Annotated in this window: 99 protein-coding genes, 2 tRNA genes, 1 pseudogene and 1 riboswitch (1 of these 103 running past the window's edge); of the genes and pseudogenes, 43 read left to right on the top strand and 59 right to left on the bottom strand. The window is 70.4% G+C overall.

All coding sequences use genetic code 11. The features are described from left to right. Positions 1-682, top strand: partial view of an amino acid ABC transporter permease gene (locus tag AQJ27_RS16875; protein ID WP_067368770.1) — the 3' portion only. It extends 257 nt beyond the left edge of the window; only the last 682 of its 939 coding nucleotides appear in the window; its start codon lies off the left edge, out of view; the stop codon is at positions 680-682. Then, positions 679-1,470, top strand: a complete 792-nt coding sequence (locus tag AQJ27_RS16870; protein WP_096239850.1) for an amino acid ABC transporter ATP-binding protein — start codon at positions 679-681, stop codon at positions 1,468-1,470. Before AQJ27_RS16875 ends, AQJ27_RS16870 begins: the two co-directional genes overlap by 4 nt. 99 nt (positions 1,471-1,569) lie before the next feature. Here the strand turns inward: AQJ27_RS16870 and AQJ27_RS16865 are convergent, their stop codons facing one another. Further along, a complete protein-coding gene (locus tag AQJ27_RS16865) occupies positions 1,570-2,358 on the bottom strand; it encodes a class I SAM-dependent methyltransferase (protein ID WP_067368767.1) in 789 nt (262 codons plus the stop codon). 110 nt (positions 2,359-2,468) lie between these two features. Here AQJ27_RS16865 and AQJ27_RS16860 point away from each other — a divergent pair, with 110 nt between their 5' ends. After that, positions 2,469-3,098: a CGNR zinc finger domain-containing protein gene (locus tag AQJ27_RS16860; protein WP_067368762.1), complete on the top strand. Its 630-nt coding sequence runs from the start codon at positions 2,469-2,471 to the stop codon at positions 3,096-3,098. On the opposite strand, the gene sodX is transcribed toward AQJ27_RS16860, so the two are convergent. Next, a complete protein-coding gene (gene sodX / locus AQJ27_RS16855) occupies positions 3,002-3,436 on the bottom strand; it encodes a nickel-type superoxide dismutase maturation protease (RefSeq protein ID WP_079065049.1) in 435 nt (144 codons plus the stop codon). The two genes, AQJ27_RS16860 and sodX, sit on opposite strands and share 97 nt — an antisense overlap. A gap of 144 nt (positions 3,437-3,580) precedes the next feature. Between sodX and sodN the strand changes: the two genes are divergently transcribed. The 6 genes and pseudogenes from sodN (at position 3,581) to AQJ27_RS16830 (ending at position 7,156) form a co-directional block, all read left to right on the top strand. Further along, positions 3,581-3,976 carry a superoxide dismutase, Ni gene (gene sodN, locus AQJ27_RS16850; RefSeq protein WP_004983535.1) on the top strand — a complete coding sequence of 132 codons (396 nt, stop codon included), beginning with the start codon at positions 3,581-3,583 and terminating at the stop codon, positions 3,974-3,976. Positions 3,977-4,180: 204 nt separating this feature from the next. Then, positions 4,181-4,360 (top strand): annotated as a pseudogene (locus AQJ27_RS60810) (MmyB family transcriptional regulator); the annotation flags it as partial. Between the two features lie 120 nt (positions 4,361-4,480). After that, positions 4,481-4,906, top strand: coding sequence for a helix-turn-helix transcriptional regulator (locus AQJ27_RS58665; protein WP_054228117.1), 426 nt, complete (start codon positions 4,481-4,483; stop codon positions 4,904-4,906). Positions 4,907-4,992: 86 nt separating this feature from the next. Further along, positions 4,993-5,409: a VOC family protein gene (locus AQJ27_RS16840; protein WP_060898644.1), complete on the top strand. Its 417-nt coding sequence runs from the start codon at positions 4,993-4,995 to the stop codon at positions 5,407-5,409. Between the two features lie 113 nt (positions 5,410-5,522). Next, positions 5,523-6,377 (top strand): ATP-grasp domain-containing protein, encoded by an 855-nt coding sequence (locus tag AQJ27_RS16835; protein WP_067368754.1) that lies wholly within the window; start codon positions 5,523-5,525, stop codon positions 6,375-6,377. A 20-nt stretch (positions 6,378-6,397) separates the two neighbouring features. Next, positions 6,398-7,156 (top strand): VOC family protein, encoded by a 759-nt coding sequence (locus AQJ27_RS16830; protein WP_067368751.1) that lies wholly within the window; start codon positions 6,398-6,400, stop codon positions 7,154-7,156. Positions 7,157-7,212: 56 nt separating this feature from the next. On the opposite strand, the gene AQJ27_RS16825 is transcribed toward AQJ27_RS16830, so the two are convergent. From AQJ27_RS16825 to AQJ27_RS16800, 6 genes are all read right to left on the bottom strand, one after another. After that, a complete protein-coding gene (locus AQJ27_RS16825; protein ID WP_067368748.1) occupies positions 7,213-7,545 on the bottom strand; it encodes a DUF952 domain-containing protein in 333 nt (110 codons plus the stop codon). A gap of 34 nt (positions 7,546-7,579) precedes the next feature. Further along, complete coding sequence (locus AQJ27_RS16820) at positions 7,580-7,993, bottom strand: YciI family protein (RefSeq protein ID WP_067368745.1); 414 nt, start codon at positions 7,991-7,993, stop codon at positions 7,580-7,582. 21 nt (positions 7,994-8,014) lie between these two features. After that, the gene (locus tag AQJ27_RS16815) at positions 8,015-8,245 is read right to left on the bottom strand and encodes a hypothetical protein (protein WP_067368738.1); all 231 of its coding nucleotides are present in this window, start codon (positions 8,243-8,245) and stop codon (positions 8,015-8,017) included. A 158-nt stretch (positions 8,246-8,403) separates the two neighbouring features. Further along, positions 8,404-9,015 (bottom strand): GNAT family N-acetyltransferase, encoded by a 612-nt coding sequence (locus AQJ27_RS16810; protein WP_067368734.1) that lies wholly within the window; start codon positions 9,013-9,015, stop codon positions 8,404-8,406. Positions 9,016-9,246: 231 nt separating this feature from the next. Further along, positions 9,247-10,293, bottom strand: coding sequence for a family 2 encapsulin nanocompartment cargo protein polyprenyl transferase (locus AQJ27_RS16805; protein ID WP_079065027.1), 1,047 nt, complete (start codon positions 10,291-10,293; stop codon positions 9,247-9,249). 176 nt (positions 10,294-10,469) lie between these two features. Further along, on the bottom strand, positions 10,470-11,876 hold the full coding sequence (locus AQJ27_RS16800; protein WP_067368731.1) for a family 2B encapsulin nanocompartment shell protein: 1,407 nt from the start codon (positions 11,874-11,876) through the stop codon (positions 10,470-10,472). 265 nt (positions 11,877-12,141) lie between these two features. Between AQJ27_RS16800 and AQJ27_RS16795 the strand changes: the two genes are divergently transcribed. The 3 genes from AQJ27_RS16795 (at position 12,142) to AQJ27_RS16785 (ending at position 14,159) form a co-directional block, all read left to right on the top strand. After that, positions 12,142-12,375, top strand: coding sequence for a hypothetical protein (locus tag AQJ27_RS16795; protein WP_067368728.1), 234 nt, complete (start codon positions 12,142-12,144; stop codon positions 12,373-12,375). A gap of 181 nt (positions 12,376-12,556) precedes the next feature. Further along, positions 12,557-13,147 carry an N-acetylmuramoyl-L-alanine amidase gene (locus tag AQJ27_RS16790; RefSeq protein WP_067368726.1) on the top strand — a complete coding sequence of 197 codons (591 nt, stop codon included), beginning with the start codon at positions 12,557-12,559 and terminating at the stop codon, positions 13,145-13,147. Between the two features lie 55 nt (positions 13,148-13,202). Continuing rightward, positions 13,203-14,159 (top strand): 1-aminocyclopropane-1-carboxylate deaminase/D-cysteine desulfhydrase, encoded by a 957-nt coding sequence (locus AQJ27_RS16785; protein ID WP_067368722.1) that lies wholly within the window; start codon positions 13,203-13,205, stop codon positions 14,157-14,159. A gap of 16 nt (positions 14,160-14,175) precedes the next feature. On the opposite strand, the gene AQJ27_RS16780 is transcribed toward AQJ27_RS16785, so the two are convergent. After that, positions 14,176-15,771 carry a Na+/H+ antiporter gene (locus AQJ27_RS16780; RefSeq protein ID WP_067369327.1) on the bottom strand — a complete coding sequence of 532 codons (1,596 nt, stop codon included), beginning with the start codon at positions 15,769-15,771 and terminating at the stop codon, positions 14,176-14,178. Positions 15,772-15,832: 61 nt separating this feature from the next. Here AQJ27_RS16780 and AQJ27_RS16775 point away from each other — a divergent pair, with 61 nt between their 5' ends. The 3 genes from AQJ27_RS16775 to AQJ27_RS16765 all read left to right on the top strand — a co-directional run bounded on the left by AQJ27_RS16775 (position 15,833) and on the right by AQJ27_RS16765 (position 17,859). Continuing rightward, entirely contained in the window at positions 15,833-16,093 is a 261-nt protein-coding gene (locus AQJ27_RS16775) for a UBP-type zinc finger domain-containing protein (protein ID WP_067368719.1), read from the top strand. Between the two features lie 261 nt (positions 16,094-16,354). Further along, positions 16,355-16,768 (top strand): ATP-binding protein, encoded by a 414-nt coding sequence (locus AQJ27_RS16770; protein ID WP_067368715.1) that lies wholly within the window; start codon positions 16,355-16,357, stop codon positions 16,766-16,768. Beyond that, positions 16,765-17,859 (top strand): RNA polymerase sigma factor SigF, encoded by a 1,095-nt coding sequence (locus AQJ27_RS16765; RefSeq protein ID WP_067368713.1) that lies wholly within the window; start codon positions 16,765-16,767, stop codon positions 17,857-17,859. The genes AQJ27_RS16770 and AQJ27_RS16765 overlap by 4 nt, the downstream gene beginning before the upstream one ends. Positions 17,860-17,899: 40 nt before the next feature. Here the strand turns inward: AQJ27_RS16765 and AQJ27_RS16760 are convergent, their stop codons facing one another. Next, on the bottom strand, positions 17,900-18,349 hold the full coding sequence (locus AQJ27_RS16760) for a hypothetical protein (protein WP_067368710.1): 450 nt from the start codon (positions 18,347-18,349) through the stop codon (positions 17,900-17,902). 158 nt (positions 18,350-18,507) lie between these two features. Between AQJ27_RS16760 and AQJ27_RS16755 the strand changes: the two genes are divergently transcribed. Both AQJ27_RS16755 and AQJ27_RS16750 read left to right on the top strand, forming a co-directional pair. Continuing rightward, positions 18,508-19,476: a diacylglycerol/lipid kinase family protein gene (locus tag AQJ27_RS16755; RefSeq protein WP_067368707.1), complete on the top strand. Its 969-nt coding sequence runs from the start codon at positions 18,508-18,510 to the stop codon at positions 19,474-19,476. Positions 19,477-19,795: 319 nt separating this feature from the next. Next, positions 19,796-20,053, top strand: coding sequence for a WhiB family transcriptional regulator (locus AQJ27_RS16750; RefSeq protein WP_006380970.1), 258 nt, complete (start codon positions 19,796-19,798; stop codon positions 20,051-20,053). A gap of 221 nt (positions 20,054-20,274) precedes the next feature. Here the strand turns inward: AQJ27_RS16750 and AQJ27_RS16745 are convergent, their stop codons facing one another. Both AQJ27_RS16745 and AQJ27_RS16740 read right to left on the bottom strand, forming a co-directional pair. Then, positions 20,275-21,741, bottom strand: a complete 1,467-nt coding sequence (locus AQJ27_RS16745; RefSeq protein ID WP_054228133.1) for a sensor histidine kinase — start codon at positions 21,739-21,741, stop codon at positions 20,275-20,277. 466 nt (positions 21,742-22,207) lie between these two features. Further along, positions 22,208-23,284 (bottom strand): SIS domain-containing protein, encoded by a 1,077-nt coding sequence (locus AQJ27_RS16740; protein ID WP_067368705.1) that lies wholly within the window; start codon positions 23,282-23,284, stop codon positions 22,208-22,210. Between the two features lie 353 nt (positions 23,285-23,637). Between AQJ27_RS16740 and nagB the strand changes: the two genes are divergently transcribed. Beyond that, entirely contained in the window at positions 23,638-24,423 is a 786-nt protein-coding gene (gene nagB / locus AQJ27_RS16735) for a glucosamine-6-phosphate deaminase (RefSeq protein ID WP_067368702.1), read from the top strand. 115 nt (positions 24,424-24,538) lie between these two features. Here the strand turns inward: nagB and AQJ27_RS16730 are convergent, their stop codons facing one another. The 4 genes from AQJ27_RS16730 to AQJ27_RS16715 all read right to left on the bottom strand — a co-directional run bounded on the left by AQJ27_RS16730 (position 24,539) and on the right by AQJ27_RS16715 (position 30,145). Beyond that, positions 24,539-26,050 (bottom strand): glycoside hydrolase family 3 protein, encoded by a 1,512-nt coding sequence (locus AQJ27_RS16730; RefSeq protein ID WP_067368699.1) that lies wholly within the window; start codon positions 26,048-26,050, stop codon positions 24,539-24,541. Positions 26,051-26,059: 9 nt separating this feature from the next. After that, positions 26,060-26,908 (bottom strand): carbohydrate ABC transporter permease, encoded by an 849-nt coding sequence (locus tag AQJ27_RS16725; protein ID WP_067368696.1) that lies wholly within the window; start codon positions 26,906-26,908, stop codon positions 26,060-26,062. Then, positions 26,905-27,891, bottom strand: a complete 987-nt coding sequence (locus tag AQJ27_RS16720; RefSeq protein WP_067368693.1) for a carbohydrate ABC transporter permease — start codon at positions 27,889-27,891, stop codon at positions 26,905-26,907. Before AQJ27_RS16720 ends, AQJ27_RS16725 begins: the two co-directional genes overlap by 4 nt. A 967-nt stretch (positions 27,892-28,858) precedes the next feature. Continuing rightward, complete coding sequence (locus AQJ27_RS16715) at positions 28,859-30,145, bottom strand: extracellular solute-binding protein (protein ID WP_067368690.1); 1,287 nt, start codon at positions 30,143-30,145, stop codon at positions 28,859-28,861. 425 nt (positions 30,146-30,570) lie between these two features. Between AQJ27_RS16715 and AQJ27_RS16710 the strand changes: the two genes are divergently transcribed. The 9 genes from AQJ27_RS16710 (at position 30,571) to AQJ27_RS16670 (ending at position 42,032) form a co-directional block, all read left to right on the top strand. Next, entirely contained in the window at positions 30,571-31,335 is a 765-nt protein-coding gene (locus AQJ27_RS16710; RefSeq protein WP_054228140.1) for a GntR family transcriptional regulator, read from the top strand. 116 nt (positions 31,336-31,451) lie between these two features. Continuing rightward, a complete protein-coding gene (locus tag AQJ27_RS16705; protein WP_096239848.1) occupies positions 31,452-31,733 on the top strand; it encodes a DUF3311 domain-containing protein in 282 nt (93 codons plus the stop codon). Further along, positions 31,730-33,340 carry a monocarboxylate uptake permease MctP gene (gene mctP, locus AQJ27_RS16700; RefSeq protein WP_067368687.1) on the top strand — a complete coding sequence of 537 codons (1,611 nt, stop codon included), beginning with the start codon at positions 31,730-31,732 and terminating at the stop codon, positions 33,338-33,340. Before AQJ27_RS16705 ends, mctP begins: the two co-directional genes overlap by 4 nt. 243 nt (positions 33,341-33,583) lie before the next feature. Continuing rightward, positions 33,584-34,090: a GNAT family N-acetyltransferase gene (locus AQJ27_RS16695; RefSeq protein ID WP_067368684.1), complete on the top strand. Its 507-nt coding sequence runs from the start codon at positions 33,584-33,586 to the stop codon at positions 34,088-34,090. Positions 34,091-34,142: 52 nt separating this feature from the next. After that, a riboswitch (cobalamin riboswitch) is annotated at positions 34,143-34,281 on the top strand. Between the two features lie 120 nt (positions 34,282-34,401). Next, positions 34,402-36,801, top strand: a complete 2,400-nt coding sequence (locus AQJ27_RS16690; protein ID WP_067368680.1) for a ribonucleoside-diphosphate reductase subunit alpha — start codon at positions 34,402-34,404, stop codon at positions 36,799-36,801. After that, the gene (locus tag AQJ27_RS16685; protein ID WP_054228144.1) at positions 36,801-37,814 is read left to right on the top strand and encodes a ribonucleotide-diphosphate reductase subunit beta; all 1,014 of its coding nucleotides are present in this window, start codon (positions 36,801-36,803) and stop codon (positions 37,812-37,814) included. Before AQJ27_RS16690 ends, AQJ27_RS16685 begins: the two co-directional genes overlap by 1 nt. Before the next feature lie 407 nt (positions 37,815-38,221). Continuing rightward, entirely contained in the window at positions 38,222-40,303 is a 2,082-nt protein-coding gene (locus AQJ27_RS16680; RefSeq protein WP_067369321.1) for a putative Ig domain-containing protein, read from the top strand. Between the two features lie 99 nt (positions 40,304-40,402). Further along, positions 40,403-40,861 carry a hypothetical protein gene (locus tag AQJ27_RS16675; protein ID WP_067368677.1) on the top strand — a complete coding sequence of 153 codons (459 nt, stop codon included), beginning with the start codon at positions 40,403-40,405 and terminating at the stop codon, positions 40,859-40,861. A 208-nt stretch (positions 40,862-41,069) separates the two neighbouring features. Beyond that, positions 41,070-42,032: a GlxA family transcriptional regulator gene (locus AQJ27_RS16670; protein WP_067368675.1), complete on the top strand. Its 963-nt coding sequence runs from the start codon at positions 41,070-41,072 to the stop codon at positions 42,030-42,032. 47 nt (positions 42,033-42,079) lie between these two features. On the opposite strand, the gene AQJ27_RS16665 is transcribed toward AQJ27_RS16670, so the two are convergent. From AQJ27_RS16665 to AQJ27_RS16620, 10 genes are all read right to left on the bottom strand, one after another. Then, the gene (locus AQJ27_RS16665) at positions 42,080-43,450 is read right to left on the bottom strand and encodes a bifunctional albaflavenone monooxygenase/terpene synthase (protein WP_067368672.1); all 1,371 of its coding nucleotides are present in this window, start codon (positions 43,448-43,450) and stop codon (positions 42,080-42,082) included. Then, positions 43,447-44,532: an epi-isozizaene synthase gene (cyc1, locus tag AQJ27_RS16660; RefSeq protein WP_096239881.1), complete on the bottom strand. Its 1,086-nt coding sequence runs from the start codon at positions 44,530-44,532 to the stop codon at positions 43,447-43,449. The genes AQJ27_RS16665 and cyc1 overlap by 4 nt, the downstream gene beginning before the upstream one ends. A 309-nt stretch (positions 44,533-44,841) precedes the next feature. Continuing rightward, positions 44,842-45,492: a peptide deformylase gene (gene def, locus AQJ27_RS16655; RefSeq protein ID WP_054228148.1), complete on the bottom strand. Its 651-nt coding sequence runs from the start codon at positions 45,490-45,492 to the stop codon at positions 44,842-44,844. A 183-nt stretch (positions 45,493-45,675) separates the two neighbouring features. After that, the gene (locus tag AQJ27_RS16650) at positions 45,676-46,656 is read right to left on the bottom strand and encodes a tetratricopeptide repeat protein (protein ID WP_067368669.1); all 981 of its coding nucleotides are present in this window, start codon (positions 46,654-46,656) and stop codon (positions 45,676-45,678) included. Between the two features lie 153 nt (positions 46,657-46,809). Continuing rightward, positions 46,810-48,090, bottom strand: a complete 1,281-nt coding sequence (locus AQJ27_RS16645; protein ID WP_067368666.1) for an HD-GYP domain-containing protein — start codon at positions 48,088-48,090, stop codon at positions 46,810-46,812. Further along, entirely contained in the window at positions 48,087-49,601 is a 1,515-nt protein-coding gene (locus tag AQJ27_RS16640; RefSeq protein WP_079065023.1) for an HD-GYP domain-containing protein, read from the bottom strand. The genes AQJ27_RS16645 and AQJ27_RS16640 overlap by 4 nt, the downstream gene beginning before the upstream one ends. Positions 49,602-49,756: 155 nt before the next feature. Beyond that, a complete protein-coding gene (gene rsrA / locus AQJ27_RS16635) occupies positions 49,757-50,059 on the bottom strand; it encodes a mycothiol system anti-sigma-R factor (protein WP_067368663.1) in 303 nt (100 codons plus the stop codon). Further along, positions 50,056-50,739: an RNA polymerase sigma factor SigR gene (gene sigR, locus AQJ27_RS16630; RefSeq protein ID WP_054228152.1), complete on the bottom strand. Its 684-nt coding sequence runs from the start codon at positions 50,737-50,739 to the stop codon at positions 50,056-50,058. The genes rsrA and sigR overlap by 4 nt, the downstream gene beginning before the upstream one ends. 255 nt (positions 50,740-50,994) lie before the next feature. Further along, a complete protein-coding gene (locus tag AQJ27_RS16625) occupies positions 50,995-51,636 on the bottom strand; it encodes an alpha/beta hydrolase family protein (protein WP_067369313.1) in 642 nt (213 codons plus the stop codon). A gap of 113 nt (positions 51,637-51,749) precedes the next feature. Then, positions 51,750-52,565, bottom strand: a complete 816-nt coding sequence (locus tag AQJ27_RS16620) for an SOS response-associated peptidase (RefSeq protein WP_067368661.1) — start codon at positions 52,563-52,565, stop codon at positions 51,750-51,752. A 50-nt stretch (positions 52,566-52,615) separates the two neighbouring features. On the opposite strand from AQJ27_RS16620, the gene AQJ27_RS16615 reads away from it, so the two are divergent. The 4 genes from AQJ27_RS16615 to AQJ27_RS16600 all read left to right on the top strand — a co-directional run bounded on the left by AQJ27_RS16615 (position 52,616) and on the right by AQJ27_RS16600 (position 56,329). Further along, positions 52,616-53,338, top strand: a complete 723-nt coding sequence (locus tag AQJ27_RS16615; RefSeq protein WP_067368658.1) for a M50 family metallopeptidase — start codon at positions 52,616-52,618, stop codon at positions 53,336-53,338. Positions 53,339-53,492: 154 nt separating this feature from the next. After that, a complete protein-coding gene (gene aroA, locus AQJ27_RS16610) occupies positions 53,493-54,833 on the top strand; it encodes a 3-phosphoshikimate 1-carboxyvinyltransferase (RefSeq protein ID WP_067368654.1) in 1,341 nt (446 codons plus the stop codon). A gap of 16 nt (positions 54,834-54,849) precedes the next feature. Beyond that, a complete protein-coding gene (gene rsgA / locus AQJ27_RS16605) occupies positions 54,850-55,860 on the top strand; it encodes a ribosome small subunit-dependent GTPase A (RefSeq protein WP_067368650.1) in 1,011 nt (336 codons plus the stop codon). A 145-nt stretch (positions 55,861-56,005) separates the two neighbouring features. Continuing rightward, positions 56,006-56,329, top strand: a complete 324-nt coding sequence (locus AQJ27_RS16600) for a DMT family transporter (RefSeq protein WP_067368647.1) — start codon at positions 56,006-56,008, stop codon at positions 56,327-56,329. Between the two features lie 148 nt (positions 56,330-56,477). Here AQJ27_RS16600 and AQJ27_RS16595 read toward each other — a convergent pair whose 3' ends face one another. Next, complete coding sequence (locus AQJ27_RS16595; RefSeq protein WP_067368645.1) at positions 56,478-57,083, bottom strand: TetR/AcrR family transcriptional regulator; 606 nt, start codon at positions 57,081-57,083, stop codon at positions 56,478-56,480. Between the two features lie 233 nt (positions 57,084-57,316). On the opposite strand from AQJ27_RS16595, the gene hisN reads away from it, so the two are divergent. Then, positions 57,317-58,117, top strand: coding sequence for a histidinol-phosphatase (gene hisN, locus AQJ27_RS16590; RefSeq protein WP_067369310.1), 801 nt, complete (start codon positions 57,317-57,319; stop codon positions 58,115-58,117). A 197-nt stretch (positions 58,118-58,314) separates the two neighbouring features. Further along, positions 58,315-58,707, top strand: coding sequence for a CBS domain-containing protein (locus AQJ27_RS16585; RefSeq protein ID WP_067368643.1), 393 nt, complete (start codon positions 58,315-58,317; stop codon positions 58,705-58,707). A 145-nt stretch (positions 58,708-58,852) separates the two neighbouring features. Here the strand turns inward: AQJ27_RS16585 and AQJ27_RS16580 are convergent, their stop codons facing one another. After that, entirely contained in the window at positions 58,853-60,304 is a 1,452-nt protein-coding gene (locus tag AQJ27_RS16580; protein ID WP_208948605.1) for a catalase, read from the bottom strand. Positions 60,305-60,477: 173 nt separating this feature from the next. Here AQJ27_RS16580 and AQJ27_RS16575 point away from each other — a divergent pair, with 173 nt between their 5' ends. Continuing rightward, positions 60,478-60,894 carry a Fur family transcriptional regulator gene (locus AQJ27_RS16575; protein WP_067368638.1) on the top strand — a complete coding sequence of 139 codons (417 nt, stop codon included), beginning with the start codon at positions 60,478-60,480 and terminating at the stop codon, positions 60,892-60,894. A gap of 111 nt (positions 60,895-61,005) precedes the next feature. Here the strand turns inward: AQJ27_RS16575 and AQJ27_RS16570 are convergent. The 4 genes from AQJ27_RS16570 to AQJ27_RS16555 form a co-directional block, all read right to left on the bottom strand. Next, positions 61,006-61,079, bottom strand: a tRNA-Met gene (locus AQJ27_RS16570). 186 nt (positions 61,080-61,265) lie between these two features. Beyond that, positions 61,266-63,089, bottom strand: a complete 1,824-nt coding sequence (locus tag AQJ27_RS16565) for a tetratricopeptide repeat protein (protein ID WP_067368636.1) — start codon at positions 63,087-63,089, stop codon at positions 61,266-61,268. 265 nt (positions 63,090-63,354) lie between these two features. Next, positions 63,355-63,428, bottom strand: a tRNA-Met gene (locus AQJ27_RS16560). 142 nt (positions 63,429-63,570) lie between these two features. Next, positions 63,571-66,570 carry a UPF0182 family membrane protein gene (locus AQJ27_RS16555; RefSeq protein ID WP_067369307.1) on the bottom strand — a complete coding sequence of 1,000 codons (3,000 nt, stop codon included), beginning with the start codon at positions 66,568-66,570 and terminating at the stop codon, positions 63,571-63,573. A gap of 163 nt (positions 66,571-66,733) precedes the next feature. Here AQJ27_RS16555 and AQJ27_RS16550 point away from each other — a divergent pair, with 163 nt between their 5' ends. After that, on the top strand, positions 66,734-67,276 hold the full coding sequence (locus AQJ27_RS16550) for a PPA1309 family protein (RefSeq protein ID WP_067368628.1): 543 nt from the start codon (positions 66,734-66,736) through the stop codon (positions 67,274-67,276). Positions 67,277-67,369: 93 nt separating this feature from the next. On the opposite strand, the gene AQJ27_RS16545 is transcribed toward AQJ27_RS16550, so the two are convergent. From AQJ27_RS16545 to AQJ27_RS16530, 4 genes are all read right to left on the bottom strand, one after another. Beyond that, a complete protein-coding gene (locus AQJ27_RS16545; protein ID WP_067368624.1) occupies positions 67,370-68,467 on the bottom strand; it encodes a YlbL family protein in 1,098 nt (365 codons plus the stop codon). A gap of 84 nt (positions 68,468-68,551) precedes the next feature. Further along, complete coding sequence (locus tag AQJ27_RS16540) at positions 68,552-68,758, bottom strand: hypothetical protein (protein ID WP_067368622.1); 207 nt, start codon at positions 68,756-68,758, stop codon at positions 68,552-68,554. A 150-nt stretch (positions 68,759-68,908) separates the two neighbouring features. Continuing rightward, the gene (locus tag AQJ27_RS16535; RefSeq protein WP_054228166.1) at positions 68,909-69,370 is read right to left on the bottom strand and encodes a molybdenum cofactor biosynthesis protein MoaE; all 462 of its coding nucleotides are present in this window, start codon (positions 69,368-69,370) and stop codon (positions 68,909-68,911) included. A gap of 632 nt (positions 69,371-70,002) precedes the next feature. Then, a complete protein-coding gene (locus AQJ27_RS16530) occupies positions 70,003-71,118 on the bottom strand; it encodes an SDR family oxidoreductase (RefSeq protein ID WP_079065022.1) in 1,116 nt (371 codons plus the stop codon). Between the two features lie 191 nt (positions 71,119-71,309). On the opposite strand from AQJ27_RS16530, the gene AQJ27_RS16525 reads away from it, so the two are divergent. Further along, positions 71,310-72,740 carry a zinc-dependent metalloprotease gene (locus AQJ27_RS16525; protein ID WP_067368618.1) on the top strand — a complete coding sequence of 477 codons (1,431 nt, stop codon included), beginning with the start codon at positions 71,310-71,312 and terminating at the stop codon, positions 72,738-72,740. Continuing rightward, on the top strand, positions 72,737-73,264 hold the full coding sequence (locus AQJ27_RS16520) for an NUDIX hydrolase (protein ID WP_067368615.1): 528 nt from the start codon (positions 72,737-72,739) through the stop codon (positions 73,262-73,264). Before AQJ27_RS16525 ends, AQJ27_RS16520 begins: the two co-directional genes overlap by 4 nt. 153 nt (positions 73,265-73,417) lie before the next feature. Here AQJ27_RS16520 and AQJ27_RS16515 read toward each other — a convergent pair whose 3' ends face one another. From AQJ27_RS16515 to AQJ27_RS16500, 4 genes are all read right to left on the bottom strand, one after another. Continuing rightward, positions 73,418-74,173 (bottom strand): AIM24 family protein, encoded by a 756-nt coding sequence (locus AQJ27_RS16515; RefSeq protein WP_067368612.1) that lies wholly within the window; start codon positions 74,171-74,173, stop codon positions 73,418-73,420. Positions 74,174-74,189: 16 nt separating this feature from the next. Beyond that, positions 74,190-74,870 carry an AIM24 family protein gene (locus AQJ27_RS16510; RefSeq protein ID WP_054228171.1) on the bottom strand — a complete coding sequence of 227 codons (681 nt, stop codon included), beginning with the start codon at positions 74,868-74,870 and terminating at the stop codon, positions 74,190-74,192. An 11-nt stretch (positions 74,871-74,881) separates the two neighbouring features. Next, entirely contained in the window at positions 74,882-76,567 is a 1,686-nt protein-coding gene (locus tag AQJ27_RS16505; protein ID WP_067368609.1) for a TerD family protein, read from the bottom strand. Positions 76,568-76,701: 134 nt separating this feature from the next. Continuing rightward, on the bottom strand, positions 76,702-77,298 hold the full coding sequence (locus tag AQJ27_RS16500; protein WP_075028823.1) for a M48 metallopeptidase family protein: 597 nt from the start codon (positions 77,296-77,298) through the stop codon (positions 76,702-76,704). A gap of 217 nt (positions 77,299-77,515) precedes the next feature. Between AQJ27_RS16500 and AQJ27_RS16495 the strand changes: the two genes are divergently transcribed. Together AQJ27_RS16495 and AQJ27_RS16490 are read left to right on the top strand one after the other, a co-directional pair. Beyond that, on the top strand, positions 77,516-78,697 hold the full coding sequence (locus AQJ27_RS16495) for a TOMM precursor leader peptide-binding protein (protein WP_067368606.1): 1,182 nt from the start codon (positions 77,516-77,518) through the stop codon (positions 78,695-78,697). Beyond that, positions 78,690-80,066, top strand: a complete 1,377-nt coding sequence (locus tag AQJ27_RS16490) for an ABC1 kinase family protein (protein ID WP_067368603.1) — start codon at positions 78,690-78,692, stop codon at positions 80,064-80,066. The genes AQJ27_RS16495 and AQJ27_RS16490 overlap by 8 nt, the downstream gene beginning before the upstream one ends. 39 nt (positions 80,067-80,105) lie before the next feature. Here the strand turns inward: AQJ27_RS16490 and AQJ27_RS16485 are convergent, their stop codons facing one another. From AQJ27_RS16485 to AQJ27_RS16465, 5 genes are all read right to left on the bottom strand, one after another. Further along, complete coding sequence (locus AQJ27_RS16485) at positions 80,106-80,330, bottom strand: hypothetical protein (protein WP_159064360.1); 225 nt, start codon at positions 80,328-80,330, stop codon at positions 80,106-80,108. 118 nt (positions 80,331-80,448) lie between these two features. Next, positions 80,449-80,772, bottom strand: coding sequence for a hypothetical protein (locus AQJ27_RS16480; protein ID WP_054228177.1), 324 nt, complete (start codon positions 80,770-80,772; stop codon positions 80,449-80,451). Then, positions 80,769-81,137, bottom strand: coding sequence for a WhiB family transcriptional regulator (locus AQJ27_RS16475; RefSeq protein WP_054228178.1), 369 nt, complete (start codon positions 81,135-81,137; stop codon positions 80,769-80,771). The genes AQJ27_RS16480 and AQJ27_RS16475 overlap by 4 nt, the downstream gene beginning before the upstream one ends. 175 nt (positions 81,138-81,312) lie before the next feature. Then, positions 81,313-81,636 carry a hypothetical protein gene (locus tag AQJ27_RS16470; protein ID WP_067368597.1) on the bottom strand — a complete coding sequence of 108 codons (324 nt, stop codon included), beginning with the start codon at positions 81,634-81,636 and terminating at the stop codon, positions 81,313-81,315. Positions 81,637-81,800: 164 nt separating this feature from the next. After that, the gene (locus tag AQJ27_RS16465; protein ID WP_079065021.1) at positions 81,801-83,996 is read right to left on the bottom strand and encodes an ATP-dependent DNA helicase UvrD2; all 2,196 of its coding nucleotides are present in this window, start codon (positions 83,994-83,996) and stop codon (positions 81,801-81,803) included. 226 nt (positions 83,997-84,222) lie between these two features. On the opposite strand from AQJ27_RS16465, the gene AQJ27_RS16460 reads away from it, so the two are divergent. Further along, positions 84,223-84,465 carry a mycoredoxin gene (locus tag AQJ27_RS16460; protein WP_054228181.1) on the top strand — a complete coding sequence of 81 codons (243 nt, stop codon included), beginning with the start codon at positions 84,223-84,225 and terminating at the stop codon, positions 84,463-84,465. Positions 84,466-84,593: 128 nt separating this feature from the next. On the opposite strand, the gene nudC is transcribed toward AQJ27_RS16460, so the two are convergent. The 5 genes from nudC to AQJ27_RS16435 form a co-directional block, all read right to left on the bottom strand. Further along, positions 84,594-85,544: an NAD(+) diphosphatase gene (nudC, locus tag AQJ27_RS16455; RefSeq protein WP_177324091.1), complete on the bottom strand. Its 951-nt coding sequence runs from the start codon at positions 85,542-85,544 to the stop codon at positions 84,594-84,596. Between the two features lie 119 nt (positions 85,545-85,663). Continuing rightward, entirely contained in the window at positions 85,664-87,076 is a 1,413-nt protein-coding gene (locus AQJ27_RS16450) for a dipeptidase (protein WP_067369304.1), read from the bottom strand. Between the two features lie 10 nt (positions 87,077-87,086). After that, positions 87,087-90,692: an ATP-dependent helicase gene (locus AQJ27_RS16445; protein ID WP_067368587.1), complete on the bottom strand. Its 3,606-nt coding sequence runs from the start codon at positions 90,690-90,692 to the stop codon at positions 87,087-87,089. A gap of 123 nt (positions 90,693-90,815) precedes the next feature. Beyond that, positions 90,816-94,229: an ATP-dependent helicase gene (locus AQJ27_RS16440; protein ID WP_079065020.1), complete on the bottom strand. Its 3,414-nt coding sequence runs from the start codon at positions 94,227-94,229 to the stop codon at positions 90,816-90,818. 302 nt (positions 94,230-94,531) lie between these two features. Beyond that, on the bottom strand, positions 94,532-94,897 hold the full coding sequence (locus AQJ27_RS16435) for an MGMT family protein (protein ID WP_067368581.1): 366 nt from the start codon (positions 94,895-94,897) through the stop codon (positions 94,532-94,534). 186 nt (positions 94,898-95,083) lie between these two features. Between AQJ27_RS16435 and AQJ27_RS16430 the strand changes: the two genes are divergently transcribed. The 3 genes from AQJ27_RS16430 (at position 95,084) to AQJ27_RS16420 (ending at position 101,210) form a co-directional block, all read left to right on the top strand. After that, positions 95,084-97,882: a lysylphosphatidylglycerol synthase transmembrane domain-containing protein gene (locus tag AQJ27_RS16430; protein ID WP_201264301.1), complete on the top strand. Its 2,799-nt coding sequence runs from the start codon at positions 95,084-95,086 to the stop codon at positions 97,880-97,882. A 99-nt stretch (positions 97,883-97,981) separates the two neighbouring features. Beyond that, complete coding sequence (locus AQJ27_RS16425) at positions 97,982-99,526, top strand: alpha/beta hydrolase (RefSeq protein WP_067368572.1); 1,545 nt, start codon at positions 97,982-97,984, stop codon at positions 99,524-99,526. Positions 99,527-99,662: 136 nt separating this feature from the next. Further along, positions 99,663-101,210 carry an alpha/beta hydrolase gene (locus tag AQJ27_RS16420; protein WP_067368569.1) on the top strand — a complete coding sequence of 516 codons (1,548 nt, stop codon included), beginning with the start codon at positions 99,663-99,665 and terminating at the stop codon, positions 101,208-101,210. A gap of 239 nt (positions 101,211-101,449) precedes the next feature. On the opposite strand, the gene moeZ is transcribed toward AQJ27_RS16420, so the two are convergent. From moeZ to AQJ27_RS16375, 9 genes are all read right to left on the bottom strand, one after another. Continuing rightward, positions 101,450-102,628: an adenylyltransferase/sulfurtransferase MoeZ gene (gene moeZ, locus AQJ27_RS16415; protein WP_067368566.1), complete on the bottom strand. Its 1,179-nt coding sequence runs from the start codon at positions 102,626-102,628 to the stop codon at positions 101,450-101,452. Positions 102,629-102,691: 63 nt separating this feature from the next. After that, positions 102,692-103,441: a spherulation-specific family 4 protein gene (locus AQJ27_RS16410; protein ID WP_067368563.1), complete on the bottom strand. Its 750-nt coding sequence runs from the start codon at positions 103,439-103,441 to the stop codon at positions 102,692-102,694. Beyond that, the gene (locus tag AQJ27_RS16405) at positions 103,429-104,388 is read right to left on the bottom strand and encodes an NAD-dependent epimerase/dehydratase family protein (protein WP_067368560.1); all 960 of its coding nucleotides are present in this window, start codon (positions 104,386-104,388) and stop codon (positions 103,429-103,431) included. The genes AQJ27_RS16410 and AQJ27_RS16405 overlap by 13 nt, the downstream gene beginning before the upstream one ends. A gap of 156 nt (positions 104,389-104,544) precedes the next feature. After that, positions 104,545-105,762, bottom strand: a complete 1,218-nt coding sequence (locus AQJ27_RS16400) for a hypothetical protein (RefSeq protein ID WP_235613523.1) — start codon at positions 105,760-105,762, stop codon at positions 104,545-104,547. Continuing rightward, positions 105,762-107,504 carry a DUF3492 domain-containing protein gene (locus AQJ27_RS16395; protein WP_067368557.1) on the bottom strand — a complete coding sequence of 581 codons (1,743 nt, stop codon included), beginning with the start codon at positions 107,502-107,504 and terminating at the stop codon, positions 105,762-105,764. Before AQJ27_RS16395 ends, AQJ27_RS16400 begins: the two co-directional genes overlap by 1 nt. A 189-nt stretch (positions 107,505-107,693) precedes the next feature. Then, positions 107,694-109,274: a dipeptide ABC transporter ATP-binding protein gene (locus AQJ27_RS16390; protein ID WP_067368554.1), complete on the bottom strand. Its 1,581-nt coding sequence runs from the start codon at positions 109,272-109,274 to the stop codon at positions 107,694-107,696. After that, positions 109,271-110,269 carry an ABC transporter permease gene (locus tag AQJ27_RS16385; protein WP_067368552.1) on the bottom strand — a complete coding sequence of 333 codons (999 nt, stop codon included), beginning with the start codon at positions 110,267-110,269 and terminating at the stop codon, positions 109,271-109,273. Before AQJ27_RS16385 ends, AQJ27_RS16390 begins: the two co-directional genes overlap by 4 nt. Further along, complete coding sequence (locus AQJ27_RS16380; protein ID WP_067368549.1) at positions 110,266-111,399, bottom strand: ABC transporter permease; 1,134 nt, start codon at positions 111,397-111,399, stop codon at positions 110,266-110,268. The genes AQJ27_RS16385 and AQJ27_RS16380 overlap by 4 nt, the downstream gene beginning before the upstream one ends. 4 nt (positions 111,400-111,403) lie before the next feature. Beyond that, on the bottom strand, positions 111,404-113,122 hold the full coding sequence (locus AQJ27_RS16375) for an ABC transporter substrate-binding protein (RefSeq protein WP_067368546.1): 1,719 nt from the start codon (positions 113,120-113,122) through the stop codon (positions 111,404-111,406). Between the last annotated feature and the right edge of the window lie 41 nt (positions 113,123-113,163).

The raw sequence follows: 113,163 nt of genomic DNA, 5'->3' as shown, positions 1-113,163 counted from the left end.
CGGCGTCGTCGGCGGCGTGCTCCTCGCCGTCATGCGGCTGTCGAAGAACCCGGTGACCTCGTCCATCGCCTGGTTCTACATCTGGTTCTTCCGCGGCACGCCCGTCCTGGTGCAGCTGGTGGTCTGGTTCAACCTGGGCCTGGTCTTCACGTACATCAACCTCGGTCCGATCTACAAGGACTACTGGTCCAGCTTCATGACGCCGCTGTTGACGGCGCTGCTGGGTCTGGGCCTGAACGAGGCCGCGTACATGGCCGAGATCTGCCGGGCCGGTCTCCTCTCGGTCGACGAGGGCCAGACCGAGGCCTCGCACGCCCTGGGCATGAGCCACAGCAAGACCCTGCGCCGGATCGTCATCCCGCAGGCGATGCGTGTGATCGTGCCCCCCACGGGCAACGAGGTCATCAACATGCTGAAGACGACCTCGCTGGTCGCCGTGATTCAGTACTCCGAGCTGTTCCGCGTGGCCCAGGACATCGGCCAGACCTCCGGAGCCCCGGCCGAGATGCTGTTCCTCGCGGCCGCCTGGTACCTGCTGCTGACCTCGGTGTTCAGCGTCGGCCAGTACTACCTGGAGCGGTACTACGCCCGCGGCTCCAGCCGCACGCTCCCGGCCACGCCGTTCCAGAAGATCAAGGCCAACATGCTGTCGCTGGGTCGTCCGAGGGGAGGCAATGCATGAGCGCCAACGTGACCAAGGCGGAGTCCGCCACGACGATGGTCAAGTCCGAGGGCGTCCACAAGTCCTTCGGCCCCGTCGAGGTCCTCAAGGGCATCGACCTGGAGGTGAAGTCCGGCGAGGTGTTCTGCCTCATCGGCCCCTCCGGATCCGGCAAGTCGACCTTCCTGAGGTGCATCAACCACCTGGAGAAGATCAACGCCGGCCGGCTGTACGTCGACGGGGAGCTGGTCGGCTACCGCCAGAAGGGCGACAAGCTGTACGAGCTCAAGGACAGCGAGGTCGCGCTGAAGCGCCGGGACATCGGCATGGTCTTCCAGCGCTTCAACCTGTTCCCGCACATGACGGCTCTGGAGAACGTCATGGAGGCGCCGGTCCAGGTCAGGGGCATCAGCAGGGCCCAGGCACGGGAGCGCGCGGGCCAGCTGCTGGAGCGCGTGGGCCTGGCCGACAAGGCGAAGAACTACCCCTCGCAGCTCTCCGGCGGCCAGCAGCAGCGTGTCGCCATCGCCCGTGCGCTGGCGATGGACCCGAAGCTGATGCTCTTCGACGAGCCGACCTCGGCGCTCGACCCGGAGCTGGTCGGTGACGTCCTCGACGTCATGCGCGACCTCGCCGAGTCGGGTATGACGATGGTCGTCGTCACCCACGAGATGGGCTTCGCCCGCGAGGTGGGCGACTCGCTGGTCTTCATGGACGGCGGTGTGGTGGTCGAGTCCGGCCACCCACGTGACGTACTGACGAACCCGCAGCACGAGCGGACGCAGTCGTTCCTGTCCAAGGTGCTCTGAGCCACGGACAAGAGTGAAGGGGCGGTACGGGACTCCCGTACCGCCCCTTCCCCGTTCGGTCCGCGCCACGGAATCTTCGTCCGGACCCCCGCGGCCTGCTTACTTCACTGCCAGCACCAGCGCGTCGGACGGCGACCGCCACACCGCCCGCGCCTCCCCGAAGCCCTTTTCGCGCAGCACACGCGTGTGCCAGTCGGCGGACGGCATGTCGCCGTCGGCGTGTTCCCCGTAGATCTCGAAGCGGCGGGCGGTCGGCGCGGCGAGGACGGGGTCCTGGGCCGCCAGCTCCCACCACGCGGCCCAGTCGAGCACCCCGTTCGCCCTGGCCTGGTCCATCCGGGCGTGCCGCTGGGCGCGCTCGGCCTCGTTGATCCGGGGCGTGGACTCGTCGATCATGTGGTCGACGTTCATGAAGACGCCGCCGTCGCGGACGAGCCCCGCGACCTGGCCGTAGAGGACCGCGAGGGGTTCGCTGTGCAGCCAGTGGAGGGCGGTGGCGGTCAGGACGGCGTCGTACGAGTCGTGGGGCAGCCGGGTCGCCCAGTGCGGGTCCTTGAGGTCGGCCGTGACGAAGGAGACCCTCTCGTCGCCCCCGAAGGTGCCCTCGGCGATGGTGAGCAGCGCCGGGTCGAGGTCGACGCCGGTGCTGGTGGCCTTCGGGAAGCGGTCGAGGAGCCGGGCCGTGATGGTGCCGGTACCGCAGGCCAGGTCGAGGACGCGCGGCTCCGGGCCGACCAGGGCCTCGACCATGTCGAGCATCACCCGGAAGCGCTCCTCACGGTCCGGCATGTACCACTCCTGTTGCCGGTCCCAGCTCTCCTGCCAGGCGTGCCAGTCGGTGCCGTTGCCCTGGATCTCGTCGTTGTCGATTCCGGTGCCGACGGTCATGGATGCCCCTTCTCCGTTCGTCTTCACTCGCCCGCGTAATACCCTGGAAGCGCAATCAGCCGTTACCTGACCGCACGCACGACGATAGAGCGCCTCCGTAAGGACTACAAGTGGAACTGGCCTATTACTCGGATTACGCGGTACGCCTCGTCAACACCGAGGAGCCGACCCGGGGCAAGGACTCGCTCACCTCGGTCGAAGCGGTCCGGGACCTCTTCGGAGGGAACTCCTCCGCGGCCCGCCGCGCCACGGACGCGGACGTCACCCGCTTCCGGTCGGTCCGCGCCCGGCTGCGCGCCGTCTTCGAGGCGGCCGACGGCGGCGACGAGACCCTGTCCGTGGACCTGCTGAACTCACTTCTCCTGGAGTTCCCCGTCAGCCCGCAGATCTCCGGGCACGACCACCGGGACGACGACGGGCGCCCGCTGTGGCACATGCACCTGGCGGACCACCCGTCGAACGCGACCGCGGGCTACGCCGCGATCGCCGCCATGGGACTCGCCTTCCACCTCACCGAGTACGGCGTGGACCGCCTCGGCCTCTGTGAGGCGGCCCCCTGCCGCAACGCGTACCTGGACACGTCGACGAACCGCTCCCGGCGCTACTGCTCGGACCGCTGCGCGACCCGCGCCAACGTGGCCGCCTACCGGGCCCGCAAACGCCTGGAGGCCGACCGGTCGGAAAGCACCGGCCTGGCGGCGCCGAGCGCCCAGCGGACGACTGCGAACGGCGAGCGCTGACCCGGCAGGTGGGGCCGGTAGCGGAAACGCACCTTCCCGAGGACGAGGTCCTCGGGCACGGTCCCGTAGTCGGTGCTGTCCCCACCCGCGTAGGCGTTGTCCCCGAGCACCCACCAACCCCCCTCGCGCCGCTCCGCGATCCGCTTCACGACCAGCAGGTCCTGCTGGAACGGATGGCGCAGAACGACCACGTCACCGGGCCTGACCCGGGCCCCGTACTGCACGACGAGCCGATCTCCGTGCTGGAGCGTGGGCACCATGGAGGGCCCCGTCACCTCGGCCGCCCCGAACGGCAGCACGGCCCTCCCACGCTCGGTCTCCTGCGACAGCTCCGGCATCACCGGCACCTCCCCGGTCCATCCTCCACCAGTCCCAGTCTCACCCTGGACTTTTGTCCTAAGCCCATGGGGGCACTCGAGAAAAGACGTCTCCTACGGAGTAATGTCCCACCTGAGAAGACGATCACGAGGAAGGACAGCTCAATGCTCTCCCGCCTGTTTGCCCCCAAGGTCAAGGTCAGCGCGCACTGCGACCTGCCCTGCGGCGTGTACGACCCGGCCCAGGCCCGCATCGAGGCGGAGTCGGTGAAGGCCGTCCAGGAAAAGATGGCCGGCAACGACGACCCGCACTTCCAGGCTCGCGCCACGGTCATCAAGGAGCAGCGCGCCGAGCTCGCCAAGCACCACGTGTCGGTGCTCTGGAGCGACTACTTCAAGCCCCCGCACTTCGAGAAGTACCCGGAGCTGCACCAGCTGGTCAACGACACCCTGAAGGCCCTCTCGGCCGCCAAGGCGTCCACGGACCCGGCCACGGGCCAGAAGGCGCTGGACTACATCGCCCAGATCGACAAGATCTTCTGGGAGACCAAGAAGGCCTGACCTTTGGTCATACGGCTCGACCCGCGACCTGTTCGGTTTCTCCGGTCGCACGGTCCCTCTGCCCGCACCCGGCCCGCGGGACGCCGAACACGGCGTCCATGACGGTCCGGGTGCGGTCTTCTTTGCGCCGCGGACCAGGGCCTTCTCTCCGGGTGCGAGCCGGTCCGCGGGGACGGCGACGTACTCGGCCGCCCCGCCGATGGTGTGCAGGTCGCGGCCGAGCCCGGGCATCCGCGTGGCGTCGAGCTGGTCGGTGAACTCGCCGTCCGCGGTGACGAGTTCGCGGGCCTGTGGGCGCGTCATGACATGGCGGAGACCACGCGCGGCCGGATGCGCGTCCGTCACCCGCCGGTCGGGGAGCTGAACCTGGACTGGGACGCGTACCCGACGCCGAGCGTCTCCAGCCTCTCGCCGGCCTGTTCGTCGCCCCCGGCCCGGCGGCCGCGTCCCGTCCACGGCCTTGACCCACCGGCCTCTGTCAGTGGCGCGTGTCATCCTGAGGAAATGACTCTGGAGGATCTGGTCCGGCTGCGCCGGGCACGCGACCGGATGGACCGCGAGTACGCGGAGCCGCTGGACGTCGCCGCGCTCGCGCGCACCGCGCTGATGTCACCCGGGCACTTCCAGCGGAGCTTCCGGGCGGCGTACGGGGAGACGCCGTACAGCTATCTCATGACCCGCCGAATAGAGCGGGCCAAGGCCCTGTTGCGGCGGGGCGACCTGACGGTGACGGAGGTCTGCCTCGCCGTGGGTTGTACGTCGCTGGGTTCGTTCAGCTCCCGCTTCACGGAGCTGGTCGGCGAGACCCCGAGCGCGTACCGGGCCCGGCCGCACGACCACGGCGCCCCGATCCCGCCGTGCGTGGCCCAGCGCCTGACCCGCCCGACCCGCCACCGCAACCCGGAAGCGGAACCGGGTACACGCCTCTAGGGCCTGTCCGGCCGACCACGGTGGAGAAAAGTTGCCACACCCCGCGTCTCCGGCGTGATCGGCCGGACAGGTCCTAGCGTGGGGCCATGGACCTGAAACTCTCACAGTGCTTCATCGCCGTGGACGACCATGACAAAGCGCTCGCCTTCTATCGGGACGTCCTCGGCCTGGAGGTCCGGGGTGACGTCGCCTTCGAGGGGATGCGCTGGGTGACGGTCGGCTCCCCGCTCCAGCCGGACGTCCAGATCGTCCTGGAGCCCCCCGCCGCGAGCCCGGACATCTCCCCCGCCGACAAACAGGCCATGGCCGAGCTCCTCGCCAAGGGCGTCCTGCGCGGTGTCATCTTCTCCACCGCCGACTGCGACGCCCTCTACGAACGCGTGCGCGCCTCCGGCGCCGACGTCCTCCAGGAGCCGATGGACCAGCCGTACGGCGTCCGCGACTGCGCCTTCCGCGACCCGGCGGGCAACCTCCTCCGCTTCACCGAACGCCCCGATGCCTGACCCCCGCCACCCCCGCATCGGCCGGCGGGAGGGAGACTACGTCCGTGTGTTCGGTGGGAGCGGGTCGCCCATGGAACGGAACGTCTGAAGTCCCGTAGTCCGAGGAGTCGTCAATGCCGTCCGCGCGCCCCCGCGTCCTCTACGTCAGTGACCTGGCCTACCCGGCCAAGGGGCGGCGGTACTGCGACGAGGACATCTTCCTCACCTCCCGGCTGCGCGAGGAGTTCGACCTCGCCGTGTGCCACCCCCTGGACGCGGCCGCGCTGATGACCGGCTTCGACGCCGTGGTCGTGCGGAACAGCGGGCCCGTGCTGCACTACCAGGCGCACTACGACGCGTTCCGGAAGCAGGCGGTCGCGGAAGGTGTCCGCGTGTACAACCAGCTGTCCGGCAAGGGGGACATGGCGGGGAAGGGGTACCTGCTGGACCTCACCGCGGCGGGGTTCCCGGTCATCCCGACCATCGACCGCGCGGACGACCTCGACCGGCTTCCGGACGTCGACACCTACGTCGTGAAGCCCAAGCTGGGAGCGGATTCCATCGGCCTGGAGTTCGTACCGCGCGACCGGCTGCGCGAACTGTCGTACGACAACATCCTCGTCCAGCCACGCATCGACTTCCGCTACGAGGTGTCCTTCTACTTCGTCGACCACACCTTCCAGTACGCCCTGTACGCCCCCCGCCCGGACGAGCGCTGGGCCCTGGAACCGTACGAGCCGACCGAGCGGGACCGGGAGTTCGCGCAGCGGTTCGTCGACTGGAACGACATCGCGTACGGCATCCAGCGCGTCGACGCCTGCCGGGCCCCCGACGGCGAGCTGCTCCTCGTGGAGCTGGAGGACCTGAACCCTTATCTGTCCCTGGACGTGCTCTCCCCCGACGCGCGGGACGCCTTCGTCTCGCGGGTGAAAACATCGTTGCGCGGGCTGATCGGACAGGAGACGGTACGAGCCGCACACGGCGTCTGAGAGGGAGCGGGAAACGACCCATGGCTGACCCCATTCGATGGACCTACGCCTTCGTCGACCGGCCCATGAAGGGCTTCGCTCGCGCCTGCGGCTTCTGGACCTCGGTCACGGCGACGAAGCTGTCCGAACCGCGCGGTGAGCAGGGCGAGTTCGTGACCCTGCTCCCCGACGGTACCGATGCCTGCGTCAAAGCGCAGGGCGTCGACGCGGGCGACGGCGGCGCCCATCTCGACCTCGCCGTCGAGGACGTACCGGCGCTGGCGGAGTCGGCCCGGCAGCTCGGCGCCGAGATCGTCACCGCCGAAGAGGACCTGGTCGTCCTGCGCTCCCCCGGTGGTCAGCCGTTCTGCGCGGTCCGCTGGCACGGCGAGTCGGCGCGGCCTCCGGTCGTTCCGGGCCCCACCGGCGCCACCAGCCGCCTCGACCAGGTGTGCCTGGACGTGGCGCCCACCCGCTTCGAGGCCGAAGTCGCCTTCTGGAGCGCCCTGACCGGATGGGAGTCGCACCCCGGCGCGCTCCCGGAGTTCCACCTGCTCAGGCCGCCCGCCGGGCTCCCCTTCCGCATCCTCCTGCAACGCCTCGACACCGCCCGCCCCGCCGCCGCCCACCTCGACCTCGCCTGCTCGGACATCAAGGCGGTACGCGCCCACCACGAGCGGCTCGGAGCCGTGCTCGTCGGCCACGGTGCCCGCTGGGCCGTCATGCGGGACCCGGTCGGCGGCACCTACTGCCTGACCGGCCGGGACCCCGCGACGGGCAGCCTCCCGGCCCCGGCCTGATCCGAAGAACGACCCGAGGCGGACGACCCGAGCCGGACAGCCTTACGCGGACAGCCTTACGCGGACTCCCACACCTCCACGTCCACCACGGCCGCCACCGGAATCGGCCCGTAGATGTGCGGGAACTCCTCGCCCCCGGGCTTGACCGCCTCGTAGCGCACCGGCACGTCCAGCCGTTCGGGATCGATGACCAGGAGCACCAGCTCGTCGGGGCCGTCGTACCCGCCGTACAGGAAGGAGGCGACCCCGGGGACCTGGTGCCGCAGCGAGCAGTGGATGAAGCCCTCCTCCTGGAGGGTGCGGCCACGGGTGGACATCTCGTACGCGCCGGACGCGCGCGCCGCGTCCCACAGGGAGCGCTCGGTGAGGTGCAACAGGAGTTCGGACATGCCGCCACGCTACGTTCCCGTGGGCGTATCCCGCTCAGATGTCTCCGGCGCCGTCCAGGAGGGGGCGGATGACCACCGGGTAGTTCGTGGCGCCCTCGGGGCCGGGGCAGCGGGTGACGCGCTCGGCGATCTCGGTGACCCGCTCCAGGCTCTCGCACTCCAGTACCCAGTAGCCGGCGATCAGCTCCTTGGTCTCGCTGTACGGCCCGTCGGTGACGACGGCCTTCCCGTCCTGCCCGGCCGTGACCAGGCGGGTCTGTGCCGGCTCGGCCAGCCCCTGCCCGTCGACGAGTTCGCCGGACTTCGAGAGGTCGTCGTTGATCGCGCCCATGTACGCGTACATCGCCTGCAGCTCCTGCTCGCTCCAGGCCGGGGCGTGCGCGGAGCCCTTGCCCCGCATGCCCTCGTAGTCCGCCTGCGTGCCCTGCACCATCACCAGGTACTTCATGAGTCGGCTCCCTCGGCTTCCTCATTTTTCCGCGACGGACTCCCCGGGATGCTCCCGGGGCTCCCCGGTGCCCCTGCCGGGTTCGGCTCCGGCCCCGGCGCCGGGCTCGCCGACGTACGTCTCGCACTCCGGGTTGTGGCAGGGGCCGGGACCCCATACGGGAACGAACGCGCCCAGCGTCTTGTGGCGCCGCACGACGGTGGTGGTGACCGGCTGCCGGCAGGCGGGGCAGACATGCTCATCGGTGCCCATGCATTCAGGGTAGGGCGGGAGACGCTTCAGCGCTTCCTGCTGTACGTCCGCGCGAAGACGCCGTTCTCGAACGCGCGCACCTCGTCGAGCAGCGCCCCCGCGAGCCGTACACAACCGCACAGACAGATGCCGAACCCGCTGTCCTCCGACGTGCCCGATCAGGCTCCCCGCCCGGGCTGCGGCTCGCGCCACATCGGCCACATCCGCGGACCGTCCGGCAGGTCGAGAGGGCGCCCCGTGAGGTCGAAGCCGAGACGCTCGTAGAGCCGGCGGCTGTCGGCGTTGCTCGCCTCCAGATAGGCGGGCAGGCCCTCGCGGTCGCAGCGGTCGAGGACCGACCGGACCAGCGCGGTGCCGAGGCCCTCGCCCTGGCGGCCCGGCGCCACGCCGATCATCCACAGGTACTCGTGGGCGCGGCCCGCGGGGTGGATCCCGGCCGTCAGGCGGCCTATCAGCTCGACCCGCTCGTTGTCCGGGTCGACGGCCTCACGCAGCCGTACCGGACCGTCGTCCTCGTCGTCGGCATGGCCGGCGTCGGCGGGCACGGACAGCCACAGCGCGCACGCCGTGCCGTCCTCCGTGACGTCGACGCGGCCCTCGGCGAGCACGACCTCGGTGAACATCCCCATCAGCCCCGGGTGCTTGGCGCGGCGATGCGCCGCGTCCGGAAAGACCCAGACACTCACCGGGTCGTCCTGGAACGCCTCGTCGAGCAGCCTGGTGACCAGCTCCCGATCGCCCTCGTCCGCCGTCCGGATCACCACACCCATGTCCCACCCTCTCGCCTCAACCGCCGCTGATCGTACGGCTGTTGCAGCCTAGGGCCTGTCGGACCCGCTCGGTCCGAGAGGGGCGGGCCCCGCGCACCGTGGGGATGCGCGGGACCCGCCCCGGCCGGGGCCCGGTGCCGTACGGAGGTCAGGTGCCGTACGGTCCCGGAGGCCCCGGGGTCTTCAACCGCCCTTCTGAAGGGTCGAACGCCATCTGAAAGGTCGAACGGGTCAGTTGCTGCGCCGTGTCACGAACTCCGCGAGCGCGAGGAGGCCGCCCGCCGCCTCCGGGTCGGGGATCGCCCGGGACAGCTCGTGCATCGCCCGGGACATCCGGTCGGCCGCCTGGAGCTGCGCCCAGTCACGGCCGCCCGCCCGCTCGACGGCCAGCACCGTGCGCTCCAGCTCCCCTTCCTCGTAGGGAACTCCGTACAGCTCGGCGAGTTCCGTCGCCGCCGGGGTGCCGGAGGCGAGCGCGGCGACCACGGGCAGGGACTTCTTGCGGGCGATGAGGTCCGCCCCGGCCGGCTTGCCGGTGCGGCTCGGGTCCCCCCAGATCCCGATCACGTCGTCGATCAGCTGGAAGGCGAGCCCGGCCTCCCGGCCGAACGCGTCCAGCGCGTCGACGTCCTCCTCGTCCGCCCCCGCGTACAGCCCGCCGAGCGCACACGCGCAGCCGAGCAGCGCGCCGGTCTTGGCCTCGGCCATGGCGAGCACTTCGTCGAGGGTGACCTCGGCGGGTCCGCGCTTCTCCATGGCCGTGTCCGCGTGCTGCCCCTCGCACAGCTCGACGACGCAGGACGCGAGCCGGGCGGCGGCGGCCTGGGACGCCGGGTGCGAGTCCTCGGCCAGCAGCCGCTGGGCGAGCGCCTGCATGGCGTCCCCGGCGAGGATCGCGTCGGCGTCGCCGAACACGGTCCACGCGGTGGGGCGGTGTCTGCGGGTGGTGTCCCGGTCCATGACGTCGTCGTGCAACAGCGTGAAGTTGTGGATCAACTCCACGGCGGCCGCCGCCTGTACGGCGGCCGCGTGCTGACCGCCGAGCGCTCCCGTGGCGGTGAGCACCAGAGCCGGGCGGATCGCCTTGCCCGCGTTGCCCGCCGCCGGGGTGCCGTCCGCGTGCTCCCAGCCGAAGTGGTAGAGCGCGATCCGGCGCATGGATCCCGGCAGCGAGTCGATGGCCCTGCGCAGCTCGGGGTCGACGGACGCCCGGGCGTACTCCAGGATGCCCGCCGCCTCCTGTCCGTCCAGCTGGCCGGGCGCGACCTGCCGATCCATGGGCCTCCCGTCCGCGCAACCGCCGCCCGTCCCGTCCGCGCAACCGCCGCCCAACGGCCTGCCCTCCTTGGGCTTGCCGATGGGGCCCCGCCTGTCCAGGGTCTCGGCCGGACTCCGCCTCGTCCCCGGTGTTCCCGCCTGATCGGGCGGGAACACGACGGCCGGCGTCGGGAAGGTCACCGCCAGCGGCCGATCTCGACGTTCTCCAGGATGCCGAGGGCGTCCGGCACGAGAACCGCCGCCGAGTAGTACGCCGTCACCAGGTAGGAGATGATCGCCTGTTCGTTGATGCCCATGAAGCGCACCGACAGGCTCGGCTCGATCTCGTCCGGGATGCCCGCCTGCTGGAGGCCGATGACACCCTGTTCGGCCTCGCCGGTACGCATGGCGATGATCGAGGTCGTACGGGTGTCGCTGACGGGGATCTTGTTGCACGGGAACAGCGGCACACCGCGCCAGGTCGGGACGCGGTTGCCCGCGATCTCGATGCTCTCGGGGACCAGTCCGCGTTTGTTGCACTCGCGGCCGAACGCGGAGATCGCGCGCGGGTGGGCGAGGAACAGCTTGGTGCCACGCCGGCGGCTGAGCAGCTCGTCCAGGTCGTCGGGGCTGGGCACGCCGTCGTGCGGCTGGAGCCGCTGGTCGTATTCGCAGTTGTTGAGCAGTCCGAACTCCCGGTTGTTGATGAGCTCGTGCTCCTGGCGCTCCTTCAGCGCCTCGACGGTGAGGCGGAGCTGCTGCTCCGTCTGGTTCATCGGCTGGTTGTAGAGATCGGCCACACGCGTGTGCAGGCGCAGCACGGTCTGGGCGATGCTCAGTTCGTACTCGCGCGGCGCGGCCTCGTAGTCCACGAAGGTGCCGGGGATGTCCTGCTCCCCGGTGTGGCCGGCCGCGAGGTCGATCTCCTTCTCGCCGTACTTGTTGGTGCGCTGCTCCGGAATCGCGCGCAGCGACGTGAGGTGCTCGCGCAGGGAGTCGGAGCGCTCGGCGACCTGCTCGAGGTCCTGACGGGGCAGCGCGAGCACGGTGACCGCGGTGACGGCGCGGGCCGTGTACTCCCAGATGGCGTCCGGGTCGATGAGCGCCTGCTCGCCGAAGTACGCGCCGTCGGCGAGGACGCCGAGGACCGCGTCGTCGCCGTACGGGCCGGTGCCGATCTTCTCCACCTTGCCGTGCGCGAGCAGGAACACCTCGTCGGACGGGCTGCCGAACGAGGCGAGCACTTCGCCCGGTACGAACTCCCGCTGCTGGCACCGCTGGGCGAGCTCGCCGAGCACCTCCTGATCCTCGAACGAGCGGAGCACGGACAGCTCGCCGAGCTCCGCGGGGATGACCTGCACACGGTCACCGGTCTTCACGAACGTCACGCGGCCGTCGCCCACGGAGTAGCTGAGCCGCCGGTTCACGCGGTACGTGCCACCCTGCACGTTCACCCACGGAAGCATGCGCAGCAGCCACCGTGAGCTGATCTCCTGCATCTGGGGTGCGGACTTGGTCGTGGTGGCCAGGTTCCGCGCGGCGGATGTGCCGAGACTCTGCTGCGGCTTGCCCTGACCCGCACGGACCTCTTCGCCTACCGACATGAAAATTGCCCTCCCGGTCATGCGCTGATCTGCGCCGACCAGCCTTCCATCACGGAGCGTGCCGGTGCTATTACACGAATGAGCGGGAATGGATCACGGGGGATTGGGCAGAGGGTCCGCTTTTGTCGATCGATCGAACAGCCGGAGCCGTCGCCCTCGAACAGCCGGAGTCCCCGCCTTCGAACAGTGCGGAGCCGTTGCGAGCGGGAACTCCGAGATCAGGCCAACCGTTTGACGCGGTGACGGACGACGACAGGAGACGGCAATGGCAGGCTTCCTGGACCGCGCCAAGGAACAGGCGCAGCGAGGGCTCACGCAGGGCAAGCAGAAGCTCGACGAGGTGCAGGCACAGCGCGCGGGCGCCGACCTCCTGAAGAAACTGGGCGCGGCGTACTACGCGGAGCGGCGCGGCAGCGGCTCCCCCGCGGCGACCCAGCAGGCCCTGCAGGCGTTGGAGAGCCACATCGCTGCGAACGGGGACGCGTTCCTGCACTCCTGACGGGCCTCGCGGACGCACCGCGAACGCTCCGTGAACGCGCTGGTCAGATGCGCCCACGCCCCTGACCGGATCGACTCGCACACCGTACGAACGGCTGGGCCGGAGCCCTGGGTTCCGGGTACAAGCTGCGGTACGAGACGGCCGCGACCGGTGGCCGCCGCGCAGTGCGAAGGAGGCGGTCATGGCCCCACCCATGTCCGCGGGCGGTTTCCAGAACCAGCTCAAGGAGGAAGGCGTCACCGTCGTCGAGGTCGGCGACTGGGAGCATCACAACCGCAATCACAAGGGGCCCTGGGGTCCGGTGCACGGCGTGATGATCCACCACTCGGTGACCTCGGGCAGCGAGCACACCGTCGGGATCTGCCGTGCGGGCCGCCCGGACCTGCCCGGTCCGCTGTGCCACGGCGTCATCACCAAGGACGGTGTCCTGCACCTCGTGGGCTACGGCCGGGCCAACCACGCGGGTCTGGGTGACGACGACGTGCTGCGCGCCGTGATCGCGGAGAAGGCGCTCCCGCCGGACAACGAGGCGAACACCGACGGCAACCGCCACTTCTACGGCTTCGAGTGCGAGAACCTCGGCGACGGAAAGGATCCGTGGCCCGAGGCGCAGCTGGAGGCCATCGAGAAGGTCGCGGCCGCGATCTGCCGCCACCACGGCTGGACGGAGCGTTCGGTCATCGGCCACCTGGAGTGGCAGCCGGGCAAGGTCGACCCGCGCGGCTTCACGATGGCCTCGATGAGAGAGCGCGTCCGCGACCGCCTCAAGTGACGGACGGGCACGGGGTGGCCGCCCGCATACCGGACAGGTGTCCGACAATGGTGGGGTGCCCAGCCCCGCAACCCCGGACGGCCCGACCACCCCGGCCGCTCCGGACGTCCCCGAAGCGCTCGACCCGACCGTTCTGCGGCCGAGGCTGCCCTCGCCGCTGTGTCAGGTCACGGACGAGCGCTTCACGCGCCATGGCGTGCGGCTGCTGCTCAAGCGGGACGATCTGATCCACCCGGAGCTGATCGGCAACAAGTGGCGCAAGCTCGCCCCGAACCTCCGCGCGGCGGCGGGCCGCACGGTGGTCACGTTCGGCGGCGCGTACTCCAACCATCTGCGCGCCACCGCCGCCGCGGGCCGCCTCCTCGGGCTGACGACCGTGGGGGTGGTCCGCGGCCAGGAGCTGGCCGACCGCCCCCTCAACCTCTCACTGACCCGCTGCGCGGCCGACGGCATGCGACTGCACTTCGTCGACAGATCGACGTATCGCCGCAAAAGTGAACCGGAGACGCTGGCCGCCCTGCTGCGCTCGGTGGACGCCGAGGACGCGTACGTCGTCCCGGAGGGCGGCAGCAACACTCTTGCCGTACGCGGCTGCCGGGAACTCGGCGCGGAGCTGAGGGGCCATGGCGGTGTCGACGTGGCCGCCCTGGCCTGCGGCACCGGTGGCACCCTCGCCGGCCTGGCCGCCGGCCTCGCCCCCGACCAGCGGGCCCTGGGGATCCCCGTCCTCAAGGGCGGCTTCCTGGGGAGCGATATAAGCGCCCTCCAGGAAGCCGCCTTCGGCGGCCGGCGCGGCACCTGGTCACTCGACGACCGCTTCCACTTCGGCGGCTACGCCCGCTCCACGCCCGAACTCGACACCTTCGCCGCGGACTTCGAACAGCGCCACGGCCTGCCCGTGGAGCGTCTCTATGTCGCCAAGATGCTCTACGGACTTGTCACCCTGGTGGAGGAGGGGGCGTTCGCGCGGGGGACGACGGTGGCGGCGGTGATCACGGGGGCACCGTTCTGAGCCCTCGTCCGACGCCTCACGCCGCTTCCCGGTAGGCCGCCGCCTCCTCCAGGTCGAGTCTGCGCAGGAGCGTGCGGAGCATCTCGTCGTCGATGTAGCGGTGGTCGCGGAGTTTCACGAATATCTCGCGTTCGGCGCTGATCATCTCGCGGGACAGGCGGCGGTAGGTGTCGTCGGCGGTCTCCCCGGTCACCGGGTTGACGGCGCCGAGCCGTTCCCAGACGGCGTTGCGGCGGCGTTCCAGGACCGAGCGGAGCCGGTCGGCGAGCGGCGGGGGCAGGGCGTTGCGCTCGTCGGTGAGGAGTTCGTCGAGGCGCTCCTCGGCGACCCGGGACGCCTGCGCCTGGGCGTTCGCCTCGGCGAGCGTCTCGGCCTGGACGTCGCGCCCCGGCAGCTTCAGCAGGCGGATGAGAGGGGGCAGGGTCAGCCCCTGGACGACCAGGGTCCCGATCACGGTGGTGAAGGTGAGGAAGAGGAGCAGGTTGCGATCGGGGAAGGAGGCACCCCCGTGCACGGTGAGCGGGATGGAGAAGGCGATGGCGAGCGAGACCACCCCTCGCATTCCGGCCCAGCCGATGACGAACGGGCCCTTCCAGGTGGGGGCCCCCTCGCGCTCCCGGACGCGCGCCGACAGGATCCGGGGCAGGAAGGTGGCGGGATAGACCCACAGGAACCGGGCGGCGACCACGACGAGGAAGACGGCCACCGCATACCAGGCGGCCTGGGCTCCCTGGAACTGGCCGAGGCCCTTGAGGACGACCGGCAGTTGCAGTCCGATCAGGGCGAACACCGCCGACTCCAGGACGAACGCGACCATCGTCCACACCGCCTCCTCCTGGAGCCGGGTCGCGAAGTCCACCTCCCAGGCACGGTGCCCGAGGTAGAGCGCGACGACGACCACCGCGAGCACTCCGGAGGCGTGCACCTTCTCGGCGATCCCGTACGCGACGAAGGGGATCAACAAGGAGAGGGTGTTCTGGAGAAGCGCCTCCTTCAGGTGCGTGCGCAACCAGTGGATCGGAACCATCAGGACGAGACCGACGACGACACCCCCGACCGCCGCGAGCAGGAACTCACGGATACCGCCCGCCCAGGTCGCGCCCTCGCCGACCGCGGCGGCGAGGGCCACCTTGTAGGCGGTGATCGCGGTCGCGTCGTTCACCAGGGACTCGCCCTGAAGGATCGTGGTGATCCGCGAGGGCAGCCCCACCCGGCGCGCCACCGCCGTGGCCGCCACCGCGTCCGGCGGCGCCACCACCGCTCCGAAGACCAGCGCCGCGGGCAGCGGCAGGCTCGGCACGAGCAGATAGGTGGCCCAGCCGACGGCCAGCGTCGCGAAGAGCACGTACCCCACCGACAGCAGCGCGATGGGCCGCAGATGCGCCCGAAGATCGAGGTACGAGCTGTCGGTGGCCGCCGTGTACAGCAGCGGGGGCAGCACCAGCGGGAGCACGATCTCCGGGTCGAGTTCGTATCCGGGCACTCCAGGGACGTACGAGATGACCAGGCCCGCCGCGACGAGCAACAGCGGCGCCGGCACCGGGGTGCGACGGGCGAGCCCGGCGACCGCGGCGCTCCCCGCGACCAGCAACAGCAGTGGCAATACGTCCATCGTCTTCCGCCCGCCCTCGTTTTCGCGCGACATCCCGCACGCCCGACGTAACCTGGCAATCATGAAACAGTGCACGCACGCCGACGAGCTGCCGCACCCCGAACCCGGGCCGCTGAGCGAGACCTGCCTGGAATGCCAGGCCGCCGGTACACATCCGGTGCAGTTGCGGCTGTGTCTGAGCTGCGGGCACCTCGGCTGCTGCGACTCCTCGCCGCTGCGGCACGCGACCGGGCATTTCAAGGAGACCGGACATCCCGTGATGCGTACCTTCGAGCCCGGCGAGAGCTGGCGCTGGTGCTTCGTCGACCACGTACTGGCGTGACCCACGGCCCGGACGGTTCGACCGTCTGACGCCTGGGTACGTCAACCCGGCGCGCGCTCTTCCTAATTGGGCCCGCAGACCCCTAGCCACTGTGCGTACTCATAGGCTTACTATGAGTGACAGCAAGGGGCGGGGTCCCCAGGACAAGAAACTTGGGAGCGCGGTAGCGTCACCGCTGAACCACCTAGCGCGTTACCCCGGGGGGCGACCCTCGGCCCCCGAAAAGAGCTCGAAAGAGCTTGTACCACCTTGGAGGTGAGGGTGTCCCAGATCGCAGGCGAGCCCGCGACGAAGGACTTCGTGGAAGTCCGGCTTCCGGCCGCGGGTGCCTACCTGTCGGTGCTGCGTACGGCTACGGCCGGTCTCGCGGCCCGTTTGGACTTCACCCTCGACGAGATCGAGGACCTCCGCATCGCGGTGGACGAGGCCTGCGCGATCCTGTTGCAGCAGGCCGTCCCCGGATCGGTGCTCAGCTGTGTCTTCCGGCTCATCGACGACTCGCTCGAGGTGACGGTCTCCGCTCCGACCACCGATGGTCACGCTCCGTCACGGGACGCGTTCGCGTGGACCGTCCTGTCGGCGCTCGCGGGCAAGGTCGACTCCACCGTCGCCGAGGACAAGACCGTTTCGATCAGCCTCTACAAACAGCGCGGCGCGGGACCCGGGCCGGCGTGAGGAACGGGGACGGGCCGGTGCGGGACGAAGAGCGCGGCACACGGGAGCTTCCCACCGGACGTGTCGACGGCCTCGACGGGCCGCGGCGCGCGGTGGAAGGCGTCGACGGCATCCCCGAACAGGCCCGGCCGCACCCGGAGGACGCACAGGAGAGCCTCTCCGGCCAGGACGACGGGCAACGGGATCCGGAGGGTGCCGCGCCGAGCACGTCCTCGGAAGGGCGGCGGCTGGTGACGGGCGGGACTATGAGCGAGCACGAGCAACACGACAAGCCAGGGGTGCAGAGCGTGCAGGGCACGCAGCACGGGCCGAGCGCCCAGCACATCCAGCACGACCCGCAGGACCGCAGCGGCGCGCGGGCGATGTTCATCGAGCTGCGCAAGCTGCAGGACGGCAGTGCGGAGTACGCGGAGCTGCGCAATCAGCTGGTCCGCATGCACCTCCCGCTCGTCGAGCATCTCGCGCGCCGCTTCCGCAACCGCGGTGAGCCGCTGGACGACCTCACCCAGGTCGCGACCATCGGCCTGATCAAGTCGGTCGACCGCTTCGACCCGGAGCGCGGCGTCGAGTTCTCCACGTACGCGACTCCGACGGTCGTCGGCGAGATCAAGCGGCACTTCCGCGACAAGGGCTGGGCGGTGCGGGTGCCGCGGCGCCTGCAGGAACTGCGCCTGGCCCTGACGACGGCGACGGCCGAGCTGTCGCAACAGCACGGGCGCTCTCCCACGGTCCACGAGCTGGCCGAGAAGCTGGCCATCTCGGAGGAGGAGGTCCTGGAGGGCCTGGAGTCCGCCAACGCGTACTCCACGCTGTCGCTGGACGTCCCCGACACGGACGACGAGTCCCCGGCGGTCGCGGACACACTGGGTGCGGAGGACGAGGCCCTGGAGGGCGTCGAGTACCGGGAGTCGTTGAAGCCCCTGCTCGAGGACCTCCCCCCGAGAGAGAAGCGGATCCTGCTCCTTCGCTTCTTCGGCAACATGACCCAGTCGCAGATCGCACAGGAGGTCGGCATCTCCCAGATGCACGTCTCCCGCCTGCTGGCCCGCACCCTCGCCCAGCTCCGCGAAAAGCTCCTGGTCGAGGAGTGACCGGGCAGCCCCGAGCGGGGGCGCCGCCGGCAGGCCGAAGCTACTTGGTTTCCTCGGCGGCACCGGGGCCACGAATGCCCAGCGCCCGGGTGGTCTCGGAATTGACGAGCAGGACCAGCGCCGTGATCGCGACCACCGCGAGGGCGATTCCGGCAGGGATCGCCACGCTGTCCGCCTGGAGCAGGCTGTAGGCGACGGGCAGCGCCATGATCTGGGTGATGACCGCGGGCCCCCGGCTCCAGCTGCGGCGCAACAGCAGACCGCGGGCGGCCAGCAGGGGCAGCAGCGCGAGCACGATCAGCGTCACACCCAGGGTCACGCCCTGCTGCCGGTCTCCCGAGCCGCCCGTGGCCCCCAGGATCAGCATCCACACGCCCCCCACGGCGAGGACCAACCCCTCCAGCGCGGCCAGCGCGGCCGCGGCGGTCAGCCGTCCGGGACGGGGTTCTGCGGTGGGGGCGTCGGGGGTGGGGATCTGCTCAGCGCTCACCCCTGAAGGGTATCCCTCGGGCCCTGGCGCGCGGCCCGGCCCCGGCCGCTCCCCCACTGCCGCCCGCACCTCACCGTGTCGAGACTCACGCCCCTATCTCTTACCGGATCCCTAACTCTGTCTGGGACCAGTACCCCTCGGTAGGTACGCTGCATCGCATGCGTGCACTTCTCGTGGTCAATCCGGCAGCTACCACCACAAGTGCGCGCACGCGCGATGTCTTGATCCACGCGCTGGCGAGCGAGATGAAGCTCGAGGTGGTCACGACCGAGTACCGCGGGCACGCCCGGGACCTCGGCCGGCAGGCCGCGGAGAGCGACGACATAGAACTGGTGGTCGCGCTCGGCGGCGACGGCACCGTCAACGAGGTCGTGAACGGTCTCCTGCACAACGGCCCCGACCTGGACCGCCTGCCCCGCCTCGCGGTGGTCCCCGGCGGTTCCACCAATGTCTTCGCCCGCGCCCTGGGCCTGCCCAACGACGCCGTGGAGGCCACCGGCGCCCTGCTGGACGCGCTCAGAGAGGACCGCGAGCGCGCGATCGGCCTCGGTCTCGCCGCCGGCACGCCCGGCACCGAGGACGAAGCCGTCCCCTCCCGCTGGTTCACCTTCTGCGCGGGGCTCGGCTTCGACGCGGGGGTGATCGGCCGGGTCGAACAGCAGCGCGAGCGCGGCAAGCGTTCCACCCACGCCCTCTATTTGCGCCAAGTGGCACGTCAGTTTTTGGACGAACCTCACCGCAGGCACGGAAAGATCACGCTGGAGCGGCCCGGCCAGGACCCGGTCACCGATCTTGTGTTGTCCATAATCTGCAACACCTCGCCCTGGACGTTTCTCGGCAATCGTCCGGTGTACGCGTCGCCTAAGGCTTCGTTCGATACCGGGCTCGACGTACTCGCTCTCAACCGCATGTCGACAGGCGCGGTTGCCCGGTATGCCACCCAGTTGCTCACTTCGTCCCCTGAGCGCGGACCCCATGGCAAGCACGCCCTGTCTCTGCACGACCTGACCGACTTCACCTTGCATTCGAAGGCGCCGCTCCCCCTCCAGATGGACGGCGACCACCTGGGACTGCGCACAAGCGTGACGTTCACAGGCGTACGCCGTGCACTGCGTGTGATTGTGTGAGCGGAAGGGCCCAAAGTCCTTTCACTCGAACGTTTAGACCAGGGTCCACCCCATGGAAGTACGGCTGTGACCTAGTCGACACCGAGGAATCAAAAAAAACTTTCCAGAAGGGGTTGTATCCGCCGCTGAGGTTTGCGAGTCTCTACGTGGCGATCGGGACGGCCCGCAACATCGGCCCCACAGAGAGCCAGAACCCCTCCTCAAACCACAGGACCACGTCAGGGAATCCTGGCAGTCGGCCCTTCACTTGTTGAGGGATTCGTGAAAGCGTTCACATTCACAAGCAACGTGCATGTAATACCAAGGAGAGGTAGCAGCCATGGACTGGCGTCACAACGCCGTTTGCCGCGAGGAAGACCCCGAGCTCTTCTTCCCCATCGGCAACACCGGTCCTGCGCTGCTGCAGATCGAGGAAGCCAAGGCCGTCTGCCGCCGCTGCCCCGTCATGGAGCAGTGCTTGCAGTGGGCGCTCGAGTCCGGCCAGGACTCCGGCGTCTGGGGTGGCCTCAGCGAGGACGAGCGCCGCGCGATGAAGCGCCGTGCCGCCCGCAACCGGGCCCGTCAGGCCACCGCCTGACACCCCACCCCGTAACGAGCCTGAGCCCGGCGGCGCGTACAGCGAGTACGCATCTCCCGCCCCCGAGCCGCAGCGCGCAGTACCCCCGATGCGCATAGCAACGTAAGCAGTGGCCCCGGACCTTCTGGTCCGGGGCCACTGTCATGCGCGACTTGAGGGTGCGTCAGGTACTTCTGCTTGTACTTCTGCTCGCGCTTCTGCTCGCGCCCCTACGTGTACTCCTATTTGTGCGCCCGTACCGGAATGTCCAGGATGACCTGCGTGCCGCGCTCCGGAGCCGCCACCATGTCGAAGCTGCCCCCCAACTCGCCCTCCACCAGCGTCCGTACGATTTGCAGCCCGAGGTTGCCCGAACGGTGCGGGTCGAAGCCCTCCGGGAGGCCGACCCCGTCGTCCTGGACCGTGACCAGCAGGCGCGCCTCCTTGCTGGTGCCGCCGCGCACCGCCGAGACCTCGACCGTGCCCCGGTCGCCCTCGCGGAAGCCGTGTTCCAGCGCGTTCTGGAGGATCTCGGTGAGGACCATGGAGAGCGGGGTGGCGACCTCGGCGTCGAGTATGCCGAAGCGGCCGGTGCGGCGGCCGGTGACCTTGCCGGGCGAAATCTCGGCGACCATGGCGAGCACCCGGTCGGCGATCTCGTCGAACTCCACCCGCTCGTCCAGGTTCTGAGACAGCGTCTCATGCACGATGGCGATCGAGCCGACCCGCCGTACGGCCTCCTCCAGTGCCTCACGGCCGCGCTCCGACTCGATGCGCCGGGCCTGGAGCCGCAGCAGCGCCGCCACCGTCTGGAGGTTGTTCTTGACCCGGTGGTGGATCTCCCGGATGGTCGCGTCCTTGGTGATCAACTCGCGTTCGCGGCGGCGCAGTTCGGTCACGTCACGCAGCAGGACGAGCGAACCGACCCGGGTGCCCTTGGGCTTGAGCGGGATCGCGCGCAGCTGGATCACCCCGTCGGCGCTCTCGATCTCGAACTCGCGGGGTGCCCAGCCGCTGGCGACCTTGGACAGGGCCTCGTCCACCGGACCGCGGGACGGGGCGAGTTCCGCGGTGGTCACACCGAGGTGGTGGCCCACCAGGTCGGAGGCGAGGCCGAGGCGGTGGTACGCGGACAGCGCGTTCGGGGACGCGTACTGGACGATGCCGTCGGCGTCGAGGCGGATCAGTCCGTCGCCGACCCGCGGGGAGGCGTCCATGTCGACCTGCTGGCCGGAGAACGGGAAGGAGCCGGCGGCGATCATCTGGGCGAGGTCGGACGCGCTCTGGAGATACGTCAGCTCCAGCCGGCTCGGAGTGCGCACGGTGAGGAGATTGGTGTTGCGCGCGATGACACCGAGGACGCGCCCCTCCCGCCGTACCGGAATGGACTCGACCCGTACCGGCACCTCCTCCCGCCATTCGGGATCGCCCTCGCGCACGATCCGGCCCTCGTCCAGCGCGGCGTCCAGCAGCGGGCGGCGGCCGCGTGGGACGAGGTGGCCGACCATGTCGTCCTGGTACGAGGTCGGCCCGGTGTTGGGCCGCATCTGCGCAACAGAGACATAGCGGGTGCCGTCGCGGGTGGGAACCCACAGCACGAGGTCGGCGAAGGAGAGGTCGGAGAGCAACTGCCACTCCGAGACCAGCAGATGCAACCACTCGAGATCGGAGTCACCGAGAGCGGTGTGCTGGCGGACGAGGTCGTTCATGGAGGGCACATCTGCGAGCGTACCTGGGGGTTTGGCCCGGCTCCGAAAACACCCGCGGGCCGCGGCGCCTGGGAGGGACCCTCAACCCTCCCGGCACCGCAGCCCGGAGCAGCAACGGCCGCGGGGTGTGCGGTCCCGGTCGGCCGAAGGAGAGGACCCGGAGCAGTCAGGGCAGAGAGCGCCGGTTCCTCGGTCCGCCTTCCTGTGCGGGGAAGACGGATGCTTGCGTGGATCGACGCCTCGCCGTAAGCGACGCTTCGTCGATCGAAGGCCTTACCTGCACATTGTGGACTAGACCACGTGCCGCGTCCATGCGTCGGTGGATGTTTGTTGTTGTCTCTTTATCCAACTTCCAACAGCATCCACCACGCAGACTAGCCCGGTTCGGCCCCCGGTGGGGGCCGGATCGGCTCATGAGCGGGGCCGGATCGACTTGGCTCGTGCACCCGTCCGGGGGACGCGTCGGTCAGCGGGTCTCCGTCACCTTCGCCAGGGCGCGCGGCGCGTCCGGGTCCTGGCCGCGGGCGATGGTGACCTCGTAGGCCAGGAGCTGGAGCGGAAGGATCTCAAGGATCGGCTGGAGCTCCTCGGCCACCCCCTCGGTGGGCAGGACGAACCCGGCCGAGGCCTGCTCCACCTGGGCCCGGGGGCCGATGACGACGAGGTCGGCGCCGCGCCCGCGCAGCCGGTCGAGCACGGGCTGGAGCGCCTCGCCGCCCTTGCCGTCGGTGACGACCGCGATGACCGGGGAGATGTTGTCGACCATGGCGAGGGGGCCGTGCAGCAGATCGGCGCCGGAGTACGAGAGGGCAGGGATGTAGCTGGTCTCCATCAGCTTCAGGGCGGCTTCCTTGGCCGTGGGGTAGCCGTAGCCGCGCGAGGTGATCACCATGCGCTCGGCGAAGCGGTAGCGGGAGGCGAGCGTGCGGATCTCCTCCTGGCGGGTGAGGAGGTGCGCGGCGAGATCGGGCAGCGCCTTGGCCGCGGCGCCGTCGCCGCCGCGCAGTCCTTCGACGAAGAGATAGAGGGTGAGGAGGGAGGCCGTGTAGGTCTTGGTGGCGGGCAGGGCCTTCTCGGGTCCGGCCATGATGTCGAGGTGGTACTCGGAGACGGCCGCAAGCGGTGAGTCCGGGTTGTTGGTCACCGCGAGCGTGATGGCGCCGGCCTCACGGGCGGCCCGGGTCGAGGCGACCAGGTCCGGGGAGCCGCCGGACTGACTGACGGTGACGACCAGGACGTCGGTGAGATCGGGCCGCGCGCCGTACGCCGTGGTCGTCGACATCGAGGTGAGCCCGCACGGCAGGCCCAGCTGGATCTCCAGCAGGTACTTCGCGTACAGGGCGGCGTTGTCGGAGGTGCCGCGGGCGGTGAGCAGGACGAAGCGGGGCTCGCGGGCCGCGATCTGCCGGGCCACTTCCTGGATCCGCGGCGCGCCCGCCTCCAGGATCCGGCGCAGCACGTCGGGCTGCTCGGCCATCTCGCGGGCCATGATCCGACCCGGGCGGTCGTCGTCGGTCCGGGGGTCCGGGGTAGGGGCGGACATGGGGCCTCCTGGGGACGTTCCGGTCGTACGCGTCGACCGTGGGCCGGTACGGGGTGGAGCGCGGTGGGGCGGGGTGAAGCGCGGTGGTACGAGGTGGAGCGCGGTGGGGCGGTGCGTGCGGTGCGGATCGCGGAGATCGGTATCAGCATCTCATCGCCCGTGGGCAGGGCTTTGTCCGGTGTGCCGCTACTCACGGGGGTGGCGAGCGGGCGTCCGGGCGGCGGGCCCGGACGCGTCGAGAAGTCGGCGACGGACAACGGGCCGCGGGTGGGACTCCTTTGCTAGATTGGTCTACACCACATGTGTTCCCTCACGGTTCCCGGCGAGCCACTCTCCAGATCGGCAGGCCCAGCGTGGAAGTTGTCATCGTTCCCGACGCCAAGGCGGGCGGCGAACTGATCGCCGAGGCCATGGCGGAGCTGCTCCGGCGCAAGCCCGACGCTCTGCTCGGCGTGGCCACCGGCTCGACGCCGCTGCCCATCTACCAGGCGCTGGCGGCGAAGGTCGGCTCCGGTGCCGTGGACGCCTCGCGGGCGCGGGTCGCCCAGCTCGACGAGTACGTGGGACTGCCGGCCGAGCACCCCGAGTCGTACCGCTCGGTGCTGCGGCGCGAGGTGCTCGAACCGCTGGGGTTGGGCATGGACGCGTTCATGGGCCCGGACGGCACGGCCGAGGACGTGCAGGCCGCGTGTCAGGCGTACGACAAGGCGCTGGCCACGGCCGGTGGCGTCGACCTGCAGCTGCTCGGGATCGGCACCGACGGGCACATCGGGTTCAACGAGCCCTGCTCCTCGCTCGCCTCGCGGACCCGGATCAAGACGCTGACCGAGCAGACCAGGGTCGACAACGCGCGGTTCTTCGGGGGCGACATCGAGCAGGTGCCGCACCACGTCATCACCCAGGGCATCGGCACGATCCTGGAGGCACGGCATCTCGTCCTGCTGGCCACGGGCGAGGGCAAGGCGGACGCGGTCGCCGCGACCGTGGAGGGGCCGGTGGCCGCGGTGTGCCCCGCCTCGGCGCTCCAGCTCCACCCGCACGCCACGGTCGTCGTGGACGAGGCCGCCGCGTCCAAGCTGAAGCTGGCGGACTACTTCCGGCACACGTTCGCGAACAAGCCGGACTGGCAGGGGATCTGACCCCGAAGGCGCGAAGAAGGGCACTGCGGGGAAGAAGGAGAACGAGGAAGGTGCCGGACCCCGGGGGTCCGGCACCTTCCTCGTTCTCCTTCTCGGTTCTCCCTCTCGCGGGCCGTCACTCCCCCGCGATGACCTCCGCCGCCGCCCGGCCGCACACCCTCGCCGCGCCGTGCGTGGCGATGTGGAGGGCGCCCCGGGGCGGGGCCTGGGGGATGCCCATCTCGACCACGATCGTGTCGGGGCGTTCCCCCAACAGTGTGTCCAGGGCGGCCGCCATCCAGGGGTGCCGGTGTTCATCGCGGACGACGGCGACGACGCGGCGGGGGCCCGCGGCGGCCAGGACAGCCGTTGCCGCCCCCTCCCCCGCGAAGCTGCCCGTCTCCGTGCCGGGCAGCAGCCGGGCCAGTTCCGCGGCCACGCCCCAGGGGGTCTCGTCACCGACGGCGATGTTCGCCACGGGGGTGAAGGCGGCGACGAACGGCGCCGCGCCCACCGGCTCGCACGACGGCGCGCGTGTCACCGTCAGCGCGCGTCGGGCGGCGACGAGCCCCACGTCCGCCGGCTCCCGCTCGGCGGCCTGCGGAGCAGCGGAGGCCGCCGCCGTCCAACGGGCCAGCGCCCGTACCCGCTCCGCCGCGTCCGCGAGGCGCTCCTCGGGGAGTTCACCGGTGCGCACCGCCGTGACGAGGGCGTCGCGCAGGCGCCGTACCGTCTCGTCGTCCGCGAGCCCGCCGCCCACGCAGATCGCGTCCGCGCCGGCCGCGATGGCGAGGACGCTGCCCCGCTCGATGCCGTACGTCCCGGCGATGGCCTGCATCTCCATGCCGTCGGTGACGATGAGGCCGTCGTAGCCGAGTTCCTCGCGGAGCAGGCCGGTGAGGATGCGGCGGGAGAGGGTGGCCGGGCGGTCCGGGTCCAGCGCCGGGACCAGGATGTGCGCGCTCATCACGGCGCGTGTGCCCGCGGCGATCGCGGCACGGAACGGGGCGAGTTCGCGGGCCTCGATGACCGACAGGTCGGCGTCGATGCGCGGCAGCGCGTGGTGCGAGTCGACCGCCGTGTCACCGTGGCCGGGGAAGTGCTTGGTGCAGGCCGCGACGCCCGCGGACTGGAGCCCGGTGACGTAGGCGGCGGTGTGCCGGGCCACCAGGTCGGTGTCGGCGCCGAAGGACCGTACGCCGATGACCGGGTTGTCGGGATTGGAGTTCACGTCCGCGGAGGGGGCCCAGTTCAGGTTCACTCCGCAGGCCGCGAGTCGGTGGCCGAGTGCCGAGGCCACCGCCCGCGTCAGCTCCACGTCGTCGACCGCGCCCAGCGCGTGGTTGCCGGGGTAGGAGGAGCCGGCGCGGACCTCGAGGCGGGTGACGTCGCCGCCCTCCTCGTCGATGGCGACCAGGACGTCGTCGCGCTCCGCGCGCAACTGGGCGGTCAGGGCCGCGAGTTGTTCGGGAGAGGCGATGTTCCGGCCGAACAGGCCGACGGCGGCGAGCCCTTCCCCGAGGCGGCGCAGCAGCCAGTCGGGGGCGGTGGTTCCGGTGAAGCCGGGCTGGAGGACGGTGAGCGCGTCGCGTGCCAAGCCGTTCCGGTCGGAAGAGGACGCGGTCGTACCACTGGCGAGTGTCGTCATCGGGGGGCGTTATCCCTTCACGGCGCCCGCGGTCAGCCCCGCGGCCATCTTGCGCTGGACGATGAGGAAGAGCACGACGATCGGCACGGCCATCATCGTGGCGCCGGCCATCATCGGGGCGTACTCGGTGCCGTGCTTGGTGGTGAAGTTGCCGAGCCAGACGGTGGCGGTCTGGTGCTCCTGGCTCATGAGCATCAGGGCGTAGAGGTACTCGTTCCAGGCCTGGATGAACGCGTACACGGACGTGGCGACCATGCCGGGCGCGAGCAGCGGGAAGACCACCCGTATGAAGGCTCCGGTGCGCGAGCAGCCGTCGACCATGGCCGCCTCCTCCAGCTCCTTCGGGATGTTGACGATGAAGCCGCGCAGCGTCCACACCGTGAAGGGGAGGATGAAGGTCAGGTACGTGATGATCAGGCCGGTGAGCTTGTCGTACTGGTTCAGGTCGTTGAGCAGCAGGAAGACCGGGATGATCATGGCGACCAGCGGGATCATCTGGACCGCGAGGATGCCGACGATCACGATCTTGCGGCCGCGGAAGGCGAAGCGGGAGATGGCCAGCGCGGCCAGCATCCCCACCACGACGCCGATCACGACGACCGACAGGGAGACGATCAGGCTGCGGCCTACGGGGCCCCAGAAGTCCGCGATGTCCAGCGCGCGACGGAAGTTGTCGAGCGTGAGCCCCGTGGGGAACAGGCTCGGGTCCGGGTCGATGGCGTCCTTCGCCGGCTTGAACGCCGTGTTCAGCATCCAGTAGACGGGGAAGCCCGCGGTGACGAAGACGAGGAGGCCGAGGAGGTTCCAGCCGAGCTTGGACTTCCCCCGGCGGCGGCCCGCCGTGGCGAGGGTGCTCATTCGACCTCTCCGATCTGCAGCATCTGACGCATGTACACGGCGACCACGCCCAGCAGCAACAGCACGGTCAGCAGGGCGATCGCCGACCCCTGCGCGTAGTCGTTGACGACGAAGGCGCGGTCGTAGGAGTAGGTGGTGAGCAGTTGGAACTCCGCCTCCGGGTGGCCGCCCCGCATCACGAAGACCTGCGGGAAGACGCCCATGTCCCAGATGACGGAGAGCGTCGTGAGCATCACGACGATGGGCTTGAGGATCGGGAGCGTGACGTAACGGAAGACGCCCCAGGCGCCGGCGCCGTCCAGCCGGGCCGCCTCCTCCAGTTCGCTCGGCACCTGGGTCAGCCCCGCGCTGAGTGTGATGACGACGAACGGCACCGCGCCCCACACCACCAGGAGCATGATCACGGCCAGTCCCTGGGGGCCGCTGGCGAACCAGTTGTGGCCGATCATGTCGACGCCCGGCAGCTTGCTCAGCAGTGCGTTGAAGACGCCGTAGTCGGAGTCGAAGAGCCACTTGAAGACGGTGGTGGCCACGATGATGGGCATGCCCCAGCTGGCCACCAGCGCGATGTTGATCAGCGTCTTCACCCAGCCCGAGACGCGCTGGAGGAGCAGCGCGATCAGCATGCCGATGACCATGGTGAAGACGACGGACCCGACGGCGAAGACGATGGTGCGGACGACGACCGTCCAGAACTCGCTGTCGCCCAGCACCTTGCCGAAGTTGTCGAAACCGACCGACTCGGCCGGCTGGAAGCCCCACAGCTGGGACTGTCCGAACTTCTGGAAGGAGAGGGTGACCAGGCGGACCAACGGATAGCCCATGACCAGCGCGAGGATCAGCAGACAGGGCGCGAGCAGGGCCCAGGGGACCGCCGCTCCGCCCGAGGTCCGCCTTCTGCGTGGCGCCTTGGGGACGGCCGGTGGCGGTGCCTGCCGCGGCGGCGGCACCTTGGCGGGGGTGGTCGTGTCTGCGGCACTCATCGCGCGCTCCTCAGCGGTCCCTCAGGTCGTACGTGGTCGAAGCCCCGCACGGGGTCGTACGCGGGGCAGGCCCCACACGGTCGAACACAGGCGAAACACGCCCGGGCCGTACGCGGCCGGCGCCCCGCACGGTCGTACGCGGCCCGGCTCCGCACGGTCTGCACGGGGGCGGACCCTCGCGATCGCGCGCGGGGCGGACCCTCGCGGTCGTACAGGGCCCAAAACCCGGCGCGGCCGTATCCGGGCGAAAGCCACCCAGATCACACACGGCCCGAGCCCCACACGGTGGTACACGGTCCGAACCCCGCACGATCGTGCGCGGTTCGGGCCCCGCGCGGGTCGTGCACGGGGGCGGACCCCCGCGGTCGCACACGGGCCGAGCCCGCACAGGTCATGCACAGGGGCGGGCCCCCGCGGTCGTACGCGGGGCGCTCGCCGGGGCGGGCCCTCTCGGTCGTGCGCGAGGCGGCCCGGCCGGTCCTGGCCCGCCCTGCCCCGTCCTGCTCGGTCCTGCTCGGTCCTGCTGGGTCCTGCTGGGTCCGAGTCCGGTGCGGGTCGGGCGGGGTCCGAGTCCGGTGCGGGTCGGGCGGGGTCCGAACCTGGTGCGGCCGGTTCCGGTCGGGGGCCGCCCGGGTCGTAGTCCGGCCGGACCCACCCGGTCGTACGCGGCCCGGGCCCTCCCGGTCGTACGCGGCCCGGCCTCGCACGGTTGTACGCGGCCGGGGCCCCGCGCGGTCGTACGGCGCCGGGTCCCGCATGGTCGTGCGGGAAGCGGTAGGAACCCGGGCCCGAAGAGGACCCCGGCGGGCGCGCCCGGGAACATCCCGGGGATCGCCCCGGACGTACTCGGACGTACCCCCGGAGGCACACCCCGGACGGACCCGGGTCAGACCCCGGGCGGACCCTGGACGCACCCCGGGTGTAGCCCCGGACGTGCCCCGGGGGCCCACCACGCCCCGCGCTCATGTCACTTGGTGTTGATGACCTTGTCGATCGCGGCGTCCGCATCCTTCGCGGCGGCCTCGACCGACTTCTTGCCGGTGCCGATGTTCTGCAGCATGGTCTGCAGGACCTGGGCCTTCTCGACCTGGCCCCAGCCGGGAGCCATCGGCACGAACCAGTTGGACTCGGCCGCGGTGGCCGGAACCACCGTCGCCGGGTCGTTCTTGAGGGTGGCGAGGTCGGTCTTGTTGTTGGGCAGGTTGCCCTTGGCCATCAGACCCTTCTGACCGGCGGAGCCCGTGAAGGCGTTGATCCACTCGGCGGCGAGCGCCTGCGCCTTGGACTTCACCGGGACGGCGAGGTCGGAACCACCGAGGAAGACGGGGAGGTTCTTGCCGGACGGGCCGGGCATCACGAAGTTCTCGAGGTTGCCCTTGAGCTTGCCGGTCTTGTCGTTCTTCGGGTCCTCGGAGGTCGCACCCTCCCACGCGGCGCCGAAGATCATGGCGGACTTGCCCTGGCCGTAGACGATGTAACGGTCGGACTCGTCCTTGGTCTTGTCGCCGTGCATGTACTTGTCGACGATGGTCTTCCAGTCGTTGAGTCCCTTGATGGACTCCGGAGACGACAGGCTGGCCTTCCACTGGCCGCCGTCCTCCTTGGCGATGGAGCCGCCGGCGTCGTAGACGAAGGACATCGCGGCGTACCAGTCACGCGTCGGCTGGTACCAGGCGCTGAACTTGCTCCCCTCCTTCTTCTGGATCTTGTCCAGGTCGGAGATGAGCTCCGTGTACGTCTTCGGCGGCGTCTTGACACCGACCGAAGCCGCCACGTCCTTGCGCCAGTTGCCGACGCGGCCACCGGCGTAGTACGGCACGCCGTAGGTCTTGCCGTCGTAGGTGACGGAGGCCTTCAGGCCGTCCAGCCACGCGGCCGAGTTGTCGAGCTTCGACGCGTCGATGGGGGCGAAGGCGCCCTTGACCATGTAGCCGAGCATCTCGGTGTTGCCCATCTCGACCACGTCGGGCGCCTTGTCGGTGGCGAGGACCGCGTCGAGCTTGGTGTTCTTGTCCGGCCAGCCGTAGTACTCGTGGTTGATCTTGACGCCCGGGTGCGCCTTCTGCACCGCCGCGTCGGCGGCCTTCACCAGCTCGGGCCAGTTGTTCTGCGCGTCCACCGTGAGCCAGACGGTCAGTGCTTTCGCGTCCGCGCCCTTGTCCGACCCCCCGGACTTGTTGTCGCTGCTCCCGCACGCCGCGATGGAGACCATCATGCCCGCGATACCGATCGCGGCTGCCAGCTTCCGCTTCACGCCACCCTCCTCAGGGATGCCATAAACCCCCCTGCCCACCGCGGTGACACATGCCGAAGCGCTGCCGAGTACTGCCCGTGGGACTGGGACTGGACCAATGGTGTAGACCAGTACGGGGAGCTTGGCCTAGACCTAGAGGGGTGTCAAGGGTGTGTAAGCCCGACTGGTCGTCCGTTATGGGACCTACATATGCAAGGACCTTTAAGTAGGTAAGTGGCATAAACGGCGGGGCCGTTCACCGGCCTCTCGCGCCTCCCGATCGCCCCGAGTCCACACTATGGACTAGACCAACGGGTACGCCGACGGTATATAGAGGGGATCACGGAGCGTGCGGGGGGACACTCGCACACGAAGCCGTGCCACGATGTGAGCCGTGACCGACGGGATGTCGGTCGCTTCGGCACCCGGAGCCGGGAAGGCAGAGCATGAGCACCGACGTCAGCAGTGCGGAGAACGAGGGTGGGGCCCCCATCCGTACCGCGCGCGTGCCCAAGTACTACCGCCTCAAGAAGCATCTGCTCGACATGACGGAGACACTGCCGCCCGGCACGCCCGTACCGCCCGAGCGCACCCTCGCCGCCGAGTTCGACACCTCGCGCACGACCGTGCGCCAGGCCCTCCAGGAACTGGTCGTCGAGGGCCGCCTCGAACGTATCCAGGGCAAGGGCACGTTCGTCGCGAAGCCCAAGGTCTCCCAGGCGCTCCAGCTCACCTCGTACACCGAGGACATGCGCGCCCAGGGCCTTGAACCCACCTCGCAGCTCCTGGACATCGGCTACATCACCGCCGACGACACCCTCGCCGAGCTGCTCGACATCTCGGCCGGCGGCCGGGTGCTGCGCATCGAGCGGCTGCGCCTCGCGAGCGGCGAGCCGATGGCCATCGAGACGACCCACCTCTCCGCGAAGCGCTTCCCCGCCCTGCGCCGCAGCCTGGTGAAGTACACGTCCCTCTACACCGCGCTCGCCGAGGTGTACGACGTCCATCTCGCCGAGGCCGAGGAGACCATCGAGACCTCGCTGGCCACCCCGCGTGAGGCCGGCCTGCTCGGCACCGATGTCGGTCTGCCCATGCTGATGCTCTCCCGGCACTCGCTGGACCGGCAGGGCGAGCCGGTGGAGTGGGTGCGGTCGGTGTACCGGGGCGACCGGTACAAGTTCGTGGCACGGCTCAAGCGCCCGCAGGAGTAGCGCACCTGCCACGTTGCCCGGACCGAGATACGGACGAGGGCTTCCGCTTGGCTGACACCGTCGCCTAGATTGCCTGCGCATTGCACAGGTGAACAGCGAGGGGACGGAGTCGCCGTATGTCAGACGTGTCCGACGTGCCAGACGCGCCGAAGGTCGAACCGCCGGTGGTGACACCGGTCCGGGTGGTCATCGCCCTGTGCCTGATCGCCCCGTTCGTGGCGATGCTGTGGGTCGGCTCCTACGCCAAGACCGACCCGGCGTTCATCGGCATCCCGTTCTTCTACTGGTACCAGATGCTGTGGGTGCTCGTGTCCACGGCGCTCACCGTGACCGCGTACCAGCTGTGGCAGCGTGACCAGCGCGCCCGCGCGTCCCAGGGCGGGGGTGCGGCGAAGTGAAGGACGGCGTGAACGGCGTCGCGCTCGGCGTCTTCATCTTCTTCTTCCTGGCCGTCACGGTCATGGGATTCCTGGCCGCGCGCTGGCGCAGGGCGGCCGACGAGCAGAGCCTCGACGAATGGGGCCTGGGCGGACGGTCGTTCGGCACCTGGGTCACCTGGTTCCTGCTCGGCGGCGACCTCTACACGGCGTACACCTTCGTCGCCGTACCGGCGGCGATCTACGCGGCGGGCGCGGCCGGCTTCTTCGCCGTGCCGTACACGATCCTCGTCTACCCGCTGATCTTCACGTTCCTCCCCCGCCTGTGGTCGGTCTCCCACAAGCACGGGTACGTGACGACCTCGGACTTCGTGCGCGGGCGCTTCGGTTCGAAGGGTCTGTCCCTCGCCGTGGCCGTGACCGGCATCCTCGCGACCATGCCGTACATCGCGCTCCAGCTGGTCGGCATCCAGGCCGTCCTGGACGTGATGGGCGTGGGCGGCGGCGAGAACACGAACTGGTTCGTGAAGGACCTTCCGCTCCTCATCGCGTTCGGCGTGCTGGCCGCGTACACCTACTCCTCGGGACTGCGGGCCCCCGCCCTGATCGCGTTCGTGAAGGACACCCTGATCTACATCGTGATCGCGGTGGCCATCATCTACATCCCGATCAAGCTGGGCGGGTTCGACGAGATCTTCAAGGCGGCGAGCGACAAGTACACGGCGGCGGGGGCGGGCGGGCTCGTGCCCGCCCAAGCGGGCCAGTGGACGTACGCCACGCTCGCGCTCGGATCGGCGCTCGCGCTGTTCATGTACCCGCACTCGATCACGGCGACGCTCTCCAGCCGCAGCCGTGAGGTGATCCGCCGCAACACCACGATCCTTCCTCTCTACTCCCTGATGCTGGGGCTGCTCGCCCTGCTCGGGTTCATGGCGATCGCGGCCGGGGTCAAGGTCACCAACGGCCAGCTCGCCATCCCCCAGCTCTTCGAGAACATGTTCCCGGACTGGTTCGCGGGGGTGGCCTTCGCGGCGATCGGTATCGGAGCGCTCGTACCGGCGGCCATCATGTCCATCGCGGCCGCGAACCTCTTCACCCGCAACATCTACAAGGACTTCATCAGGCCGGACGCCACCCCGCAGCAGGAGACCAGGGTCTCCAAGCTGGTGTCGCTCCTTGTGAAGGTGGGCGCGCTGGTCTTCGTCCTGACGATGGACAAGACGGTCGCGATCAACTTCCAGCTCCTGGGCGGCATCTGGATCCTCCAGACCTTCCCGGCGCTGGTCGGTGGCCTGTTCACCCGCTGGTTCCACCGCTGGGCGCTGCTCGGGGGCTGGGCGGTGGGCATGCTGTACGGCACGATCGCCGCGTACGGGGTCGCCTCTCCCACCCAGAAGCACTTCGGCGGCAGCTCGAAGGAGATCCCGGGCATCGGGGAGATCGGCTACCTCGGTCTGACGGCCTTCGTCCTGAACGTCGTGGTCAGCGTCGTCCTCACCTTCGCCCTCCGCGCCTTCAACGCGCCGGATGGCGTCGACGAGACGTCTCCGCAGGACTACACGGCGGACGCGGGCGACCCGGGCGTCGAGACGGAACTCCCGCCGGCCACGGCCGATTCCACCCACTGAGCCCGGGGGCTGCGCCCCCGGACCCCCGGGTGGGTACGTCGGCTGCGGGGCGGTGGGGGCTGGTCGCGCAGTTCCCCGCGCCCCTAAAAGCCTGGGGCGCGGGGCTGTGTATATATGCGGCTCCGCCGCGGGGCGCGCCAAGCCCCCACCCACCCGCAGCCGAAGAACCGCGCCAACAACCCCCACGGGCCGTCGGACAAAAATCCGGCGGCCCGTTCCGCGCCCTGTTGCACACTCACCGGCATGGACATCCGCATCAGAGACGCCCGCCCCCACGAATACGACCGCATCGGCGAGATCACCGCGCAGGCCTACCTCGGCGACGGCCTGCTCGACTTCGGGGAGAGCGACGAGTACCTCGGCGAACTGCGGGACGTGGCGAAACGAGCCACCGCCGCGGAGGTCCTCGTCGCCGTGGACCACGACCACGTCCTCGGCGCCGTGACCTTCGTACCGCGCGGCGGCCCCATGGCCGACATAGCCCGCTCCGGCGAAGCCGAGATCCGTATGCTCGCCGTCGCACGCGAGTCCCGCGGCCGAGGCGTCGGCGAGACCCTCGTCCGCGCCTGCGTCGAACACGCACGCGCCACCGCCGGCTGCGTACGCGTCGTGCTCTCCACCCAGCGCACCATGCACGCCGCCCACCGCATCTACGAACGCCTCGGCTTCACCCGCACCCCCGACCGTGACTGGAACCCGCTCCCGGAGCTCGACGACATCACTCTCCTCACCTACGAGTTGACACTCTGACACCGGCACGACACAACATCTGGTGGTGTCACCGCAGCCCGGCACAAGATGTATGCTCATGCTCGCTGTCGCCGCAGGGGAATCCGGTGCAAATCCGGAACTGTCCCGCAACGGTGTACTTGTACGTGTTCGCACACCCGCGCCCATGTACTCGCGTCAGTCCGAGGACCTGCCGACAGCGCGCCCGGCCATCCGGCCCGGGTGCATGACGTCCGGGCCTCGCGGAATGGGCCGGTGGACGCGACGCCGTGTGCGCTCGTGAGCTGCCCTGCCCTCCGCCAGGCCCCGTGCCGAGCGAGGGAGAGCCCCAAGTGACCATCGCGCCAGCCGACCCGGCTTCAGCTACCGCTTTCGTACAGCAGGAGCGGAAGCAGGTCTTGGTGGAGACGGACGGTCCCGGTACCACGCTGCTGCGTACCCTGACCGACCTCACCGCCGACCTCCCCGACGCCGACCCCGGCCGGGTCGCCGCCGCCGCGCTGCGCGGCCGGTCCGCGCACGCGGACGACACGGAGCTGCGCGAACTGGCCACCGAGGCGGCCGCTGGCCTCATCTCCGAGGACCCCGTCTACTCCCGGCTGGCGGCCAGGCTGCTGACGATCAGCATCGCGGCGGAGGCCGCCTCGCAGGGCGTCACGTCCTTCTCCGGGTCGATCGCCGCGGGTCACCGCGAGGGCCTGATCGCCGACCGCACGGCGGAGTTCGTCCGGCTCCACACGGCCCGGCTGGACGCGCTGATCGACACCGACGGCGACGACCGCTTCGGCTACTTCGGCCTGCGCACCCTGCACAGCCGCTATCTGCTGCGGCACCCGATCACCCGCAAGGTCATCGAGACGCCCCAGCACTTCATGCTGCGCGTGGCGTCGGGCCTGGCCGAGGACGACACGCACCGGGCCCTGGACGAGGTCGCGGCGCTCTACGGGCTCATGAGCCGCCTCGACTACCTTCCCTCCTCCCCCACGCTGTTCAACTCCGGTACGCGGCACCCGCAGATGTCGTCCTGCTACCTCCTCGACTCCCCGCTGGACGAGCTGGACTCCATCTACGACCGCTACCACCAGGTGGCCCGCCTCTCGAAGCACGCGGGTGGCATCGGTCTCTCGTACTCCCGGATCCGTTCGCGCGGTTCGCTGATCCGCGGTACGAACGGGCACTCCAACGGGATCGTCCCGTTCCTGAAGACCCTCGACGCCTCGGTCGCCGCGGTGAACCAGGGCGGCCGGCGCAAGGGCGCGGCCGCGGTCTACCTGGAGACCTGGCACTCCGACATCGAGGAGTTCCTGGAGCTGCGCGACAACACCGGTGAGGACGCCCGCCGTACGCACAACCTGAACCTCGCGCACTGGATCCCGGACGAGTTCATGCGCCGGGTCGACACCGACGGGCAGTGGTCCCTCTTCTCGCCCTCCGACGTGCCCGAGCTGGTCGACCTGTGGGGCGACGAGTTCGACGCGGCGTACCGCAGGGCGGAGGCGGCCGGCCTCGCCAAGAAGACCATCCCGGCCCGTGACCTCTACGGCCGCATGATGCGTACCCTCGCGCAGACCGGCAACGGCTGGATGACCTTCAAGGACGCCGCCAACCGCACCGCCAACCAGACGGCGGAGCCGGGCCACACCGTCCACTCCTCGAACCTCTGCACCGAGATCCTGGAGGTCACGGACGACGGGGAGACGGCGGTCTGCAACCTCGGCTCGGTCAACCTCGGCGCCTTCGTGGTCGACGGGGACATCGACTGGGAGCGGCTGGACGAGACGGTCCGCACCGCCGTCACCTTCCTCGACCGTGTCGTCGACATCAACTTCTACCCGACCGAGCAGGCCGGCCGGTCGAACGCGAAGTGGCGGCCCGTCGGCCTCGGCGCGATGGGCCTGCAGGACGTCTTCTTCAAGCTGCGCGTCCCCTTCGACTCCCCGCAGGCCAAGGCCCTCTCCACCCGCATCGCCGAGCGGATCATGCTCGCCGCGTACGAGGCCTCGGCCGACCTCGCGGAGCGCAGCGGCCCGCTCCCGGCCTGGGAGAAGACCCGTACGGCCCGTGGCGTCCTGCACCACGACCACTACGGCGTGGAGCTGACCTGGCCGGAGCGCTGGGCGGCCCTGCGGGAACGTATCGCCGCGGTCGGCATGCGCAACTCCCTCCTCCTCGCCATCGCGCCCACCGCCACCATCGCGTCCATCGCGGGCGTGTACGAGTGCATCGAGCCCCAGGTGTCCAACCTGTTCAAGCGCGAGACGCTCTCCGGTGAGTTCCTCCAGGTCAACTCCTACCTGGTGGACGAGCTGAAGAAGCTCGGCGTGTGGGACGCGCAGACCCGCGAGGCGCTGCGCGAGTCCAACGGTTCGGTGCAGGGCTTCACCTGGGTGCCGCAGGACGTCCGCGACCTGTACCGCACGGCCTGGGAGATCCCGCAGCGCGGCCTGATCGACATGGCCGCCGCCCGCACCCCGTTCCTGGACCAGGCGCAGTCCCTGAACCTCTTCCTGGAGACGCCGACCATCGGCAAGCTCTCCTCGATGTACGCGTACGCCTGGAAGTCGGGCCTGAAGACGACGTACTACCTGCGCTCCCGCCCGGCGACCCGTATCGCGCGCGCCGCCCAGGCGCAGGCCCAGCCCGAGAAGACCATCCCCGTGCAGGCGATCCCCGACGAGGACGCCGTCGCCTGCTCCCTTGAGAACCCCGAGTCCTGCGAGGCCTGCCAGTAATGAGCTCCACCGAAAAGAACCTGCTCGACCCGGGCTTCGAACTCACGCTCCGCCCCATGCGCTACCCCGACTTCTACGAGCGCTACCGGGACGCCATCAAGAACACCTGGACCGTGGAGGAGGTCGACCTCCACTCGGACGTGGCCGACCTCGCGAAGCTCTCGCAGGGCGAGCAGCACATGATCGGCCGGCTGGTCGCGTTCTTCGCGACGGGCGACTCGATCGTGTCGAACAACCTCGTGCTGACCCTCTACAAGCACATCAACTCCCCCGAGGCGCGCCTGTATCTCTCCAGGCAGCTGTTCGAGGAAGCGGTCCACGTCCAGTTCTATCTGACCCTGCTGGACACCTACCTCCCCGACCCGGAGGACCGCGCCGCCGCCTTCGACGCCGTCGAGAGCATCCCCTCGATCCGCGAGAAGGCCGAGTTCTGCTTCAAGTGGATGGACTCGGTGGAGAAGCTGGACCGCCTGGAGACCAAGGCGGACCGGCGTCGCTTCCTGCTGAACCTCATCTGTTTCGCCGCGTGCATCGAGGGCCTCTTCTTCTACGGCGCCTTCGCGTACGTCTACTGGTTCCGCAGCCGGGGTCTGCTGCACGGTCTCGCCACCGGCACCAACTGGGTGTTCCGCGACGAGACGATGCACATGTCCTTCGCCTTCGAGGTGGTGGACACCGTGCGCAAGGAGGAGCCGGAGCTCTTCGACGACCAGCTCCAGCAGCAGGTCACCGACATGCTGAGGGAGGCCGTCGAGGCCGAGCTGCAGTTCGCGCGCGACCTGTGCGGTGAGGGTCTGCCGGGCATGAACACCGACTCGATGCGCCAGTACCTGGAGTGCGTGGCCGACCAGCGTCTCCAGCGTCTCGGCTTCGCCCCGGTGTACGGATCCGAGAACCCCTTCTCCTTCATGGAGCTCCAGGGCGTCCAGGAGCTGACCAACTTCTTCGAGCGCCGCCCCTCGGCGTACCAGGTGGCGGTGGAGGGCTCGGTCGGCTTCGACGAGGACTTCTGACCGACGAGCACTTCTGACGGACGAGAACTTCCGGCGGTACGAGGACTTCTGACGGTACGACACCGGTGATGCCGGGCCGCATGTCGCGGCCCGGCATCACCGCGTCTCGTCCATGGGCCGTCCATGCACCGTCCATGGACCCCCTATGGGGCGGCAAAGTTCTTCGGGCGTGGCTATCCGGGCGTCATCGGCCCCGGCTAGGTTCTGGCCGTCCTGACATGTCACGTACAGCGGCATGACAGGACGGCTAAATTGGCATGCCCATGGCACATCCGCACTTCTCTCACGCTACGCGCGTCACGGGCCTGCCACGCAACGCCGAGAACCCCCACTTCCGGCTGTGGAGCCGTGTGCGGCCCTACCCCGGCCCGCACGGCACCCGCCTCAAACCGATGGAGGCAGCACCCATGCGTGAGACACCCCCCAGCAGGCCCGCCCGGCGACTGCGAAGACTTCTGACCGCCGCCGCGCCCGCCCTCGCCCTCACGGTCGCCGGACTCATGGCGGCCCCGGCCGCGAACGCGCAGCCGGCGCCGACCACCGCCAAGCCCTCCCGGGCCGCCCAGAACGCGAAGGCCCTGACCGCCCCGGCCGCGCAGGCCGTGCACTCCACGGGCAAGGCGGGCCAGAAGGTGCCGACCACGCACCTGTGCGGCGCCCCGACGGCCGGTCACGCGGCCTGTTTCGCGCAGCGCCGCACCGACATCAAGCAGAAGCTGGCCGCCGCGATCTCGCCGAACGCCGCCGCCGCGGTGTCCGGTCTGAGCCCGGCCAACCTGCACAGCGCCTACAACCTGCCCTCCACCGGCGGCTCCGGTCTGACCGTCGCCGTGGTCGACGCGTACAACGACCCCAACGCGGAGTCGGACCTCGCGACCTACCGTTCGCAGTTCGGCCTGTCGGCCTGCACCAAGGCCAACGGCTGCTTCAAGCAGGTCAGCCAGACCGGCTCGACCAGCTCCCTGCCGACCAACGACACCGGCTGGGCGGGTGAGGAAGCGCTCGACATCGACATGGTCAGCGCGGTCTGCCCGAACTGCAACATCGTCCTCGTCGAGGCCAACTCGGCCACCGACTCCGACCTCGGCACCGCCGAGAACGAGGCCGTGACGCTGGGCGCGAAGTTCGTCTCCAACAGCTGGGGCGGCTCCGAGTCCTCCTCGCAGACCAGCGAGGACACCTCGTACTTCAAGCACCCGGGCGTCGCCATCACCGTCTCCTCCGGTGACTCCGCCTACGGCGCCGAGTACCCGGCCACGTCCCAGTACGTGACCGCCGTCGGCGGCACCGCCCTGTCCACCAGCTCCAACAGCCGCGGCTGGACCGAGTCCGTGTGGAAGACCAGCAGCACCGAGGGCACCGGCTCCGGCTGCTCCGCCTACGACGCGAAGCCGAGCTGGCAGACCGACACCGGCTGCTCCAAGCGCATGGAGGCCGACGTCTCCGCGGTCGCCGACCCCGCCACCGGCGTGGCCGTCTACGACACCTACGGCGGCTCCGGCTGGGCGGTCTACGGCGGTACGAGTGCCTCCTCGCCGATCATCGCGGGTGTGTACGCCCTCGCGGGCACCCCGGGCTCCAGCGACTACCCGGCGAAGTACCCGTACTCCCACACCTCGAACCTGTACGACGTGACCAGCGGCAACAACGGCTCCTGCTCGCCCTCGTACTTCTGCACCGCGGCCACCGGCTACGACGGCCCGACCGGCTGGGGCACCCCGAACGGCACCACCGCCTTCGCCTCGGGCACCAGCACCGGCAACACGGTGACCGTCACCAACCCGGGCAGCCAGTCCACCGCCACCGGCGGTTCGGTCAGCCTGCAGATCTCGGCGAGCGACAGCGCGGGCGCGACCCTCACCTACAGCGCGAGCGGTCTGCCGACCGGTCTTTCGATCAGCAGCTCCACCGGTCTGATCTCCGGCACCGCGAGCACGGCGGGTACCTACAGCGTCACGGTCTCCGCCTCCGACAGCACGGGCGCCTCCGGCTCCGCCTCCTTCACCTGGACCGTCAGCACCTCCGGCGGTGGCACCTGCACCTCGGCGCAGCTGCTCGGCAACCCGGGCTTCGAGTCGGGCAACACGACCTGGACCGCGAGCAGTGGCGTGATCACCAACTCCAGCAGTGAGGCCGCGCACGCCGGTTCGTACAAGGCGTGGCTGGACGGCTACGGCTCGACGCACACCGACACGCTCTCCCAGTCGGTGACGATCCCGTCCGGCTGCAAGGCCAGCTTCACCTTCTACCTGCACATCGACACCGCGGAGACCACCACGAGCAGCCAGTACGACAAGCTGACGGTCACCGCCGGATCGACCACCCTGGCGACGTACTCGAACCTCAACGCCGCCTCCGGCTACGCCCAGAAGACCTTCGACCTGTCCTCGTTCGCCGGGTCCACCGTCACCCTGAAGTTCAGCGGTGTCGAGGACTCCTCGCTCCAGACCAGCTTCGTCGTCGACGACACCGCCGTCACGACCAGCTGACCGGTGGGGCCCTGGCCGGCGTCGCGGCCAGGGCCCTGTGTCCCTGTGTGGATCCTGATGCGGGGGTGGCACGTCCAAGCGACAAGGAGGTGCCACCCCATGCGCCGTACGACCCACCATCGGATCCTCGCCCTCACGGCCCTGACGCTGTTCCTCGCGGGCTGCGGCACACAGGGCGGCGGTGACGCGGGCGGCAGCCGCACCGTTTCGCCGTCCCCCACGACGAGCCACCAGAGCTGTGACACGGCTCCCGCGGAGCTCGGCGCCGCCGACACCGGCCACACGTACTGCCTCACGGCCGGCGGCGTACTGCGCCTCACCCTGGACGGCACCACCAGTCGGCCGTGGACACCCGTCAAGGTCAGCGGCACCGGGCTAGAGGCCACCAACAGCGGCATCGTCCTCCAGCCGGGCGACGCGAACTCCGCCTTCAAGGCGGTCTCGGCGGGAACGGTCCACCTCTCCTCCTCCCGGCCGCTCTGCGCGACCGCCCCGGGCAAGGTGTCGTGCAAGGGCATTCAGGAGTGGACGGTCACGGTGCTGGTCACGAAGTCCTAGCTGACGGTCGATGCGCCGCTCGTGGGCCGTGCCGATCAGCGCGGGCAGGGCCAGGACCACGAAGAGCGCGAGGACGGTCAGGATTCCGGCGGTGGTGTCCATGAGTGTCTTCATGAACACCACTGTCGTACCGCTCGCTCCTCGGCGTCAGTGGCAGGACTGCCGTACACCCTCGATTTCCTGCCACTGACGAGGCACACTGGCGGGCATGCTGAAAAACGTGGCCGCGGTCCTGCTCGACGGTGTGCACCCCTTCGAACTCGGGGTCGTCTGCGAGGTGTTCGGCATCGACCGCAGCGACGACGGCCTGCCCGTCTACGACTTCGCGGTCGCCTCCGCCGAGGGCCCGACCCTGAGCACCCACGCGGGGTTCTCGCTGACCACGGAGCACGGCCTGGAGCGGCTGGAGAGCGCCGACCTCATCGCTCTCCCCGCCGGGAACTCCTATGTGTCCCGGTCCTATCCGCCCGAACTGCTCGACGCCCTGCACCGCGCCACGGACCGCGGCGCCCGGGTGCTCAGCGTCTGCTCCGGCGTCTTCGTGCTCGGCGCGGCCGGGCTCCTCGACGGGCGTCGCTGCGCCGTGCACTGGCACCACGCCGAGGAGCTCACCCGGCAGTACCCGAAGGCGATCGTCGAACCGGACGTGCTGTACGTGGACGAGGACCCGGTGATCACCTCGGCCGGCACCGCCGCCGGAATCGACGCCTGTCTGCACATCGTCCGCAAGGAACAGGGCCCCGAGGTCGCCAACGCCATCGCCCGCCGGATGGTGGTGCCCCCGCACCGGGACGGCGGGCAGGCCCAGTACATCGAGCGCCCGCTGCCCCGCTCCACCTGCGACACGGTAGGCGAGGTGCTGGTGTGGATGGAGCGCCACCTCGACCGGGAAGTGACCGTCGAGCAGCTCGCGGCCCGCGCCCACATGTCCCCGCGCACCTTCGCGCGCCGCTTCCAGCAGGAGACCGGCACCACCCCGTACCGCTGGATCCTGCGCCAAAGGGTGCTGCTGGCACAGGAGTTGCTGGAGGCGTCGGACGAGACGATGGACGCGATCGCGGGCCGCACCGGGTTCGGCACCGCGGCCGCGCTGCGCCACCAGTTCGTCCGGAGCCTGGGGACGACCCCGCAGGCGTACCGGCGCACGTTCAGGGGCCCGCGGGCTGCCTGAACGCGCACCGGTACGGACGCGGGGTCACCGCGGACGATGCCGCGCGCTCACCGCGGCAGCGCCCTCAGCAACAGCCGGTACGGACGCAGGGTGATGCCGACGCGGGTCGCGTCATTGGACTCGGAGACCTGCTCGAACCGCCACCGGGACGCCACCGTCGCCGTGATCAGGCTGAGCTGCGCCATCGAGAAGTGGTCGCTCGGGCACTTCCGGTTGCCCACACTGAAGGGGCTCATGGCGTGCTTCGGGACGTCCTTGGCGCGTTCCGGAAGCCAGCGGTCGGGGTCGAAATCCAGATGCCCGTCGTACGAGCGCGGATCACGCTGGATGGCGAAGGGACTGTAGACGATGTCGGCACCGGCCGGTATCCGATAGCCGCCGAGTTCGGTTTCGGTCACCGCCCGCCGGGTCAAAATCCATACGGCGGGGCGCAGCCGCATCGACTCGACAACGACATTGTTGGTGTACGGGAGCTTCCGGACGTCGTCGAATGCGACGGGCCGGTCCCCGACGACGGATTTGACCTCCTCGGCCACTCGCGCGGCGTGTTCCGGGTGTTCGGTGAGGACTTGCAGCAGCCACATGATCGTGGACGCCACGGTTTCGCTGCCGGGCGTGAGTATCGCTACGACTTGGTCGTGGATCTCCTGTTCGCCGATCGGCTCGCCGTTCTCGTCCTTCGCTTCCAGCAATGCCGTCAGCAAATCGTTCGGCTTTTGACCGGATGCGCGGCGCTCGGCGACGATCTCGTCGACGAGGAGATGTAAATCGGCCAATGCGCGGTCGAATTTGCGGTTGGCCGGAAGCGGCAGCCGATAGAGCGGGCCCGCCGGGATCACCATGCGCCGGTACATACCGCGGAACACGGTGGCGAGCGCGACGCTCAGCCGCTCGGCGCGCTCGTCCATGAACTCGCCGCGCAGCAGGCAGCGGGCCGCGATGCGCACGGCGACGCGGAACGACTCGGAGGTGCAGTCGACGGGCTCGCCCGACCCCATGCGCTCGGCGAGCGCACGCGCCTCCTCCTCCATGATCGGTCCGTACTCGGGGATGATGTCGAGCCGGAACGCGGGCTGGATGGTGCGGCGCTGGCGACGGTGCCTGGGCCCGTTCGCGGTGGCGACTCCCTCCTTGCCGAGCAGGCCTTCCAGGGACTCCCAGAGGGGTCCGTCGATCTTGAAGTCGGTGCTGAGCGCCATCGCTCCGGTGAGGGCCGGCGAGGTGAGCGCGTACACCGTCTTGGGGCCCAGCTTGAGCCGTACGACGTCGCCGTGGTCGCGGAGCCGGGCGAGGAAGCCCAGCGGGTCGCGGACCAGTTTCCAGCCGTGGCCGAGGACGGGGACGCCGCCCCCGGCCAGGGGTGGGACGGGCAGCTGCGGTGCCGCGGGTTGCGCGGGCTTCACGGACTCGACGGTCATGACTCACCTGCCGCTTCGTTGTTGACGTACGGGGGTGTGGAGCGGTCGTCCCAGCTGTCGACGGTGTACCGGCCGGACTCGTGGTGGAACCAGTACACGGAGCTGAACCAGTTCCGCATATTGCCGAGACACGCTTTCACGGCGAGGCTCAATTCCTTGCCGTGCACGGTGCCGTCCGCGAGGGTGTCGGCGAACCGGTTGAGGTCCTTTTCCGCGTCGAGGAATTCGGTGATGCATTCCTCGATCCGCCGCCGGATGTCCTGGACCGCTTCTTCGAGTGTCAGCCCCTCGTGGTGGATGAGGCTGATTCCGAGATTGTGGACCTCGTCGCCCGCGATTTCTTTCGGGAGCGAGCAGAGGTCGTTGTACCAGGCGGCGAATTCCTGGCTCAGCAGCGCCGCCCGCCGATATGCGAAGTGGTTCCGCACGGCGGTGGGAAGTTCACAGCCGGCGCTCGGCTCCAGAAGGTCGGTCCAGATCCAGTGCGCAAAGGTGAGCCGCCGTAGTTCCAGATATTCCTCGACCGTGGGCACGGTGCCGTTGACACGGTTGCGGAATTCCCGGTCGTACGCCTCGATCACCGCATGGAAATGCCGGGCGAAGCGCGCGTTCCACTTCTTGGTCAGGAACGAGTACAGGCGCACCATGCTGTCCGCGAACCCCGCGACCAGGGGATCCCGGTGGTGCAGGTGCTCCCTCGGGGAGTCGAGAGCCGCGTGCAGCTGGAACCTGAGCCTCCGCCAGGCGCCGGGCCTGCCGTGGATGACATCGCGGTCGTGCCGGTCGTCCCAGACGAAGAACCACGCGCTGTAGTCCGCTATCGCCTGCATGACCTCGTCAGGAGCGCCAATGTAGTAGCCCGCCATCAGGTCCGTATAGCAAAGGCCGTCGGCATATTCGTCGACCTTGTCCGCCGGCATGAGGCGTTTTTCCCTCAGCCACGAACGTGTGTTCTCCTGAAGCCTCGGCCAATACGGGTGCAGTTGACGGGGAAACGCGGACTCGATCACCGGGAGAGAGAGCGCCGGTGGAACCGCGACCACGGTCGGTGTCGATGAAGTGCCGTGTGAGAATGCATGCACGAACAAACCCCTCTCAGCCGCCAGTTGACGCTGCGCCCCTCCCGCTGTGCCGGGCGTGCGCCGTTGCGTATCCCCGCACTTCCTATTCAGCACCACAACTGACCGTTCTGGGAACGGATTTGCCCCACTCACTACCCCACAGTGCTGAGAATCCCCCCTTGTGTGACTGAATATGGATCACTAGAGGAGCACAAGGGATCGAACGTGCGACGCACATGCGAACGGCGCCTGGTCAGGGAGTTCCCCCTGGCCAGACGCCGCTCGGGCCGACCCGCGTGTGTGCGCGAGCCCCAACTGTCCTGCCGCGACTCAGTCGTTCGCGACGATCGGGTAGCGGGGCTCGTTCTCGGCCATCTGCCGCAGGGCTTCCTTGCGCTCGCGCTTGGAGAGCCGGTCGATGTAGAGGTAGCCGTACAGGTGGTCGGTCTCGTGCTGGAGGCAGCGCGCGAAGTAGCCCGTGCCGCGCACCTTGATCGGGTTGCCCTTCTCGTCCTGCCCGGTGACCTCCGCGTAGTCGGGGCGGGCCAGCGGCGCGTACGCGGTCGGCACGGAGAGGCAGCCCTCGTTGCTGTCGTCGAGGCGGCGCTGCTCGGCGGGCAGCTCGACGAGGACGGGGTTGCAGACGACACCGACGTGCCGCTTGCCCTCGTCGTCCTGGCAGTCGTAGACGAAGACCTTCAGGTCGACGCCGATCTGGTTGGCCGCCAGGCCCACGCCCTCGGCGGTGCGCTGGCTGGCGAACATGTCGGCGACCAGCTGGTCGAGCTCGGGCCCGAACTCGGTGACGTCCTTGCACTCCTTGTGCAGCACCGGGTTGCCGACAACCGTGATCGGCCGCGAGGTACCGCGCTCACGGTAGGCCGCCTCGCGCTCCTCACCGTCCTCGGTGTCGTTGACGAAGCCCTCGTCGTCCACGGGGAGCACTCCAGAGTGCTGCTGCTCGGTGTCCTGCTGCGCCATGACCGACGTACGCCTTCCTCGAAACCAGGGGTGTGGTGCTCATACAGGGTACGGGGGTGGCACCCCGCGAGGGCGCGGGACTGTGTTGATCTGCGGCTCCGCCGCGTGGGCGCGACAAGCCCCCACCGGCCCGCGGTGAACCCCCAGAGCTCAGCAGACCTCTTCGAGATCCCGCCAGTCAGCTCAGCAGACCTCTTCGAGATCCCGCCAGTCCCGGGAGTCCGGACTGTCCGCGACCCACCCGTCCAGCAGCCCCCTGACCAGCGGAGCCGGCGCAGCCACCCCGCACTCCCGCTCCGGCACCCACAGCTGCCCGTCGGTGCGGTGACCGAGCGGCCCCGGATGCCCGGGCTCGCTGTGGTCGTGCGGGTCGAGATGCTCACCGTCGCCCTCGTCGGACGGCATCCGCGACTCGGAACACATCCGGCACAGCAGCCGTACGGACGAGGACCAGTCCTCCGCGGCGAAGCCGGCGTCCGCCGCGAGCTGCTCCAGGGCGTCGCGGTCCTCCTCGGTGGCGGCCTCCAGGAGGACCACCCAGGTGGGCACCGGGGAGGGCGCCCACAGCTCGATCTCGTCGAAGACGGGATAGGCGTGCCCGGCGGCGGTCGTGCGCTCCCCGTGCGGGACACCGTCGTGCAGAACGACCTCGCCCCAGCGCCGCCCCGAGGACGGCAGCGGAATGGACAGGACCTCCACCCGGGCCGGATCGAGCCTGCGCCCCCACACGACCTCGGCCTCGCCCTCCGGCGACAGCCGTACGGCCGCACTGCCGAGGTCCATGCCCACCGGTTCCCCGGAGACAGCGGCCCCGCCGGGCACCCGCAGCCCGTACGCCTGCCAGGCACGGCGGGCCAGCGGCCAGTCCTGCAGGGCGGTGGCGGCGATCCCGACGTTCCACCAGTCGGGGGCGCCCGTCTCCCGGTCGAGCAGTGCGACGGCCCTGAGGCCCGCGGCCCGCGCCTGCTCCCAGTCGTGCCGGAACTTGTGCAGCAGGGCCAGGTTGAACCAGGACTCCGACAGCCAGGGCTCCAGGTCCGCGGCGCGCGTCAACAGCGCTCCCGCGTCCTCGTACCGGCCGTCGCCGATCAGCGTGAACGCACGATCGGTGGCCTGCCGCCATGAGGCGGAGGGCCGGTGCCGTCCCTTGCCGAAGATCCTCACGATTCCCGCCTGCCAGTTCCTTGCGTTTCCCGCCTGCCGGTCCCTTGAAGAGTTTCTTGAAGACAGCGCAGCCCCGGGCTGGCCGGTGCCCCCGAACACCCTCTTCCTCGCATCCAACCACGGACCGTTGGACGGGCGCTCATTACCCATGGGTTACCCAGCCTGGGGCAGGGTAAGGGTGCCCCGCAACAGGACCCTGGCCAGCGACTCCACTACCTCGGGCTGATAGTCGCGGGCGGTGGCCAGGCGCAGCTTCTCCAGGGCGGTGAGGGGCCCTCCCGGGCCTGCTTCCCTGGCCATCTCCTCGTACGCGTTGACGGCCCGCACGATCCGTGCCGTGACCGGCTGCTCCCGGTACGGATCGGCCTGCCGCTCCACGACCACGGCGACCTCGGCGTCCACGCCGGTCTGGCGTACGACGGCGCCGCCGAGGAGGGCGATGCGCCGCTGCTCGTCGGCGGAGAGCACGGAGGTGGCGCCGGCCGGCACCGGGTCGACGAGGCTGAGCTGTCCGATGTCGTGCATGAGCGCCGCGTACTCCAGGACGGTCAGATCGGGCTCGGACAGGCCCAGCTCACGGCCGACGGCCCGGCTGAGCGCGGCGACCCGCCGGGCGTGCCCGGTGGGGGTGTACCCGGCGATCTCGGTCGCCCGCGCGAGTGAGGCGATCGTCTGCCGGTAGGTGACGCGCACGGCGGCGTACCGCCGGACGGAGAGCTGGGTGAGCAGCAGGGGCAGTGAGAACACGGGCAGCGCCCACAGCCCGACGACCGCCACCGCGAGCGACATCACGGCCCCGGTCGCGCAGACCGCCGACCCGATGCCGAGCGTGGCCCGCAGCTCGTCCCGCAGCAGCGGTCCGAAGGGCCAGCGGGTCCGGGCGTGCGCCATCGCCGCCGCGAGCACGGCGTCGCACAGCGCGGTGAGCACCAGCAGGGAGACCAGCAGCAGGGCGTACGAGGGGCCGCCCCAGCCCATCAACCGTCCCTGGTTGTAGAGGGGTTGGAAGCAGACGGCGGCGAAGGCGACGGTGAGGACGCGCCGGGTGAGGTGGTCGGCGGTGGGCCCGCGGCCCTGGGCGACGTGCGGTACGCAGCCGATGAGGGCCGCGGCCACGACGACGGCGACGATCTCGAGGACGCCGTGGTCGGTGCGGTGTCCGGCGTTCTCGCCGAGCAGCGCGTACGCGAGGGCTCCGGCGGCGGCGAGGGGTGCCGACTCCCGCTCCTCGGCCCCGCTCCAGCGGGTCAGCTCCCCCACGGCGATGAGGATTCCGAAGGCGAGCGCGACACCTCGTTCGTCGAGACCGTGCCAGAAGACGACGGCCAGCGAGACAACCGCGAGGAGCAGGGCGACCGCGTGAACGAGGGTGAGGGTGACCGGGGCTCGCCCGACGATCCCGTACCCGGGAATCTCCACCCCGAGGGCACTCATGACCGCCCCCGCCCGACGACGCCGCTCGCCGGAGGATCGACACCGTCCGGGTCCCGGCCCACACCGGTGGACGGCCCGTCGGCGGCCACCGAGCAGCCGTCCGTACTCGCCGAGAACCCGCTTTTGTTTGTCGGGTTCCCCTCTGTCCGACCGGAAACGGGTGATGGGGGTCCCCCCTGTTCGAGCGAAGTCGAGAACTCGGGGGAGGGCGGGTAAACCCCTGCGGTGACCGCAGGATGCCACCCGTGTCGGTTCAGCGCTCGCACCAGGGCCCGTACCATCCCCGGATCGAACTGCGCCCCCGCACACCGTTCCAGTTCCTCCAGCGCCACCGGCACCGGCCGGGCCCGCCGGTAGGACCGGGTCGACGTCATCGCGTCGAACGCGTCGGCGACGGCCACCACGCGCGCGAACTCCGGGATCTGGCGTCCCACCAGCCCGTACGGGTACCCGCTCCCGTCGATCCGCTCATGGTGGTGCAGGATCGCCGACCGCGCCTCCCCGAGGAAGCCGATGCCGCGCACCATCTCGTGCCCGTACTCGGGATGCAGCTCGATGATCCGCCGTTCCTCCGGCGTCAGCGGCCCGTCCTTGCGCAGGAGCCGCGTGGGCACGCCCAGTTTCCCCACGTCGTGCAGGATCCCGGCGAAGCGCAGTACTTCGACGCGCTCGTCGTCCATGCCCAGCTCACGGGCGATCATCATGGACGCCTGCCCGACCCGCTCACTGTGCCCGCGCGTGTACCCGTCCTTGATGTCGACGGCCTGCACGAGGGCCCGGATGGTGGCCTGGTGGGCGGCCCGCTCCCGGTGGTACTGGGCGAACGCCCAGCAGGACACGTACATCGGCAGCAGGACGAGCAACGCGGCGACGGGACCGTACGGACTGCGCCACAGCACCGCCATCATCAGCCCGGCGAGCCCGTGCACGGCGACGGAGGCGAGGGAGCGCGAGAAGAGCCCGCGCCAGGCACCCCGCACCGGTACCCGCTCGGCGAGCGCCAGGATCCCGCCGTCGAGCGCGGTCAGCACCACGCAGAAGGTGAGCACCGCCGCCCCGGCGGGCACGAGCGCGTACGGGAAGTGGGGCAGGGCGACCGCGTCCCGGCCGCCCAGCGCCCAGTGCACCCGGGACGCCGCCCAGACCGCGACGGCGAGCTGGGCCGCGCGCCAGACCCGGCGCAGCCACCGCGGCCGCTGCTCCACACGCGCGAGCAGCGCGCCCGGCAGCGCCACGAGCGCGGCGGCGGACGGCGGCAGCAGAAAGGCCCCGGCGAGCAGCACGGGCAGGAAGGTGCCCAGCCCTCTGGGGGCGCCACGCTCGGCGACGCGGGCGGCGGCACCCCTGGGGCTGTGCGGGAAGGGGATCCGCTCGCAGCCGGCGTACAGCGCGGCGAGTACGGCGACGATCCACCAGGGTGCGTGAAGGTCGGGCAGCGGAGCCAGGCAGGCCGCTGCGGCCAGGACGACACAGACGACGTAGACACGGGCCCACGTCGGAATCGACCCCATCGCCTCGTTCCCTCCCCCGGACGTCCCCTGCCCCGGTCAGGCTCCGGAGCCTAGGGCGGTGGGAACGGTACGGGGGCGGCAATGGCCGAATCCGCGGGCTCGGAGCCCGCGGATTAGCACGTTCGGGTGATAACCGGACGATCTCCCCGGGGAGTTCAGGACTCCTGGGGCGTCGCGGTGACGTCGTGCTCGGGCACGGTCTGACCGGAGCGGATCAGGTCGATGCGGCCCATGACCTTGGCACGCAGATCGGTCGGCACGTCGTCCGAACCGCAGCACCGCTTGACCAGCTTCTTCACGGCCTGCTCGAGTCCGTACTTCTCGAGACACGGGGAGCACTCCTCGAAGTGCACCTCGAACTTGGTGCAGTCCGAGTCCGGCATCTCGTGGTCGAGGAACTCGTACAGGTGGTCGAGTACCTCACTGCAATCCGTCTCGTGCGGCTCTCCGCAGCTCATGAGCCCGAGCCTTTCGCTTCGTTCGACTCTCCGGCGCCGGCCGGGACCAGCCCGCGGTCACGGGCGTAGTCCTCGAGCATGCCGCGCAGTTGGCGACGGCCCCGGTGCAGCCGGGACATCACCGTACCGATGGGTGTCCCCATGATGTCCGCGATCTCCTTGTACGCAAAGCCTTCTACATCAGCGAGATAGACCGCGATGCGGAATTCCTCGGGGATCGCCTGCAGCGCAGCCTTGACGTCCGAGTCGGGCAGGTGGTCGAGCGCCTGCGACTCCGCGGAGCGCAGACCGGTCGACATGTGCGACTCGGCACGCGCGAGCTGCCAGTCCTCGATCTCCTCGGCCGCACTGCGCTGGGGTTCGCGCTGCTTCTTGCGGTACGAGTTGATGAAGGTGTTGGTGAGAATGCGATACAGCCAAGCCTTCAGGTTGGTGCCCTCGCGGAACTGGTGGAAGGACGCGTACGCCTTCGCGTACGTCTCCTGCACCAGGTCCTCGGCGTCGGCCGGGTTGCGCGTCATGCGCAGGGCGGCCGAGTACATCTGGTCGAGGAATTCGAGCGCGTCCCGCTCGAAGCGCGCGGTGCGCTCGGCGGACGACTCCGTGCTCGTGCCCTGGCCCTCGGGCTGCTCCGCCTGGCCGTGATCGGTCCCTGCGTCGGTCCCAGTGACCGGACCCACCTCCTCCAGCGACGTGGCAGGACCGAAACCGGTCCCACTCGAATCGGAGGATAGACGAACATCCACACCCGCCGCCGCTCGAACGGGGGCGGTCTTCGCCGCGTGCAGCACCGTCCAGTCCAGCTCAGGGCTACTGCTGCGGTTCGGGCAGATGGTCGAACCCATGCGGCGGACTTCCTCTCGTTCGAACGGTTCAGCACGCTCCGTGCTGTCTGCTCGGCACAACAGTGGTCCGCCGCCCGACATTCCCGTGCGTCACCCGAGTGACGCGATCCACCTCACAACGCCGTCGGTGATGATCTCCAGGGCCGCGTCCTGGTCGATCGGCGCCCGTTTCGGCACGGCGAAGCCATGATCGCCGTAGGGCACCTCGATCAGATCGTGCGAGCCCTTCGGGAACTCCGCCGGCTTGCCGAACGGGTCGTTGCCACCCTGGACGACGAGGGTGGGCACCCCGGCGCCGAGGAGTTCGTCGGCGCGGGACTTCTCGGGCTTGCCGGGCGGGTGCAGCGGGAAGCTGAGGGCGAGGACGGCGGTGGCGCCGAGTTCGGTCGCCGTACGGCAGGCGACGCGGGCTCCGGCGCTGCGCCCGCCCGCGACCACCGGCAGTCCGGGTTTCGCGACCGTGGGCCACAGGCCCCGCCATCCCACATCCAGGGTCTTCGGCGCGGGCGCCACCTTCTTCCCGGCCACCCGCCAGGGCTGCTCGACGAGCGCGACGCTCACGCCGTGCCCGGGCAGCACCGCGGCCAGCGCCTGGAGATCGCGCGCCTCGATACCGCCGCCCGCGCCGTGACTCACAGCGAGCACGAGGCGTGGCTTCTTGGCCCGGTGCCAGGTGACGCGAGCTGTACCGGCGTCCGTCTCGACCGTCTCGACCGTCTCGATCCCGTCCATGATCTCCGTCACGTCACCTTTCCATGATCGCCGTCACGGCTGGCATCCATGACCTCCGTCACGGCAGGCATCCATGACCTCCGTCACGTCAGGCATCCATGACCTCCGTCACGTCAGAAGAGTGTGCCCTCTTCGGGGCCCTCCAGCTCCTTCAGCAGCTCCGGCCCGTTGTTGCGGACGTTGCTGACGGCCGTGGAGACGGGATAGGCGCGCATCAGCCCGGCGGGCGGCGGCGCGAGCAGTTCGCGCAGGCCGTCGACGTCCGTACGGGCCGGGTCGAGCCAGGCGTCCCAGCGGTCCGGGGTGAGCATCAGGGGCATCCGGGGGTGGATGTCGGCGAGGGCGTACGGCCCCGCGGCGGGGGCGACCGCGAGCGGCGAGGTCTCCGCCTCGGTCGTGATCACCGAGCACGTCGCCCACCAGGCCCGGGGGTGGTCGTCGGGGAGCGTCCGGTCGCGCCAGAACTCGTACAGCCCTGCCATCGCGAAGACCGAGCCGTCCGCGGGGAGCACGAAGTATGGCTGCTTGCGCGGCCGCTTCTTCTTGCCCTCGACCTCGAGATCGCGCTCGGCGGACGCGGTGACCCACTCGTAGTAGCCGTCGGCGGGGACGATGCAACGCCGGGTGGCGAAGGCACGGCGGTACGAGGGCTTCTCGTGCACGGTCTCCGCGCGGGCGTTGATCATCCGGGCGCCGCCCTCGGGCGTCTTGGCCCAGGACGGGACGAGCCCCCACTTGAGCCTGCGCAGCTGGCGAACCGGCTTCGGGCTCTGCGCGTCCTTAAGGGGGCGGTCGAGGACGGCATAGACGTCCTTGGTCGGAGCCACGTTGTAGTCGGGGTCCAAGGTCTCCTCGGGCTCCCACTTCTCGACCTCAAAGATTCCTGCGAGATCCTCGGGCCTACGACTCGCTGCATACCGTCCGCACATACGTGCCACACTGCCAGATTCCGCGACACCTGAGGGAGCCACCGCAGACAATGGACAGCACCGCATCCACCTCGCTGGCCTCGCTCTGGGACCAGGTCTCCGGCACCCAGCCGGAGCCCGATCTGTGGGTGGTGATAGCCACCCTGGTCGCCGCTCTCGCGGTGATCGTCCCGCACGGCGTCTGGCGTGTCTCCCGCAACGCCATCACCATCGCGCACGAGGGCGGCCACGGGCTGGTGGCGCTGCTGACCGGGCGGAGCCTCAGTGGTATCCGGCTGCACTCCGACACCAGCGGCCTCACCGTCAGCCGCGGCAAGCCCACCGGCCTCGGCATGATCCTCACCGCGGCGGCCGGCTACACCGCTCCCCCGCTGCTCGGCCTCGGCGGCGCCTCGCTGCTGGGCGCGGGCCGCATCACCCTGCTGCTGTGGCTGGCCACGGCCCTGCTCGTCGCGATGCTGGTGATGATCCGCAACGCATACGGGGCGCTCACGGTGGTCCTCACCGGCGGTACGTTCCTGGTGGTGTCCTGGCTCGCCGGACCCCAGGTACAGGCGGCCTTCGCGTACGCCGTGGTGTGGTTCCTGCTGCTGGGCGGAGTCCGTCCGGCCTTCGAGCTCCAGGCCAAGCGCAGCCGGGGCGGCGCCGGCGACTCCGACGCCGACCAGCTCTCCCGCCTCACCCACGTCCCGGCGGGGCTGTGGCTGTTCCTGTTCCACGCGGTGTCCCTGTGCTCTCTGCTGGGCGGCGGTCGCTGGCTGCTGGAGCTTTGAGTGCAGAGGCGTCGAGTGCGAGGGCGTTGAGCGCGGGGGCCTTGAGCGCGGGGGCCTTGAGCGCGGGGGCCTTGAGGCACCCCTGAATCATTCGCTCACATTCCGTCACTTTTGATCAAGATCTACCCTCACCCCCACCCACTAAAGTGGGCGCATGACCGCGAACCCCGCCCACACCGCCCTCTGGCCCGCCCCGCACGCGAGCGGAGCCGTCGACGCGACGGTCCACGTGCCGGGGTCCAAGTCGGTCACCAACCGCGCCCTGGTCCTTGCCGCGCTCGCCTCGGAGCCGGGCTGGCTGCGCCGCCCGCTGCGCTCCCGGGACACGCTGCTGATGGCGGGCGCGCTGCGCGCGATGGGCGTGGGCATCGAGGAGACGGTGGCATCCAGTTCCACGGTCGCCGCGGGCCCGGACGCCTCCGGCGAGGCCTGGCGGGTCATCCCTTCGGGTCTTCAGGGCCCGGCCACGGTCGATGTCGGCAACGCCGGCACCGTGATGCGCTTCCTGCCCCCGGTCGCCGCCCTCGCGGACGGCCCCATCCGCTTCGACGGCGACCCCCGGTCGTACGAGCGCCCGCTCAACGGTGTGATCGACGCGCTGCGTCTGCTCGGTGCCCGCATCGACGACGACGGCCGCGGCGCGCTGCCGCTGACCGTGCACGGCGGCGGCGCCCTGGACGGCGGCCCGGTGGAGATCGACGCGTCCTCGTCGTCCCAGTTCGTGAGCGCCCTCCTCCTGTCCGGCCCACGCTTCAACCAGGGGGTGGAGGTCCGCCACATCGGCTCGACGCTGCCCTCGATGCCGCACATCCGGATGACGGTCGACATGCTGCGCGCGGTCGGCGCGCAGGTGGACACGCCGGAGTCGGGCGGCGAGACCAACGTCTGGCGGGTCACGCCCGGCGCGCTGCTCGGCCGCGACCTGATCATCGAGCCGGACCTGTCGAACGCCCAGCCGTTCCTGGCGGCGGCCCTGGTGACCGGCGGCACGGTCGTCGTCCCCGACTGGCCCGCGCACACCACCCAGCCCGGTGACCGGCTGCGGGAGATCTTCACCGAGATGGGTGGTTCCTGCGAACTGACCGAGAGCGGACTGGAGTTCACCGGTTCGGGTGCGATCCACGGCATCGACGTGGACCTGAGCGAGGTCGGCGAGCTGACCCCGGGCATCGCGGCGGTCGCGGCTCTCGCCGACTCGCCGTCCACCCTGCGGGGCGTGGCCCATCTGCGTCTGCACGAGACGGACCGGCTGGCCGCGCTCACCAAGGAGATCAACGAACTCGGCGGTGACGTCACCGAGACCGCCGACGGCCTGCACATCCGCCCGCGCCGACTGCACGGCGGCATCTTCCACACCTACGACGACCACCGCATGGCGACCGCGGGCGCGATCATCGGGCTGGCGGTGGAGGGCGTCCAGATCGAGAACGTGGCGACGACGGCCAAGACCCTGCCGGACTTCCCTGACATGTGGTCCGGAATGCTCGGGAACTGACGGGCGGACCGGGATCATGCGCCGCTACGGCAAGAACACCGACGAGGACGACATCCGCCAGCGCCCGAACCGCAAGGGCAACCGTCCGCGTACGAACATCCGCCCCAAGCACGAGGAGGCGGTCGACGGCATGGTCGTCACCGTCGACCGGGGCCGTCTGACCTGCCTCGTCGAGGACCGCCTCGTGATGGCGATGAAGGCCCGCGAGCTGGGCCGCAAGGCCGCCGTCGTCGGGGACCACGTCGCGATCGTCGGTGACCTGTCCGGCGAGAAGGACACCCTCGCCCGCATCGTCCGCATCGAGCCGCGCAGCTCGGTACTGCGCCGTACGGCCGACGACGACGATCCCTACGAGCGCGTGGTCGTCGCCAACGCCGACCAGCTCGCCATCGTCACCGCCCTCGCCGACCCCGAGCCGCGCCCCCGCCTGATCGACCGCTGCCTGGTCGCGGCGTACGACGCGGGCCTGGAGCCCCTGCTGGTGCTGACCAAGTCGGACCTCGCCCCGCCCGACGAACTCCTCGAGCTGTACGGGGCCTTGGGCGTCCCCTACGTCGTGACGAGCCGGGAGGAGCTGGAGAGCGGCGCGGCGGTGGACCGGGTGCGCAAGCAGCTGGACGGCAAGATCACGGCGTTCGTCGGGCACTCCGGCGTCGGCAAGACGACCCTGGTCAACGCGCTGGTCTCGCAGGAGCGGCGGCGCAGCACCGGCCACGTGAACGCCGTCACGGGCCGCGGCCGGCACACCACGACCTCGGCGCGCGCGATCCCGCTGCCAGGTACTGAGGGCTGGGTCATCGACACCCCCGGCGTCCGCTCGTTCGGCCTGCACCACGTCGACCCGTCCCGGGTCATCCACGCCTTCCCGGACCTCGAACCCGGTACCGAGGGCTGTCCGCGCGCGTGCAGCCACGACGAGCCGGACTGCGCGCTGGACCAGTGGGTGGCGGACGGCCACGCGGATCCGCAGCGGCTCTACTCCCTGCGCCGGCTGCTGGCGACGCGGGAACGCACGGAGGGTGACTGAGTCCCCTGAGCCCCCCTGTGACCTCCGCGTTGTTTGCGTGGGCGGCCCGTCGGTAAGTGCTTAGCCGGTCGGCAAATGCATAATCGCACCAAGCCGGACCCAGGCCAGGCGAAGCAGTCGACGTGCGGACACGGGAGGACGAGACATGGCGTGGCTGCTGGTCGTTGTGGCGGGACTGCTCGAAACCGGCTTCGCCGTCTGTCTGAAGCTCTCGCACGGCTTCACCAGACTCTGGCCGACGGTCGCCTTCTGCGTCTTCGCGCTGGGCAGCTTCGGTCTACTGACTCTCGCCCTGCGCAAGCTCGACGTCGGCCCGGCGTACGCGGTGTGGACCGGTATCGGCGCGGCGGGCACCGCCATCTACGGCATGATCTTCCTCGGCGACCTGGTGTCGACGCTCAAGATCGTCTCGATCAGCTTCGTCATCATCGGCGTCATCGGCCTGCAGCTCTCGGGCTCCGCTCACTGAAGCGCCCCGTCACGGCGCCCTCTTGGGGGCGCGGGACGTCTTTCTTGGGGGCGCGGGACGTCTTTCTTGGGGGCGCGGGGAACTGCGCGACCAGCCACGACGACGCCGCACCCGCCGACGCACGCTCCCCGGCACCCCGGTAGGCGAGTCATCTCCACTGCCGAGGCAACGCACCCCGCACCAGCTCCGTCACTCCCCCGTCCCCCGGCGGAGCCGCCACACACGACAACGACAACCGCACCACCAACTCACACGCCCCCGCCAACTCGACCACATCCCCCCGCATCGCCCCGGGCCCGGACAACGCCGCGACGGCCCGATCCCGTACGAGTGCCACGAAGTCGGCGGGCGAGGGCAACGGCCCGTCGGCCCTGCGCTGCGCGGGCACCGCGGAGGACGACGGCACCGCCGAGAGCGTCGGCGACGGCAGCCGCTCACTCCAGCACCCGGTCAGCATGGCCCGTACGAGCGCGTTGCCCCGGGCCGCCGACATCGTCCACTCGGCGGTCGCGACCAGCCGCTCGCGCGCATCCGCGTGGGCGGCCAGCGCACGCTCGACACCGGCGAGATAGCCGTCGGCCTCCCTCCGTACGAGGGCGCGGGCGAGTCCCTCCTTGCTTCCGAACTCGTTGTACAGCGTCTGGCGGGACACACCGGCCACGGCGGCGACGTCGACCATCCGCACCGTGGACCACGGGCGGTGTGCGAGCGCCGTATAGGCGGCATCCAGAAGGGATTCCCGCGCTGCAGGCATCTTTCGCCTCCCTGGGGGCGAGCGGGCGGCACTGCAGCTCAGATTTGACGCGCACAGAGGCACTGTCAAGGGTTCGCGGCGGCGTCGAGGGGCGTACGCAGACCCCCGCACGCCGCGATGATCAACCAGGCCGTGCGGCCCGCGCCCCGGAGGCGCCCCGAGCCCCATGACCGTGCCCGATGATCCCCCGGGCCGTATGGCTGTGGCCCGAGTGGGCCATATACGGTGCAGTCATGCCCGACTATCGCGATGACCTGCGCCTGGCCCATGTCCTGGCGGACGCCGCCGACGCGGCGACGATGGACCGGTTCAAGGCGCTCGACCTCAAGGTCGAGACCAAGCCGGACATGACACCGGTCAGCGAGGCGGACAAGGCCGCCGAGGAGCTGATCCGCGGCCACCTCCAGCGGGCACGGCCACGCGACGCGATCCTCGGCGAGGAGTACGGCATCGAGGGCACCGGCCCGCGCCGCTGGGTGATCGACCCGATCGACGGCACCAAGAACTACGTCCGCGGGGTGCCCGTCTGGGCCACGCTGATCTCCCTGATGGAAGCGGGCGAGGGCGGCTATCAGCCGGTCGTCGGAGTGGTCTCCGCGCCCGCGCTGGGCCGTCGCTGGTGGGCGGCGAAGGGGCACGGCGCGTTCACCGGCCGCAGCCTGTCCTCGGCCACGCGCCTGAAGGTCTCCCAGGTCTCGCGGATGGCCGACGCGTCCTTCGCGTACTCCTCGCTGTCCGGCTGGGAGGACCAGGGCCGCCTCGACGGCTTCCTGGACCTGACGAAGGCGGTCTGGCGCACGCGCGGGTACGGCGACTTCTGGCCGTACATGATGGTGGCGGAGGGCTCGGTGGACATCTGCGCGGAGCCCGAGCTGTCGCTGTGGGACATGGCGGCGAACGCGATCGTGGTGACCGAGGCGGGCGGGTCCTTCACGGGCCTCGACGGCCGCCCGGGCCCGCACAGCGGCAACGCGGCCGCGTCGAACGGCATCCTCCACGACGAGCTGCTGGGTTATCTGAACCAGCGCTACTGAGCCGACGGGCTGCCGGGACACATTAACCAGCGGTACTGAAGAGCCGGTGGCGCGCCCTTGTGATCCATGGGCGCCCCCGAAAGTCATCGCACGCCCTCTTGTTGACCCTCCCTTTAACTGCGACTCTGAGAGTCCCCCCACTTGTGAACTTGTGAATCGCTTCTCTTGGCGCTTCACCAAGGAGGTGGCTCCAGCCCATGCTCGTCCGCGACGCCATGAGCACGGTGGTCCTCACCATCGGCCCGGCACACACACTCCGTCAGGCGGCCTGCCTGATGTCCTCCCGCCGCGTAGGCGCGGCCGTCGTCCACGACGAAGACTCCTCCGGCCTCGGCATTCTCACCGAACGCGACATCCTCAACTCGATCGCCCTCGGTCAGAACCCGGACACCGAGACCGCGGGCACCCACACCACGACCGACGTCGTCTTCGCCGCCCCCGTCTGGACCCTGGAGGAAGCCGCGGCGGCGATGGCACACGGCGGTTTCCGACACCTGATCGTGCTCGACGACAACGGCCCGGTCGGCATCGTCTCGGTCCGCGACATCATCCGCTGCTGGGCTCCGAAGCGGCAGCGGGTACCCGCGTAGACCGCCCGGGCACCCCTCGCAGGCACCACTCGCGGGCACCGCTCCCGGGCACCACTGTTGGGCCCGCACATGCCGACGGGCCGGACCCCCATCGCTCTGAGGGGATCCGGCCCACCGCCCACGACAAGCGATCCAGTGCTGGTTGTCAGCCGCGCAGGGCCTGGACCGCGACCTCCAGCCGCTTGCCGAAGTCTTCGTCAGCCTGACGGAAGTTGTTGATCGCGCGCTCGGCGATGTCGTCACGGGAGACCTTGGCGATGAACCCCGCCAGGTTCGCGATCAGCCGCCCCTGCTCGTCCTCCGACATCAGGCGGTACAGACTGCCCGCCTGCACGAAGTCGTCGTCCTCGGAGTGGGACGGCGCCTCGGTCTCACCGGTGTGGCCGGTCACCGCGATCGGCTGCCACAGCGGCCGGTCCGTCTGGAACGGACCGCCGAAGCTGTTCGGCTCGTAGTTCTTCGCGCCCTTGTGGCGGCCGTCGTACAGGGAGCCGTCACGGGAGTTCGTGCGCGCCTCGGCGGCGTGCGGACGGTTCACCGGCAGGTGGTCGGCGTTGATGCCGACGCGGTAGCGGTGCGCGTCGCCATAGGCGAAGAGCCGCCCCTGAAGCATCTTGTCGGGGGAAGGCCCGATACCCGGCACGAAGTGCGCCGGCGAGAAGATGGACTGCTCGACCTCGGCGAAGATGTTCTCCGGGTTGCGGTTGAGCTCCAGCCTGCCGATCTCGATCGGCGGGTAGTCCTCGTGCGGCCACACCTTGGTGAGGTCGAACGGGTTGAACCGGTACGTCGCCGCGTCGGCCGCCGGCATGATCTGCACCTGCACGGTCCAGGACGGGAACTCACGGCGCTCGATGGCCTCGCGCAGGTCGCGCTGGTGGGAGTCGGGGTCCTCACCGGCGAGCCTGTCGGCCTCCGCCTGGGTGAGGTTCTTGATTCCCTGGTCGGTCTTGAAGTGGTACTTGACCCAGAAGACCTCGCCGGCCTCGTTGTTCCACTGGTACGTGTGCGAGCCGTACCCGTTGAGGTGGCGGTAGGAGGCAGGAATCCCCCGGTCACCGAAGAGCCAGGTCACCTGGTGCGTGCTCTCGGGGCTGAGGCCCCAGAAGTCCCACACGTTGTCGGCCTCCTGCGAGCCGGTGTAGGGGTCGCGCTTCTGCGTGTGGATGAAGTCGGGGAACTTGATGGCGTCCTTGATGAAGAACACCGGGGTGTTGTTGCCGACGAGGTCGTAGTTGCCGTCCTCGGTGTAGAACTTCAGCGCGAAGCCGCGGGGGTCACGGACCGCGTCCGCGGAGCCGAGGTTGCCGGCCACCGTCGAGAACCGCAGAAAGGTCTCGGTCTGCTTGCCGACCTCGGAGAGGAACGTGGCGCGGGTGTACCGGGTGACATCCGCGGTGACCGTGAAGGTGCCGTAGGCGGCGGCGCCACGGGCGTGCACGACACGCTCCGGGATGCGCTCGCGATTGAAGTGGGCGAGCTTCTCGAGAAGCAGCTGGTCCTGAACGAGCACCGGGCCGCCGGCGCCCGCGGTCTCGCTGTTCTGGTTGTCGGCCACCGGCGCGCCGGCCTCCGTCGTAAGCGGTCCCTGCGTCACGTGCGCCTCCTGCGTCATTCCGGGCTATTCCGGGTCACTCCGGACCGGTCACGCCCGGTCCCATCCAATGCCCAATGCCGAACCGATCCTACATTAGACAATATCCAAATCAAGCATGCATCCAACTTCACACCCATTCGGGATCTGGTCACCTTGCTGTTAAGCTGGCCTGTATGAGTGACCTGTTGGAACGACTGCGCGGACGCGGATGGCGAATGACCGCGCAGCGGCGTGTCGTGGCCGAGGTCCTCGACGGCGAGCACGTCCATCTGACGGCCGACGAGGTGCACGCCCGGGCCGTCGCCAAGCTGCCCGAGATCTCCCGGGCGACCGTCTACAACACGCTGGGTGAGCTGGTCTCGCTCGGCGAGGTGCTGGAAGTCGCGACGGACAAGCGCGCCAAGCGCTACGACCCGAACGCGCACCATCCGCACCACCACCTGGTCTGCGCCCAGTGCGGCTCGATCCGCGACGTCCACCCGAGCGGCAACCCGCTCGCCGACCTCCCCGACTCGGAGCGCTTCGGCTTCACGGTCTCGGACGTAGAGGTGACATACCGGGGCCTGTGCCCCACCTGCGCATCAGCCTGACTCCCCCGAAAGCCCCGGCCTCCACGGACGCCGGGGCTTCCGCTTACCCCCGCACCCCTCGAAAACGCCGAAGGGCCCAGATCTAAATGATCTGGGCCCTTCGCCTTCAAGTAGCGGGGACAGGATTTGAACCTGCGACCTCTGGGTTATGAGCCCAGCGAGCTACCGAGCTGCTCCACCCCGCGTCGATGAACTGAACATTACGTCAACCAGGTGGACCAGTGCAAATCCCATAGACGCCCCCTTGAACACGGGCGAGCGGAGCTCCAGGGTCACCCCCAGAGCCAGCCCGGCAGGGCGCAGGGGCGCAGCCCCGCAAAGGTCCAGGGCCCAGCCCAAGCCCAGCCCCCACCCACCCCACCGCCACAAACTCACGCGGACAACTCCTGCCGCAACGCATCCCGCAACCGAGCCGCCCGCTCAGCCACCTCCGCAGGCCCCAGCGACACCGCCCGATCAGCCCACCGCTGCCCCTCCGCCAACTCCCCCCGCCGCGCATACACGAGCGCAAGCCGAAGCGCCGCCCGCCCATGCCCCGCATCCGCCGCCCGGGTCCACCACAACGCGGCCTCCGGCTCACTCCCCTCCCGGGCCAACAGCAGCCCCAGATTGAAGGCCCCGTTCCGAGACCCGGCCTCCGCCGCCGACCGGTACCACCGAGCCGCCTCCACCACATCACCCCGAGCCGCGGCGAGCATCCCGACCCGCACCTGCGCCCGCCGATGCCCCAGGGAGGCAGCCCGCTCGTACCACTCCTCGCACTCGCTCTTCTCCTGCGTCGGCTCCCCGAGCTCATGCGCGGGCGCCGGCGGCCGCCGAGCGTCGAGCACGGCGGCCAGCCGGTACGCGGCCTCCGCGCTACCGCCCCCCGCGGCACACCTCAGATGCCGCTCCGCCTCCAGCTCGTCCCCGTCCCGCAGCCGCGCGATCCCGACCTGCAGCGCCGCCTCGGTGTGCCCGGCGGAAGCCGCCCGCTCGTACCACCGCAGCGCCGCCTCCTCGTCGTCCTCGCTCCCCCGCCCGGCATGCAGGATCCCGAGATTGAACGCGGCGTCCACACTCCCGGCCTCCGCGGCCTTGGAGAACCAGGGCTCTGCCCCGGCCGAGTCCCCGACCTGAAGCAACAGGATCGCCAGCGCGTTCGCGGCCTCACGGTGCCCCGCGTACGCGGCCCGCCGATACCACTGCTCGGCCTGCGCGGTCCGCCCCTGCTCGGCGCAGAGCAGCCCGAGGTTGTACGCGCCGTTCACATCACCGGCGTCCATGGCGGCCCGATACCACCGCTCCGCGGTCTGCGTCTCGCCGCGCTCGGCGTGCAGCGCCCCCAGTGCGTTCGCGGCGTTCCCGTCCCCGTCCTGGGCGGCCCGCAGCCACCACACGGCCGCGCTCTCCGTGTCCCCGGCGTCCCGCAGCAGGAACCCGAGCGCGCAGGCGGCCCGCGCTTCCCCGTCCTTGGCGGACGTCAGATACCAGCGCCCCGCCTCCTTGAGGTGCCCCCGCTTCTCCAGGATCGCCCCGAGGTGCAGCGCGGCCCGCCGGTGCCCCCGCGCGGCGGCCTGCCGGTACCACTGCTCGGCCTCTTCACCGGCGGCTCCTATGACCCCCATGACACCGTTGTCGCCCCTGCCCTCGCCCGCGTCCGCGGCCTTGCGGTCGAGCGTGCGAGCGAGCCGGTACGCCGCCTCGCGGTGTCCCCGCTCGGCGGCCGCCCGCATCCACTGCTCCGCGCCGACGTCACTGCGGTGCTCCAGCAGATCGGCGAGCGCGTACGCCCCGAGGGCATGCCCCTGCTCGGCGGACTGGCGCAGCCAGTACTCGGCGGCAGGCTCGTCTCCCCGCTCCCGGTGATAGCGCCCGAGCGCGTGCGCGGCGGCCGCGGACCCGGCGACGGCGGCGATCCGCCACCACCCGGCGGCCTCGTCGGCGTACCCGCGCTGGTGCAGGAGGACACCGAGGTTGTTGGCGGCGGCGCGGTCACCGGCGGCGGTGGCAGCACGCAACTGAGGCTCGGCTCCGTCGAGATCGCCACGGCGCAGCAGCATCGCTCCGAGGACACTCATCGCCTCGACGTCGCCGGCCTCGGCGGCGAGCCGCTGACGTGCTTCCTCGGCAGCCTCGCCGGTTTCGTCCCGGTCTGAAGGCTGCGCAAAACGCCCTGTATCCAACAGAGTTGCCTTGTCCCCCATAACGTCCATCGTCGCACCACCTGCAACCTGGGTACACCTGGTATACCGCAGTCAGTGAGGTCACTTCAGCGTTTTGTCGACATGCCCACAGAGAGACAAGTCAAACACAGTTCTCCCAACTCCCCACGGATGGCGCAGTCTTCGGCGCGTCGCCCATGGTCGCCGCAGGCACCCCACGTACGCGCCCTGCTCAGGTCGTCATACGGGTGCAGTACACGTGTGCGCACACAGCGAAGGCCCGGATCCTGTGAGGATCCGGGCCTTCACTTTTCAGTAGCGGGGACAGGATTTGAACCTGCGACCTCTGGGTTATGAGCCCAGCGAGCTACCGAGCTGCTCCACCCCGCGCCGTTGTGTTGCAACCGTACCACGGCGCGGAGGGGGCCTCTGACCAGCAGCGGAGGTGGCCTCTGACCACCGGCCGATCCGAACCGGACCAGCCGCCGGCCGGCCCGACGGACCGGCCGGCGCCCTGGCCCGTACCGCCGCCCTAGGTCGTACCGCCGCTGGGACTACTGCTGCCACTGGGGCTCGGACTGCCGCTGCCACTCGGGCTCGGACTACTGCTCGGACTGCTGCTCGGGCTGCTCCCCTTGTCGGTGCTCTTGCTGCCGCCGCTGCCACCGGTGGCGCTCTTGTCGGCCTTGGACTGAGCGTCCTCGGCCCGCTTCAGCGCGTCCTGAAGATCCTTCTGCGCCTGCCCGTACGCCGTCCAGTCGCCCTTCTTGAGGGCGTCCTGGCCCTGCTCGAAGGCCTTCTGGGCGTCGCTGAGCGCCTGTTGGACCGTCGGGTTGCTCGACGTCGGCGGTGGGGTGGTCCCCGTGTCGGCCGGTGGACTGGTCGTACTGTCCGTCCCGAAGATCTTGTTGAGCGCCTGGTCGAGCGTGTCCTCGAAGGCGGTGTTGCCTCCGTAAGTCACCAACACCTTGCGCAACAAGGGGTACTTGAGGTCGCCACCGCGTACGTAGACGGGCTCCACGTAGAGCAGTCCTCCGTCGAGCGGAACCGTCAGCAGATTGCCGTACTCGACTTCCGAGTCCCCGCCCTTCAGAAGTCTGATCGACTCGGCGATGTCCTGTTGGGAGTTGAACTGGCTCTGGACCTGTTTGGGCCCGTCGACGGGTTCACTGGTCGGCAGTTTCAGGATTCTGATCTTGCCGTAGTCACTGGTGCCCGCCTCGGAGTCGACCGACATGAAGGCGCTCAGGTTGTCCCGGCCGTTCGGCGTGAACGTCGTCGTCAGCGAGAACGTCTGCGCCTGCTGGTCGGGCATCTGCATGCTCAGGTAGTACGGCGGCACCGCGTTGCCCGACTTGTTGGTCGGGTCGTCCGGGACCTGCCACACCTCGCTGCCGCTGAGGAACGTCTGCGCGTCCTTCACGTGGTAGCGGGTGAGCAGCTCGCGCTGGACCTTGAACAGGTCCTGCGGGTACCGCAGATGGTCCATGAGCGACTGCGAGATGGCCGTCTTCGGCTCCACCGTGTTCGGGAACGCCTTCATCCAGGTCTTGAGGACCGGGTCCTTGGTGTCCCACTGGTAGAGCTTGACCTCGCCGGTGTACGCGTCGACGGTCGCCTTCACCGAGTTGCGGATGTAGTTGACCTGGTTCTGCTGGGCCACCACCGCGCGCTGGTTGTTGGTCGCGGTGAGTGAGTCCGCCGTCGTGTCACCGAGGGTGGTGCGGGAGGCGTACGGGTAGCCGTTGGTCGTGGTGTAGGCGTCGACGATCCACTGGATCTTGCCGTCGACCACGGCCGGGTAGGCGTCGCCGTCGATGGTCAGCCAGGGGGCCACCGCCTCGACGCGGTCCTTGGGGGTGCGGTTGTAGAGGATCCGGGAACCCTCGCCGATCGCGCCCGAGTAGAGGATCTGCGGCTCGCCGAACGCCACGGCGTACGCGGCACGGTTGACCGGGCTGGAGAGGCTGACACCGCTCTCGCCCTTGTAGCTGGTGGTCTTCTCACCGCTGTCGTCGGAGTAGTCGATCTCCTTCTGGGGACCGCCGACGATCGAGTACTGCGTGGTCTTCTCGCCGTAGTAGACCCGCTGCTCGTACGTCCCCAGGTCGCCCTTGGACGGCAGGTCGGACTCGGTGAAGACGGGCCGGCCACCGGAGGTCGCCGTGGTGCCCTTGGCGGCCACCACGCCGTATCCGTGCGTGTAGCGGAAGTGGTCGTTGATCCAGTTGTTCTTCGGAATGCCGTTCAGGTTCAGCTCGCGCAGTCCGATGACCGTGTCCTGGTCCTTGCCGTCCTTGCTGTACCGGTCGACGTCCAGGTTGGTCGGGAACGCGTAGTAGTTCTTCATCTGCTGCAACTGCTGGAACGTCGGCGAGACGATGTTCGGGTCCAGCAGACGGATGCTCGCCGTGGTGTCGGCGTCGTCGCGCTGCTTGGTCTTGTCCGTGGTGTCGCTCTTGCCCGCGTACTCCGAGACCTGGGTGCCGTCGATGCCGTAGGCCTCGCGGGTCGCCTTCAGGTTCTTCTCGACGTACGGCGCTTCCTTGGCCTGCTCGTTCGGCTGGACCTGGAACTTCTGCACGATGGCCGGGTAGAGACCGCCGATGAGGATCGCCGAGAGCACCATCAGGCCGAAGCCGATGACGGGCAGCTGCCAGGTGCGCCGCCACAGGGTGGCGAAGAACAGCAGCGCGCAGATGACGGCGATGCAGAACAGGATCGTCTTGGCGGGCAGATACGCGTTGGCGTCGACGTACCTGAGACCCGTCCAGTTGCCGGTCGCCTTGAAGTCGCTGGACTTCACGGCGAGTCCGTAGCGGTCGAGCCAGTAGGCGACCGCCTTCAGGGCGACGAAGACGCCCAGCAGCACCGACAGGTGCCCGGTCGCCGCGGCCGTGGCGCGCGCGCCCGGGGAGGTGATCCTGAGCCCTCCGTAGAGGTAGTGCGTGAGCGCGGCGGCGATCAGCGAGAGCACGGCGGCGGCGAAGCCGAAGCCGAGCAGGAAGCGGTACCAGGGCAGGTCGAAGGCATAGAAGGAGACGTCGAGGTGGAACTGGGGGTCCTTCTGGTGGAAGGGGACCCCGTTCACCCACATCAGCCAGGTACGCCACTGGCCCGACGCCGACGCGCCGGCGATCAGCCCCACCAGAGAGGTGATGCCGAGCAGCAGCCACCTCTTGTAGGGCGCGATCCCCATCCGGTACCGGTCGAGGCTCTGCTGCTCCATCGACATCGCGCTCAGCGGCGGTCGCAGCCGGTGTGCCAGCCAGATGTTCACGCCGACCGAGGCCGCCATGATCAGGCCGAAGACGAAGAAGAGCCCGATCTTGGTCCACAGGGTGGTCGTGAAGACGGACGAGTAGTGAACCGACCGGTACCAGAGCCAGTCCGTCCAGAACCCCGCGAACATGACGAACGCCATGGCCAGCACGGCCAGCACGCCCAGTGTCATGAGCAGGGTCCGGACACGCCGGGACGGTCGGCCCACTCTGATCCGTGGCCCCGTCGGGCCTCCGCCGCGGTCCGGCATCTGGAAAGCCAAGGTGCGCACCTCGAAGTTCGCTGTTGATCCGTCAGGTCCCCGTGAAGCGGACCATCCGTCAGGCTCCGTGATCGTGGAGCCTCATCTATGCAACTTACTCACGCTTTACTCGGTTCCCGGATCCGGGTACGAACGAGGCAGGATTGTGACCATGTCCAACACTCCCATGGCAGCGAGCCCGCTCACCCGGGCCGTACTCGAGATCGACGAGTACGCCTCCGGCCTCGGCTGGGACCAGCCCGCTCGCCTTTTCGCCCTCGTAGACACCGCGCGACTGCGGGCCCAGGAGCCCGGCCTCGCGGCCCAGCTCGGCCTGCAGGACGAGCCCGAGACCACCGGTCTCACCCCCATCGAGCAGGACGAGATCCCTGCCGGCAAGCCGCTGGACGAGTTCCTCGGCACCATCGCCTGGCCCGACGCCGTGGTCGGCTGCGCGCTCACCGTGGAGCGGCTGATGCTGCCGCCGTCCGCGGAGGCCTCCGTCCCGGAGGGCCTGAGCGACAAGAAGCTCGCGAAGTGGGTCGCCGAACACCCGGACCGCCAGGAGGTCCGTATGACGGTCGGCGTCCTGCGCGACGGCACCCGCGACTCGGCACTGCGTCTGCGCGAGAAGGACGCGCCGACCGAGGTCCTCACGGGCGCGGGCCTGGTGCCGGGCCTGGCGGAGGCGCTGTCGGCGACGTTCGCGGACTGACGTCCTGATGTACGTGGATGGGGGCGCCCCCGGACTTCCGGGGGCGCCCCCATCACACCGTACGGCCCGTGTGTACCGCCGCCGGTCGGTCCCTCAGCTCTTGGTGGTGCACTTCGGCAGGTCGGCGGTCTTGCCGGAACTGATGTCCTTCAGGGCGTTCATCGCGTCGTCGATGGTGTTGACCTTGACGAGGGTGAGCCCCTCGGGGGTGTCCTTGGCGGCGGCCGCGCAGTTGTCCTTGGGCGTCAGGAAGTACTGGGCGCCCTTCTCGCGCGCTCCGATCGTCTTCAGCTCGATGCCGCCGATCGGACCGACGGTTCCGCTGTCGTCGATGGTGCCGGTGCCGGCGACGAACTTGCCGCCGGTGAGGTCGCCCGGGGTCAGCTTGTCCACGATGCCCAGCGCGAACATCAGCCCGGCGCTCGGACCGCCGACGTCGGCGAGCTTGATGTCGATGCTGAACGGGAACGTGTGATCGGTCCCGGCCGAGATGCCGACGATGGCCCGGGACGCGCCGCTGTCGCCGGACTTCGCCGTGGTGATGGTCACATCCGTGGTCGCGGTGGCCGTCTTGCCCGCCTTCTCGGCGGCGGCCTGCTCCTTGGCGGGCACCACCGTGAAGACGACCTTCTCGCCGGGCTTGTGCTTGGTGACCAGCTTGGCGACGTCTTCGGGTGCCTTGACGGCCGTACCGTCGACGCTCTTGATCACGTCACCGGCGTGCAGCCTGCCCTCGGCCGGGGAGTCCTTGACGACGGTCGACACGATCACCCAGGACTTCACCGGGATGCCCAGTTCCTTCAGAGCGGCCACCTTGGCGCTCTCCTGGGACTGGCTGAACTCCTCGGCGTTCTCCTGCGTCGACTGCTGCTCGGTCTTGCCGTCCGGGTAGAGCGTGTCGTGCGGCACGACCTTGTTGTCATGCGCGAGCCACCCGTACACGGCCTCTGCGAGGTTCATGTTGTAGTCGGCGCTGGTGACCCGGACGGTGGTCATGTTCAGGTGCCCGGTCGCCGGGTACGTCTTGCGCCCGGAGATCTGCAGCACCGGCTCGCCGTCGTGCTCGCCCAGCGTGTTCACCGTCGGCCCCGGTGACATCTCCGAGTACGGCACTTTGATGAACACTCCCGCGCACAGGAGCGCGATCAGGATCAGGGTGGAGGCGAGCATCGTCGCGGTGCGGCGTGGCATGCCACGACAGTACGGGACGGTGCTGTCAGCGCACTGTCGGGGCCGTCCGTACGGGGCCCGGGCGGCCCCTGCGGGGCCCCGGCCTCAGACCGCGTCGGAGTGCGGCTTCTCCCCGGCACCGGGCCGCACCATGACGGCCTCGGAGCGCTCCATGGCCGCGCGGAAGCGCGCGTACCCCTCGAGCTCGACGCCGTCTCCCACCGTCTTACGGTTCCGGCTGGCCCAACTGCCCCACAGTCCGGCACCGATCGCAGCCAAAAGCGGAATCAGCAACCAGGCGAGCGACGCCATGCCGACCTCCCAACCCCACGAGCGACCGCAACTGACTGATCAGCAGATTAACCATCCGCCTTGTTAACGCTCATACCAGGGGGTCGGTTACGCAACCGGAGCAAGGGTGAGAACTCGGTGAGGCCGGACTCACACGTCCGGCCGACTCCCTCAACAGGCTCCGACCCACTCCTCCGTGCCGTCGGAGAACTTCTGGTGCTTCCAGATGGGCACCTCGTGCTTGAGGTCGTCGATCAGCTTGCGACACGCCTCGAAGGCCTCACCGCGATGCGGACACGACACGGCGACGATCACCGCGAGATCACCGACGGCCAGGTCACCGACCCGGTGCACGGCGGCCAGCGCCCGCACCGGATACTCGGCGACCACCTTCTCGGCGATCCGCCGCATCTCGGCCTCCGCGCTGGGATGACACGAATACCCCAGCCCGTCCACGTCGGCACCCCCGTCGTGATTGCGCACGGTCCCGACGAAGAGCGCGGTCCCCCCGGCGGCGTCGTCCCCGACTGCCCGGAAGACCTCGTCCAAGGAGAGCGGCTCGTCCCGAATCGCCAACAGCCGAATCGGATCCTGCGCGCCCAACTCACCCGGATGCTCAAAGGTAGGTGCCATCTCCCCATCGTGCCGCACCCCACGGCACCCACGAAATACGCCTTTCACCCCGCACACACACGTGACCTTTTGGAGCCTCCTACAGGCACCCCGCCCCATCCAGCATCAGACGACGAGGCCCGTGAGCCCTCCACCGGGGTCGGGGCCGGAGCCCCGAGGGCGACGGGGCACGACCCCGCCGAGCCACAGGCGCGAAGCCCCACCGGGCTCCGGGGGCGAAGCCCCACCGGAGTCCATAGGCGCAGCCCCGCTGGGGTACAGGGGCGGAGCCCCGCCAGGGGTGCAGGGGCGCAGCCCCGCCGGGGTGCAACCGAAGTCCATAGGCGCACCTCCACCGGGGTGCAGGGGCGCAGCCCCGCCAGGGTGCAGGGGCAGAGCCCCGCCGGGGTGCAAGGGCGGAGCCCCGCCAGGGACCCAGAAGCGCAGCCCCGCCGAAGTCCATAGGCGCACCTCCACCGGGGTGCAGGGGCGCAGCCCCGCCGGGGTGCAGGGGCGCAGCCCCGCCGGGGTGCAGGGGCAGAGCCCCGCCAGGGGTCCGGGGGCGGAGCCCCCGGGGATGGGACGGGTAGGGGCGGCGGGGGCGGAACATCGGCCCCAGCCACGACGCACCCGCACCCGACCACCCCCAAAACTCAGATCCGCCGCCGAGCCTTCCGAGCCCGCCGAACCAACGCGGCCGTACCCAGAAGAGCGACCGTCGCCCCCGCAGCCCCCGCCGCCGTCGCATCCTTCCGCCCCAGCCGCCGCCCAGCCACGGTGTGCCGCCCGGCAACCTCCTCCAGCAGCTCCGCGAGAACCTCCTCGTTGGTCCACTGCGGCCGCCACCCGGCGTCATGCATCCGGCTCCCACTCACCACCCAGGGGTACATCGTGTACGCCAGATCCCCGGCGGGCGAAGGAGTGAGCCCAATCCGGTGAAGTCGCGCGGCAGCCCCCAGCGCGACGGCGGACGGCAACTCCATCCGCCGAATCCCGCTGAGCTCCTCGACCTCCTCCTGCTCCAGCCACCCGTCGCACCCGACGGCCAGCTCCCCCTCCACCTTCTCCAGGACGGCGTACTCCAGAGCACTGCACAGATCCTCGACGTGGCAGAACTGCCAGGCAGGCCGTGACCCCGCCACCACAAGCAGTCGAGGAGACTCGAAGTACCTGGTCAGCGCGGTGTCGGTACCACCACCGACCAGGACCCCCGGCCGTACGACGGTGACATTGAGCCCCGGATGCGCGCGCGGCGCCCGCCGGGCGAGCCGCTCGATCTCCAGCAGGTCCCCGACCCCCGTGGCCTCGGCGGTCGCCCGCAGTTCGGCGTCTTCGGAGAGGGGCAGTTCGTTGTCGGGCAGCGCCCCGTAGACCATCGCGGAGGTGCACAGCACAACCCGGTGCACCCCGGCCGCGGCGGCGGCCGTGAGCACGGTCTGCGTCCCCCGGACGTTGTACGCCGTGCGCGCCGCCGCGTCCGTCTCCAGGTCGAGGTCGAGCGCGAGATGCACCACGACGTCCGCGCCGCGCAGCTTCTCGGCGATCGCAGGATCCCGCACGTCGAGGATCTGCCACTGGGCGCCCTCGCACTCGCCGCGACGCTCGTCGATGGCGATGACCTGCTTGATCTCCTCGCTGGCGGCAAGCCGCTCGGTCAGCATCGCGCCCACGCCGGACGCGGCGCCGGTGACCGCGACGACGGGCCCGCGCAAGGGCGGGCTGGTTGAGTGGTTTCGCGCTGCGCGAACCTGTGGATCTGGGGAACTCACCGGGCGTCTCCAGCGGTTGTCTTCAGTAACGGACGCGCGTGACGCGTCCGTACCAGGTGGCATCCATCCTGCCGCAGGCCAAGAGTCGGCGAAGCACCGAGGCCCGATCGGGTTCGGGTGTCTACGCTGGGTGGTGTTGTCGGGCAGTCGCCGTCGGAACGAACCGGCGGCCTTACCAGCCGAGGAATCCCGTGAGTGACACCCCATTCGGATTCGGCCTTCCGCCGGAGGAGCCGGAGAACGGCGACGAGGGCAAGAAGAAGGACCAGCAGAGCGGCGGTGGACAGGGACCGTTCGGTTTCGGGCCGCCCGGAGCCGGCGGCCCCGGCGCCGACAATCCGCTCGCAGCGATGTTCGGTTCCATGAACCCCAACGATCTGGGGGCCGCGTTCCAGCAGCTGGGCCAGATGCTCTCGTACGAGGGCGGCCCGGTGAATTGGGACATGGCCAAGCAGATCGCCCGCCAGACGGTCTCCCAGGGCACTTCTGACGGCACCAAGGACGCGAGCGTCGGTCCCGCCGAGCGCACCGCGGTTCAGGATGCCGTACGCCTGGCCGACCTGTGGCTGGACGACGCGACGTCCCTGCCGTCCGGCGCCGCCTCCGCCGTGGCCTGGAGCCGCGCGGAGTGGGTCGAGGCGACGCTGCCGGTGTGGAAGGAGCTCGTCGACCCGGTTGCCGAGCGTGTCGGCGCGGCCATGGGCGATGTCCTGCCGGAGGAGATGCAGGCCATGGCGGGCCCGCTCATCGGCATGATGCGCTCCATGGGCGGCGCCATGTTCGGTACGCAGATCGGGCAGGCCGTCGGCGTGCTCGCGGGCGAGGTCGTCGGCTCCACCGACATCGGCCTGCCGCTCGGCCCGGCCGGCAAGGCCGCTCTGCTGCCGCTGAACATCGCGTCGTTCGGCAAGGACCTGGGCATCCCCCTGGAGGAGGTGCGGCTCTACCTCGCCCTGCGCGAGGCCGCCCACCAGCGTCTCTTCTCGCACGTGCCGTGGCTGCGCTCGCACCTGTTCGGCGCGGTCGAGGGCTACGCGCGCGGGATCAAGGTCGACACGGCCAAGCTGGAGGACGTGGTCGGCCAGCTCGACCCGCAGAACCCCGAGCAGCTGCAGGACGCCCTCCAGCAGGGCATGTTCCAGCCGGAGGACACGCCGGAGCAGAAGGCCGCGCTGGCCCGTCTGGAGACGGCGCTCGCGCTCGTGGAGGGCTGGGTGGACGCGGTCGTGCACGCGGCCGCGAAGCCGCGTCTTTCCTCCGCGGACGCGCTGCGCGAGACACTGCGCCGGCGCCGCGCCACGGGCGGTCCCGCCGAGCAGACGTTCGCCACGCTGATCGGCCTGGAGCTGCGCCCGCGCCGGCTGCGGGACGCCTCGCGCCTGTGGGCCTCGCTCACCGACGCGCGCGGTGTCGACGGCCGCGACGGCCTGTGGGCACACCCGGACATGCTGCCGAACGCGTCCGACCTCGACGACCCGGACGGCTTCGTGCACCGTGAGCAGCTGGACTTCTCCGAGCTCGACAAGATGCTCGGCGAGGCGGCGAGCGGTTCCGCCGAGAAGCCGAACCTGAAGAAGGACGACGCTCCCACGGACGACGACAAGGGCGACGGCACCGAGTGACCCTTCACGACGACGCCGTCCTCGTACTGAAGCAGTACGAGGACCAGGAAGAGTTGCGCCAGGTCTATCTGGACCATCTGTCCGAGCATCCCGACGGCATGTGGAAGGCCTGCACGGCGGGGCACGTCACGGCCAGCGCCCTGGTCATCGACCCGGTCGGCTGCCGCGTCCTGCTGACGCTGCACCGCAAGCTGCGGATGTGGCTGCAGATGGGCGGTCACTGCGAGCCGGGCGATCCGACGCTGGCGGCGGCCGCGCTGCGGGAGGCGACCGAGGAGTCGGGCATCGAGAGTCTGATCCTGCTGCCGGGCGGCCCCGTGACCCTGGACCGGCACGCCATCCCGGCGCCGTGCAACTGGCACCTGGACGTCCAGTACGCCGCGCTCGCCCCGGCCGAGGCCGTGGCGGCGATCAGCGACGAGTCCCTGGACCTGCGCTGGTTCCCCTACGAGGAGGTCGCGGACGTGGCGGACGCCTCGGTCGTACGGCTCCTGGAAGCAACCCGCGCACGGCTCGCGGCCTGAGGCACGTGTAAGGGGCGACCGCCATGGCGGTCGCCCCTTACGTTCGTTTCCCGGACCGTCACCTGAGTCGACCGACCGCCGGTTGATCAACCGACCCTGGGTCCGGATGATCAACTGACCTTGGGTACGGCCGATCAGGCGAACATCGGCCGGTCAGCTCCAGACGTTGCCCTGGTTCTGCGCCCGGGCCCCCTGCTGCCCCATGCCGTACTGGGCGCGCAGCCCCTGGCCGATCACCGCGTTCTGCGGCGGCAGCAGCTCACTGGGCTGGACGAGCGCGAAGCCCGTGCCCAGGAAGCTGAGCTCCCAGCCCTCACCGGTGTTGCCCCGCCGCCGCCACACCCCGGAGGAGTGCGTCTGGGCCTGCATCTGGACACGCAGGCCGGTGGACCAGGCGACGATCGCGTCGGCGTCACAGTTGACGTACTTGTCCGGCGTGACCTGCATCATCAGCGGCATGCCCGAGGTCATCAGGGCGACCTTGCCACGGCCGGTGATGTTGAGCTGGTACTTGCCGGAGCCGGAGATGCCGTACTGGCTGTCCACGGCGATGACCTCGTGGTGCAGCGAGGAGTCCATCGCCAGGACGTAGCTGCTGTCGACGGTCAGACCGTCCTGCTCCACGTCGACCACGTGCACGTGCTGGGCGAGATTGGCCAGATAGACCGTCCCCTGCCCGTGGCACCGCATCAGGTCGAGGCCTTCACCGGTGTACGCGCGTGCGCGGTGCTGGCTGTTGTTCTGGTACTCGGCGTCGAACTCCACGAGCCCCTGGTACGCGACCATGGTTCCCTTGCGGGCCAGGATGTCGTCGTGCCCCTCCATGACGACTCGCAGCATCTGCGAGTTCTGGAGGCTGTAGCGCTCCTGGGTCTGCTGCTCGTTGTAGCCGAAAAGCGGGCTCTGCATGATGTGGTGCTCCCCCTCAGCCCCGGATCCGGAGGCGATCGGTGCTGTCCTCGCTGGGCTGGACGACGACGATGCCCTGTCCGGAGAACGCCATCTGGTACGCCTCGCCGCTGCCGCGTCCGATCAGCGACTGCGCCTTGAAGCTGCGCTTGCCCTTCACCTTGAGGTTCGGGGACCAGGCGACGAGCGCGTCCGGGTCGACGTACGTCTCGTCCTCACCGCCGCCGCAGTCGACCACGATCGGCTTGCCGCGCGAGGTCAGCGCGACCCAGCCCTGACCGGAGATCTTGGTGTTCCACAGGCCCTGTCCGGCGAACTTGGCGAGCCCCTTCACCCGCTCGACACCCCACTGGAGATGGGCGTCGAAGGCGAGCAGGTTGGTGGCGTTGACGGAGATCGCGTCCCCGTTGAGGTTGATGACGACGACGTTCGCACCGTAGTCGGCCAGGTAGAGCAGGCCGTCGCCGGTGCACTTCATGAGGGGCGCGCCCTCACCGGTCATCCAGTCCCGCGCGATCTGGCGTACGGCGGGCGGGTTGGGCTCGTACTGGACGAACCCTTCGTAGGCGACCATCGAGCCCACGCGCGCGAAGAGGTCGTTTCCGGTCTGCATGGCGACCTTGAGCATGTGGTTGCCGTGGTTCTCCATGCGGGCGGTGACAGGTGCCGGGGCGAAGCCCGCGAGTGGCTGGTTCATGACGGGCTCCCTCAGACCTCGTACGGCTGGACGACGATGAAATTGCCGGGCGCGCCGCGGAACTGGAGGTTCACGCTCTCGCCGGTGTCGCCGGGGTAGGCGTTGCGGCGCATCCGCACCTGGCTGGAGACGATCACCTGGGAGGCCGCGGACCAGGCGACGACGGCGTTGCAGTCGGCGAAGGTCGTCGGCGTCACGGGCAGCACTACGGGAGCGCCGTGCGTCTTCACGACGATCGTTCCGGTCCCCTGGAACTGCATGGTGAACAGCGCGCCTCCGGGGATGCCGTGCCCCTCGATACGCCGGACCTCGTACTGGAGGGACTCGTCGAAGGCGAGCACGCTCTCCGCGGAGACGCAGATCGCGTCGCCCTGGAGTTCGATGGGATGCACGTGGGTGGCGTTCTCGGCGAGGAAGACCTGCCCCTGGCCGGTACAGCGCATGAGCTGCATCTCCTGGCCGGTCGCGTTGCCCACGATCCGCCCGGCGAAGCCGGCACCCTTGTAGCTGAAGTCGACCTTGCCCTGGTAGAGCACCATGCTGCCCTGGCGGGCCAGCACGGGCTGGCCGCCGATACCGAGGTCGACGCGGATGAGCTTCTTGTTCTGCTGGGTCCACCGCTGACCGGTGGGCGTCTCCTTGTAGGCCCCCAGCGCGGCGGCCACACCGGCACCGCCCTGCGGGGCGCCCTGAGGAACACCGTACGGGGACGGCGCACCGGGCTGACCCGGCACCTGGCCCGGAACCTGGCCGTACGGCGGCTGCTGGCCGTAGCCCGGAGGCGCCGTCGGGGCCTGCTGCCCGTAGCCGGGGGGCGCGGGCGGTGCCTGCTGGCCGTAACCGGGCGGCATGGGAGCAGTCTGACCGGGAGGCTGCTGTCCGTAGCCCGGCGGCGGACCGGGCGGACCGGGCGGCTGGATGTACGGAGCGGGGCCCGGCGGCGGCACGGTGCCGCCCGGCGGGGTGTGCAGCGGGGCGATGATGGTCGGCGCTGCGTGCACCGAGGGCGCGGCGGGCGCCGGGGCGGGCGGCGGCGTGAACCCCTGCGCGGCGGGCCCCGGCGCGGGTGCCGGTGCCGGGGCGCCGAACGCGGGGGGTGCGGTGGCCTGGGCAGGCGGAGCGAAGGACGGCGCGGCAGTGGCCTGCGGCTCCTGCGCGGCGGGCTGCTCGTCGGCTACCTCACCACCGAAGTTCTTGAGCAGCGCATCGAGGCCGCCGTCGAAGCCCTGCCCCACGGCGGCGAACCGCCAGACGTCCTTCAGGTAGAAGTCGCCCAGCATCACGGCACGCTCGGTGGAGAACTCCGCGCCGCTGAACGAGTACCGGGCCACCTCCTCGCCGCCCGCGACGACACGGAGGTATCCGGGGGCGATCTGCGACATCTGTCCGGCGCCGTCGATCGTCGCCGTGAACGACAGCTTCTGGATCTGCGCCGGGATCCGGTCGAGCGTGACGCGGAAGGACTCCGTGTCACCCGACTGGGCGCCGAGGAGCTGGATGGATTCTTCGGGGGTCTTCGGCTGGTTGAAGAAGACGAAGTACCGGTCGTCCGAAAGCCTTTCGTCGGCGTCCAGACCGAAGCAGCTGATGTCGAAGGTCAGTCCCGGACCGGTGATCTGCACACCTACGTACAGATCCGTGCCCGCGGTGAGGTCACTGATCCTGGCCTTGTGGCCGCGTTGGAAGTCCCTGGCCATGCGTAACGACCGTCCCCCATCCCGAGTGCGATTGCGTCGCGTCAGGCTAACGGGAAACTCTGGGAGTGAACGCCGCCGGTACAGACCCGGTACACAATCAACCCCCGGCGGGGACGGTCCGCCGCCCCCGCCCGCTACTCGTCGCTCGCCACGGGCAGATGGGGCAGCCGTTCGGCCGCGACCACCCCTTCGAGATAGCCGCGGGCACGCTCCGTACGCGGATACGCCTCCAGCAGCCGCCAGAAGCGGGGCCCGTGACCGGGCACCAGAAGGTGCGCGAGTTCGTGGACGAGGACGTAGTCGACGACATACTCGGGCATGCCCTGCAGGCGATGCGAAAGACGGATACTGCCCTCGGCCGGGGTACAGGAACCCCAGCGCGTGTTCTGATTGGTGACCCAGCGGACCGAGGCGGGGCGGGCCCGGCCGTCGAAGTACTGCTCCGACAGCCGCGCGGCGCGCTCGGTCAGCTCGGCGTCACCGAGCACCCGTTTGCTCTCCTGGGCGGCCAGCTTGTCGAGCATGACAGTGACCCAGCGCTGTTCCTCCGCCTCGGACATACGGGCGGGGATGAGCACGACGGTGCGATCGCCCTCGCGGTACGCGGAGACCGTTCTGCGCCGGCGCGCGCTCCTGCGAACCTCGATCGCGCTCGCCCCCGAGCCGCTTGGCGGCGGGCTCGTCGTGCTGCGCTGTGGCTTTCCGGCGCGGTGCAGTGGGTCGGCGGGCACGCCCCGACGTTACCCGCTGCACATGGGGGAAGTCCCGTCCCCTGGACGGTTCGATGCCGATCCGCGCCCCGTGCGCTTGATTTATACGACGAACACCACCGCCTGTGGACAACTTTCGGCACGGTTCGGCCGGGCGGGGCATGCTGGCATTCGATCGGCGGGCCCGGGACGGACCCCGCCGACACACGGGGATGCTCTACGGGTACGGGGGTCGGTCATGCATCCGATGGTGAAGCCCGCGCTGCGGCGCGGCTGGCGGGATCTCAACACCGTGCAGTTCGGGATGGCGCCCGCGCACGCGATGGTGCTGGGCCCGGTGGACACGGCGACAGGCAGCTTTCTCGACCTGCTCAACGGAACACGCGGGCTCCCGCTCCTTCGCGACCTGGGTCGCGCGATGGGCCTGCCCGACGGTCATGTCGACGCACTTGTGGAGCGACTGGCCCGATCGGGTCTGCTGGACGACGCGACGGGCGGCGGCCGGGCCGCGGACGCCCTGCGCGAGAAGAAGGCGGTCCTGGACCGGCTCCGCCCCGACCTCGCGTCCCTGTCCCTCGTCGCCCGTGCGCCGGGCGACGCCCTGAAGCATCTGGCCGCCCGCCGCTCCCTGCGGGTGCAGGTGCGGGGCGCCGGCCGGGTGGGAGTCGTCCTCGCCTCCCTCCTGGCCGCCGCCGGTGTCGGCCAGGTCGAGGTGCGCGACATCGGCAGCGTCGAACCCTGGGACGTGGCACCGGGCGGACTGCCCTCGGCGTCCATCGGCGAGCGCCGGGAGGAAGCCGCCCGGCGCGCGGTGCGCCGAGCGGCACCGGATCGGCCACCACGGACCGCCGCCGAAGGCGAGGAGCTCGGTCTCTCCCTGGTGATCCTCGCGCCCCGGGACGGCCTGGCGGTGCACGCCCCCGATCCCGCCGTCGCCGAGCCCCTGATCACCTCCGGCACTCCCCATCTGTACGCGGGGGTCGTGGAGGGAACGGGTGTCGTCGGCCCCCTGGTGCTGCCCGGCGACACCGGCTGCGCGGGCTGCCTGGACCAGCAGCGCATCGACCGGGACCCGACCTGGCCACGTCTGATCGCCCAGTGGCGCTCCGGCGCCTCGCACCAGGTCCCGGCGTGCGACCTCGCGCTGGCGACCGGGGTCGCCGGACTCGCGGCGGGACACGCCCTCGCCTTCCTCGACGGACGGCTGCCTTCCAGCGCCGGGGCACGCTGGGAGTCCTCCGTGCCGGGCTTCGACTGGCATGCGAAGCCGGTGTGGTCGCATCCCGCATGCCCGTGCGGCGCGGCGGAGAAAAGTAAGAAGGGGGAGCGCGCCGCCGAGGACGGGCAGCCGCACGAGACAATGGCGGTGCAACAGCCGCACGCGGCACGGCTGTCTGGGACTTGGAGGGCGCATGTCTGATCTTCCCCGGAAGGCAGTCACCCGAACTGCCAAACTCGCCGCACTACCGCTCGGCTTCGCCGGGCGGGCGACCTGGGGGCTGGGCAAGAGGATCGGCGGGAAGTCCGCGGAGATCGTCGGCCGCGAGCTGCAGCAGCGCACGGCGGAGCAGCTCTTCAAGGTCCTCGGAGAGTTGAAGGGCGGTGCCATGAAGTTCGGACAAGCCCTGTCCGTCTTCGAGTCGGCGCTGCCCGAGGAGGTCGCGGGACCCTATCGCGCGGCGCTGACGAAGCTCCAGGAGGCGGCGCCGCCGATGCCGACGCGCACGGTGCACTCCGTTCTGCGCGAGCGCCTCGGCGAGGACTGGTCCGAGCTGTTCCAGAAGTTCGAGGACAAGCCGTCCGCGGCGGCCTCGATCGGTCAGGTGCACCGGGCGGTGTGGCACGACGGACGCGAGGTCGCCGTCAAGGTGCAGTACCCGGGGGCGGGCGAGGCCCTGCTGTCCGATCTGACCCAGCTCAGCCGATTCGCCAGGCTCCTGGGTCCCCTGATCCCCGGCATGGACATCAAGCCGCTCATCGCGGAGCTGCGCGACCGGGTGTCCGAGGAGCTCGACTACGCGCTGGAGGCAGAGGCCCAGGAGACGCATGCCACGGAGTTCGCCGGCGATCCGGACGTGCTCGTCCCGGCGGTGGTCCACCAGTGCGACCAGGTCCTGGTGAGCGAGTGGATCGACGGGATACCGCTGTCGGAGGTGATCGCCGAGGGCACCCAGGAGCAGCGGGACCGTGCGGGCCAGTTGCTGGCCCGGTTCCTGTTCTCGGGTCCCGCCCGCACCGGACTGCTGCACGCCGATCCGCATCCGGGCAACTTCCGCCTCCTGCCCGACGAGAAAGGCGGCTGGCGGCTGGGCGTCCTGGACTTCGGCACGGTCGACCGTCTTCCCGGCGGTCTGCCCCCGACGATCGGCTACTCCCTCCGGATGACTCTCGAGGGCGAAGCCGAAGCGGTCTACGAGCTGTTGCGTGAGGAGGGCTTCGTCAAGGAGTCCATAGAGCTCGAACCCGACGCGGTCCTGGACTATCTCCTGCCGATCATCGAACCGGCCCAGGTCGACGAGTTCACGTTCACCCGCGGCTGGATGCGCAGTCAGGCCACCCGCATCGCCGACCCCCGCTCCCCCGCACACCAGTTGGGCAGGCTCCTCAACCTGCCACCGTCGTATCTCCTGATACACCGTGTGACCTTGAGCACCATCGGAGTCCTGTGTCAGCTGGGCGCGACGGTGCGGCTGCGCGACGAACTGGAGGAGTGGCTGCCAGGTTTCGTACCGGGAGAGAACCCGACGGAGGAGCTGCTGGACGAGGAGGGATCCGCGGCCGGAGCATGACTCGGGCCACCTTCGGTCAGCGGGCCGACCCGGCGTGGCCTACCACCAGGCCGAGTCCAGCCGCCCCTCGATCGCCCTGAGGTTGCTGCGGGCGCAGTTGTCGCAGAAGTAGTGGCGGATGCCGTTCTCCATGGAACAGGTCCACGTCAGCGGAGGGCCGTCGGCCGGGGTACCGCAGCGGGCGCACACGATGTGCCGGGCCTCGGCCGTGTCGGGCCGCGGCATGGAGCCGGTGCTGTCACTGTCCCCGGGAAGACTCGTCACCCGGCGACGATAACGCCGTGGTCGGCTGTTCGCCCGGCACAACGCACCGCGGGGGCCGGTCCGTTCGGACCGGCCCCCGCGAGGAGCTGCTTACTGATACTGCAGCGACTGCCTTCGGCTAGTGCATGACCGCCATGGCCAGCGCGCGCCGGGCGCGCATGGAGGCGCGCTCGGCCCGACGCTGCATCCGACGGGCGGAGGCCAGGCGCACGGCCAGGCGTTCCCGCTCGGCCTCGTGCAGTCGCTCGTGCATATGCGCACGAGCCAGGGCTTCTGGGATGAGTTGCATCTCGCGGGTCCTGTTCTGACGCGAGTCGTTCGCGCCGGTGGTGGTGAAGTCTGGGATGGCGGAGCCTGCGGGCTCGCTGGTGGACGGCTTCATCGGGGCCTGTTTCTTGGGGTCGTGCGTCAGGGGGCGATCGATCGTTCCTACGGTGTTCATGCCGCAACCGGGTTCTTGCGCGGGCGGCCACGCGGCCGCTTGCGGGCCACGACAACACCCTGGACGAAGAGCTCGCCGCCCCAGACACCCCAGGGCTCGCGCCGCTCCTTGGCGCCGGCGAGGCAGGCCTCGATCAGCGGGCAGGTGCGGCAGAGGGACTTGGCGTACTCGACGTCTGCCGGCGACTCGGCGAAGAAGACCTCCGGGTCGTAGGAGCGGCAGGGGACGGGTACGCCGAGGTTCTCGATGGCGTCGTCGAGCGCGGTGAGCGCAGTGAGCGGGATCAAGGTGGAGTCCTCCGTGAGGCCGGGCGGGGGGATCGTTTCGGAAGGCGGTACGGACGGGGCGTGCGCTTCGAGTTGCACGGTTGGTCTTCCTCGTCTGGTCGTGCCGGCCGGGTTGGCCGGTTGGCGGCTGGTACCGGGTTCTTTTCTTGTCCCGAGGCCCCTTCGCTCTGCCGTCCCCGGTCGGGGACAAACAGAAGGGCCGCGGATCCCGGGTGGGGTTCCGCGGCCCTGAAGGCGCCGGCCTGATCGAAGATCAGGCTGGATCACTCCAGGGTTCAGGCCCACGGAAGGCCCACATCGTGTGGTGCTGCTTTGTCTGCTTCAGGGATCCGGCACCGGCCGCCGCAAAGGCATAGGCCTGGGCCTCTGCCACTACTGCCGCTTCCAGTGCCTTCATCGGTCGCTCATTGCGCTCACGGTTGGGAAGAACCGCGAGAGACAGAGGGGAGGCCGGCCGGACGGCAGCGATGCCGGACAGACCGGTGCCCAGGTTCGAGACGCCGAGCAGGCACGTGGAGACGACCGAGCGATCGGTCATTTTGGCGGTGCTGATGGAGCTGATGTTGATGCTGATCACTGGAATCGCCTCCTCTCGGCGTCTTGGGGGACTGGGGTGAACCAGTCCGACGGCTATTAAGTACAGCACGGAACCAGGGCCTCGGAGAAGGCCGCTGCTGCCGTGGTTAAGAACCTATGGGGATTGCTGGGGCATGCGCAAACTATTTTTACGACGAGTTTGCATCAGTCACCCTCGCCGCCCTCCGCAGGCTCTTGACCAGCACAGATGGCCAGAACATCGGCCCCGAACCGGTTGAACTTGCGCACGCCGACCCCGGGGATCCGCGCCAACTCGCCCTCGTCGTCCGGCGCGGCCTCGGCGATCGCCATGAGTGTCTTGTCGGTGAAGACGCAGAACGCGGGCTGCCCACTGCGCTGCGCCTGTACCGCCCGCCACTCCCGCAGCCGCTCGTAGAGGCCTTCGTCCATGTCGGAGGGGCAGTCCTCACAACGCATCAGTTTCATCTCGCCGGCGTCGGTCAGCGTGCGCCCGCAGACCCGGCAGCGGGCCGGGGTCCGGCTCGTGCGCCGTACGACCGTGCCCCCGCTGCTTCCGATGCCGCGCTCGATGCCGCCTGGACCGCCGCCGGCGCTGCGGCCCGCGGTGGCGACGGAGCCGGGGCGCAGCCCGTCGAGGAAGCGGCTGGGCCGACGGTTGGGTCTGCCGCCGGGAGAGCGGGACAGGGCCCAGGAGACGAGGAGGTGTTCTCTGGCGCGGGTGACTCCGACGTAGAGAAGGCGGCGTTCTTCCTCGATCTGCTCGTCGGTCTTTGCGTAGGTGATCGGCATCATCCCCTCCGCGACGCCGACCAGGAAGACGACGTCCCACTCCAGTCCCTTGGCGGAGTGCAGGGAGGCGAGGGTGACGCCCTGGACGGTCGGGGCGTGCTGGGCACTCGCGCGCTCGTCGAGCTCGGCCACCAGGTCACCGAGGGTGGCGCCCTGTTTGGCGGCGGCGAAGTCCTGGGCGAGATGGACGAGGGCGGCCAGGGACTCCCAGCGCTCTCTGACGGCCCCGGATCCGGCCGGGGGCTGGCTGGTCCAGCCCTCGCCGGAGAGCACCGCTCGGACCTGGGAGGGCAGGTCGACGGCGTCGTCGAGGAGAGAGTCGTTGGCGCCGAAGCGGGCGGCCGCGCGCAGGGCGGCGCCTGCTTTGCGCACCTCAGGGCGGTCGAAGAACCGCTCGGCGCCGCGCAGCTGATAGGGCACTCCGGCGTCGGCGAGGGCCTGTTCGTAGATCTCGGACTGGGAGTTCGTGCGGAAGAGGATGGCGATCTCGCCCGCGGGAATGCCGGAGGCGACGAGGTCGCGGATGCGGCGGGCGGCACCCTCGGCCTCGGCGGGTTCGTCCGTGTATTCGGCGTAGACGGGCTCGGGGCCCGGGGCACGCTGGGAGATCAGCTCCAGGCGGTGGTCGGCGGCCCGGCCGCGGGCCTGGGAGAGCAGGCCGTTGGCGAGGTGCACCACTTGGGGTGAGGAGCGGTAGTCGCGGACGAGCTTGACGACGGTGGCCCCGGGGTAACGGGTGCGGAAGTCGAGCAGGTGGTCGGGAGTTGCACCGGTGAACGAATAGATCGTCTGGCTGGCGTCGCCGACGACGCAGAGGCTGTCGCGCTCGCCGAGCCACAGTTCCAGGAGGCGCTGCTGGAGGGGGCTGACGTCCTGGTACTCGTCGACCACGAAGTGCTGGTACTGGGAGCGGACCTGCTCGGCGATGTCGTGACGGTCCTGGAGGATCGCGACGGTCAGCAGCAGGACGTCCTCGAAGTCGATGACGGCGCGGTCGCGCTTGAGGTCCTCGTACGTGGCGTAGAGCTGGGCGATCTCGGCCGGGTCGCGGGGCGAGAGACGGCCGGTCTTGGCCGCGGCGGCCGCGTAGTCGGCGGGGACGGTCTGGGTGACCTTGGACCATTCGATCTCGGCCGTGACGTCGCGCAGCTCGCCCCGGTCGAGGCGGATGCGGCAGGCGGCTGCCGCGTCGGCGACGAGCTGGATCTTGCGGTCGATGAGCCGGGGCAGGCCGCCACCGACCGCTTTCGGCCAGAAGTACTGGAGTTGGCGCAGCGCGGCGGAGTGGAACGTACGGGCCTGGACACCACCGGCGCCGAGCTGGCGGAGCCGGCCGCGCATCTCGCCCGCGGCCCTGTTGGTGAAGGTGACGGCGAGCACGCTGGAGGGCTGGAGGATCCCGGCACGCACCCCGTAGGCGATGCGGTGGGTGATCGCTCGTGTCTTGCCCGTGCCGGCGCCCGCCAGCACGCACACCGGACCGTGCAGGGCGGTGGCGACCTCGCGCTGCTCGGGGTCGAGCCCGTCGAGCACCGCGTCGGCCGTGTCCGGTGCCTGCGGGAAGAGGGTGGAGTGCGTTGCTGCTGTCACCCCGCCATGCTGCCAGGTCGGTGGGGACGCATGAGCCGGTTGTCCACAGGGAGGCCCTCGCAGTCGTACTAATGCGGCAGGCGCTGGGCGTGCTCTTGCTCACCCGTCCGCCGCGAGGTGCACTCGTGTACCGGGCCGGGGTACCCGGGCACGGGAATGGTGGCCCGCTCGCGTACGTTCCACCTCTGCGACAACGCACCCCCAGCAGCAAAGGAGCGCGAGACACATGCCGGGCACTGTGACGATGTACAGCACCACGTGGTGCGGCTACTGCACGCGACTGAAGGGCCAGATGGACCGCGCGGGCATCGCGTACAACGAGATCAACATCGAGCAGGACCCGGAGTCCGCGGCCTTCGTGGAGAAGGCGAATGGCGGAAACCAGACGGTTCCGACCGTGCTGTTCGCGGACGGCTCGACGCTGACCAACCCTTCGCTGGCGCAGGTCAAGCAGAAGATCGGCGCGTAAGCGGTTCACCATCGGTGCGCCCCGGCGGTTGCCGCGGGCAGCAACAGGGGCGGTCCTTGAGTCTGACTCAAGGACCGCCCCTGCTGTGTGACTTGCGCCACTCGCGCGAGTGGTGTGGTGTGCGCCGGTCAGGCGGCTACCGCTCCCGGGCGCGGCAGGGGCTTGCCGTACCAGAGTTCGATCAGTCGGGCAGCGATGGAGATGCCGAACGGAGGCAGCACCTCGCCGGACTCGAAGGCGGTGCGCAGGTCCTCGCGGGAGAACCAGCGGGCCTCGTGGATCTCCTCGCCGTCGACGTTGATCTCGGACGAGGTGGCGCGGGCCATGAAGCCGAGCATGAGGCTGGAGGGGAACGGCCAGGGCTGGCTGGCGACGTAGTCGACCTCGCCGACGGTGACGCCCGCCTCCTCGAAGACCTCGCGGCGCACGGACTGCTCGATGGACTCGCCGGGTTCGACGAAGCCGGCGAGCGTGGAGAAGCGGCCCTCGGGCCAGTGCACCTGGCGGCCGAGCAGGATGCGGTCCTCGTCGTCCGTCACCGCCATGATCACGGCCGGGTCGGTGCGCGGGTAGTGCTCGGCGCCGCAGGCGGGGCAGCGGCGGATGTGCCCGGCCGCCGCGATCACGGTGCGCTCGCCGCAGCGCGAGCAGAAGCGGTGCAGGCGCTGCCAGTTCTCCAGGGCGACGGCGTGCACCATCAGACCCGCGTCGCGGGGTGAGAGCAGGAGTCCCGCCTCGCGCAGGCCCGCCGAGCGGGCGGACTGGTCGATGCGGCCGGGCAGTGCGTCCTTCTGGAGTGCGAAATAGCTCACACCGTCGTCGTCCGTGCCGAGGAAGTAGCGGTGCGCCTCGGTGAGCGGGGCCTCGAAAGAGGGGGTCATGACGAGTTCGGTGGTGCCGTCCGCCGTCTCGTCGATGAGCACCTGACCGCCGGAGACCACGAAGACGCGGGTGGTGGGGTGGCTCCAGGCCGCCGCGAGCCAGGCCTCGTCGAGCCGGTGGTGGGCGGCCCGGTCGATGCCGCTCGGGGCGGTGAGCGAGATGGGACGGTCGGCGGTTCGGTCGGTCCAGGTGGTCACGGGTGCTTCCAACTCCCCCGGTGGAACGGTTATTTCGGCGGGCGGTTCAGCAGGGCGGGTGCGAAGGGCACTGTTCGGGGTGGGGACGGACTTTTCAGGAAGGGTGGAGACGGGCTCTTTCAGTGTGCCTCGCGCCAGTTCTCGGCCAGGTCGCCCCACAGGTAGGCGCTGGTCTCGACGCCCTTCATGAGGAGGTCGAGTTCCACCTTCTCGTTGGGGGCGTGCCAGCCGTCGGAGGGGACGGAGATGCCCAGGAAGAGCACGGGGGCACCGAGGACTTCCTGGAGGTCGGCCGCGGGTCCCGAGCCACCCTCGCGGGTGAAACGGATCGGCTGTTCGAAGGCGCGGCCCATGGCGCGTGCGACGGACTGCAGGGCGGGGTGGTCCAGCGGTGTGAGGCAGGGGCGGGTGGCGGCGCCGAACGTGATCTCGTGCCGGATGCCGGCGGGCAGCCGGTCGGCGGCCCAGGCGCGGACTGCCTTCTCGATGTGGTCCGGGTCCTGCCCCGCCACCAGCCGGAACGAGAGTTTCACGGTGGCCGAGGACGGGATGATCGTCTTGCTGCCGGGGCCTTGGTAGCCGCCGCCGATGCCGTTGACCTCGGCGGTGGGGCGGGCCCAGATGCGCTCCAGGGTGGTGTGTCCGGCCTCTCCGTAGGTGGCCGTCGACTTGGCCGTGCTCAGCCAGCGCTCCTCGTCGAAGGGCAGTTCGGCGAAGAGCTCACGCTCGCGTTCGGTGAGTTCGCTGATGCCTTCGTAGAAGCCGGGGACGGCTACGCGCGCGTGCTCGTCGTGGAGGGCCGCGACGAGACGGGCGGCGGCGGTGGCCGGGTTGGGCACGGCACCGCCGAAGGAACCGGAGTGGATGTCCTGCTGCGGCCCGTACAGCTCGATCTCGCACTCGGCGAGGCCACGCATGCCGGTGCACACGGTGGGGGTGTCCTCGGACCACATGCCGGTGTCGGAGACGATCACCGCGTCGGCGGTGAGCCGGTCGGCGTGGCTTTCGACGAGGTCGCGGAAGTGCGGGGAGCCGGACTCCTCCTCGCCCTCGATCAGGAGCTTGAGGTTCACGGCCGGTGCGCCGCGTCCGGTGGCGGCGAGGTGGGCGCGAACGCCGAGTGTGTGGAAGAACACCTGGCCCTTGTCGTCGGCGGCACCGCGCGCGTGGAGACGGTTTCCGCGGATCACCGGTTCGAAGGGGTCGGTGTCCCAGCCGTCCTCGCGGGCTGCGGGCTGCACGTCGTGGTGTCCGTAGACGAGAACCGTGGGAGCCCCGGGGTCCTCGGCGGGCCATTCGGCGAAGACGGCGGGGGCGCCCTCGGTCGCCCAGACCTCGACGGTCGGGAAGCCGGTCTCCTGCAACTTGGCGGCGAGCCAGTCGGCGCTGCGTGCCACGTCCGCGGCGTGGTCGGGCTGGGCCGACACCGAAGGGATGCGCAGCCACTCCGCGAGGTCGTCGAGGAAGGCCGTGCGGTGGTTCTGGATGTACGTGCGGACGGTGCTGACGGCGTTGTCAACGGGCTTGCTCATGCTCACGAGCCTATCCGCCCACGGAGGCGTGTTCGTCCGGCGGATCCCCGGCAGACGCTTCCTGTGGGTCCGCCGGGTCCTGTGTGAGCAGTCGTTCCAGTGCCGCGCGGTCCGGGAGCTCGTCCGGGTGGACCACCTCACCGCTGCGGACGTACAGGAACGCGGCCTTGACGGCCTCCAGGGGCACGCCTTGCTGTTCGGCCCAGGCGAGGCGGTACAGGGCGAGCTGGAGGGGGTCGGCGGTGCCGGTGCGGCTGGTCTTCCAGTCGACGATCTCGTACGTCGTGCCGGCGTCGCCCTCCGCCCGGTAGACGGCGTCGATCCGGCCCCGTACGACACGTCCCGCGATGGCGAGCTGGAACGGTGCCTCCACGCGATGGGGGGTGCGATAGGCGTAGGGAGTGCGTTCGAAGGCGTCCTTGAGCTCCTCCAGGTCGCGTTCGTCGGCGATCTCGGCGTCGCTGCCGGGGAGGTCCTCCGGTTCCAGCATCGGCAGCCGCAGCTCTTCGAAGCGGGACTCCAGCCAGGCGTGGAAGCGTGTTCCGCGGCGCGCGGCGGGCTGTGGGGGGCGTGGCATGGGGCGTGCGAGCTCCTGCGCGAAGCCGTCCGGGTCTGCGGCCAGGCGCATGAGCTGCGTCACGGTGAGTGAGGCCGGCAGGGGGACGTCGGTGACGCTCGCGCGGGCGCGCAGGAGCTCTCCGGTCAGGGCGTCGAGGTCACGGTCCCAGGAGGCGAGGGTGCGGGCCTCCTCCGGGGTGAGGTGCGCGGGTTCTTCAGGGTGCGGTTTCGCGGGGTGCGGTTTCGCAGGCTGCGGTTTCGCGGGGCGCGGGCGAGTCTCCGGAGCCGGTGCCTGGTGCGGGACCGTCGGGCGGTCCTGCGCAGGTCGCGTCGGCCGGTCCTCGGGGCGGTCGGTCGACCAGGAGTCCCAGTCGGAGTCGTCCCCTTCGGGGAAGCCGTCGTCGGGGAGGTCGTCGTCCCCGTAGGGCACGTCGTCGTACGCGGGGTCGTCGTCCTCGGGCGGGGGCGGCCAGTCCGGATCGTCGTACGAGGTGGGGTCGTGGTCGGTCGCGTGCCGGGCTCCCTGCGCCCCCGGGTGGGGCTCTTCGTGGGACGCCACACGCTCCAGGTGGGCGAGTACGGTCTCGGCGGCGGCGCGGCGCCGGGCCAGTGCCTCGTCGTCGAGCGGGAGCGGCCACGCGTGGTCGGCGGCCGCCTCGCGCAGGGCGGGGTTCTCCTCGCCCTCGGCGGGCTCCTCGGCCCAGACCTCGATCTCGCCGTGTCCGGCGACGCAATGCTCGTAGAGGGCGTCCAGGAAGTCCGAGGGGCCGCGCGGCTTCTTCTGGGAGGGGCCCCACCAGTGGCCGGAACCGAGCAGGAGCGAGCGGGGACGGGTGAAGGTGACGTAGCCGAGGCGGAGCTCTTCGGTGTGCTGGTGGTCCTTCATGGCCTCGTGGAAGGCCTTGATGCCCTTGGCGTCCCAGGTGGCGATCTCGGGGAGCGTGTCGGCGTCGCCGCGCAGCTCGTGCGGCAGGACCTTGCCCTGGGCGGTCCACTTCTCGCGGCCCTGGCCGCTGGGAAAGGTGCCGGTGACGAGCCCGGGGACCGCGACGACGTCCCACTCCAGGCCCTTGGACTTGTGCGCGGTGAGCACCTTGACGGTGTTCTCGCCGCCGGGCAGGGCGTTGTCGAGGCCCTTCTCGTACTGGGCGGCGGTACGCAGGAAGCCGAGGAAGGCCAGCAGCGTGGCCTCGCCGTCGCCCGCGGCGAAGGACGCGGCGACGTCGAGGAAGTTCGACAGGGTCTCTCGGCGGCGGGCGGCCAGCGCGTGCGGAGACGCGGAGAGCTCGACCTCGAGGCCGGTGACGGCGAGCACCCGGTGCAGGACGTCCATCAGGGGGTCGGCGAGCGAGCGGCGCAGATCGCGCAGCTCGGCGGCGAGCCGCGCGAACCGCACCCGCGCGTCCGCCGAGAAGGGCAGCCCGTCGTCGTCCCCTTCGGCCTCGATGGGCATCTCCAGGAACGTGTCGAGCGCGTCGGCGAGCGATATCACCTCGGCCGGGTCGACCCCCTCCACGGCCGCCGCGAGCCGACGGTCCGGGTCCTCGTCGGCGCCCACGCGCGCGTGGGACACGAGCAGGCGGGCGCGCCTCCCCAGGAGGGCGAGGTCACGCGGGCCGATCCGCCAGCGGGGGCCGGTGAGCAGGCGGACCAGGGAGGCGTTCGCCCCGGGGTCCTGGAGGACTTCACAGACGGCGACGAGGTCGGCGACCTCGGGCAGGTGCAGCAGCCCGGAGAGGCCCACCACCTCGACCGGGATGTCCCGGGCGACGAGCGCGCCCTGGATCTCGGCGAAGTCGCCCGCCGTACGGCACAGTACGGCGATCTCGCCGGGTGCCTTTCCGGTGCGTACCAGGTGGGCGATGGAATCGGCGAGCCAGTCGATCTCCTCGGCATGGGTGCGCAGCAGCGCGCAGCGGACCTGGCCGTCGTGCTCGGCTCCTGGGGCCGGGCGGAGGGCCTCCACGCCCTCGTGCATGGCGCGCAGGGGCTCCGCGAGGCCGTTGGCGAGGTCGAGGAGGCGGCCGCCGCTGCGACGGTTCTCGCTGAGCGCCTGGCGGGCCGCGGGGCGGCCGTCGGCGTGTGCGAAGTGTTCGGGGAAGTCGTCGAGGTTGGCGACGGAGGCGCCGCGCCAGCCGTAGATGGCCTGGCAGGGGTCGCCGACCGCGGTCACGGGGTGGCCGGTGCCGCCGCCGAAGAGTCCGGCGAGCAGGATGCGCTGGGCCACCGAGGTGTCCTGGTACTCGTCCAGCAGCACCACCCGGAACTCGTCGCGGAGGATTTCCCCGACCTCGGGGCGGGTGCGGGCCAGGGTGGCCGAGAGGGCGATCTGGTCGCCGAAGTCGAGGAGGTCGCGCTCGCGCTTGGCCGACCGGTAGCGGCCCACCAGCTCGGCCAGTTCACGCCGGGCCGCGGCCGCCTCGGGGACCTTCCGCAGGTCGGCGTTGGTGAGTTTGGCGCTCTCCAGGGAGCGCAGCAGCTCGGCGTCGTAGGCGCGCAGGTCTTCGGGCCGTACGAGGTGTTCGGCGAGCTCGGAGTCGAGTGTGAGGAGGTCGCCGACGAGGTCCGGGAAGGAGCGGGTCAGCGCCGGGTACGGTCCCGGGGCCTCGCGCAGTACGCGGGCGGCGAGCTGGTAGCGGGTGGCGTCGGCGAGCAGGCGGGAGGTCGGTTCGAGTCCGATGCGCAGGCCGTGGTCGGTCAGCAGGCGGCCCGCGAAGGCGTGGTAGGTGGAGATCACCGGCTCGCCCGGCGGGTTGTCGGGGTCGATCACGTCCGGGTCGGTTACTCCGGCCTTGATCAGCGCCTTGCGGACGCGCTCGGCGAGTTCACCCGCCGCCTTGTTGGTGAACGTGAGACCGAGGACCTGTTCGGGGGCGACCTGTCCGGTGCCGACGAGCCACACCACGCGTGCCGCCATCACCGTGGTCTTGCCTGATCCGGCTCCGGCCACGATCACCTGCGGGGCGGGCGGTGCGGTGATGCAGACCGTCTGCTCCGGGGTGAACGGGATACCGAGGAGCTCCTTGAGCTGCTCGGGGTCGGTGATACGGGCGGGCATGTCGGAGAGGCTAGCGGCGCCCACTGACAGCGGAGGCCACATCGGCCGCCGGGATGGAAGAAGTGCTGGTCAACACATGTGGTGCCGTACGTCACTCGCTGACGTGACGTCCACTTGGACCCGTCACTCGACCACGTGCCGTCCTTCGGGCCGAGCGCTGCACGATGCCCGGAAAGCGCAGTGTGTGCAGTGTTGTCCCGTGGTCGGCGAGAACCGTTCGTCGAGGACCTTCCCGGCCGCGGTGGCCAGCAGGTCGCCGACCCACTCGCCCTCGAGGGGCTCCTGGGCCTGCACCTTGGGGAGGGTCTCGCCGCCGTTCTTCTTGGCGGCGCCCTGGCGCAGCTGGACGAGTTCCGCGCCGCCGGGCTCGGGGCGTACGCCGTCGAAGGTGTCGTCGACGGCTCCCTCGCGGACGGCGAGCTGGTAGACGGCGAGCTGCGGGTGGTGCGCCACCTCCGCGGCGCTGGGCGCGTGTTTGCCGGTCTTGAAGTCGACCACGTAGGCGCGGCCCTCTGTGTCCGTCTCGACGCGGTCCATGGAGCCCCGGATGCGCACCTCGTAGTCGCCCGCCTCCAGGGTCACGTCGAAGTCGTGCTCACTGGCCACCGGCACACGTCCGGCACGGACGCCGTTGGAGTCGACGTGCCACTTCAGGAAGCGTTCGAGCGCCACGCGCGCGTGCTCCTTCTCCTGCGCGGACTTCCAGGGCGCGTCGAAGGCGAGCGCGTTCCACACGGAGTCCAGACGTTCCATGAGGACGGCGAGGTCGGCGGGGGTGCGTCCGGAGGCGACCTCGTCGGCGAGGACGTGCACCACGTTGCCGAAGCCCTGGGCGGCGGTCGCGGGCGCGTCGGCCTTGACCTCGCGGCCCAGGAACCACTGCAGGGCGCAGGTGTTGGCGAGCTGGTCGAGGGCGCTTCCGGAGAGCACGACGGGCTGGTCGCGGTCGCGCAGCGGCACCTTGCTCTCGGTCGGCTCGTACATGCCCCACCAGCGGTAGGGGTGCGCGGACGGCACGAGGGGGCGGCCGTCCTCGTCGCCGAGGGCGGCGAGCTTGGCCAGGCGGTGGGCCGCGGCCTGCCGAAGGGTGTCCGAGACCCGCGGGTCGACCGTGGTGGCGCGCAGTTCGGCGACCAGGGCGGCGACGGACAGCGGGCGGCGGGGGCGGCCGGTGACGTCCCTGGGTTCGACGCCGAGTTCGGTGAGGAAGCGGGAGGGCTGGTCGCCGTCGTCGGCGGGGGCCTTCACGGCGGTGACGATCAGGCGTTCACGCGCGCGTGTGGCGGCCACGTAGAACAGGCGGCGTTCTTCGGAGAGGAGCGCTCCGGGGGTGAGGGGTTCGGCGAGGCCGTCGCGTCCGATGCGGTCGGCCTCCAGCAGGGAGCCGCGGCGGCGCAGGTCCGGCCACAGGCCCTCCTGGACGCCCGCGACGACGACGAGGCGCCACTCCAGGCCCTTGGAGCGGTGCGCGGTCATCAGGCGTACGGCGGCGGGGCGCACCGCCCGGCGGGTGAGCGTGTCGGCGGCGATGTCCTGGGCTTCGATCTCCTCCAGGAAGTTGAGGGCGCCGCGCCCGCCCGTGCGCTCCTCGGCGCGGGCCGCGGTCGCGAACAGCGCGCAGACGGCGTCGAGGTCGCGGTCGGCGTTGCGTCCGGCCGCGCCACCACGCCGGGCGGCCCGCTCCAGGCGCTGCGGCCACGGTGTTCCCTCCCAGAGGTCCCAGAGCGCCTCCTCGGCCGTCCCGCCGCCCGCCAGGCGCTCCCGCGCCTTGCGCAGCAGCGCGCCGAGGCGCTGGGCTCCCCGGGCGTATGCCGGGTCGTGCGCGACGAGCCGCTCCGGCTCGGCCAGCGCGCGGGTGAGCAGTTCGTCGGAGGGCTGCGGTACGTGGTTGCCCGCGGCGCGCTCCTCCTCGCGCAGCGCGCGCCCCAGACGCCGCAGATCGGCCGCGTCCATGCTCGCGAGGGGCGAGGCGAGCAGGGTGAGCGCGGTTTCGGTGTCGAGCCAGGGCGCGGCCTGCGCGTCGGCGTCCCCAGATACGTCGATGTCTTCAGGTGCGTCGGCATCCTCAGGTACGTCGGCGCCTTCGGGTACATCGGCGTCTTCGCGTACGTCGCTGTCGCCGCCGGAGGGCGCGGCCGTACCCGACTCCGCGCGGGCCACCGCCCGCAGTGCCGTCAGCAAGGGCGTCACCGCCGGTTCGTGCCGCAGTGGCAGGTCGTCGCCGTCGATGTCGAGCGGCACGCCCGCCGCGGTGAGCGCCCGCCTGATCGTCGGGATCGTGCGGGAGCCGGCGCGCACCAGGACGGCCATGTCGCCCCAGGGGACGCCGTCCTCCAAGTGGGCGCGGCGCAGGATGTCCGCGATGTTGTCCAGCTCCGTGCCCGCCGTCGGGTACGTGTAGACCTCGACGGCGCCGCCGTCCCGTACCGGAGACAGCTGGCGGTGGGCGCGTACCTTCTCCGCCGGAAGGCGGGTCAGCGGCATGCGCTGGGTGATCAGACGGGTGGCGGTCAGCAGGGCGGCGCCGGAGCGGCGGGAGGTGCGCAGCACCTCGACCGGCGCGGGGCGGCCGTCCGCGCGCGGGAAGGCGTCGGGGAAGTCCAGGATGCCGTTCACGTCCGCGCCTCGGAAGGCGTAGATCGACTGGTCGGGGTCACCGAAGGCGACCAGGTTGCGGCCGCCGCCGGCGAGGGCGTGCAGCAGCCGGACCTGCGCCGGATCGGTGTCCTGGTACTCGTCCACGTAGACGGCGTCGTACTGCGCGGCGAGGCGTTCGGCGACGCCCGGACGCCCGGCGAGCAGCACCGCGCGGTGGACGAGTTCCGCGTAGTCGAGCACTCCTTGGAGGTCGAGAACGTCCAGGTACTCGGCGAGGAAGGCGGCGGCCGCGCCCCAGTCGGGGCGGCCGATGCGCCGGGCGAAGGCGGTCAGGGCGTCGGGGCTCAGGCCCAGTTCGCGGCTGCGCGCCAGTACCGCGCGGACCTCGTCGGCGAAGCCGCGCGTGGTCAGGCAGGCCCGCAGCTCGTCCGGCCAGCGGACATGGGCGAGGCCGAGCCGCTCCAGGTCGGGCTGGCCGGCGAGCAGTTCGCGCACCGCCACGTCCTGTTCGGGTCCGGACAGCAGCCGCAGGGGCTCCACGAACAGGTCACTGTCCTGGTGGGCGCGGACCAGGGCGTAGCAGAACGAGTGGAAGGTGGTCGCCCGGGGAGCGCGGGCGGCCCCTATGCGCAGCGCCATGCGGTCGCGCAGCTCGACGGCCGCCTTGCGGCTGAACGTCAGCACCAGGATGCGTTCCGGGTCGCCGCCCCGCGCGATCCGCGCCGCGACGGACTCGACGAGCGTCGTCGTCTTGCCGGTGCCGGGGCCGGCCAGCACGAGCAGCGGTCCCGTGTCATGGTCAACCACCGCGCGCTGCTCTGCGTCCAGACGAGGGGGCCCCACTCGGACCGGCGCGGTACGTACCAGTCGGTACGCGCCGCGGGTCCCCTGCCGCACCTGGGGGTGCGACAGGCGCCTGGTGGAAGAAGAGGAGCTCACGTGGTTCGCCGGTCCTGGAGGTTGTGCGGGATGTCACTGCCGGCGCGGAGCGCCGTCGTTGCGGGCTGGTGGTCGGGCGACGGGCGGGAGGAGCGCCGCGCGTTCAGGGCGGTGGCCGCGGGGTGAGGGGGATGCGTGCCGTCGACGCTACGCCGGTGAGCATCATGGAAGGAGGGCTTCCCCTTCTTCCCTCACACCACGTGCGTCCCCCGGCTCTCGAACGTACGGCATGTCACGGGCGTGCCCCGTTTCCCCCGTACGGGCCACAGGTTCCCCATCGCCCCGTCCTATGCCGGAAGCTGTCAGGTGTGACCCTGCGCGCGTTCGCCGCCGTCCCATCGTGCCCGTCTCATGTCGATGCGCGGCAGATGCCCCTCGGAGGCCCTGCTCGCCTCCTTCAGGGGCGTGCCCTCGTCGCGGTAGTGGCCCAGCGCATCGAGTTCGTGGCCCGGGAGCAGCGCGCCGTCCGCGCGGACGACCCGCCACCACGCGACCGCCCCTCCGTAGAGGGCCATCACGCGGCCCACCTGGCGCGGTCCGCCTTCCTCCAGCCACTCTGCGACGTCCCCGTACGTCATCACGTGCCCCGGCGGGATCGACTCGGCGACCTCAAGGACCCGCTCCGCGTACTCCGGCAGGGCATCCGTCGGAAGGCTCTCCTCGCTCATCCGCCCCATCCTGCCCCATCCCACCGACAGTGCGACGAGCCGGTGACTGTGCGTATCCCTCGCCACGAAGGCGCACTTGGGGCAGACTGTGCGCCCCCGTATTTGCACCCTGATGCCCCCGTGTGTCGGTGGGGCATGCCACCATCGTGCGGGCGGTGACTGGTGATACGAGATCAAGAAGAGACGATGAGGCAGCAGGGCGTGCACCCCGAAGACGCGGAGAGCACCTCCGCGGCCTCGTCGCGTCCGGACACCGGCGACACCGGCCCGAAGGACCCGGGCGAGGCGGCGGGCGAGCCCACCACGACGGTGGACGAGGAACCCGTTCCTGACACCCACGGACGAGCGCGGAAGCGACTCGATCCGGCGGACGACTGCGCGGACGAGGTCCACAACGACGAGGTCGAGGGCGACGAACCGCTGCTTCCCGCGCGTGTGCACCGTCCGTCCGACCTGATGCGGCTCATGGTCGGCGTCCTCGCCATCGCCGTGCTGCTGGCCATCGCCGCGTTCGCGCACGGCACCACCTCGGGGCTCGAACAGGACATCAACAAGGGCACCGGCCAGGCACCCGATCTGCTGATCAAGATCGCGGGTCTGGCGTCGAGCATCGCGATCCTCCTGGTGCCGGTCGCCTTCGCGATCGAGCGGCTGATCAAGCGGGACGGGCTGCGCATCGCCGACGGCGTGCTGGCCGCGGTCCTCGCACACGGAGTGACTCTCGCCACGGATCTGTGGGTCGCCAAGGGTGCCCCGAGTTCCATCCAGGAGGCACTCACCCAGCCCTCGCCGGGTGACATCCACGCCCTGACCGACCCGGTGCACGGCTATCTGGCGCCGGTCATCGCGTACATGACTGCCGTCGGGATGTCCCGCAGACCGCGCTGGCGCGCGGTGCTGTGGGTGGTGCTGCTCCTCGACGCCTTCTCCATGCTGGTCACCGGCTACACCACGCCGTTCTCGATCATCCTGACGGTGCTGATCGGCTGGAGCGTCGCGTACGGGACGCTGTACGCGGTCGGCTCGCCGAATGTGCGTCCGACCGGACGGACACTGATGGCGGGCCTGCGGCACGTCGGCTTCCACCCCGTCAGCGCGGCCCGCGAGGACACGCCCGACACCACGGAGAACGGCGACCGCGGTCGGCGCTACTTCGTCACCCTGGAGGACGGCCCGCCGCTGGACGTCACAGTGGTCGACCGTGAACAGCAGGCGCAGGGCTTCTTCTACCGAGTGTGGCGCAACCTGACGCTGCGCGGTCTCGCGACCCGTCGCAGTCTCCAGTCGCTGCGCCAGGCCCTGGAGCAGGAGGCGCTTCTCGCGTACGCGGCCATCGCGGCCGGGGCCAACGCCCCGAAGCTGATCGCGACCTCCGAGCTCGGCCCGGACGCCGTGATGCTCGTCTACGAACACACCGGCGGGCGCACACTGGACTCGCTGCCCGACGAGCTCATCACCGACGATCTCCTGCGCGACACCTGGCATCAGGTGCAGGCCTTGCAGTCGCGACGCATCGCCCACCGCAGGCTCGCGGGTGACGCGATCTTGGTGGATCGTTCCGGCATGGTGATCCTCACCGATCTTCGCGGCGGTGAGATCGCGGCCGGCGATCTGCTGCTGCGCATGGACATCGCCCAACTGCTGACCACGCTGGGGCTGCGCGTCGGCGCCGAGCGCACAGTGGCGTCGGCCGTCGGTGTGCTCGGCCCGGACGCGATCGCCGACTGTCTGCCGCTGCTGCAGCCCATCGCACTGACCCGCTCCACGCGCGCGACGCTGCGCAAGCTGGCCCGGGAGCGCGCCCAGCGCGAACGCGACGCGGTCCTGGAGGCTTCCCGGCAGAACAAGCTCGCCCGCGCGGAACAGGCCCAGCACGCTGAGGCCGCGGTGGAAAAGCCCGGCAAGAAGGCCGTACGCGCGGAGCAGCGGGCCGAGAAGCGGGCGATCGACGAGGCACTGGACGAAGCGCGCGAGGAGGATCTCCTCACCCAGATCCGCCACCAGGTGCTGCGGATCCGCCCGCAGGCGCCGGTCGAACCGGCCCGCCTGGAGCGGGTGCGGCCACGCACACTGATGAGTTTCATCGCCGGTGCCATCGGCGGGTACTTCCTGCTGACGCAGCTCACCCACATCGAGTTCGGGACCCTCTTCGACAACGCCCAGTGGGGCTGGGTCGCCGCGGCCGTGCTGTTCTCCGCGCTGAGCTACTTCGCGGCGGCGATGGCGCTGCTCGGCTTCGTACCGGAGCGGGTGCCGTTCATGCGGGCCGTCGCGGCGCAGGTCGCCGGCTCGTTCGTGAAGATCGTGGCGCCCGCCGCGGTCGGCGGTGTCGCCCTCAACACGCGCTTCCTGCAGCGTGCGGGGGTCCGGCCGGGGCTCGCGGTGGCGAGTGTCGGCGCGTCCCAGCTGTTTGGGCTCGGCTGCCACATCCTGATGCTGCTGTCCTTCGGCTATCTGACCGGCACCGAGAAGACGCCGTCCCTGTCGCCCTCCCGCACGGTCATCGCCGGTCTGCTGACGGTCGCCGTACTGGTGCTCGTCGTGACGTCGGTGCCGTTCCTGCGCAAATTCGTCAGCACGCGCGTGAGGTCGCTGTTCGCGGGCGTCGTACCGCGCATGCTCGACGTGCTCCAGCGGCCCCAGAAGCTGATCACCGGCATCGGCGGCATGCTGCTGCTGACCGCCTGCTTCGTGATGTGCCTGGACGCGTCGATCCGCGCCTTCGGCCACCAGCAGCCCACCACGCTCAGCCTCGCCAGCGTCGCCGTCGTCTTCCTCGCCGGCAACGCGCTCGGCTCCGCGGCGCCGACCCCCGGCGGCGTCGGCGCCGTCGAGGCGACCCTCACGGTCGGTCTGATCGCCGTGGGGCTCCCCAAGGAGGTCGCCGCTCCCGCGGTGCTGCTGTACCGGCTGCTGACCCTGTGGCTTCCGGTGCTTCCGGGCTGGCTGTTCTTCAACCACCTGACCCGCAAGGGCGCCCTCTAGAACCCCGCGCCGACCCTCCCGTACGAGCGGCCCGCGCGCCCTCACCCGCACGGCCCGCGTCCCGAGCGCCCCGCCCCGCACGACCGCAGGATGGGGAGCATGCCGAACCCGTCTCCGCCGCGCGCCGCTGCGCTGGCGCTCTCCGTCGCTGTGCTGTCCGCCGTACTGACGGGCTGCAGCGACAACTCGAACAGCGAGGACCTGCCGGCCCAGAAGCTGAGCTGGAAGGACTGCCCGGCCCCCGCCGAGTCCGAGGGCGGCGGCAACGCACCCTCTCCCCTGCCGGGCGGCACACAGTGGCAGTGCGCCACCATGAAGGCACCCCTCGACTGGGCCGACCCCAAGGGCGACACCATCGGGATCGCGCTGATCCGGGCGCGGACGAGCGGCGACCAGAGCAAACGCATCGGCTCCCTCATCTTCAACTTCGGCGGCCCCGGCGGCTCCGGCGTCACCACGCTGCCCGCCTTCGGCGAGGACTACGCGAAGCTGCGCACCCGCTACGACCTGGTGAGCTTCGACCCGCGTGGGGTCGGCCGCAGCGCGGGCGTGAAGTGCGAGGACGACAGCGGACTCGACGTGTTCTTCCAGCAGGACGCCACCCCCGACGACACCGCCGAGCAGAAAAACCTCCTCAGCAACACGAAGACGTTCAACGCGGCCTGCGAGAAGAACTCCGGGCGGACCCTCCCCCACGTGCGCACCACCGACGCGGCCCGCGACATCGACCTCATGCGCCAGGTGCTCGGCGACGCCAAACTGCACTACTTCGGCATCTCGTACGGCACCGAACTCGGCGGGGTCTACGCCCACTTGTTCCCCAAGAACGTGGGGCGTGCCGTCTTCGACGCGGTCGTCGACCCGACGCAGAACCCGGAACAGAGCGCGCTCGGGCAGGCCAGGGGCTTCCAGCTCGCGCTCGACAACTTCGCCACCGACTGCACTTCGAAGACCGAGCCCTGCCCGATCGGCGACACCCCGCAGGACGTCAAGAACCGCATCGCCAAACTCCTCAAGGACCTGGACAGCAAGCCCATCCCCGGCGTCTTCCCACGCCAGCTCACCCAGACCGAGGCCACCAACGGCATCGCGCAGGCGCTGTACTCCAAGGACTTCTGGGAGTACCTGACGGAGGGCCTGGACCAGGCGTACAGCGGTGACGGCAAGGTATTGATGCTGCTGTCCGACTCGATGAACGGGCGCAGCCAGAACGGCCAGTACAGCAACCTCTACGCGGCCAACGTCTCCATCAACTGCGCCGACGAGAAACCGCGGTACACGATCCCCGATGTGCAAGCCGGGCTGCCGGCGTTCCGGGCCGCCTCCCCGCTCTTCGGCGACTTTCTGGCCTGGGGCATGCTCAGCTGCACCAACTGGGCCGTCCCGGGCGCCGCCGACCACCCGGACGTCAGCGCCGCCGGTGCGGCGCCGATCCTCGTGGTCGGCAACACCGGCGACCCGGCCACGCCGTACCAGGGCGCGAAGAAGATGGTGGACGCGCTGGGCAAGGGCGTTGGCGTCGAGGTGACCTACAAGGGCCAAGGGCACGGCGCGTACGACAGCGGGAACAAGTGCGTGCACAACGCGGTGAACGGCTATCTGCTGGACGGGACCGTACCGCCCGCGGGAACCGTCTGCACCTAGAACCAACGCCATCGCATCAATAAAAGTGCAGGTCAAAGGGTTATCCACAGGCCTCCACGCTGTCGGCCGCGGACGCCTACCATGGCCTGCATGTGATCCGCGGCATCCGGCGGACCACGGGCGAGGGGGGAAGTTCATGACGCGTTTCGCACGGTGGACGGCCGCGGCGGCCGCCGCGTTGCTGGTGGCAGGCTGCGGCAGCGGCTCGTCGGGGGACAGCAAGGACGCGGGGAAGAACAGCGGCCGGCCGTCGGCCGGGGCGCCTTCCTCCGGCACCGCCTCGGGGCTGCCCGCCTCGCTCACCTCACAGAAGCTCGACTGGGGCCACTGCAAGAGCTCCTCCGCGCCGGGCAGCGGCTGGCAGTGCGCGACACTCAAGGTGCCGCTCGACTACGCGAAGCCGGACGGCGAGACGATCGGCCTGGAGCTGATCCGCTCGAAGGCGACCGGCGGCCAGAGCAAGCGCATCGGCTCACTCCTGTTCAACTTCGGCGGCCCCGGCGGCTCGGGCGTCGACACGATGCCGTCGTACGAGAGTGCCGTCGGCCCGCTCCACGAGCGCTACGACCTGGTGAGCTGGGACCCGCGCGGCGTCGCCGCCAGCGAGGGTGTGCGCTGCCGCACTGACAAGGCGATCCAGGCAGCCGAGTCCGTGGACGCCACCCCGGACGACGCGGCCGAGGAGACCGCGTACTTCAAGGACGCCGCCGACTTCGGCAAGGGCTGCGCCAAGGCCGCCGGAAAGCTGCTGTCACACGTCTCCACGACCGACACGGCCCGCGACATGGACCTGATGCGCCAGGTCCTCGGCGACGGCACGATGCACTACCTCGGCTTTTCGTACGGGACCGAACTCGGCGGCGTGTACGCCCACTTGTTCCCCAAGAACGTGGGCCGTCTGGTGCTGGACGCCGTCGTCGACCCGAGCGCCGACACGGTCGGCCACGCCAAGAACCAGACCCTGGGCTTCCAGCGCGCCCTGGACGACTACCTCAAGTCCACCGGCCAGGACCCCAAGCAGGGCTCCCAGAAGATCGTGGACCTGCTGAACCGCATCGACGCGAACCCCCTGCCGACGGCCGACGGCCGCAAGCTCACCCAGACGCTGGCGCTCACCGGCATCGTCCTGCCCCTGTACAGCAAGGAGGGCTGGCCCCGCCTGACCAACGCGCTCAAGGGCGCCGAGGACGGTGACGGTTCGGGACTGCTGGCCCTCGCCGACGGCTACAACGACCGCGATTCCTCGGGGCACTACGGCACGACGACCCACTCCCAACGAGTCATATCGTGCTTGGACGACAAGCAGCGGCCGACTCCCGCGGAGACGAAGAAGCTGCTGCCCGAGTTCGAGAAGATCTCGCCCGTCTTCGGGGACTTCATGGGCTGGGACACCGCGGGCTGGTGCCACGACTGGCCGGTCGCCGGCCAGTACGACAACCCGGAGGTCAGCGCGCCGGGCGCCGCGCCCATCCTGATCGTCGGCAACACCGGGGACCCCGCGACTCCGTACGAGGGCGCCCGCAGAATGGCCGACGAGCTGGGCAAGGGCGTCGGAGTGGAGCTCACCTGGAAGGGCGAGGGCCATGGCGCCTACGGGAGCGGGAGCGACTGTGTCGACTCCACGGTGAACAGCTATCTGCTGGACGGGACGGTGCCGAAGGACGGGAAGGTCTGCGCGTCGTAGTGGCGGGTGCGGCCGACGGGCGCGGACCTGTCGCCGGGCCCACCCGGCCGACGAGCACTCGACCGGCGAGCACACAGTCGACAAGCACCCGGCCGGCGAGCACCCGGCCGGTGAAGACCCGACGCACGGACGCCCGGTCGGCCACCCCCCGGCCCGCGAGCGACCGGCCAACGGAAAGGGGCCCGGCACGCACGGTGCCGAGCCCCTCCCGAAAAGCCGTTCGCCTGGTACACCGGCGCCTAGTAGACCGGCTTCTCCGGCTCGATCTGGTTGACCCAGCCGATCACACCGCCGCCGACGTGCACCGCGTCCGAGAAGCCCGCGGACTTCAGCACGGCGAGCACCTCCGCGCTGCGGACGCCCGTCTTGCAGTGCAGGACGATCTTCTTGTCCTGCGGAAGAGTCTCCAGGGCGGTGCCCATGAGGAACTCGTTCTTCGGGATCAGCTTGGCGCCGGGGATCGAGACGATCTCGTACTCGTTGATCTCGCGGACATCGATGATCTCGATGTTCTCGCCGTCGTCGATCCACTCCTTGAGCTGCTTGGGAGTGATCGTCGAGCCGGCCGCCGCCTCCTGGGCCTCCTCGGACACGACACCGCAGAAGGCCTCGTAGTCGATGAGCTCGGTGACGGTCGGGTTCTCGCCGCAGACCGCGCAGTCCGGGTCCTTGCGGACCTTGACCTGGCGGTACTGCATCTCGAGGGCGTCGTAGATCATCAGGCGGCCGACGAGCGGCTCACCGATGCCCGCGAGAAGCTTGATCGCCTCGTTGACCTGGATGGAGCCGATGGACGCGCACAGCACGCCCAGCACGCCGCCCTCGGCGCAGGAGGGGACCATGCCCGGCGGCGGGGGCTCCGGGTAGAGGCAGCGGTAGCAGGGACCGTGCTCGGACCAGAAGACGGAGGCCTGGCCGTCGAAGCGGTAGATCGAGCCCCACACGTACGGCTTGTTGAGCAGGACGCACGCGTCGTTGACCAGGTAGCGGGTCGCGAAGTTGTCCGTGCCGTCGACGATCAGGTCGTACTGGCTGAAGATGTCCATCACGTTCTCGGCCTCGAGCCGCTCTTCGTGAAGGACCACGTTCACGTACGGGTTGATGCCCAGCACGGAGTCACGGGCCGACGCGGCCTTGGAGCGGCCGATGTCTGCCTGACTGTGGATGATCTGGCGCTGCAGGTTCGACTCGTCGACCTCGTCGAACTCCACGATGCCGAGCGTGCCCACGCCCGCGGCGGCCAGGTACATCAGCGCCGGCGATCCGAGGCCGCCGGCGCCCACACACAGCACCTTGGCGTTCTTCAGCCGCTTCTGCCCGTCCATGCCCACGTCGGGGATGATCAGGTGGCGGGAGTACCTGCGGACCTCGTCTACGGTGAGCTCAGCAGCTGGCTCAACCAGGGGTGGCAGCGACACGGGGACTCCGTTGGTCGGTCAATCACTACAGTTGTTCTCCCCGTAACACTGCCACGCCCTTCTTCATTCCGAGACACCCGTTCCGATCCGCGAGACGATCTCGTCCCAGTAGCCGGGCATCGTCTCCCAGGGGTCGGCCCGTCCACCGTGATCCGTGCGGTCGGTGAAGTAGATCGTGGCGGCGCCCTGCCAGCGGGCGATGCGCAGCGCTTCGTCGAGATGACCGCGCGGTACCCCGTGCACGAAGTGGCAGAAGCGCTCGGGCGGATAGTCGGCGGTCCACTCGGCCACCTGCGACCAGCGGTAGTCGCTCCAGGTGCCGGAGAAGGTCACCAGTTGGTCGGCACTTTCGACATAGCCGGGGTAGGGCTGGGTGCCGTGGCCGAAGACGAGGTGCGCGTCGTCGAGGAGCGTACGGAGCGTGGTGGCCGCCCGCCGGACCTCGGGGAGCGCGGCGCGCTCGGTGGGGCAGCGGTGCAGGAGGAAGCCACCGACCCGGTACCAGTCGAGATACCGGTGTGCGTCGGAGATCACCTCGGCGAAGGCGCGTGCGCCGTACGTCACGTCCAGGTGTCCAAGGACGCGCACGCCCGCGTTCCGGAGTCGGCCGGCGGCCTCCAGACAGTGCGGGTCGGGGCGGGTGCCGGGACCGTTGGCCACGTTCAGGACGGCCCAGTGCACGGGGGTGCCGGGGCGGGTGAGTTCGCCCCACTCGGCCGGAGCGACGAGGGGGTGCGCATAGCCGGGGACGCCGAGGCCGACCCTTAAGTCCGTGCTCGCGATGTCCGTCGCGGCGCTGGTCAGATACGACATGCCGCCTCCATCCAGATATCGGCGAGGGATTCCTCGAGGTTGATCCGGGGCCGCCAGCCGAGCCGGTCGCGTGCGGTGCGCACATCGGCCTGCTGCCAGCTGCCACAGCCGTCCGGGTAGGGGTACGCGACCGGCGCCCCGTGATCCGCTTCGGTGCGGGGGTGGCCGATGGACGACCTCATGGGCCCGGGTGGGCCGTCGAGTTCGTGCAGCGTGCCTCCGTAGCCGGCCACACGGGCGAGGACGGCGGCGGCGTCGCGCAGGCGGACGGCGCGGCCCGAGCCGATGTTGATGACGCCCTGCGCGGCGGAGAGCGAGGCGGCGTGCACGGCGCGGGCGACATCGCGGACGTCGATGAAGTCGCGCTGGACGCCGAGTCCGCCGAGTTTGAGTTCGCCGTCGCCGGACTGCATGGCGCGGCGCAGGGCCTCGGCGAGGCGGCCGAGCGGGGATCCGGCGGGGGTGCCGGGGCCCGCGGGCGAGAAGACGCGCAGGACGACGGCGTCGAGGCCGGAGCCGAGGACCAGTTCGGTGGCGGCGAGCTTGCTGACGCCGTACGGGCCGCCGGGGCGCGGTACGGCGTCCTCGGCCGTGGAGGAGCCGGGCTGACTGGGCCCGTACTCGGCGCCGCAGCCGATCTGCACCAGGCGGGCGCCGCAGCCGCTGCGGCGCAGGGCCTCGCAGACGGTGGCGACGGCGACGGTGTTGTGCCGGGTCAGTTCGCGGGCTCCGCCGCGGGTGGCGCCCGCGCAGTTGATGACGACCCCGGGGTGCACCGCGTCCAGGAAGCGGGTGAGGGCGCCGGGGCTGCCCGAGGCGAGGTCGAACCGTACGTCGGCGTCGTCGCCCCGGCCGAGCGCGGTGAGCTGCACGGCCGGATCGGCGAGCAGTCTGTCGGCGACGAAACGGCCGAGGTATCCGTTGGCTCCGATCAGCAGGACCCTCATCGGGCGGCTCCCGGGGCGGATTCTCCGGTTCGGGAGGTGATCATCTGGCGTTCTCCTTCGGGGTGGTGCCGTGGGTCGGACGGAGCGCCCGCGGTGTCGGCCCCGCGGGAGGGTGCGCCCGGCACGAGGGCTGGACCCTCGGGCGCCGGTCGCGGTTCATGGCGTCCCGCCCGGTGTGGCGTGGGCCGAGGCCCGGGTCAGGGTGCGGGTCGCGTGGATCAGGAGGACGAGCGCCGCCGCACCGCACACCAGGGTTGGGACGGCACCCGGACCCCAGGCGTCGGCGACGGTCTCGACGGGAACGGCGACGAACGAGCAGCCGGGCAGGCGGGCCGCGAAGACCGTGGTGAGGGCGGTCACTTCGGCCGCGCCCGCGGCGCCGAGGACGACGGCCGGGGCGTGCGTGAAGCCGCGCGTCGTGAGCAGGCGCGCGAGCAGGAGCAGCGCGCCGAGGGCGCCCGCTCCGGCGTACGCGCCGGGCCCGTTGTAGGCACCAGGCTCGCTCGGCGCCTCCCGGCTCAGTGCGAGCAACGCGCCCAGGGCGCAGAGGAACAGGGCGAACGCTCCCAGGAGCAGGGGCCGCACGGAGACGGCGAACTCCTCCAGGCCTCGGCTCACGGTCAGTTTGCGGCGGGCGCCCGCGGTGAAGAGGTGGGCGCACCAGGCCGCGGGGGCGCACGCCAGGGCGAGGGCCAGTACGGGTGCGGTGGCCGGGGGCCAGGGGCCGTCGGGGCCGCCTTCGATGCCGACGCTCAGCAGTCCGTCGCCGAACAGGGCGTACACGATCAGCCAGCAGGTCCAGGCAAGAGTGCCGCTCGTCGTGCGGTGCGTGGTGCTGAGGGGGCCTCGGCGCAGCGCGGCGCGCACACCGAGCGTCACCGCGAGGGTGCCGCCGGCGGCGACCGCGAGGCGCGGCTGCCCTTCGGTGAGCCGCAGCCCGGCCACGGTCGCCGCGCACAGCGCGCCCGGCAGCAGGGAGAGCACGGCCCAGTCGGCGCGCGCGCCGGAGTGTTCGGGGGCCACGGGCGGCGGCGCCGGATCCGGGTCGCGGGCCACGCGCGCGTACATCTCCTCGGCGAGCGAGAACACGTCCCGGTGCCGGAACCGTGCGGCGGTGCGGTCGGTCACGCCGTGCGCCTCCAGGCCCGCCGCGATCTCCAGAGGGTCGACGGCACGCTCGCAGAGTTCACGATGCCGGTGCATCAGCGCCTTCACCGGGTCCACGGCACCGCGGCGACCACCGCCTGCGGGTGTGCGCGCGCCCCCCGAGTCGCCCCCCGGGTCGCTCCCCGAGTCGTTCCCCGAGTCGTTCCCCGGATCACCCCCGGCGTCGCCGCGCGCACCACCCGAGCCGTCCCGTACGAGTTCGCTCATCACGCGCCCTCTCCCGCGGGCAGCGGAGCTGTGGCGCGCACCGGTGCCCCCGCCGCCCAGCGCGGGCGTCCCGTGACCATGAGGCGGGCCTCGGTCCAGCGGCCGGGTACGTGGGCCTCGGCCGGCACGCCGAACGGCAGGGGATCCCCCGTGTCGTCCACGACGAGCCGCCGGACCGGGGAGCGCGAGACGATCTCCAGGTAAATGCCGTGAAATGCCGTGATGTTCTGCTCGACCGTGAAGAGTTCGAGGGCTCGCGCGCGGGCCGCCGCGCCCAGGCGCGCACGCCGTTCGGGGTCGCGCAGCAGTGCCACGCACGCCTCGGCGAGCGCCCGCGGATTGCGTGGCGGCACCACCAGCCCCGTACCGCCGATGACTTCGACGACCGCGCCGACGTCCGTGGACACGGTGGCGCGGCCGCAGAACATGGCCTCGACCAGGCTGATCGGGAAGCCTTCGACGACGCTGGAGAGGACGACCACGGCGCCGGACGCGTACGCCGCCGCGAGGCTCGGGACCTCCGGGCCGCCGATCTCCTCGAAGGACACCGGGTTGTCGCCGACCGCGTGGACGCCCTCCGCCTCGTCGGGGAAGAGCTGGGCGGCCAGCGCCTTGCAGTGGCCGAGGTACAGCGCGCCCTCCGGGCCTTCGGCGGGCGCGCCGACGATCCGCAGCCGGGTCTTCGGTGCCTCCTTGCGGACCTCGGCGAAGGAGTGCAGCAGTGAGATCAGGTCCTTGGCCGGTTCGATGCGGCCGACCCAGACCAGGGTGTCCGGGTCCGCGCCTCCGGAGCCGTCGGGCCGCTCGCCCACCTCCGCGAAGCGGGCTGCCTCCATGCCGGGGTGGACGGTGCGCAGTTTGGCGCGGTCGGCGCCGCAGCGCTCCTGCCAGCGGCGCGCGTGGGTGTTGCCGGGTGTGATGAGCGCGGCCCGGTGGTAGACCTCGGCGGCCAGCGCGCCGTGGAAGGCCGCGAGCAGCGCCCGTACCGCGGGGGACTCCTCGGCGGCGGCGGAGGCGAGGTAGTGCGCCCGCAGCTGCACGCCGTACTCCGTGACCAGCAGGGGCACCCCGGCGAAGTGCAGGGCGAGCAGGCCGGGCAGGGCGGCCTCGCCGCCGGCCGCCGCGTGGCAGAGGTCGACCGAGCCGAGCCCGTCGTCCTCGTACCAGTCCAGCGAGAGGGGGCGCAGGGCGCGCTCGATGTGAGCGGCGACGGACAGCAGGTCGGGTACGCGCGCGGTACGCGCGGCGCGCAGTGCGCCGGGCGCACGGCAGGCGCGCTCCAGGGCGCGCACGGCCCCCTCGGAGCGCAGCGCCCCGACCAGCCCGCCCTCGTCGCGGGCCAGTTCCGCGAGCCCGTACAGCGCACTGCCGAAACGGTCCGCCACCACTCCGCGAGAGGCCTCCGACGCCGTCGGTCCGCCTGAGACCTCCGAGCCGTCGAGGACCGCGGGCGCGGCGCACACCGCCGCCGCCAACTCCCCGAAGCACTCGGCGAACCGCCGGCGCGCCCGTCGCCCGTGTACCACGCCGTCGTCCTCGGCCATCCACAGCGGAGCCGTCCGCACCCTGCTGACCTGCGGCGGCAGCTGGACCCAGCCCTCGTCTTCCTGCCGCTCGCTGCGACTGAGCGCGTAGATGTCGAACTCGTGCTGCCCGAGCCCGCGCACGAGCCGGTCGCACCAGAGTCTGGCGTCACCGCTCACATACGGATAGCCACCCTCCGTAAGCAGTCCGATGCGCACCAGTGCACCCCCGATCTCCCTATGGGGAGCCGCCGTTGACCCGGCGGCTCGCAGCGGGAAGAACGTATGCGCACATGGCGGTGGCGCGACGGACGGTTGTCCATCGCGCCACCAAAAGGGGTGAACGGTCGTAACTTTCCCGTGCGGGTCGCGTTCCGTCGCGCTACGAGATCAACCAGTCACGTTGCATCACACCGCCGTCAGCTGCCTCCGGGCCGTCCGTCGCTGCGCCGCGACCTCCGGATCCAGCGCCGGTACGGCGGCCAGCAGCTGCTTGGTGTACGGGTCGCGCGGCGACTCGTACACCTCGTCGGCGGGCCCGTACTCGACGATCCGGCCGCGTCGCATCACCGCGACCCGGTCGCTGACCTGGCGGACGACCGCGAGGTCGTGCGCCACGAACACGAGCGCGAGCCCGAGTTCCCGCTGCAGTTCGGCGAGCAGGGCGACCACCTGGGCCTGGGTGGTGACGTCGAGCGCGGAGACCGGTTCGTCGCAGACGATGACGCGTGGGTCGGCGGCGAGCGCCCGGGCGATGCCGACGCGCTGGCGCTGTCCGCCGCTGAACTCGTGCGGGTAGCGGTCGTAGTGCGCTGCTTCGAGCCCCACGCGCTCCAACAGTTCCCGTACGCGCCCCCGAATGCGCCCCTCGTCCCGTTCCCCCTGCGCGCGCAGGGGATCGGCGATCGACTCACCCACGCTGCGGCGCGGGTTGAGGGAGGAGACGGGGTCCTGGAAGACCATCTGGACGTCCGGTCGCACGCCTCCGCCGGGCTTGATCTCCCCCGCCGTGGGCTCCAGCAGCCCCACGAGCATCCGTCCCAGGGTGGTCTTGCCGCTGCCGCTCTCGCCCACGATCCCGAGGGTCTCGCCCCGGTGGATCGTCAGCGACACGTCGTCGACGGCCACGAACGCCTTCTTCCCGCGTCCGAATTCGCGTCGCAGGCCGCTCGCCTCGAGAACGACCTCCTCCGTCACGGCGGAGGCGGTGCGCGGCGCGTCCACACGGGGCACCGCGCCGAGGAGTTCCTGGGTGTACGCCTGCGCGGGCGCCCCCAGGACGGCGCCGACGAGGCCGTGCTCGACGGCCCGGCCGTGCCGCATGACCAGGATCTCGTCGACGCTCTCGGCGGCGACGCCCACGTCGTGCGTGACGAGGAGCAGGCCCATTCCGGTCTCCTCGCGCAGGGTGTGCAGCAGGTCGAGGATCTGCGCCTGGACGGTCACGTCGAGGGCCGTGGTCGGCTCGTCGGCGATCAGCAGGTCGGGTTCGCAGGCCAACGCCATCGCGATCAGCGCGCGCTGGCGCATACCGCCGCTGAACTCGTGCGGGCGGGAGCGCGCCCGGCGCGCGGCGTCCGGGATGCCGACGCGGTCGAGCACCTCGACGGCACGCGCGCGTGCGGCACGCCGGGAGGCCTTCACATGCACCCGGTACACCTCGGCGATCTGGTCGCCGACCGCGTAGTACGGGTCGAGGGACGACAGGGGGTCCTGGAAGACCATGGCGGCCTTCCCGCCGCGCAGCCGCCGCAGTTCGGCGTCGGGCGCCTCCTGTACGTCGATGCCGGCCACGCGCACCGAGCCGCCGACGTCGGCTCCCGTGCCGCGATGCAGCCCCAGAAGGGCCGAGGCGACCGTGGACTTGCCCGAGCCGGACTCGCCGACCAGACCCAGCGCGGCACCCTTCTCCAGCCGGAAGGACAGGCCGTCGACGGCGCGCAGCGATCCGAACCCGACCGTCAGGTCGGTGACTTCCACCAAGCTCATACGAGCACCACCCGTCGGTCGGCCACCGCGTACAGCACGTCCGCGACGGCGTTGGCGATGACCACGAAGAAGCCGATGACCAGGACCATGCCGACGACCACCGGGAGGTCGACGACGTTCACCGCGTGCACCAGCTCCTGTCCGATGCCGGGCAGCCCGAAGAGCGTCTCGGTGAGCACCGCGCCGCCGACCGCCGAGCCGACGTTGTTGGCGTTCAGCGCGATGATCGGCGCGAACGCCCCGCGCAGCGCGTGCCGCCCGATGATCGACCGCTCGCCGACGCCGTACGCACGGAAGGTCCGGATGTGGTCCTCGGCGAGGGTCTCCAGCATCGCGGCCCTGGTCAGCCGGGCGAACGCGGCGGCCTCGATGAGAGCGAGGGAGAGCCAGGGCAGCAGCAGGTTCCAGGCCCACTGTTCGGGGTCGTCGGTGAGGCCGACGTACTGCGGGAAGGGCAGCAGTTGCAACTGGCCGCAGACGACGATCATGAGCACCAGGCCGATCACGAAGACCGGCGTGGCGACGCCCGCGAGGGTGATGCCGGTCAGTACGCGCTCGGTGAGCCGGCCGCGCCGCCACGCGGAGAGGATGCCGGTGCCGACGCCGAGGATCAGCCACAGCACCATCGCGCCGAACACGAGGGACAGGCTGACCGGCAGCTTCGCCAGGATCAGCTGGGTGACCTGGGTGTCGCCCTGGTACGACAGGCCGAGGCAGGGCGCCGAGCAGTGCTCCACCGAGGTGCCGGTGGAGAAGTCCTGGCCGACGAGGATGCCCTGCAGGAAGTGCCAGTAGCGCACGTACAGCGGGTCGTCGAGCCTCAGCTGCTGGGCGACCTGGTGCACTTGTTCCGGAGAGCAGCGCGGGCCGCAGGTGATCTGGGCGACGTTGCCGGGGGTGGCGTAGAAGACGACGTAGACGATCACCGAGATGGCGAGCAAGGTGATCACGGTGCCGACGGCGCGGCGCAGGACGAATCCTCCGAAGCCGCTCATGCCTCGGCCTCCTTCTTGGCGCTCGCGTCGGCCGTGGCCTTCTTGGAGTCCGCTTCCGTCGCGGCCATCTTGGCGCTCGCGTCCGCCGTGGCCTTCTTGGAGTCCGCGTCCGCCGTGGCCTTCTTGGAGTCCGCGTCCGCCTTGGCCTCTCGCTTGCGGCCCGTGCCGACGCGCAGGCGCGAGGCCGCGCGCGGGTCCAGGGCCGTGCGGACGCCGTCGCCGAGGACGGTCAGGGCCAGCACGGTCACCAAGAGCGCCCCGGCGGGCAGCAGCAGGTACTGCGGAGCCGCCTGGTACCAGACGTTGGCGGCCGTGAGCATCTGCCCCCAGGACGGCGTCGGGGGCTTCACTCCCACGCCGAGGAAGGACAGCGCGGCCTCGGCGGAGATGTTCATCGGCACGAGGAGCGCGGCATAGGTGATGACGGGGGCGGCCAGTCCGGGCAGGAGTTCGCGGCGCGCGATGCGCCAGGTGTTCCAGCCGCTGAGCCGCGCGGCGGAGACGTAGTCCAGCCCCTTGAGGGTGAGGGTCTGGGCGCGCACGATCTTCGCGGTGTTGCCCCAGGCGATCAGTCCGATGACGAACGCGACCAGCAAGGGCCGCGGGAAGCTGCTGGGCACGATCGCCAGCAGGGCCAGCGACATGATCATCAACGGCATCGCGACGAAGATGTCGGTGATCCGGCTCAACAGTTGATCGATCCATCGGTTGCCGAGTGCGGCCGCGACGCCCACCACGACACCGACGAGGACCTGTACGACGGTGGCCCCCAGCGCGACTCCCAGCGAGACCCGGGCGCCGTACACGAGCCGGGCGAAGAGGTCACGGCCTGTCTGCGGTTCGACGCCGAGCCAGTGGTCGCCGCTGACGCCGCCGAACGAACCCACGGGCACACCGCCGCGCGCCGAGTCGATGAGGGACGGGTGGTAGGTGGTCGGGTCCTGGCCCTCGATCGCGGTCAGCAGCGGCGCGGCGAGCGCGAGCAGGACGAGCAGCGCGACGACGCCCGCCGCGACGAGGGCGGCGCGCTGCGTGCGCAGCCGCCGCCAGAACTGACGGGCCCCCGAGGCCCCCGGGACGGACGCGAGGTCCGTCCCGGGGGCCTGAGAGGCGACGATTGCCTCGCTCACGGCGCTACTTCACCGCGACCTGGGAGATGTCCAGCACGCCGGTCCAGTCGCTGATCACGATGTTCTTGACCGCGCTGCCGTACAGACGCTTGTAGACGGGGTGGAACAGCGGCACGGTCAGGGCCTGCTCGCCGATCTTCTTGTCCAGTGCGCCCCAGCGCTGGGCGGCCTCGTCGAGATTCGTCAACTTGTTGATCGCGTCGATCTCACCATTGACGGACTTGTCGTCGAGGAAGCCGGTGTTGAAGTTCGCGCCGTCCTTGACGATCTGGCGGCCGTCGAAGATCGGGGCCAGGAAGGGACCGCCGGAGGGCCAGTCGGCACCCCAGTGGGCGAGGAAGAAGCCCGGCTCGCTCTTGACGCTGTGGATCTTGTCCTTGTAGTCGTTGACCTCCAGGCCCTGGAGCTTGACCGTGATACCGGCCTTCTTCAGGGCGTCCTGGAGGGCGGTCGCGATCTCCGGGCTGGTCTCGAAGTCCTTGTCGTTGGAGTGCGTGAGGGTGACGGTGATCCCGTTCGGGTGACCGGCCTCCTTCAGCAGTTCCTTGGCCTTGGCCGGGTTGCCGGACGCGCCCGCCGGGAAGTGGTCGTAGGGCGTGTAGCCGAAGGACTTCTGGTTCGGCAGGTACGTGGTCGCGGCCTCGGCCAGCGACGAACCGCCCGCCGCGTTGATCACCGACGAACGGTCGACGGCGTACGCGATCGCCTGCCGCACCTTCGGGTCGTCGAACGGCTTCACCTTCGGGTTGAAGGCGATGTAGTTGGTGTAGCCGAAGTGCCCGGTGCCGACGCGCGCCGCCAGCGCCTTGTCGCCCGTCACCTTGGCCAGCTCGGCCGGACCGAGGTTGGTGTCCGTGGTGACGGCGGCGGCATCCGCGGCCTGCGACGCGGACAGCCGCTGGTTGATCACGGAGGAGTCCAGACCCGACCGTACGTCGATCTTGTCCGGGTAGGCCTTGCGCTCGGCGTCGGTCGCCGCGGACCAGTAGGTGTTGCGCTCCAGGGTGAGCCGCTCGCCGTCGTTCTCGTTCTTGACGACCTTGTACGGGCCGGAGGAGATCGGGTGCTCCTCGTACTTCGTGCCCTTGTCCTTGGCCTTCGGGACCGGCGTGAACTGGGTCTGCGTGGCGAGGTAGGGGAACTCGCCCTCGGGCTTGTTCAGGTGGAAGACGATGGTCAGATCGTCCGGGGTCTCGATCGAGGCGAGGCCCTTCTTGTCCTTGTAAGGCCCCTGGTAGTCGGCGCCACCGATCAGCCAGTCCCGCAGGTAGGGCGCGCCGCCGGAGAGCTCGGCCGCGAAGGAACGCTCGATGCCGTACTTGATGTCGGCGGAGGTGATCGGCGTACCGTCCTCGTACTTGAGGCCCTTCTTCAGGGTGTACGTCCACACGGTCGCGTTCTCGCTCGGGCGGCCGGTGTCGGTGGCGAGGTCGGGGACGACCTTGGCGCCGGCGGCCCCGCTCTCGCGGTTGCGCGTGGTCAGCGTACGGAAGACGAGGGAGGGGACGTTGCCGCCGCCGGAGGTGTAGAGGCGCGCCGGGTCGAAGTCCTCCTGCGGGTTGGCGTTGAGGACGGTGAGCGTGCCTCCCTTCTGCGGCTTGGAGTCGCCACCGGCGCCCTTGGCATCGTTGTCCTTCGGCCCGCAGGCGGCCGCGCCCGCTGCCACGACCAGGGTGACGGATGCCGCGGCCACGCGGCGGGCTATGACGGACGGTTGACGCATCGGAAGACGACCTCTCGAATGATGAGACAGATTGACGAGGA

The organism is Streptomyces olivochromogenes, from assembly GCF_001514115.1.
GTDB lineage: Bacteria > Actinomycetota > Actinomycetes > Streptomycetales > Streptomycetaceae > Streptomyces > Streptomyces olivochromogenes.
Note: the sequence above shows the minus strand (reverse complement) of the source record. Positions and strands in the feature narration are given on the sequence as shown.

Excerpts from the sequence above, each read along its gene's own strand:
- AQJ27_RS16625 (WP_067369313.1), bottom strand. The coding sequence starts at position 51,636 with ATGGACGGGATCGAGACGGTCGAGACGGTCGAGACGGACGCCGGTACA.
- AQJ27_RS16535 (WP_054228166.1), bottom strand. The coding sequence starts at position 69,370 with ATGGCACCTACCTTTGAGCATCCGGGTGAGTTGGGCGCGCAGGATCCG.
- AQJ27_RS16775 (WP_067368719.1), top strand. The coding sequence starts at position 15,833 with ATGAAACAGTGCACGCACGCCGACGAGCTGCCGCACCCCGAACCCGGG.
- AQJ27_RS16595 (WP_067368645.1), bottom strand. The coding sequence starts at position 57,083 with ATGCCTGCAGCGCGGGAATCCCTTCTGGATGCCGCCTATACGGCGCTC.
- AQJ27_RS16565 (WP_067368636.1), bottom strand. The coding sequence starts at position 63,089 with ATGGACGTTATGGGGGACAAGGCAACTCTGTTGGATACAGGGCGTTTT.
- AQJ27_RS16505 (WP_067368609.1), bottom strand. The coding sequence starts at position 76,567 with ATGGCCAGGGACTTCCAACGCGGCCACAAGGCCAGGATCAGTGACCTC.
- AQJ27_RS16680 (WP_067369321.1), top strand. The coding sequence starts at position 38,222 with ATGCGTGAGACACCCCCCAGCAGGCCCGCCCGGCGACTGCGAAGACTT.
- AQJ27_RS16600 (WP_067368647.1), top strand. The coding sequence starts at position 56,006 with ATGGCGTGGCTGCTGGTCGTTGTGGCGGGACTGCTCGAAACCGGCTTC.
- AQJ27_RS16750 (WP_006380970.1), top strand. The coding sequence starts at position 19,796 with ATGGACTGGCGTCACAACGCCGTTTGCCGCGAGGAAGACCCCGAGCTC.
- AQJ27_RS16725 (WP_067368696.1), bottom strand. The coding sequence starts at position 26,908 with ATGAGCACCCTCGCCACGGCGGGCCGCCGCCGGGGGAAGTCCAAGCTC.
- AQJ27_RS16480 (WP_054228177.1), bottom strand. The coding sequence starts at position 80,772 with ATGAACACCGTAGGAACGATCGATCGCCCCCTGACGCACGACCCCAAG.
- AQJ27_RS16870 (WP_096239850.1), top strand. The coding sequence starts at position 679 with ATGAGCGCCAACGTGACCAAGGCGGAGTCCGCCACGACGATGGTCAAG.
- AQJ27_RS16555 (WP_067369307.1), bottom strand. The coding sequence starts at position 66,570 with ATGCCGGACCGCGGCGGAGGCCCGACGGGGCCACGGATCAGAGTGGGC.
- AQJ27_RS16375 (WP_067368546.1), bottom strand. The coding sequence starts at position 113,122 with ATGCGTCAACCGTCCGTCATAGCCCGCCGCGTGGCCGCGGCATCCGTC.
- AQJ27_RS16430 (WP_201264301.1), top strand. The coding sequence starts at position 95,084 with ATGAGGCAGCAGGGCGTGCACCCCGAAGACGCGGAGAGCACCTCCGCG.
- AQJ27_RS16385 (WP_067368552.1), bottom strand. The coding sequence starts at position 110,269 with ATGAGCGGCTTCGGAGGATTCGTCCTGCGCCGCGCCGTCGGCACCGTG.
- AQJ27_RS16795 (WP_067368728.1), top strand. The coding sequence starts at position 12,142 with ATGGCAGGCTTCCTGGACCGCGCCAAGGAACAGGCGCAGCGAGGGCTC.
- AQJ27_RS16410 (WP_067368563.1), bottom strand. The coding sequence starts at position 103,441 with ATGTCGTATCTGACCAGCGCCGCGACGGACATCGCGAGCACGGACTTA.
- AQJ27_RS16460 (WP_054228181.1), top strand. The coding sequence starts at position 84,223 with ATGCCGGGCACTGTGACGATGTACAGCACCACGTGGTGCGGCTACTGC.
- AQJ27_RS16790 (WP_067368726.1), top strand. The coding sequence starts at position 12,557 with ATGGCCCCACCCATGTCCGCGGGCGGTTTCCAGAACCAGCTCAAGGAG.
- AQJ27_RS16490 (WP_067368603.1), top strand. The coding sequence starts at position 78,690 with ATGTCTGATCTTCCCCGGAAGGCAGTCACCCGAACTGCCAAACTCGCC.
- AQJ27_RS16420 (WP_067368569.1), top strand. The coding sequence starts at position 99,663 with ATGACGCGTTTCGCACGGTGGACGGCCGCGGCGGCCGCCGCGTTGCTG.
- AQJ27_RS16620 (WP_067368661.1), bottom strand. The coding sequence starts at position 52,565 with ATGTGCGGACGGTATGCAGCGAGTCGTAGGCCCGAGGATCTCGCAGGA.
- AQJ27_RS16695 (WP_067368684.1), top strand. The coding sequence starts at position 33,584 with ATGGACATCCGCATCAGAGACGCCCGCCCCCACGAATACGACCGCATC.
- AQJ27_RS16730 (WP_067368699.1), bottom strand. The coding sequence starts at position 26,050 with ATGACGACACTCGCCAGTGGTACGACCGCGTCCTCTTCCGACCGGAAC.
- AQJ27_RS16825 (WP_067368748.1), bottom strand. The coding sequence starts at position 7,545 with ATGTCCGAACTCCTGTTGCACCTCACCGAGCGCTCCCTGTGGGACGCG.
- AQJ27_RS16645 (WP_067368666.1), bottom strand. The coding sequence starts at position 48,090 with ATGAGTGCCCTCGGGGTGGAGATTCCCGGGTACGGGATCGTCGGGCGA.
- sodN (WP_004983535.1), top strand. The coding sequence starts at position 3,581 with ATGCTCTCCCGCCTGTTTGCCCCCAAGGTCAAGGTCAGCGCGCACTGC.
- AQJ27_RS16685 (WP_054228144.1), top strand. The coding sequence starts at position 36,801 with ATGAGCTCCACCGAAAAGAACCTGCTCGACCCGGGCTTCGAACTCACG.
- AQJ27_RS16425 (WP_067368572.1), top strand. The coding sequence starts at position 97,982 with ATGCCGAACCCGTCTCCGCCGCGCGCCGCTGCGCTGGCGCTCTCCGTC.
- rsrA (WP_067368663.1), bottom strand. The coding sequence starts at position 50,059 with ATGAGCTGCGGAGAGCCGCACGAGACGGATTGCAGTGAGGTACTCGAC.
- AQJ27_RS16400 (WP_235613523.1), bottom strand. The coding sequence starts at position 105,762 with ATGAGCGAACTCGTACGGGACGGCTCGGGTGGTGCGCGCGGCGACGCC.
- AQJ27_RS16675 (WP_067368677.1), top strand. The coding sequence starts at position 40,403 with ATGCGCCGTACGACCCACCATCGGATCCTCGCCCTCACGGCCCTGACG.
- AQJ27_RS16510 (WP_054228171.1), bottom strand. The coding sequence starts at position 74,870 with ATGAACCAGCCACTCGCGGGCTTCGCCCCGGCACCTGTCACCGCCCGC.
- def (WP_054228148.1), bottom strand. The coding sequence starts at position 45,492 with ATGGCGCAGCAGGACACCGAGCAGCAGCACTCTGGAGTGCTCCCCGTG.
- AQJ27_RS58665 (WP_054228117.1), top strand. The coding sequence starts at position 4,481 with ATGACTCTGGAGGATCTGGTCCGGCTGCGCCGGGCACGCGACCGGATG.
- AQJ27_RS16550 (WP_067368628.1), top strand. The coding sequence starts at position 66,734 with ATGTCCAACACTCCCATGGCAGCGAGCCCGCTCACCCGGGCCGTACTC.
- AQJ27_RS16540 (WP_067368622.1), bottom strand. The coding sequence starts at position 68,758 with ATGGCGTCGCTCGCCTGGTTGCTGATTCCGCTTTTGGCTGCGATCGGT.
- AQJ27_RS16545 (WP_067368624.1), bottom strand. The coding sequence starts at position 68,467 with ATGCCACGCCGCACCGCGACGATGCTCGCCTCCACCCTGATCCTGATC.
- AQJ27_RS16865 (WP_067368767.1), bottom strand. The coding sequence starts at position 2,358 with ATGACCGTCGGCACCGGAATCGACAACGACGAGATCCAGGGCAACGGC.
- AQJ27_RS16665 (WP_067368672.1), bottom strand. The coding sequence starts at position 43,450 with ATGACCGTCGAGTCCGTGAAGCCCGCGCAACCCGCGGCACCGCAGCTG.
- sodX (WP_079065049.1), bottom strand. The coding sequence starts at position 3,436 with ATGCCGGAGCTGTCGCAGGAGACCGAGCGTGGGAGGGCCGTGCTGCCG.
- hisN (WP_067369310.1), top strand. The coding sequence starts at position 57,317 with ATGCCCGACTATCGCGATGACCTGCGCCTGGCCCATGTCCTGGCGGAC.
- AQJ27_RS16820 (WP_067368745.1), bottom strand. The coding sequence starts at position 7,993 with ATGAAGTACCTGGTGATGGTGCAGGGCACGCAGGCGGACTACGAGGGC.
- AQJ27_RS16710 (WP_054228140.1), top strand. The coding sequence starts at position 30,571 with ATGAGCACCGACGTCAGCAGTGCGGAGAACGAGGGTGGGGCCCCCATC.
- AQJ27_RS16435 (WP_067368581.1), bottom strand. The coding sequence starts at position 94,897 with ATGAGCGAGGAGAGCCTTCCGACGGATGCCCTGCCGGAGTACGCGGAG.
- AQJ27_RS16390 (WP_067368554.1), bottom strand. The coding sequence starts at position 109,274 with ATGAGCTTGGTGGAAGTCACCGACCTGACGGTCGGGTTCGGATCGCTG.
- AQJ27_RS16780 (WP_067369327.1), bottom strand. The coding sequence starts at position 15,771 with ATGGACGTATTGCCACTGCTGTTGCTGGTCGCGGGGAGCGCCGCGGTC.
- AQJ27_RS16810 (WP_067368734.1), bottom strand. The coding sequence starts at position 9,015 with ATGGGTGTGGTGATCCGGACGGCGGACGAGGGCGATCGGGAGCTGGTC.
- AQJ27_RS16615 (WP_067368658.1), top strand. The coding sequence starts at position 52,616 with ATGGACAGCACCGCATCCACCTCGCTGGCCTCGCTCTGGGACCAGGTC.
- AQJ27_RS16445 (WP_067368587.1), bottom strand. The coding sequence starts at position 90,692 with ATGCCCGCCCGTATCACCGACCCCGAGCAGCTCAAGGAGCTCCTCGGT.
- AQJ27_RS16450 (WP_067369304.1), bottom strand. The coding sequence starts at position 87,076 with ATGAGCAAGCCCGTTGACAACGCCGTCAGCACCGTCCGCACGTACATC.
- AQJ27_RS16640 (WP_079065023.1), bottom strand. The coding sequence starts at position 49,601 with ATGGGGTCGATTCCGACGTGGGCCCGTGTCTACGTCGTCTGTGTCGTC.
- AQJ27_RS16495 (WP_067368606.1), top strand. The coding sequence starts at position 77,516 with ATGCATCCGATGGTGAAGCCCGCGCTGCGGCGCGGCTGGCGGGATCTC.
- AQJ27_RS16745 (WP_054228133.1), bottom strand. The coding sequence starts at position 21,741 with ATGAACGACCTCGTCCGCCAGCACACCGCTCTCGGTGACTCCGATCTC.
- AQJ27_RS16840 (WP_060898644.1), top strand. The coding sequence starts at position 4,993 with ATGGACCTGAAACTCTCACAGTGCTTCATCGCCGTGGACGACCATGAC.
- AQJ27_RS16705 (WP_096239848.1), top strand. The coding sequence starts at position 31,452 with ATGTCAGACGTGTCCGACGTGCCAGACGCGCCGAAGGTCGAACCGCCG.
- rsgA (WP_067368650.1), top strand. The coding sequence starts at position 54,850 with ATGCGCCGCTACGGCAAGAACACCGACGAGGACGACATCCGCCAGCGC.
- AQJ27_RS16515 (WP_067368612.1), bottom strand. The coding sequence starts at position 74,173 with ATGCAGAGCCCGCTTTTCGGCTACAACGAGCAGCAGACCCAGGAGCGC.
- AQJ27_RS16755 (WP_067368707.1), top strand. The coding sequence starts at position 18,508 with ATGCGTGCACTTCTCGTGGTCAATCCGGCAGCTACCACCACAAGTGCG.
- AQJ27_RS16575 (WP_067368638.1), top strand. The coding sequence starts at position 60,478 with ATGAGTGACCTGTTGGAACGACTGCGCGGACGCGGATGGCGAATGACC.
- AQJ27_RS16805 (WP_079065027.1), bottom strand. The coding sequence starts at position 10,293 with ATGGATCGGCAGGTCGCGCCCGGCCAGCTGGACGGACAGGAGGCGGCG.
- AQJ27_RS16815 (WP_067368738.1), bottom strand. The coding sequence starts at position 8,245 with ATGGGCACCGATGAGCATGTCTGCCCCGCCTGCCGGCAGCCGGTCACC.
- aroA (WP_067368654.1), top strand. The coding sequence starts at position 53,493 with ATGACCGCGAACCCCGCCCACACCGCCCTCTGGCCCGCCCCGCACGCG.
- AQJ27_RS16720 (WP_067368693.1), bottom strand. The coding sequence starts at position 27,891 with ATGAGTGCCGCAGACACGACCACCCCCGCCAAGGTGCCGCCGCCGCGG.
- AQJ27_RS16830 (WP_067368751.1), top strand. The coding sequence starts at position 6,398 with ATGGCTGACCCCATTCGATGGACCTACGCCTTCGTCGACCGGCCCATG.
- AQJ27_RS16585 (WP_067368643.1), top strand. The coding sequence starts at position 58,315 with ATGCTCGTCCGCGACGCCATGAGCACGGTGGTCCTCACCATCGGCCCG.
- AQJ27_RS16800 (WP_067368731.1), bottom strand. The coding sequence starts at position 11,876 with ATGTCGGTAGGCGAAGAGGTCCGTGCGGGTCAGGGCAAGCCGCAGCAG.
- AQJ27_RS16835 (WP_067368754.1), top strand. The coding sequence starts at position 5,523 with ATGCCGTCCGCGCGCCCCCGCGTCCTCTACGTCAGTGACCTGGCCTAC.
- AQJ27_RS16740 (WP_067368705.1), bottom strand. The coding sequence starts at position 23,284 with ATGTCCGCCCCTACCCCGGACCCCCGGACCGACGACGACCGCCCGGGT.
- AQJ27_RS16405 (WP_067368560.1), bottom strand. The coding sequence starts at position 104,388 with ATGAGGGTCCTGCTGATCGGAGCCAACGGATACCTCGGCCGTTTCGTC.
- AQJ27_RS16670 (WP_067368675.1), top strand. The coding sequence starts at position 41,070 with ATGCTGAAAAACGTGGCCGCGGTCCTGCTCGACGGTGTGCACCCCTTC.